Raw genomic sequence first — 107,251 nt, 5'->3', positions numbered from 1 at the left:
TACCCTGGTCCAGCAGCTTGCGGAACATTTCCACGCCGGTGCAGATGGTTTTGACGGTGTCGGTGATACCAACGATTTCGATCTCTTCGCCGACCTTGATGATGCCGCGCTCGATACGACCGGTAACCACGGTACCGCGACCCGAGATCGAGAACACGTCTTCCACTGGCATCAGGAAGGCGCCGTCCACTGCGCGCTCTGGCGTAGGGATGTAGCTGTCCAGTGCGTCGGCCAGAGCCATGATGGCTACTTCGCCCAGAGGACCGGTGTCGCCGTCCAGCGCTTTACGTGCCGAACCTTTGATGATAGGCAGGTCGTCGCCTGGGAATTCGTACTTCGACAACAGCTCGCGAACTTCCATTTCAACCAGTTCCAGCAACTCTTCGTCATCGACCAGATCGCACTTGTTCAGGAACACGACGATGTATGGAACGCCAACTTGACGGGCCAGCAGGATGTGCTCACGGGTCTGTGGCATTGGGCCGTCGGCTGCGGAGCAAACCAGGATCGCGCCGTCCATCTGCGCTGCACCGGTAATCATGTTTTTGATGTAGTCGGCGTGGCCTGGGCAATCAACGTGAGCGTAGTGACGGGTAGCGGTTTCGTACTCGACGTGCGCGGTGTTGATGGTAATGCCGCGTGCTTTTTCTTCTGGAGCAGCATCGATCTGGTCGTATGCTTTAGCTTCGCCGCCGAATTTCTTCGACAGAACAGTTGCGATCGCAGCGGTCAGGGTGGTCTTGCCGTGGTCGACGTGGCCGATGGTGCCGACGTTAACGTGCGGCTTGGTCCGCTCGAATTTCTCTTTTGCCATTTTAGACTCCTAACGATTTGGTGTGATTGCCTGGGCGTACGCCCGACTGTCTTGATAGTGCTGCGTATATTTTTAAATATGCTGCCGGTACTGCGGGATACTGCGAATTCTGGTGCCCTTTACGTGGATTGAACACGTGGCCTCTCCCTTACCAAGGGAGTGCTCTACCACTGAGCTAAAAGGGCTTATGGGGTACTACTGCATTGCAACAATACTGGAGCGGGTGAAGGGAATCGAACCCTCGTCGTAAGCTTGGAAGGCTTCTGCTCTACCATTGAGCTACACCCGCGAGGATTGTTCAATTCTTCTTCATCTACTTGCGTTACCCAGTCTTTTTGCAAAAACTTGGTGGAGGGGGCTGGATTCGAACCAGCGTACTCGAAAGAACAGATTTACAGTCTGTCGCCTTTAACCACTCGGCCACCCCTCCGCGAGGAACCGCAGAGTATGAAGCAACTTCCTTGACCTGTCAACCCTGCATCGCGCTTTTTACTTACTCATTCGCGCCATGAAGATGAACCGTCTGCTTCGGGGCGAGATTTTAACTGCACCAACTGCAAATGTGCAAGTGTTGTTTTTACGTTGAACGAATTCCTATACAATCGGCCCACGATACTGAGACCTGGAGCCCCGCAGTTGAACAACCGTAGCGGTAGTTTGCGCAGCCTGGTGCTGGCCAATGTGGGCCTGATGGCCTGTTACTTCATCGCCGGACGTCTCGGCCTGCTGCTGGCGCTGCCGCCCGGCTACGCCTCGCCGATCTTCCTGCCGGCCGGCCTGGCGCTGGCCTGCTGCGTGCTCGGCGGCGCCCGCCTGCTGCCGGCCGTGGCGCTGGGCTCGCTGACGGTCAACCTGATCTACCCCTTCCTCAGTCCCGGCGGCATCAGCGCCACCGCGCTGGCCGGCGCCTGCTTCCCGGCGCTGGGCGCCTCGCTGCAAGCGTGGGCCGGCAGCACCCTGTTCCGCCGCTACATCGACCCCGCCATCGGCTCCGGCCGCGACGTGGTGCGCTTCATCCTGCTGGCGGCCGGCGTCACCGTCATCAGCAGCACCGTCTCGCTGACCGGCATGGGCCTGCTCGGCATCCTGCGCTGGGACACCCTCATCCTCGACTGGCTGGCCTGGTGGATGGGCGACACCATCGGCATCCTGCTGGCGGCGCCGCTGACCTGGATCGTCATCGGCCGCCCGCGCGCGCTGTGGTCGCGCCGCCGCCTGCTGGTCGGCCTGCCGCTGCTGCTGTCGGCGGCGGCCTTCATCGCCATCTACCTGCAGGCCGACCGCTGGGAGAACAACCAGCAGCTGCAGGCCTTCCGCCTCAAGGCGCAGCAGACCGGCGACCTGCTGCAGGCGCAGTTCAGCGAGCACGAGCGCTTCATCTACGCCATGGCCAAGGCGCTCAACGACCCGCGCCGCACGCTCAGCGCCGAGGACTTCGGCAACCTGGCGCACGGCTACCTGGACCAGCGCCCCGAGCTGCTGTCGATGGCCTGGCTGACGCCGGTGGCCGGCGACGAACGCGCCGCCTTCGAAACCTGGGGCCGCGCCCAGATCGCGCCCGGCTTCGAAATCCGCCAGCGCAACGCCGACGGCGCCCTCACCTCCGCCGCCGCGCGCCAGCGCTACTTCGTCGCCACCTACATCGAGCCGGCGGAAAACCGCGTCTACCAGGGCCTGGACTTCCTGTCCGATCCGCAGCGCCGCACCGCGCTGGAGCGCGCCATCCAGTCCGGCCAGCCGACCGCCACTGCGCCGCTGCAACTGATACGCGCGCAGGCCAGCTCCGGCTTGCTATTGCTGCAAACTGTCTACCCCAACAACAATCGCCACCAGGCCATCGGCTCGCTGCTGATCTCGATGCAGTTCGACGCCTACCTGGACCAGGCGCTCAAGCGTTCCGAGTTCGGCCACTTCCTGATGCGCTTCGAGGACATGGACGACGACGGCCCGCGCCACCTGGTGCGCGACAGCCTGCAACGCGCACCGGAGCCGGGCGACTTCCAGCGCCAGCTGCACTTCGGCGGCCGCATCTACGAGCTGACGCTGGCGCCGACCCCGGCCTACCTGCAGCAGCAGCGCGGCTGGCAAAGCTGGACCGTGCTGACCTGCGGCCTGCTGCTGACTGGCCTCTTGGGCACCTTGATGATGCTGATCAGCGGCGAACGCGCGCGCATCCAGGCCCAGGTCAAGGACAGCACGGCGCGCCTGCGCGAACGCGAAGCGCGCCTGCAGGCCATCCTCAACAAGGCGGCCGACGCCATCCTCACCATCGACGGCGACGGCCTGCTGATGTCGGCCAACGCCGCCGCCGGCCGCCTGTTCGGCTACGCGCCGGAGAATATGACCAAGCTGCCGCTGGACCGCCTGATCCCGGTCGGCGTCGGCGACGCCGCCGGCCTCGACGCGGCCGGCCTGCTGCGCATGATCGCCTGCGGCGTCACCCACGAATACGAGCTGACCGGCTGGCGCAGCGACGGCAACGAATTCCCGCTGGCGATGTCGGTCAGCGAAGTGGAGCTGCCCGACGAGCACCTGTTCGTCGCCATCCTGCACGACCTGACGGCGCAGCAACTGGCGCAGGAACGCATCCACCGCCTGGCCCACCACGACACCCTGACCGGCCTCGACAACCGCCTGTCGCTGAACCTGCGTCTGGACCAACTGCTGGCGCAGACCCGCCGCGGCGGCGGCGCGGCGGCCGTGCTGTTCATCGACCTCGATCACTTCAAGAAGATCAACGACACCCACGGCCACCAGACCGGCGACCTGCTGCTGATCGCCGTGGCCCAGCGCCTGCAGGAACTGCTGCGCGAAGTCGACACCATCGCCCGCCTGGGCGGCGACGAATTCATCGTCGTCACCTCCGGCAGCGTGACGCCGGACGAAGCGTCCAACATCGCGGTGCGCATCGTCGAATCGCTGGGCGCGCCCTACCACCTGCAGGGCAAGACGGTGCACAGCGGCGCCAGCGTCGGCGTCGCCATGTTCCCGTCCGACGGCGAGGACGGCAGCACCCTGCTGCGCCACGCCGACACCGCCATGTACGCGGCCAAGAGCCAGGGCCGCGGCAACTTCCAGTTCTTCTCGGCCGAGATGAACAGCGCCACCCATGAGCGCCTGATGCTGGAGAACCGTTTGTGGCAGGCGCTGGAGCAGAACGAATTCGAGCTGTACCTGCAACCGCAGGTCGAGCTGGCGTCCGGCCGCATCATCGGCGCCGAGGCGCTGCTGCGCTGGCACCATCCGGAGCTGGGCATGGTGGGGCCGGACCGCTTCATCCCGATCGCCGAGGAGTCGGGCCTGATCCTGCCGCTGGGCGACTGGGTGCTGCAACGCGCCAGCAGCCTGCTGGCCTCCTGGCGCGCGCCGGGGCTGGCGCACCTGCGGCTGGCGGTCAACCTGTCGGCGCGCCAGTGCCACGGCGCCGGCCTGCTGCCGCACCTGGACCGGCTGATCGACGCCCACGGCATCGACCCGGCCTTGCTGGAGCTGGAGATCACCGAATCGGCGGCGATGCAGGACCCGGAACGCAGCCGCGCGCTGCTGATCGAATTGCGCTCGCGCGGCTTCAAGGTGGCGATCGACGATTTCGGCACCGGCTATTCCTCGCTGAGCTACCTGAAGCTGTTCGAGATCGACCGCATCAAGATCGACCGCGGCTTCGTCAAGGATATCGAGAGCGATCCGAACGACGCCGTGATCGTCGCCGCCACCATCGCACTGGCCCACTCGCTGGGACTGGGCGTGGTGGCTGAGGGCGTCGAGACGCAGGCCCAGCGCGACTTCCTCAGCGCCAAGCAGTGCGACGAGGCGCAGGGCTATCTGTTCGCGCGGCCGATGCCGGTGGCGCAGTTCGAGGCCATGGTGCGCAGCGACAGCATGGCGGCGGCCTAGCTAGGCCGGCGTCAGCGCCACCAGCACCTGCCCCTTGAGGGCGCGGATCAGCGAGGTCTCGTCGGGCGGCACGCCCTCCGGCGCCGGCAGCGCGCGGTCCGCGTAGAACAAGCCGAGCTGGATTGAATTGACCACCAGCGGCAGCACGATGAAGCTGCGCGCATCGGGCAACAGGCGGCGGTGCCATTCCGGCAGCAGCGCGCGGATCTTCGGTGCGCTGGCGTCGGCGATCATCAGGTCGGCGTTGTTCTGCATCGCCAGGTGGAACAGGTCGTCGCCGCTGGCGCTGGGAAAGACGAAGCCGGCCTGGCGCTCCGCATACAGCTCGCCGAACGCCACCCGCGCCCGGTACTGGCCGGTGCGCACATCCTTCAGGCACACGGTGGCGAAGCGGAAGCCCATGCCGCGGTACAGCGTCTCCAGCACCGCCTGGATGATGTCGTTGACCTTGCCGTGGCCGCCGGCGCGCATCTGCGTCACCTCCTGCACCCCGGCCAGCAACAGCTCGCGGGCGTTGTACGGCTTGCCGCTGACATGGTTGCCCTGCGGCGCCTCGTCCGCGCCCATCGTCGCCTGCGCCAGCACGCTGGGCAGGCCGGGCGCGCCGTCGTCGGGATCGGCGTGCCCGCCCATGTGCAGGCTCTCCAGCAGCCCGTCCATGTCGCGCGCCACGGTGGTGAACAGCTGCGTCAAGCGCTCGCGGTCCAGATTGAGCGCGGCGCCGTAGCGCTGCTCCAGCGCCTTGCCCTCGGCGCTGTCGGCGCCCAGGCGGCGCGCCAGCAGCCGCGCCGTCTCCATGCTGAACGCCACCACCTGCCGCATCCACTCCTGGCGGCTGGCGGCCGGCTTGCAGGCGCCCGGCGGCAGCGGCGCCAGCGAGCGCACGATCACGTCCGGGATCTTCCATTCGTTGAGGATGGCGGCCGACAGGCTGTCATAGCTGCAGCCCAGCACCTGCAGCGCGGCCTGCGCCTGGGTCAGTTTGCCGGCCGCCGTCAGCAGGCCGATCTCGCGGAACAGCCCGTGCTCGTGCGAAGCCACCACCAGCGCGCCGATGTTCTTGAACAGCGCGCCGATGGCCGCCTCCTCGGCGCCCTGGTAGATGCTCAGGCGCGCCATCTCGCGGCCCACCAGGCTGGCGCACAGCGCCGCCTCCAGCTCGATGCGCACGCTGTTCGCGTGCTTGCTGTTGGCCAGCGTGTCGACCAGCAGCATGGCCATCGCCGTGGTCTTGACGTTGTCGAAGCCGAGCAGGGAAATCGCGCGCGAGATGGTGGTGACGGCGGTGCCGCCGGCGGCGCGGTAGGTCGGCGTGTTGGCCAGCCGCAGCACCTTCTGCGTCAGCGCCACGTCCGACAGCACGTAGTAGGCCAGGTTTTGCGTGCCCTGGTCGTCGGAGTCGGCCATCTGCACCACCCGCGCCACCGACGCGCCCAGCGCGAACATGCCCTCGTCGCCGCTGAGTTTTTTCAGCAGCGCGCCGCGCACGGGGCGCAGTTCGCTGTCTGACGGGAGCGGGGTCGATGGCATGGCATGTCCTGGCGTGCTGCTACGCCGCCCGCGGCGGGGCAGCCTAGTCCGGCGTGTGGCCGATGGTCGGATCGCGCTCGATCAGGTCCAGCAGCGCGGCCACGACCTCCGGATCGAACTGCTTGCCGGAGCGGTCCGTGATATAGGTCATCACCTCGGTGTGCGGCCACGGGTCCTTGTACGGACGCTCGTGCAGCAGCGAGTCGAACACGTCCACCACGGCGACGATGCGTGCCGAAATCGGGATATCCTTGCCGGCCAGCTGGTTCGGATAACCGTTGCCGTCGTAGTGTTCGTGGTGGCCGCCGGCGATCTCGGCGCCGTAGGTCAGGTAGCTGACGCCGTCGACCATGTTGGCGGCGCGTTCCAGGATGGTGCGGCCGACCGCCGCGTGGGTCTGCATCTCGGCCCGCTCTTCCGGCGTGTGGATGCCCGGCTTGAGCAGGATGTGGTCCGGCGTGGCGACCTTGCCGACATCGTGCAGGATGCTGGCCAGGCCTATCATGTCGAGCAGCTGCGGCGTCAGCTCGTCGGCGTAGACGCCGCGCGCGGCCAGCCGCTGGGCCAGCGACGACGACAGCATCTGCACCCGCCGCACATGGCCGCCGGTGCCGCTGTCGCGGAACTCGGCCAGGTCGGCCAGCGCCACCACGGTGGCCTCCTGCGCCTTGCGCAGCTGGCCGAACATATACAGGTTGTCGAACGCGGCGGCGATGCGCTGGCAGAACACTTCCAGCAGGTCGCGCTGGATCTGCGCCAGCGGCCACGGCGGCGTGACCGAGATCGCCACTTCGCGGTTTTCCTGCGTGTGGATGAACAACACATTGGCCGGATGGTCGAACTGGCTTTTCTTTTCGGCGAAGGCCTTGGCGATGGTCGGCCACAGCGGATGGGCGGTCGGCATCAGCTCCGATTCGCTCAGCTGGGCATAGCTGCCGGTGGCCGCCACCACGCTGGTGACGCCGGTGTCGCCCTGCATCAGGCACAGCACGCCGTCGGCGCCGACGTCGAGGATGGCGCTCACCTGGTTCAGCACGCCGGAGGCGAATTCGCGCAGCGAGTGGATCTGGTAGAGATTGGTGGCGCCGGCCAGGATCTTGCCCAGGCCGATGCGGCTGCGCTCGAGCATGTTCAGGCTTTCATACGCGCGCAGCGCCGAGATCACGGTGGTGAACAGCTTCTGCGTGGTCAGCTCGGTCTTGGCCTTGTAGTCGTTGATGTCGTATTCGATGATGACGCGCTGCTCGGGCGCCTGGCCCGGCTGGCCGGTGCGCAGCACCACGCGCACGATGGCGTTGTGCAGCTCCTCGCGGATGCGGCGCGCCAGCAGCAGGCCGGCGTCGTCGGTTTCCATCACCACGTCCAGCAGCACCAGCGCGATGTCCGGCGTGTCGCGCAGGAAGTCGTAGGCTTCGCGGCCGCTGTAGGCCGAGAACAGTTCCAGCTCGCGGCCCTTGAAGGACACGTTGCGCAGCGCCAGCCGCGTGACAGCGTGGACATCGACGTCGTCGTCGACGATCAGCACCCGCCACAGGCGCTGGTCCGGCGATCCCGCTCCTTCAACCGGCGCTGGTTCCTCGTCTTCCTGGATCAGCCAGTTGTCGTCTGCGGCGGTGGAATCTGTCATCACATCTCCTGGGGCTGGGCCCGTGGCTGTCTTGGTCCTAGCATAATCAGATTCCCCCCCTGTGACAACCCCCTTCGAAATTGATAGCAACAGGCGTGCGTTTTTCGCCCATGTACGGCTGGTCCGCGCTCGTCATTGCGGTCCGACTCTGATACGCTAGCGCCGTCATTGTAAGGATTGCGGCGCGCACACCGACCAAGGCGTAGCGCGGTCAGATCAATATTTCAAGGACCATAATCATGCAAGAAAACGCATCGGACATCGCCGGCAGGGAGTTCCTCGCCTTCACCCTGGGCGCCGAGGAATACGGCATCGACATCCTCAAGGTGCAGGAGATCCGCGGCTACGAAGTGGTCACCCGCATCGCCAACGCGCCGGAGTTCATCAAGGGCGTGATCAACCTGCGCGGCATCATCATCCCGGTGGTCGACATGCGCATCAAGTTCCAGCTGGGCGAGCCGGTGTACGACCAGTTCACCGTGGTCATCATCCTCAACATCGGCGGCCGCGTGGTCGGCATGGTGGTCGATTCGGTCTCGGACGTCACCACCCTCACGCCCGACCAGCTCAAGCCGGCGCCGGAGATGGGCACCGCCTTCAATTCCGACTACATCATCGGCCTGGGCACCATCGACGAGCGCATGCTGATCCTGGTCGATATCGACAAGCTGATGTCGAGCGCCGAGATGGGCCTGACCGACGTCGCCGCCGCCAACTGACCCTATCAATACGGAACCCCAATGAACCTGACCGACTATAAAATCAAGACCCGCCTGGGCGCCGGCTTCGGCCTGGTGCTGCTGCTGATGCTGATCATGATCGTCACCGCCATCGGCCGCTTCGGCGCGGTCGGCCAGAGCGCCAAGGGCATCGTCGAGCGCGACTGGCCGAGCGCCTCTGCCGCCGCCACCATCGACGCCGCCGCGCGCGAGGATGCGCGCCGCGTGCTGGCCCTGTTCGTCATCAGCGACAAGGTGCAGCGCGCCAAAAGCTACGAGCGGATTGACCAGGACAAAAAAACCATCGACGCCGCGCTGACCGCGCTGGACCAGCTGACCGAGACGCCCGACGAGAAGGCGCTGCTGGCCAAGATCCAGGCGGCGCGCGCCAGCTACAACACCTCGTTCCTGAAGGTGGCCGACCTGGTCGAGGCGGACGAGCGCGACAAGGCGGCCGAGCTGATGAACCGCGAAACCTTCCCCCTGCTCGACACTCTGGAAGAGCTGACCGGCGCCATGGTCAAGCAGCAGAAGAACGACATCGAGGACGGCGGCAAGGTCGCCACCGGCCACATCGACTTTTCGCGCACCATGATGATCGTGCTGGGCGTGGTGGCGCTGATCGTTTCGGGCGGGCTGGCGGCGTGGATCACGGCGTCGATCACCGGCCCGCTGGAGGAGGCGGTGGCGATCGCCAAATCGGTGGCGGCCGGCGACCTGAGCACCAACATCGACGTACGCGCCAGCGACGAAACCGGCGAGCTGCTGGCCGCGCTGCAGCACATGAACACCAGCCTGGCGCGCACCGTGCACGAGGTGCGGCGCAGCACCTCCACCATCAACCAGGCCTCGGGCGAAATCGCCACCGGCAATATGGACCTGTCGGGACGCACCGAATCGCAGGCCAGCTCGCTGGAGCAGACCGCCAGCACCATGGAGGAGCTGACCTCCACCGTCAAGCAGAACGCCGACAACGCCCGCCAGGCCAACCAGCTGGTGATCTCGGCGTCGTCGGTGGCCACGCGCGGTGGCCAGCTGGTGGCCCAGGTGGTCGACACCATGGGTTCGATCAAGGCCAGCTCCAGCAAGATCGTCGACATCATCGGCGTCATTGACGGCATCGCGTTCCAGACCAACATCCTGGCGCTGAACGCGGCGGTGGAAGCGGCGCGCGCCGGCGAACAGGGACGCGGCTTCGCAGTGGTGGCGTCGGAAGTACGCAGCCTGGCGCAGCGCTCGGCCACGGCCGCCAAGGAAATCAAGGTGCTGATCGACGACTCGGTGGAAAAGGTCGACGGCGGCAGCGCCGTGGTCGACGAAGCCGGCCAGACCATGGGCCTGATCGTCACCTCGGTGCAGCAGGTGGCCGACATCATGGCCGAGATCACCTCGGCCAGCCAGGAACAGAGCATGGGCATCGAGCAGGTCAACGAGGCGATTTCGCAGATGGACGAGATGACGCAGCAGAACGCCGCGCTGGTCGAACAGGCCGCCGCCGCCGCGCAAAGCATGCAGGACGAGGCGGCCACGCTGTCGGCCTCGGTCAGCGTGTTCAAGCTCGATGACAGCTATGCGGCGGCAACGCCGGCGGCTTCCCGTCCGGCCGTCGCCAGGGGGGCCGTCGCCAGGACACCCGCCCCGGTTGCCGCGCCGCGCCTGGCGCCCACCCAGGCCGCCGCCGCCAAGCCCGCAGCAAGTCCGGCCGCGAAGCCGGCAGCAAAGCCGGCCTCCAAGCCCAAGGCGGATATGAATTCGGAGTGGGAAGAGTTCTAGTGCGGATTAATTGCTGATCGGCGGCGCGGCCGGGGCCGTGCTGGCCGCCGCCGTGCGGCTGGCCGCCGCACAGCCGCTCTGGTTGGCGCCCACGTCCAGGTTCTGGTAGCGGATCTCGTACTTGCCGTTGGAGAGCTTGTCGACCACCAGCTTGTCGTGCGCCTGCACGTAGGCGTAGCGCACGTTCGAGCGGCGCTCGGTATCGTAGATCTTGATGAACACCGCCGAGGCGTTGCCCGCATTGTCGAGCATCAGCTGCATGTCGTCGCCGCGGTTACCGACCGGGAAGCCGGTCATGTAGCCGGACTGCGTCGGCCAGGGCTCGCCGTTGGGCGCCACCAGGGTCTGGGTCTCGCTGTCGCAATCGGCGGCCGTATTCGGCAGTACCACCTGCGACAACGCCTGCACCTTGATCGGCGCCGGCCGGCTGCTGTTCGCTTCCGGATAATAAGGCTGGGTGCTGGCCCATGCTTCGCGCATCTCGGCCTTGGGATCGCGCGCGACCACGCGGGCCTGCGCGCGCGCGCCGCCGTTGTCGGTCTTGCCGCCCCAGGCCGCCGCCAGCGCGGACGACAGCAACTGCGGTTCGGACACCATGGCCACGCCGCCCACCCAGCCCACCGCCAGGCTGGCCGCCAGCCCGCCCCACCACTTCCAGGCGGCGGGACGGCGAGGCCGCGGCGCGTCGTCGACCGACTCCGGGCTCCAAGCCCGGTCCGGGCCGTCGTGGCGATGCTTGTCGCCGCTCCGATGGCCGTGGCCGTCCTCGTGGCGGGTGCTCTCCAGCCATTCGATTTCCCACTCCTCGGCTGCGATCCATTCGTCGTGTTCCTTGCGGCGCTGGGCGTCGGACAAGGTGTCGTAGGCGCTGTTGAGGATGGCCATGATGCGCGCAGCCTTCTCATCACCCGGATTTTTGTCCGGGTGGTATTTTTGACTGAGCGCCTTGTAGGCGGCACGTATGACTTCCTGAGGCGCCATGCGCGACACTTTCAGGTTGTCATAGTGAGTGTGTATCTTTGCCATCGTTCCAATAATTGTCCGGCGAGCGCGCGTCATTCATCATAGCCGATCTGGCGCGCCGCGACTCAGCGGCTCAGCGATCAAGCAAGGTTTATCATTGCTGTTTTGATCACTGTGACATTTAATCTACAGGCGGTGGCTGCGGTCCTGGGCGGCAATGGCGTCCGGCAATACGACGTTCTTGCCGATCACCAGCACCTTGAACAATTCCCCCATCTCCGCCGGCGACAACAGCTTTTGCAAGGCCTTGGCCTGCGGCAGATAACGCACCGCGTCGGACGGATCGGTGCGCAGCAGCAAGTCGCCGGCGCCGGCGCCGATCAGGAAGCCGGCCTGGTTCAGGTAGGCCAGCACCTCGGCGCCCGCCTCCTGCGCCGCCAGCGCCATCGCCGTGAAATCGACGTGGGCGGTGATGTCCTGCAGGCCCGGATAGTAGAACGGGTCCGGGTGCGAATGGTGACGGTAGTGGCACATCAGCGTGCCGGTGGCGCGCTGGCCCAGGTAGTACTCGTGCGCCGGGAAGCCGTAGTCGAACAGGAAGGCGGCATTGGCGCGGCCGTTGCGCAGCATGCGCGCCAAGGTCGCCATGAAGCCGCAGGCCACGCCGTGCACCTCGGTCACGTAGCCGACCGGCAGGCTGTCGTGCTCCTGGATCTGCAGGTCGATCTGCGCCTGCAGTTCGGCGTTGGCCGGCGTTTCGAGATAATCGAAGCGGCCGTCGCGCACCGTCACCTGCAATTCCTGCCAGCCTTGCGGGTGCTTGGTGACCAGGTGGACCGGCATCGCGTCGAGCACCTCGTTGCCGACCACCACGCCGTCGAAGGCGTCGGGGAATTCATCGAGCCACTGCACGTTGGGGAAGTCGCGCAGCTTTTCCTGCTGGCGCGCGCGCAGTTCGCCGGACAGCTCGACGATGAAATAACGCTCGATCGCCACCCCGGCGACGGCCATCTCGGTCAGGATGTCGAAGGCCAGCTTGCCGGTGCCGGCGCCGAATTCGAGGATCTGCGGCGCGCTTTGGGCGATAATAGCGGCTGCGGCCTGCGCCACCGCCGCGCCGAACAGCGGCGTGAGTTCGGGCGCGGTTGTAAAATCGCCATCTTTGCCTAGTTTGGCGGAGCCGCCGCTGTAGTAGCCCAGATCGGGGGCGTACAGGGCCAGTTCCATATAGCGGGCGAAGGAGATGGCACCGTCGTTGCGCGCGATTTCGGCGGCGATCAGGTGCGACAGGGCGTGGGACGCGGCCAGCGCGTCACTGGAAGGTACAGGTAGGGACATAACCGGCATTGTAGCGAATCGGCGCGCCGGGCCGCCATTTTGACATTCAGACAGCACATGACGACAGCAGAACACAGATCAGCCGGCGCGCGCGCGCCCGTGGCGCTCGTAACCGGCGCCGGCCGCCGCATCGGCCGCGCCATCGCGCTCGGCCTGGCGCGCGCCGGCTGGGACGTGGCGGTGCACTACCGCGCGTCCGAAGCCGAGGCGCGCGAAGTGGTGGCCGCCATCGAGGCGCTGGGCCGGCGCGCCGTCGCCCTGCCCTGCGACCTGGCCGACGAAGCGGCCGTGCGCGCGCTGCTGCCGCAGGCGGTGGCCGCGCTGGGCGCGGTGCGCTGCGTGGTCAACAACGCTTCGCTGTTCGACTACGACAGCGCCGCCGACTTCACCGCCGGCCGCCTGGACGCCCACATGCGCGCCAACGTCGCCGCGCCGGTGATCCTGGCGCAGGCGCTGCACACGGCCCTGGCAGCCGATGGTGGCGATGCGCAAGGGGTCGTCATCAACCTGCTCGACCAAAAACTGTACAATCTCAATCCTGATTTTTTGTCGTACACCCTGTCCAAGGCGGCGCTGCATGCCGCCACCACGATGCTGGCGCAGCAGCTGGCGCCGGCGGTGCGGGTGGTCGGCATCGCGCCCGGCATCACCATGGTGTCCGGCGACCAGACCGAAGCCGGCTTCGCCCAAGCGCACCGGCAAACCCCGCTGGGCCGCTCCAGCACCCCGGAAGATATCGCCGACAGCGTGGTCTACGCTGCCACGGCGCGCGCGCTGACCGGCACCACGCTGCTGGTCGACGGCGGCCAGCACCTGATGCCGCTGCCGCGCGACGTGATGTTTTTGGCTAAATGAATACAATCGAAAAAAGGTAATCCTATGCTGTCCGCCCTGATCCACCCGCAACTGAACGACTGCCGCCGCCTGTTCCTGCGCAATTACGAAGTGCTGATCAACATCGGCGTCTATGAGTTCGAGAAAAAGGGCGAGCAGCGTTTGCTGATCAACGTCGACCTGTACATCCCGCTGGCCGTCTCGACCCCGGTCAAGGACCAGCTGGAAGAAGTGGTGGACTACGACTTCATGCGCGACTCCATCGCCAAGCTGATGGCGCGCGGCCACGTCCACCTGCAAGAGAGCCTGTGCGACGACATCGTCAGCGCCATGCTGGAACACCCGCGCGTGCGCGCGGCCCGCGTATCGACCATGAAGCCGGACGTCTATCCGGACTGCGAAGGCGTGGGCGTGGAAGTATTCAAGATCAAGAAGGAATCCGTATGAACGCAGTACTCGACAACGTAGCGGCATCTACCGGCAAATCCGCCGAGAAGATCGCGCTGGAAAACAACAAGCTGCACAAGCGCCTGTGCCGCCTGGTCGGCCAGGCCATCGGCGATTTCAACATGATCGAAGAAGGCGACAAGGTCATGGTCTGCCTGTCCGGCGGCAAGGACAGCTACGCGCTGCTGGACATCCTGATGACGCTGCGCGAACGCGCACCGATCGACTTCGAGATCATCGCCGTCAACCTGGACCAGAAGCAGCCCAACTTCCCCGACCACATCCTGCCGGCCTACCTGAAGGAACTTGGCATCCCGTTCCACATCGAGAACCAGGACACCTACAGCATCGTCAAGCGCCTGATCCCGGAAGGCAAGACCACCTGCTCGCTGTGCTCGCGCCTGCGCCGCGGCATCCTGTACCGCGTGGCCGATGAACTGGGCTGCAACAAGATCGCCCTGGGCCACCACCGCGACGACATCCTCGAGACCTTCTTCCTGAATATGTTCTTCGGCGGGAAAATCAAAGGCATGCCGGCCAAGCTGGTGTCGGACGATGGCAAGCACATGGTGATCCGCCCGATGGCGTACGTGAAGGAAGAAGACAGCGAGCGCTATGCCGCGGTCAAGGGCTTCCCCATCATCCCGTGCGACCTGTGCGGCTCGCAGGAAAACCTGCAGCGCAAGCAGATCAAGGGCCTGATGCGCGAATGGGAAAAGAAATTCCCCGGCCGCGTGGAGAGCATCTTCTCGTCGCTGTCGACGGTGGTGCCGTCGCACCTGATGGACCGCGACCTGTTCGGCTTCAAGGACATCAAGGCCGACGGCCAGGCCAATCCGCTGGGCGACATCGCCTTCGACGAAGAGCCGTGTTCGACGCCGACCACCGTGCCCGGCATCATCCCGCTGCAACAGGGCTGAACGGCCACCGGTCTTCTCCGCTCCCCCTGCTAGTGCAAATTACGCTATATTGCGCAAATAACCACTATCAGGGAAAACCACGATGAAAATCAACACCAAGGCGCTCGGCGACGCCAGCGCGGCGGCCTTCGCCGCGCACAAAAAACCCGCCGGCGGCGCCGACTTCAAGGCGGCGCTGGAAGCGGCGAAGCAGCCCACCGCCGCGCAGGAGCTGGACACCTACATGAAGAAATCGCCGGCCGGACGGATGATGGAAATGATCCTGAAAAGCCTGGGCGAGACGCCGCAGTCGCTGGCGGCCAAGTCGCCGCAGGAACAGGCGGCGATCATGGCCAAGGTGAACGCGATCCTGAAGCAGAAGATGGAAGAAGCCACCGCCAAGACCAACGGCGGTGGCACACCTGCGGTTTAGTACTTCAGCGCCGTGCGCATCACCGGATACAGGTTGTAGCGCTCATCCCACGATGCGTGGCGGCGCGCGAAGAACTCCAGCCGCTTGGCCTGGCTCTTGTTGAACTCCGCGTCGCTGTCGAGCTTTTTCTGGAACTCCGCGCGCAGCGCCGGATCGGCTTCCAGCTGGCCGCGCGCCACGTCCTCCGCCACATACTCCTCCATGTACTCCTTGCGCTCGAAGGCGTTGTTGAATTCACCCCAGGCCAGCAGCGAATCGGCGCCGCGCGGCTCCAGCATCGTCATCACCAGGCGCGCCTTCGGCTGCGCGATCGGCACGAACAGCGCGCCCTTCGCCACGGCGCGGCGCTCGCGCCCCCAGTCGCCTTCCACCGCCAGCGATTGATGGCCCTCGAACGACTGCGCGCCGAATTTGGTCTTGGTCGCGCGGAAGGTCTCCACTTCGGCCGACATCAGGTCCGACGCCACCACCTTGAAGGCGATGCCGTGCTGTTTCAGCTTGGCGCCGATGCGGGCCGCATCGGCCAGCGGCACCAGGTAGCCGCCCTTGGGCGCGGCGATCTTCAGGTCCGGCACCACTTCGTCGCGCAGCGGCAGGGTCCACATCTGCGGCTTGGTCTCGTCGTAATGCGTCATCAGGCCGCCCGACACTTCCGAATAGCTGCGCGTGTACTCGTAGCCGGGGAACTCGATGGTCTTGGCGTTGAAGGTGGTGCGGTAGCTGATCGGGAAATCGGCGCCGGCCATGGCGGTGGCGCGCACGTCGGCGTCCTGCGTCAGCTTCTGCCATTCCTTGCCGTGCGCGGCGACCTGCGACAGCAGCGAAACGATGGTGTTGCGGGTGATGCGCACGCGGGTCGGGTAGTCCTTCCACGAATGGGTTTCGACCAGCATGGCGAAGCGGTTACGCATCGGGAAGTAGCCGGTCGAGAAGCGCGCCGTCGACATGCTGTCGACGAAGCCGGAGCTCGGGTCGTCGTCGGCCGCGAACGAAATGTAGTACGGCTTCGGATCGGAGCCCTGCGCCTTCAGGTCGGCCATCACCGCCGTCTGCAGCGCCAGGCCGGCCCGCTTCAGCTCCTCGTCGCCGCCGTGCACCGGCTCGACCTGGATCGAGACGTCGGGCTGGAACTTGGCGCCGTCGGTGACGTGCAGGTCGATATAGGCCAGCGGATCCCAGGCGTTCACCAGCGCCAGCATGGCCTGCATTTCCGGCGCGTCGGCTTTGACGTAGTCGCGGTTCAGGTTGTAGTTCTGCGCCGTGGTGCGCCAGCCCATTTCCACCGGGCCGCGCTGGTTCGGACGGTTCCATTTGCCGAAGCGCTCATGGCCGTCGACGTTGAACACCGGGACGAACAACAGCACCTGCTTGTCCAGCGCGCCCGGCGCGGCCTGGTTCTCCAGCGCCTCGCGCAGCGCCAGGAAGCCGGCGTCCTTGCCGTCGATTTCGCCGGCGTGGATGCCGCCCTGCACCAGCAGCACCGGCACGCCGCGCTTCTTCGCCTGCTCGGCGGTCAGCGCGCCGGTGCGCGAGACGGCCAGCGCTAGCATCGGACGGCCTTCCGGCGTGCGGCCGAATTCAAAGCAGCGCAGCTGTTTCGGATAGGTCTTCTGGAAGCGCCCGCACAGGTCGACGACCTCGTCGTAGCGGCCGGTGTTCTGGAAGCCGGAGCGTTCCGAAATCGTCGTCAACGACGGGGAAGCGGTGGCGGCGCCGGCCAGCGGAGCGGCGGCGGCAAGGGCGAGCAGTAGTGCGGGACGTATCATCAGCGAGGCTCCAGAAAGCGCCGATGCGCTGGCAGGCATCGGTCGTGTCGAAAATTATAGTCGGCTTTGCTCAGCGGCGCACCACGCCTATCTGTCGGCCGGTACGATGGCGATTTCCTTCAGCGGCAAGCGTGTCATCACCTCCGGCCGCGCAGGCGCAGGCGCGCGCGCGGTGCTGCCGCCCTGCCGCAGCGCGGTGGCCGCCGCCGGCGTGGCGCAGGCCTGGCCGGCCTGCAGGCGCAACGCCTGCGCCAGCATGGCTTCGGCCGGATCGCCCAGCGCGTGCCCCAGATCGTCGGCGGCCTTGCAGGTCGGCACGAAGCCCTCCTCGAAGTCGGACTGCCCTTTCTGGTTGGCGCCCTGGTACTGCACGATGAAGTAGGTCGTGCCGCAGTTCGGCAGCGGAACGAAGGCGTATGGCTTGCCGCAGGTCTGGCCGCCGACCAGCGTGACGTCGATATCGATGCCGCGCAGGCCGTTGATCAGCGCCTCGCTGGCCGAACAGGTGCCGGGACTGGTCAGGATGGTGACGCGCTTGAGGTCCAGGTGCGGCAGCGGCGTGCCGAAGGGCAGCGGCTGGGCGACATACGAATCCTGCGACCTGGCGATGAACGGCGTGGGCCGCCCCGGATTCAGGCGCCCGTTGGTGGTGTACTTCATGAAGGTCAGGCCGTTGGTGGCGGCCGGCCCGGCGATCATGTAGGCCAGCTCGCTGGCGGTGGTCAACTGGCCGCCGCCGTTGTAGCGCATGTCCAGCACCAGGTCGCCCACGCCCGCCGTCTTGAGCGTGCTGACGGCGTCGTACAGCTGCTTCTCCGCCGGCGCGGTGTGGCTGTTGAAGGTCAGGTAGCCGACCTTGCCGGACGGCGTATCGATGACGCGCGTATTCTGCACCGCCGCCACCGACACCTCGCCCGCCGCCAGCGTGACGTCGAAGGAGCCGCCGTCGCGCCACAGCGTCAGCGTATGGCGCTCGCCCACCTTGGCGGGATACAGCGCCGCGTTGAACGCCGCCACCACCGACGTTTCATAGCGGTTGATGAAGTCGACGCCGTCGACCATGATCAGCACATCGCCACGACGCACGCCGGCCGCCGCGGCAGCCGATCCCGCATCGACGATGGCCACGCCCCAGGTACGCGGCACCTTGTTGGCGCCCGCGGCCCAGGTCACGCCATATCCCAGTTCCACGCCCTTGGAGAGCGCCTCCCAGGTTTCGTTGGGATAGCTGAAGTGGAAGCGGTCTTTCGGGCGGCCGGAAGCGGTCAGCAGCGGCGTCTTCAGGGCGTCGAAATACGCGACCGTGGTCGGGTATTCGGTGGCGTTCAGCGCCGGCACTTCCTTGTTCCACAAGTAGACTTCGTCGGTGACGGCGCGCACGAAGCCCTTCTCGTCGGCCTGCGTGCCCTGCTCGTTCTGCAGGTGGCCGGGGTGCATGACCTCGCAGCGGTTCCACAACACGGCCGAGGTGCCCGGCTTGGCGTCCGCATACACCGGCGGCGGCGTGGGCGTTGGTGTTGGTGTTGGGGTGGGGTCCGGCGGCGGCACCGGCGTTGGCATAGGGGCGCTGTCGCCGCCGCAAGCGGTCAACAGCGCCAGCACGGCGGAGCAGGAAGCGAGTGTCTTGGTCAGTTTCATCGCCGCAGATTATAGTCGGCAAAGCCGCTGCCGTTACCGGGGTTACAGATTGCTTACAAATTAATTCTGCAGGTCCGGATTGTCCTTGAACAGCTGCCCGATCCACTCGGCGAAGGCGCGCACGCGCGGCGACGCCATGCGGCCTTGCGGATAGACCAGCGACATCGGCATCGGCGCCGGCAGCGTGTCGGCCAGCACCTCGACCAGCGCGCCGCTGGCCAGGTGCGGACGCACCTGGTAGCGCGCGGCCTGGATCAGGCCCATGTCCTGCAAGGCGCAGGCGATGTAGGCGTCCGGATCGGTGACGGCGATCGCGGCGACCGGTTCGGCCACGAACACGCGGCCGCCGACCAGATAGTCCCATTCGAAGGGGCGGCCGGTGCGGCCGGAAAAATGCATCACACCGCGGTGCTGGCCCAGGTCCTGCGGCGTGCGCGGCACGCCGTGGCGCGCTAGGTAGGCCGGCGTCGCGCAGGTGAGGAACTGCATGTCGCCGAGACGCCGGCCGATCATCGCCGAATCCGGCAACACGCCCACGCGCAGCGCGCAATCGATGCCCTCCTGCGTCAGGTCGGCCATGCGTTCGGCCAGGCTGACCACCAGCTCGATGTCCGGATAGTCGCGGCAAAAGCCGCCGATATGCGGTATCACCAGGCGGCGGCCGACGGCGCCCGGCAGCTCGATGCGCAGCTTACCCTTGGGCCGGATGGCGTGCTGGCCACGAAAGCCACTTTCCGCATCCTCCACCGCCTGCAGGATCTCCAGGCACTTCTGGAAGTAGTCGGCGCCGTCGGGCGTGAGCGACAGGCGGCGCGTGGTCCGCTGCAGCAGCTGCACGCCGAGGAAGGCTTCCAGGTTTTTCAGCGTCGCCGTCAGCGCGGCGCGCGGCAGGTCCAGCGTTTCGGCGGCCTTGGTGAAGCTGTTGGCCTCGACGATCCGCACAAAGGTCTGCATGGCCTTCAGTCTGTCCATGATTGTTCACATAATATGAAAAGTATAGGTGCATTATGCCCTGATTATCTTTGCCCGGCTTTTGTCTAGACTCTGCCCATCCCCACTTACCCATGGAGTCAGCATGAGCAATCCAACACAAGACGACATCAGCCCCGGCATGGTGCTGCTGCTGGCCGCCGCGACCGGCCTGATCGTCGCCAACCTGTACTACGCGCAAACCCTGGTCGGCCCGATCAGCGCCGCCACCGGGCTGTCGCCGCAGGCGGCCGGCCTGATCGTCACGCTGACGCAGATCGGCTACACCCTCGGCCTGCTGTTCGTGGTGCCGCTGGGCGACCTGCTGGAGAACCGCCGCCTGATCGTCACCGGCCTGCTGTTCACCGCCGCCATGCTGGTGCTGGCCGCGCTCAGCACCAGCGCCTGGATGTTCCTGACGGCCGCGCTGGGCATCGGCCTGGGCTCGGTGGCGGCGCAGATCATCGTGCCGTTCGCCGCGCACCTGTCGAAAGAGGAGACGCGCGGCCACACGGTCGGCAAGGTGGTCAGCGGCCTGCTGCTGGGGATCATGCTGGCCCGTCCCGCCGCCAGCCTGATCGCCGACGCCAGCAACTGGCACGTGGTGTTCGGCGGCGCCGCCTTGGTGGTGCTGGCGGTGGCGCTGGTGCTGCGCGCCAAACTGCCACTGCGCGCGCCGGCCGCGAAGATCGCCTATCCGGCGCTGATGGCGTCCCTGTGGCACCTGTTCCTGCGCACGCCGCTGCTACGCCGCCGCGCCGCCTATCACGCAGGCCTGTTCGGCTCCTTCAGCCTGTTCTGGACCGTCACCCCGCTGATGCTGGCCGGCCCGCAGTTTCACCTGTCGCAGACCGGCATCGCGGTGTTCGCGCTGGTCGGCATGGCGGGCGCCGTGGCCTCGCCGATCGCCGGCCGCCTGGCCGACGCCGGCCACACGCTGATGGCGACCGCCGCCGCACTGGCGCTGGGCGTGGCCGGTTTTGCACTGCCGATGCTGGCGCCGCAGGTTCCCGAACTGCGCAACGTGGCGCTGGCGCTCCTGGTGATTGCGTCGATCGTGCTGGACATGGGCGTGGCGGCCAACCTGGTGCTGGGTCAGCGCGCCATCTTCACACTGGGCGCGGAAGTGCGCAGCCGCCTGAATGGCGTGTACTTCGCGCTGTTCTTCGCCGGCGGCGCGCTCGGTTCGGCGCTGGGCGGCTGGATGTACGCCACCCACGGCTGGCACGCGGCGCTGTTGACCGGCATGGCCTTCCCCGGCCTGGCGCTGCTGTACTGGCTGACCGAGTATGCCGGCCACGCCTCGGCGCTCAAGGCCGAGGTTAAGGCTTAAGGCAGTGCCAATGCCGCCGCGTGGGCGGCGGCGAATCCGCCGGGCGCCACTCCCATCGCGCGGCGGAACATGGCGATGAAGGCGCTCAGGCTGTCGTAGCCCAGTTCCAGCGCGACGCCGGTGACGGCCTGGCCGGCGGCCAGCAGTTCCACCGCCCGCATCAGGCGCGCGCGCTGGCGCCAATCGGTGAAGGACAGGCCGGTCTCCGATACGAAGCGCCGGGTCAGCGTGCGCGGCGCAATCGCGGCCCACTCAGCCCAATCGTTCAGCGAGCGCGCATCGGCGGGATCGGCGGCCAGCGCCTGCGCGATCTTCAGCAAGCGGCGGTCGGTGGGCATGGTCAGCACCAAACGCTCGCGCGGCGCGGCGGACAATTCATCGAGAATCACGGCCAAGATGCGCTGCTGCGCCGCTGTCGGTTCGGCAGCTGGCTGCGTCCATGCGCCGGCGCGCAGCACCGCTTCCCTCAGCAGGCCGGAGACCTGGAACACCTGCGGCTGCGCGGACAGCGCCGCGCAGCCGTCCGGCGCAAGGTAGACACTCCACGCGCTCACCGGTCCATGCGCATCGAGGCCGTGCCGATGGTGCGGCGGTATCCAGATCGCATACCCGGGCGGCACCACCAGCCGCTCGCGCTCCGTGGCTATCGTCAGCAGGCCGCTCAAGGCGCCGATGGCCTGGCCGCGCGCGTGGCTGTGCGGCGCCGTCGACCGCATGCCGGCGGACGACAGTGCGGCGAACAGCAGCGGGCCGTCGTCACCATCAGCGCGGGCGGGATCGATCAAGGGGGAGGATTTGGCTTGCATGCGACACATTATGGCATCGCCGCACAAGTCAGGCCACAAGCGCGCTGGCAAGATGGAGTCCTCATCAACCACAGGAGATTGCATCATGCGAGCACAGGACATACTGCCGGACCACGTCAACACCGGAGAATTCAACGGCGTCACCGTCAGGAAGGGCACCGTCGGCGCCTTCCTGGCCAATGCCCGCACCTTGCAGGCGGAGGGCAGCACGGAACAGGCCCGCGACGAAGCGCGGGCCGACATCGTCGACGCGGTGCCGGCGATGGCGGCACTGGGCATCTTCGAGGTATTCGAGATCAGCGATCCGGCGCTGCGCGAGCTGGTCGCGCAACACCGGCCGGCTTAGGAACCGAAGTGGTAATTCAGCTCGACCCAGCCCTGGCGGCCGGTCGGGCTGTAGTTACCCACCGGGTAGTACGGCCAGCCACCGCTGTTGTCGGGCTTGACCTTGTTGAACAGGTTGTTGACCGCCACCGACACCGTGGTGCGCTGGTTCAGGCGATACACGACGCTGGCGTTGGCCAAGGTGGTCGGCGACAGGAAGGCCGTGCCGCCCGCGTTGGGCACCTTGCCGTAGCGCTGCAGGAACAGTGTGTTCGACCAATCGCCCTGGTTCCACGTCAGGCTGGCATTGAGCTTGTCGCGCCAGTCGGAGTTGCCCAGGTCTTCGCGGTCGTCCCTCAGGTCGTCGCCGGAGAACTGGCGCGATTTGGCGCTCAGCGTCTTCGAATAATTGACCTTCGAAATCCACACGCCATAAGCCTGGGTGCGCAACACATGCTTGGCGCTGACGTCGATCCCGCTGACGCTGGTCGATGCGGCGTTGATCGGGTTGACATGGATTTCCTTGATCTCGCCCGGCTTGTTCAACGCCGTCAGCGGATTGCGGACGATACGGTCGATGGCGTCGGCGCAGGTCGGCGAGGTCAGGTCGCCGGTGATGCGGCAATTCGATTCGTCACGCAGCAGCTTGTCGGCGCTCAGGTTGGTGACCAGGTCGTCGATCTTGATGTTCCAGTAATCCAGCGACACATCGAAGTTGGTGCTCGGCGACCACACCGCGCCCAGGCCCGAGGAACGGCCTTTTTCCGAGCGCAGGTCCTTGCTGCCGGCCTGCACGTAGTTCGCGCCCGGCGAGACGTTGGCGAACTCGCAGGTGTCGATCGGCTGGCCGGCCTTGGCGCAGCGGTAGTAGTCGGTGGTCGACGAGTAGTAGCCGGTGCCGCGCGCCTTGTAGATGTAGTTCATGTCCGGCGCGCGGAAGCTGGTGGCATGGTTCGCGCGCAGCAGCAGTTGCGCGGCCGGGCGCCATTCCAGGCCGGCGTTGTAGGCCAGCTTGCCGTCGCTGCGGCCGGCGAAGCTGTAGCGGTCATAGCGGGTGGCCACGGTGGCATCGAGCTTCTCCAGCAGCGGCACATTCGCCTCCACGCCCAGTGCATAGCGCTTGCGGGTGCCGGCCGTCACGTCGGACGGCGTCACCGTATTGAAGTAGCCCTGGTTGATGCGCGGGTCCGGCGTATTCGAGAAGCCCTGCTTGCCCAGCTCCGCCACCGTCGCCAGCTTGACCGGACCGGCCGGCAAGTTGAACGCTTCGCCGTTGGCGCTGACGCTGACGGTGTTGGTCCACGATTTGTCGTTGCTTACCGCAGTGCCGGTGATGCTGTCGAATTCCGCCGGCGTCAGGCGCGTGGTCAGGCGCGCCGGATCGGGCGCGTAGATCGGCACGCCGTCCCCGTCCACGCCCAGTTTGGGGCCGAGGAAGAAGCTGTCGATGTTGGCCAGCGCGCGCGGCGTGTGGCTCTCGCTCTTGTACAGCGAGGCCGTGTAGCCGGCCTCGTACTGCCAGCTGGTGCCCGGGATCGTGCCCTTGGCGCCGAACGACAGCGACGCGGCCTGGTCGTCCCAGCTGCGGTTGTAGCGCTGCACGCCGCCGATTTCCTCCGGCGAGATGTAGCGGTTCCAGGCCTCGTTGGCCTTGGTGTTCTGGTTCCAGAAATAGGTGTCGGCGGTCGCCACCGAAGTCCACGACGGGCCGCGCGTGTTGTTGGCGCTGCGGTTCTGGCCATACAGCGCCTCGGCGAACAAGGTGGTGGATGGCGAGAGCTCGTAGTTGGCGCTGCCGAACAGGTTCTGGCTGCTGTTTTTGGTCTGCGTGGTCCAGTAGGTCGGCGCCACTTTCGGGCTGGCGCAGTAGCTGCCCGCCTTGCCCGTGTACTTGACGGTGCTGCCGCCGAACAGATCGCCGAACTTGGCGCAGGTGTCGCCAGGATCGATGTACTTGCCGGTGTCGACGTTCTTGCGCCACAGCAGAGGAGTCGGCGCCACGCCCACCTTGGCGCTCATGAATTCGCGCTCGCGGCTCCACAGCGGATCGCGCTCCAGGAACTCCGCGCTGAACAGCGCATTGAGCTTGCCGTAGCTATCGCCGCCGGTCAGCTGCAGGCGCTGGTCGCCGCCGCCGCCGCGCGTGGTGCCGCCGGCCTTGAGATTGACGTCCAGGCCCGTGGCCTTTTTCTTCAGGATGATGTTGACCACGCCCGCGATCGCGTCCGAGCCGTAGACGGCCGAAGCGCCGCCGCTGAGGATCTCGATGTGGTCCACCACGCTCGATGGAATATTGGCCAGGTTGGTGAAGTTGACCGTGCCTTCGTAGGCGATCGGGAAATCGGCCAGGCGGCGGCCGTTGAGCAGCACCAGCGTGTGATTGGGTCCGAGGCCGCGCAGGCTGATGGTGTTGGCCGACGGCGTGAAGGTGTTGCCGAAGTCGGCGCCTTGGGTGAAACCGCTGTTCTGCGTCAGGTTGCTGAGCGCGTCGAAGACGTTCTTGTAGCCTTGCTTGGTGATGTCCTCGCCGGTGATGACGGTGACGGCGGACGGCCCTTCCAGGCTGGCGCGCGGAATGCGCGAGCCGGTGACGACGACGGCAGGCGGCGCAGCGGTGACCGCGCCCGCCTCCTGCGCCAGCGCAGGGTCGGCAGCGCCGCACAGCAGCGCGATAGCGCCCGCCGCCAGCGGCTTCAATTCAAATTTTGTTTTCATTGAGGTGATCCGGGGTGAGAAAGGGATGCCACCTTATCAAGCCGGGGATCAAACCAGAACGAATGAATTCGCGATTGCATATGCATTATTTTGTGGTCTAATCAGCAGACGCGCCGGGCGGGCAAGGCGTTTTTATCTACCGGGGAGAGTCTCATGACCACATCCACCAGCGCCGGACCCAAATGGGGCATGGCTATCGACCTGGAACGCTGCATCGGCTGCCATGCCTGTTCGGTGGCCTGCAAGGTCGAGAATTCCGTCTCGCTCGGCCACTTCCGCACCAAGGTGTACTACTACGATTTCGCCGCGATCAACCCGTACAACCAGCAGCCGACGACCAGGCGCGCCTTCCTGCCGACGCTGTGCATGCAATGCGAGGACGCGCCCTGCCTGGACGCCTGTCCGAACGACGCGATCGTGCGCGGCAGCGATGGCATCATCCATATCGACGATGCCGCCTGCGACCGCAGCCGCGACTGCATCAAGGCCTGCCCCTACGGCGCCATCCACATCGACCCGGTGGCGGAAGTGGCCGACAAATGCGACTTCTGTTCGCACCGGCTGGCGGCCGACATGGCGCCGGCCTGCGTGGAGGTATGTCCGGCCGACGTGTTCGCGTTCGGTGACCTGAACGATCCGGCCAGCCCGGTCAGCCGCTTCCATGAAAAGCACCGCCAGCAGGTGGCGCCGCTCAAGCCGGAGGAAAAAACCAAGCCGCTGGTGCAGTACCGTGGCCTGGGCGGCGTGGTGCCGCGCGCGATGGCGCACAAGGTACCCAAGGGCCGCAGCCATGATCCGTTCTCCTACGAGATCGACACCTGGGACCAGCTGAAATCGGAGTTCTCGAAACCGAAGGGAGCATGACCATGGACCGTCGGGGATTCATCAAGAGCGGCATCGGCTCGATGGCCGGACTGGGTCTGGGCGAGACCATCCTGCTGACGCCCAACGCCGCGCAGGCGCTGAACTACCGGCCGCTGGCCGATGGCGGGCAGCGCAAGGTCAAGAACGATTACCGCAACGCCAAACGCATCACCAGCGTGTGCCTGAACTGCTCGACCGTGTGCGGCATCGAAGCCTTCGTCCAGGACGGCAAGGTGATCAAGATACGCGGCAATCCGCTCGATCCCAACATGGGCAGCTACATGACCTGCGCCAAGGGCCAGTCCGGGCCGACCATCAACGATTACCCGGAGCGGCTGCTGTATCCGCTCAAACGGGTCGGCGCGCGCGGCGCGGGCCTGTGGCAGCGCATCAGCTGGGACGAGGCTTACGCCGAAGTGGCGCAGCGCATCCAGGCCAGCATCGACAGCGGCCATCCGGAGCGGGTCGCGCTGCACCAGGGCCGCTCCCGCATCGACGCCGAGATCAACCGCTTCCTGAGCGCGATCGGCACGCCGGTGCAGTTGAACCACCGCGCGCTGTGCTCCTCCAACAAGCGCGCCGCCAATTACGTTTCGCTCGGCGAAACCGACTGGGAATCGATCGACGCCGAACGCTGCAAGTACTTCCTCAACTTCGGCGCCAATTTCTACGAGGCGCACCAGGGTGGCCTGCACCTGGTGAGCCGCGTGGTCAAGGCGCGCTTCGACAACGGCGCCAAGCTGGTGACGTTCGACGTGCGTCTGTCCAACACGGCCGGCCGCAGCGACGAATGGCACCAGCCGTTTCCCGGCACCGACGGCGCGGTCGCACTGGCGATGGCGCATGTGATTGTCCGCGAAAACGAGATCGATCGCGACTTCATCGACAAGTTCGTCCAGCCCGGCCTTGAGACGATACGCGGCTGGCTGGCCCCGTGCACGCCGGCGTGGGCCGCCAAGCTGTCCGGCATCGCCGCGCAGGACATCGAGCGACTGGCGCTGGAGTTCGCGCGCAAGCGGCCCACAGTCGCGGCCTTCACCAACCGCGGCGCCGGCGCCCACTACAACGGGTTCAATGCCGAGCGCGCGGTGATCATGCTCAACGCGCTGGTGGGCTCGATCGCGCGGCCGGGCGGCTACTGCTACGGACTGGAAGAGAAGCTGTCGATCAGCCGTTATCCGCAGCCGCAGCCCCAGCCGCCCACGCCCAAGATCCGCACCGACCTGGAAGACCCGCCGGACTGGCCGCTGGCCAACCGCTGGCAGAAGATGAAAGTCGGCCAGATCGTCTACGACTATCTGCGCCAGGGCCGCGCCAGGCTGGACGTCTACCTGAGCTACACAATCACCTCGCCGATGACGTGGCCGGAGGGCCGCAGCACGACGGTCGAGGTGCTGATGGACGAGAAACTGATTCCCTTCCACGCCTGCTCGGACATCGTCTACTCGGAGATGGCCCATTATGCGGACCTGATCCTGCCCGATGCGACCTACCTCGAACGCTGGGGCCTGGACATCCGCAACAACCTGGAACTGACGCACTTCGTCACACTGCGCCAGCCATTGACGCCGCCGCCGGGCGAAGCGCGCAGCTTCGCCGACGTGCTGTTCGACATCGGCCGCCGCCTCGGACCGGAGCAGGCGAAGTACTTCCAGTTCGGCAGCCACGAGGACTTCGTGCGCATCCAGTGCTCGAAGCTGCCGGCCACGGGGCCGGACGGCAAGCAGTTCAAGGACGGCTTCGAATACATGAAGCACTACGGGGTCTACGTCGACACCTCCCAGCCGAAACCGTACGAGGTGTTCCAGAAGCCGCTGAGCGGCAAGCAGCTGGACGGCAGCCGGGTGGATGCCGCCACCGGCGTGGTCTACCGGCCCAACGACAAGGGCAAGGACAGCGCGATCGGCCTGATGGCGGGCGGCGCGGCGGTACGCGGTTTCGCCACGCCGTCGCGCAAGTTCGAAATCCACGCGCCGGAGGTGACGCTGGTGGCCAAGACGCGCGGTTTCGACGACGACGGCATGCCCACCTTCGTGCAGATCCCGTCGCACCGCAAGCTGCCGGCGGACCGCTTCATCCTCAGCACCTTCAAGTGGAATGTCCACACGCAGGGCCGTACCGCGTCGCAAAAATATCTGGTGGAGATCGTGCACGACAACCCGATGTGGATCAACGTTGCGACGGCAAAAAAACTCGGCCTGAAAAGCGGCGACATGGTCGAGCTGACCACCTACCGGCCGCAATCCGGCCCGGCCGACCAGCCGGCGCTGCAGGCTTATCGCGGCAATGGAGAGAAAATAGGCTCGGCGCGAATGCGGGTGTTCGTCACGCGCGGCATCCATCCGCGCGTGGTGGCGGTGTCGAACTCGCTGGGATGGATCAGCGGCGGCCGGGCCGCCGAAGGCCGCAACGGACGCCGGGTCGAGGTGGCGGCGCAAGGGATAGGCCCGGAGGCGGCAAAGGCCTTCGGACCGGCGCCGGCGCTGGATGACCTGAACGCCGGAGTATGGTGGGACAAGAAGAACGGCGGGCGAGGCAACGGTGTCAACATCAATGCGCTGCTGCCGATTAATCCTCAGCCGCTGGTCGGCATGCAGGCGTGGTTCGATACGGTCTGCTCGCTGCGCAAGGTGTGAATCTGGCGGACAGGCGAAAAAAAACGGCCCCGCGAGGGGCCGTTTTTTATGCAGCGTTGGTATGGCTGTCAACCGGCTTGCCGAAGGAAGCCAGCAACGCCGCCTCCTTCTGCTTGGCCGCCTTGAAGTGACGCTCCTTCACGTGGCCGTAGCCGCGGATGTCTTCAGGGATGCTGGCGATGGCCACGGCCTGCGACAGGTTCTCGGCCGTCAGCTTCGGCAGCAGCGAGGTCACGGTGTCGCGGTACTCGCCGATCAGCGCGCGTTCCATCTTGCGCTCCGCCGTGTAGCCGAAGATGTCCAGCTTCGAACCACGCAGGCCTTTGAACTTGGCCAGCACGCCGAACGCCTTCATCATCCACGGACCGAATTCCTGCTTGATCAGGTGGCCTTCGGCATCGTGCTTGGCCAGCAGCGGCGGCGCCAGGTGGAACTTGAGCTTGATGTCGCCCTCGAACATGCCGGCGATCTTCTGCTGGAATGCACCGTCGGTGTACAGGCGCGCGACTTCATACTCGTCCTTGTACGCCATCAGCTTGTAGTAGTAGCGCGCCACGGCTTCGCTCAGGCGGGTGCTCTTGCCCAGCTTGGCCTCTTCCGCGCGGACCTGGTCGACAAACGATTTATACTGTTTAGCATAATCCGCGTCCTGGTAAGCCGTCAGCAGCTCGACGCGGCGGGCGACGATGTCGTCCAGCGTCTGGATGCGTTTGAACTCGATCACCTTGGCCGGCGTGGTCAGCTTGGTCACGGACGCCAGGTCGTGCGCGGCGGTGCGGCCCCAGTTGAAGGCCGATTTGTTGAAGCCCACCGACACGCCATTGAGCTCGATCGCCTTGATCAGCGATGCTTCGCTCAGCGGCACATGGCCCTTCTGGAACGCGTAACCCAGCATGAACATATTGGTGGCGATCGAATCGCCCATCAACGCGGTGGCGATCTGGCCGGCGTCGACGAAGTCCACCAGCTCATTGCCGCAGGCCTTGACGATTTCGCCGCGCGAGGAAGCATCCGGGAACTGCCAGTCCGGGTTCTTCACAAACGCCGCCGTCGACGAGCCGGTCGAGTTGATCATCGCGTGCGTGCGGCCTTCGCCCATGCGCGACAGGGCGTCGCGCGAGGCGGTGACGATCAGGTCACAACCCACCACCAGGTCGGCGCTGCCGGTGCCGACGCGGGTCGAGTGCAGGTCGGACTGCTTGTCCGCCAGGCGCACATGCGACATCACCGGGCCGCCCTTCTGGGCCAGTCCGCTCATGTCCAGCACGATGGCGCCCTTGCCTTCGACGTGCGCAGCAACGGCCAGGATCTGGCCGACCGTCACCACGCCGGTGCCGCCGATGCCGGTGATCAGGATGCCGTACGGCGTTTCCGTCGACGGCAGCACAGGCGTAGGCAACACGGCTTGCGGTCCCTCACCAACAGCAGCCTTCTTCGGCTTCTTCAGCGCGCCGCCTTCCACCGTCACAAAGCTTGGGCAGAAACCGGTGGTGCAGGAGAAGTCCTTGTTGCAGGACGACTGGTTGATCTGGCGCTTGCGGCCCAGGTCCGTCTCCAGCGGCTCCACCGACAGGCAGTTGGACTGCACGGAGCAGTCGCCGCAGCCTTCGCACACGGCTTCGTTGATGACGGCGCGCTTGGCCGGATCCGGGTACTCGTTACGCTTCCGGCGGCGACGCTTCTCGGAGGCGCAGGTCTGGTCGTAGATCATGGCCGAGACGCCCGGCTTGTCACGCAGTTCGCGCTGCACGTCCATCAATTCGCTGCGATGACGCACGGTGACGCCTTCCGCCCATTTGTAATCGGCCGGGTATTTTTCCGGTTCGTCGGTGACGACGATGATCGGCGTGACGCCTTCTGCGGCGATCTGGCGCGAGATCATGCCCGGATCGAGCGGACCGTCGAACTGCTGGCCGCCGGTCATGGCGACGGCGTCGTTGAACAGGATCTTGTAGGTGATGTTGACCTTGGCGGCCACCGCCGCGCGGATCGCCAGGATCCCGGAGTGGAAGTAGGTGCCGTCACCCAGGTTGGTAAAGACGTGCTTCTCGTTGGTGAACGGCGCCTGGCCTACCCAGGTCACGCCCTCCGCGCCCATGTGGGTGAAGGTCGAGGTTTCGCGGTCCATCCACAACACCATGTAGTGGCAGCCGATGCCGGCCAGCGCGCGCGAGCCTTCCGGCACCTTGGTCGACGAATTGTGCGGGCAACCGGAGCAGAAGAACGGCGTACGGTCGGTCTGCGGATTCGGTTTGACCGACAGCGTTTTCAGCGCCAGTTCCTTCGCTTCCAGGAAGGCCACGCGCTCCTGCACGCGCTGCGCGACCGGATGGCCGGCGCAGTAGTGGGCGATGCGCGAGGCGATGGCGCGCGCGATCTGCGCCGGGTTCAGCTCATAAGTGGCCGGCAGCAGCCAGTCGCCGTGGCCGGTCTTGCCCTTGTTGCTCCACTCGCCGGTGTCGTCGAACTTGCCGACCACGCGCGGACGCTCGCCGTCCGGCAGGTTGTACAGCTCTTCCTTCAGCGCGTATTCGAGGATCTGGCGCTTCTCTTCGACCACCAGGATCTCGTCCAGGCCCTTGGCGAATTCGTGCACGCCGTCCGCTTCCAGCGGCCAGGTCATGCCGATCTTGTACAGGCGGATGCCGATGTCGGCGGCGGCCTGCTCGTCGATGCCCAGGTCGGCCAGCGCCTGGCGCGTGTCCAGGTAGGATTTACCGGCGGTGATGATGCCGATCTTCGGCTTCGGCGAATCCCAGATGATCTGGTTCAGTTTATTGGCGCGGCAGTAGGCCAGTGCGGCGTACCACTTGTAGCTGTTCATCCGCACTTCCATATCGAGCACGGTGTCCGGCCAGCGGATATTCAGGCCGCCGGCTGGCAGCTCGAAGTCGGTCGGCAGTTCAATCTTGACGCGGTCCGGGTCGAAGTCCACCACGGCGCCGGATTCGATGATGTCGGTGACGCACTTCATCGATACCCACAGGCCGGTGTAGCGGCTCATGGCCCAGGCGTGCAGGCCGTAGTCGATGTATTCCTGCACCGACGACGGATACAGCACCGGGATGCCGCAGGCGTTGAGGATGTGGTCCGACTGGTGGGCGGTGGACGAGGACTTGGCCGCATGATCGTCGCCGGCCAGCACCAGCACGCCGCCGTTCTTGGCGGAGCCGGCGTTGTTGGCGTGCTTGAAGACGTCGCCGCAGCGGTCCACGCCGGGGCCTTTGCCGTACCACATGGAGAAGACGCCGTCGTACTTGGCGTCCTGGAAAAGATTGGTTTGCTGCGTGCCCCAGACCGCGGTGGCGGCCAGGTCTTCGTTCATCCCGGGATGGAACTTGACGTGGTGCGCGTCCAGGTACTTCTTGGCCTTCATCGCCGTCATGTCGACGCTGGTGACCGGGGAACCGCGATAGCCGGTGATGTAGCCGGCGGTGTTCAGCCCTGCCTTCAGGTCCCGTTCGCGCTGCATCATCGGTAGACGGATCAGGGCCTGGGTGCCGGTCATGAAGGCCCGGCCGCGTTCCAGCGTCCACTTGTCGTCGAGTGAAATTTCGTTGTCCGAGTGCGTGCCCGGCTCCAGTTGCGAGCCCTTGTGAGGTGCGTTCATTGTGTCTCCATTATTCTTTAAGCCATGCGCTACAGGGCCTGGTTGGCCCATTAGCGCGCGATCCGCCGGCCCTTGTGGAGACGGCGGAACGGAAAAATGTGGTTTCGTATAGGGTACCACAGGCCTGTGTCCCGTTCTGTGCGGGACTGCCGGCTTTCCACCCTTGTTTCTTATGCGGCGCTTGGATCTTTCAGCACGCCGCGCTTGATCTGATCCAGCTCGATCGACTCGAACAGCGCGCGGAAATTACCCTCGCCGAAGCCCTGGTCGCCCTTGCGCTGGATGATCTCGAAGAAGATCGGACCGATGACGTTCTGGCTGAAGATCTGCAGCAGCAGTTCGCGTTCGGTGTCGTTGCTATGGCCGTCGATCAGGATGCGCAGGCGGCGCAGGTCTTCCAGGCGCTCGCCGTGGTTCGGCAGGCGGCGGTTGACCAGTTCATAGTAGGTCTCGATCGTGTCCTGGAAGGCGATGCCGGTTTTCTTCATGCCTTCGACGGACGAGTAGATGTCGTCGGTGCCCAGCGCGATGTGCTGGATGCCTTCGCCGTGGTACTCGTCGAGGTATTCTGCGATCTGCGACTTGTCGTCCGACGATTCATTGATCGGGATGCGCACTTTGCCGCATGGCGACGTCATGGCTTTCGACTTCAGGCCGGTCAGCTTGCCTTCGATGTCGAAGTAGCGCACTTCGCGGAAGTTGAACATCTTCTCGTAGAAGTCCGCCCATTCCTTCATGCGGCCGCGGTGGACGTTGTTGGTCAGGTGGTCGATATAGGTCAGGCCATGGCCGACCGGATTGGCGACCGCGCCAGGGATGGCGACGAAGTCGACGTCGTAGATGCTGATGTCGCCGATCGAGCCTTGCTCGCCGCCGTTCTTGCCGCGCCAGCGGTCGACCAGGTAGATCAGCGAATCGCCCACGCCCTTGATGGCGGGGATGTTCAGCTCCATCGGGCCGTTCTTGTTGTCGAAGCCCCAGGCGCCCTGCTCCAGCGCGCGCTTGTAGGCGAACGCGGAATCCTGCACGCGGATCGCGATGGCGCACACGGACGGGCCGTGGTGGCGGGCGAAGCGCTGGGCGAAGGAGTCCTGCTCGGCGTTGATCAGGAAGTTGATGTCGCCCTGGCGATACAGGGTCACATCCTTATGGCGGTGACGGGCGATAGCGGTAAAACCCATGCTCTCGAACAGCGCGCCCAGGGCTTTTGGATCGGGTGCGGCGTATTCGACAAACTCAAAACCATCGGTCCCCATCGGGTTGTCCCAAGGCGTAAATTTCATGCGAGTCTCCTTCTTTGAATAGCGCACAGTATAGACCCGCTGCCCCAGCATTAAATTGCAAACAATTCCCACGGATCGCGGTTCTGCGCAATAATATTGCCTGAACCATGAATTTTTGAGGTATTTATGACCAAAATTGCGCTGGACAAAACCGACCGTAAAATTTTGTCAATTTTGCAGGCCGACGGCCGGTTGTCGAACCAGGACGTGGCGGAGCTGGTGGCCTTGTCGCCGTCGCCCTGCCTGCGCCGCATCAAGCGGCTGGAAGAGGCGGGCGTGATCCGTCAATACGTGGCGCTGCTGGACCCGGACAAGATCGGCCTGGGGCTGCTGGCCTACGTCAACGTGCGGCTGGAGAAGCACAGCGAGGCGGCGGCGCACAGCAACGCCCGCGCGCTGGGCGCGCCGAACGCGCCGGTGTCGCCGCGCGCGGATTTCGCGGTGTCGGTGGAGCAGTGGCCGGAAGTGGTGGCCTGCTACGCGATGACGGGCGAGATGGACTACCTGCTGCGGGTCCATGTGGAAGACATGGACCACTTCTCGCGCTTCATGATGGCGACGCTGCTGCGCCACCCGGCGGTGCTGGACGTGAAATCCTCGTTCGCCCTGCAACGCATCAAGGACACCACCGCGCTGCCGCTGGTATAACACCGAGCGGCTCAGGAAGTGAGGTGGCGGCTCAGGTGCTGGACGAAGGGTTCCGGCGCCAGGAAACCGATCACGCGGCTGTTCGGGATCTCCTTGCCGCCGTTGAAGAGGATGATGCCCGGTGGGCCGAACAGGCCGAAACGCTTCATCAAGGCCTTGTCGTCGGCGCTGTTGGCGGTGACGTCCACCTGGATCAGACGCACCTGCTTCAACTTGCCGCTGACGGCCGGCTTGGAGAAGGTGAAGCGCTCCATCTCCTTGCATGACACACACCAGTCGGCGTAGAAGTCCAGCATCACCGGCGTGGTGCTCGACGCCAGCACCTGATCCAGTTCGGCCACGGTCTTGATGCGGCTGAAGCGGATTTCTTCGCCGGCCGGCGCGGCGCCTTCCGCGCGGGCGAGGCTCAGGTGCCCCAGTGGTTGCAGCACGTCGCGGCCGGCGCTGGCGGCGCCCGCCAGTTCAAACAGGCCGCCGACCAGGAAGGCCAGTCCCAGCGTCTTGCCGACGTAGGCGCCCAGGCCGGACTTGGCGCCTGCGGGCAGCGGCTCCAGTACATGCAGGAACACTGCGCACAACAGCGCGAACAGCCCCCACAAAGCCATCATCACCGTCACCGGGAACACCGGCGTGATCATCCAGATCGCCACCGCGATCAGCAGCAGGCCGAAGATTTTCTTCACGCCGTTCATCCAGGCGCCGGCACGCGGCAGCAGGCTGCCGGCCGAGATCCCAGTCAGCAGCAACGGCACGCTCATGCCGACCGCCATCGAGAACAAGGCCCAGCCGCCGGTCCAGACGTTGCGCGTCTGGCTGATGTAGAGCAGCGCGCCGGCCAGCGGACCAGCCACGCACGGGCCGACGATCAGGGCCGACAAGGCGCCCATCACGAACACGCCGGCGAAACGGCCGCCGCCCATATTGCCGCTGGTCGCGCTCAAGCGGCTTTGCAAGGCGCTCGGCAGCTGCAACTGGTAGACGTCGAACATCGACAAGGCCAGGCCGACCAGCAGCGCGCCGAAGGTCAGCAGCACCCACGGCTTTTGCAGCGCGCCGGCCAGCCCTTCACCCGCCAGGCCGGCAGCCACGCCGAGCGAGGTGTAGACCAGCGCCATGCCCAGGCAGTACGCGAGCGCCAGCGAGAAGCCACGGCCGCGCGACACCGCGCCCTCGCCCACGATGATCGAAGACAGAATGGGCACCATCGGCAGCACGCACGGCGTGAACGACAGCAGCAGGCCGAAAGCGAGGAAGGCCAGTCCGATGCGCCATGCACTGCCGCTTTGCAGCGTGCGCTGGGCGAGGGAGCTGTCGTCTTCATGGGCCGGCGCGGCGGCCGGTGCAGCACTGGCAGCCGTGGCCGAAACACCGGCCGGCGGCGCATCGACCGCCACCAGCTTGCCCGGCGTCGAGGGATCGACGCGGTAACTCTGCGTCGCCGGGGAGTAGCACAGGCCCGCATCCGCGCAGCCCTGATAACCCACTTGCAGCGTGAACTGCGCCGTCGCAGCCACCGGCAGCTTGACCACCAGGCTGCCCTGGTAAGTCTCCATCTCCTTGTTGAAGTTGGTGTCGAACTTGCGCAGCCCTGCCGGCAGCGCCGGCGCTTCCAGCTGCGCACCGTCCGCTTTGAAACTCAAACGGTCGCGGTACAAGTGATAGCCCGGCGCGATAGCCCACGACAACCGCACCGTGTGCGCATCGACCAGCTCACCCTTCAGCTGGAACGCCTGGTCCGGCTCCAGAAAATCATCCGCTCGCGCACCGGTGGCCAGCGCGATCACCGCCACCAGCAGCGCCATCAAACGCGTCATCCAATTGTTCATCATTTCCATCCTATTCAAACATCCCTGAACAGCATCTGCCCCTGATCGTTCACGGCCAGATACCCCATGTCCGACGCATTCAAAAAATTCAAGCCATCCTGCTGCTTCAGCATCGCGATAGTCGAGCAGCTGCCGGCGGCGATCGCCATCGGCGCCAGCACGCTGACCGAGCGCCAGTACCGCACCGGCATGCCGTCGCGCGGATCGAGGATGTGGCAGTAGCGTTGCCCATCAAGCTCGAAGAAGCGCTCATAATCGCCGCTGGTGGCCAACGCTCCCGTGCTGACCGGTATGCTCGCGATCACGCTATCCGGATCGCGCGGATCCTGGATGCCGATACTCCACGGCCGCCCGTTCAGGCGCGGTCCGATGAAGCGCATGTCGCCGCCCAAATTCACGTAGCCATGCTTCACGCCGGCGTCGGCCAACAGCGCCGCAGCGCGGTCCGCCGCATACTCCTTGCCGAAGCCGCCGAAATCGATCTCCATGCCGGCCTGCCGCAGCGCCACATCCTCCGCGCCGCAATCCACCTTGTCCCAGCCGACCAGCGCCAGCAAGGGCTCCAGCACTTCCCTGCGCGGCACCTTGGGCTGGCGAAAATCCCAGGCCCGCCGCAGCACGCCGGAGGTGATGTCGAACAGCCCCTCGCTGGCGCCGTGCAGCGCCGCCGCGTAGCCCATCAGCGACATGGTTTCGCTGTCGCAGCACACCGCCTCCTTGCCCGCCGCCGCATTGATGCGCGAGACGATGCTGTCCGGCCGGTAGCGTGAATACTTGGTTTCGATACGCAGCACCTCGTCCATGGCCTGCTGCGCCAGCAGCGCCGCCGACTGCGCGTCCGGCGCGGCGAACCGCAACTCGCAGCGGCTGGCCATGGCCTGGAATGTGGTGCTGTGTATGGCGTCTACCATTTCGCGTCTACCATTGCCGGTTGATCGAGATCTGTATCGTCTGCGCCCGCAACGCATCCAGGCCAGGACTGCCCTCGTGGAACAGGCGCCAGCTGCCGCGCTGCTGGTACACCGACGCTTTCACGTCAACGGACCACAGCTTGTCCAGCTGCTTGCTGACCTTCAGGCCCAGCGTCACCGCGCCGAAGCCGGACAGGCGCTGGTCGGCCGACATGTAGCCGCTGCCGTTGTACCCAGGAGGGAACGGCGCGCCCAGCTTCGCGTCGTAGAGCGGATCGTAGTAGAAGCTCGCCGCGCTCTGCGAATACAGCCGCACTTCCGGCGTCACGGTCCAGCCCTGCGACAGCGGCTGCACATATTCTGCGCCTAGCGTATGCCCGCGCACGCCGAAGCTGTCGCGGTAGTAGCGGTAGGACAGCCGGCTGGTGCCGCCGGTCGACGCCAGGTGGTGATTCCAGCGCACCAGCAGCGTGGTCTCGTCGCGGCTGCGCGGACGGTTGTCCAGCGCCTTGTACGGATCGGAGAAATAGCCCTCGCCTTCGCTGTGCGTCAGCGTCAGCTGGGCGATGTCGTTAGCCGTCAGCACCTGCGTCACGCCCAGCAGCAGACTGCTGGTGCGCTTCTTCTCGTTAGTGACGATCTTGTTGACGGGATCGATGCGATCGTCCGAGTGGCCAAGGCCGACGGTCCACGTGGTGTTCTTGTTCTCGCTCTCCAGGCTACCTTGCAGCGACAGCGCACGCGACACGTAATCGTGCTCGGTCGAATACGCCGCGCCGACCGTCACGCTGCCTCGTTCGAAGTAGCGCGTGGCCGAAGCGTCGCCCGCCGTGCGGTGGTCCTGCATGTGCGAGGCGCCGGAGATCGCCGTGTGGTAGCGCGGCGAAGCGCCCGACACATCGTCCGACACCAGCGAGGCTCCGATGCTCCACACACCGGCCACCGGCGCCATGATCGACACCGACGGCGAGTGCACCGTGATGCGGTCCAGGCCAGACTGGCTGTCCTTGTAGTTCAAATAGCCCAGCGTGATATTGCCGTTGGCCGGCGGCGTTTCGGCATGCGCCTGCACGCCGGGCAGCATCAGCGCCGCCGTCATGATGGAGGCAGCCAGGCCGCGCCCGGATGCTTGGTCTTCTTTACTCGTCATGGTGGTCCTCAATTGCAGCCGCAACCACCGCCACCCACACCGGCGCCGCCGGACGAGGCCTCGCGGCTGGTGTAGATATGGTCGTCGAAGCGTGTGAACATATGGCCGTCGCCGAAGGTCATCTCGGTGCGCGCCAGCGTGCCCTTTTCCCAAGGCTGCACATTACCCAGCGAGGCGCAGCCGGACAGGCCTGCCGCCAGCGCGATCAACAATAGCGATTTCATTTGACGGCTCCCAATGCGTTCTGGATTTTGATTTCCAACTCGGCGCGGTCGGTGTCGCGGAAGCCGGAATGCTCCAGCAGCACCTTGCCGTCCGGCCCAATCAGCACGCTGCTCGGCATGCCCTTGATGCCATAGCTGCGCGGTGTGGCGCCTTGCGGATCAAAGCCGATGGCGAAACGCGCTGGCGTCGTCGTCAGGAACTCGCGCGCGTCGGCGCTGTTGGCGTCGACGTTGACGCCGATGATCTGCAGGCCCTTGGCGCCATACTTGGCCTGCATCTCGTTCATCCACGGGAAGGACTGGCGGCATGGGCCGCACCAGGAGGCCCAGAAGTCCACGTACACCACCTTGCCCTGCAGCTTGGCCAGCTTCACCGCGCCGTCCACCCCTTGCAGGTCGAACTGCGGCGCGGTCACGCCCTTCTCCAACGCCCAGGCCGGGGCTGCGCTCAGCGCCGCAGCCAGCAGCATGATCGATATCGGTTTCATGTCAGCCTCCGATGCGTTTCGATTGGCGACGGCGCCAGCCGATGGCGATGGCCGCCGCGATGATCAGGAATACCATCATCGGGTCGTTGACGTCGTCCGAGGCCGAGCAACCGCCGCCGCCTTTGTTGGCCGGCGCGGCGTTGCTCGCCGCCGCCGTACCCTGGCCGCTCAGCGCGATGGTCCAGCTGCTGCCGGCGACGCTGGCCTGTATCACCACGCTGCCGCTGTTGTTACCGGCGTTGACCGGCGTGTAGCCCACCACCAAGTCGCACGAAGCGCCTGGAGCCAACGTGACCGGGAAGGCCGCGCAGCCGGTGCTGTCCGCCACGGCGGCGAACGGGCCGGTGTAGGCGGCGCTGGCCAGCGTGACGGCGGCGCCGCCGCTATTGGTCAGCGTGAAGCGGCGCGTCGGCGCTGCGCTGCCGATGACGACCGCGCCGAAGTCGAAGCTCTGCGGTGCTATCGTCAGCGACGGCGTGGTAATGACGACGGCGACGCCGTTGCCCTTCAACGCCAGGTGGAACTGCGCGCCGCCATCCGTCACCAGCAGCAGGTCGGCGCTGCGGGCGCCGGCGGCGACAGGCTTGAACGCGGTGGTCAGCGGGCAGCTGGCGCCCGGAGCGACCGTGGCGCCGGCGGTGCAGCTGCCGCCGAGGACGAAGTCGCCCGGCTGGTTGCCGCCCAGCGTCAGCGTGGCGATGCTCAGCGAGGCGTTGCCGCTGTTGGACAGCGTAGTCGTATGAACCGCCGCGCTGCTGCCGACTTGTGTATCGGCGAAGGAGATCGGACCGGCTTCGGACAGCAGCGGCGTCGCCGTGGCCTGCTTGGTGCCGGTGCCGGTGATGCCAACTTGCAGCGCAGCCGCATTCGAGCTCACCGCCAGCGCCGCCGTGACTGCGCCTTCCGCCGTCGGCGCAAAGCGTACCGGTATTGCGCAGCTGGCGCCCACCGCCAGGCTGGCGCCGCAATCGCTGCCGCCCAGGCTGAAGCTGGCCGCGCCTACGCCAGTCAAGCCGATGTTATTCAAACCGATGACGACATTGCCGGTGTTGGCCAGCGTGACCGTCTGCGCCACTGCGGCAGCGCCGATGGTCTGCGTGCCGAAGGCGATGGCCGACGGCGTGGCGGTCAATGCCGGCGCCGGTGTTGCGGCGCTGCCGGACAGGCCAACCGTGGCGTTGCCGTTGGATGCGTTGGAGGCTAGCGTCAGGCTGGCGGAGAAGGCGCCGGCTGCAACCGGCAGCGCTTGCAGCGTCACCGTGCAGCTGCCGCCCGCAGGCACCGGCGTGACCACGGCGCAGCCGCCGCCCAGCGTGAAGATGCCGGCATTGGCGCCGCTCAGTGCAATGGAGCTGAAGGTCAGCGCGGCCTGGCCGCTGTTACTGACGGTGATAGTCGATACAGCGGAGGGAGATCCCGTCAACAGCGTGCCGAAATTGACGCTGGCCGCAGACAAGGCGATGGTGGCCTGCGGCGTGGCGTTGCCGGTGCCGCTGAGCGCGACGCTGCTGCTGCCACCGGTGGCATTGTGCGTGATGGTCAGCGAAGCCGCGCGCGCGCCCGCCGCCGTCGGCTTGAAGCTGGCCTGCACGGTGCAGCTGGCGCCCGCCGCGACGGCGCCGCCGTTGGCGCAGCTGCCGCCGGCGACACTGAAATCGCCCGCCGCCGCACCGGCGATGGAAATGGTGCCGATATTGAGCGTGGCGTTGCCGGTATTGCTCAAGGTCGCGGCCAGCGGACCTGCCGTCTGGCCGATATTGGTGCCGCTGAAGGTCAGGCTGGCCGGCGCCAGCGAGGCGGCCGGCGCGGCCACCACATTCGGATTGCCGATGAAGGCCGCCAGGTCGGCCAGCTCCGCCGCGCTGAATTTGCCGTTATACAGGCTACCCATGCCGCCCTTGTTGGTGGCGATGGCGTTCTGGATCACCGACGGCTGGTTGGCAGCCGCCAGGATGCCGTTGACGTTATTCGCCGGTGTGGAGCTATGGCAGGTGGCGCACGAAGCGCCACCGGACACCGGTCCGTTCAGATACAGGCTCTTGCCGTTCAAGGCATCTGCCGCATTGGCGCCCTGCCCCATCACACCGACCAGCAGGACCGCAGTCCACCGCAGCCGAAATACCTTTGCTAACAAGCCTGTCATGACACTCTCCTGAAGATTGAATTAAAAGCCGCAGACAGAGATCGCAAAGGCATTCATGCCGCTGTGCGCCAGGGCACACCAGGTCCAGCTTCGGCTGCGCTGGTAGAGCAGCGCCAGCGCCAGTCCCGGCGCCAGCACCGCCAGCGCGTGCTGCCAGCCGGCGCCTATATGCAGCAAGCCGAAAACCGCCGTCGACACCAGCACGGGCCCCGACCGCGCCAACGGTTGCTGGCGCGTCATCCACTCCTGCAGCCCGGCCCTGACCACACACTCCTCCAGCGCAGGCGAGAGCAGCAGCAAGCGTAGGCAGACGGCGAGGTCCGGCGCCTGCAACTGCGTGCTGCAAAAATGAGTAATCGACGACACGGAATATGGGTGGTTTTGCTGCCGGTTGCGTATCTTGTCCGACCCGTTCATACCCGGCCGATCAGCAAAGGTTCTAACGGGGGGAGATTTATTTTCGGCCGAGCAGGCGGTCGAACCATTTGGCGGCGATGCGCTTATTGGCTTTGAGGGTGTAGTCCAGCGTGGCGAATTGCTCGTCCAGCGCTTCTTGCAGCATGCTGGCGGGATTGGCCGGCAGCAGTTTCAGGTAGGCGTCCGCCTCGCCGTAGTCGCGATGGATCTCCATGCCGGCTTTTTTCGCGATGTGCATCATGGTCTTGTTGGACGACAGGCAGTGCATGTACAGCGTGTCGACATCGTTGTTGCGGCAGTGGATGGCGGCGCGCTCGAACAACTTGGTGCCCATGCCCATGCCGCGCGCCGAGCGGCTGACCGACACGCCGAATTCCGCCACCCGCTCCTTGTCGGTGACCGCGCTCTTCGATTCGTCGCGCGGCGCGAACGCCAGGTGCCCCACCGCCACCAGCTTGAACACCCGGTTGTACACGCCGAACACCATGTCGCGCGAGAAGTCGATGCGGTTGACGTAGTTCGCCACCTGCTCGTCCGGCAGCACGGTACCGAAGCGCAGCAGGCGGTCGCTGTCCTCAAGACCGAGGAAGTGCTTGACCATGCGCCGCCGATCGCGCTCGCGCAGCTCCTTGACCAGAACCGTCGGACGGCGTTTGCCGTCTTTGTGCTTGCCCCAGCGGCGCAGCGGATTCTGGAAAAGGTCGATCGAGCTCATATTTCCGCTGCATCCTCGTCATCGTCGCCGGCGTTCAGCGCCACCTTCACCGCCGTCACGCGCGCGCGGTGCACCAGTTCCGGGATGCGTTGTGGAGTGGCGGTACAGCCCTGCGCGATTTCGCCGGCGTTGACGCCGCGCGCGGCGGCCAGCGCCGTCTCCAGGTGCGCCAGCTGCGGGAAAGGCGCATCGCGGAAGCTGGCGCTTGGGCCTATGCGGCCGCGCGCATCGCATTCGGTCGCCAGCAGCATCTGCGAGAAGCGCGCCGGCTTGCGGAAGGCGTCGCAGCGCTCCAGCAGGGTGACAACGGTGTTGGGCCGCAATTGCAGGGCGCGGCCGACGTTGCCGTGTTCACGCGCCGTCATCACGGCCAGGTCGCGGCATTCGGTCGGCACCTTCAGGCGCTTGCACACCTGCTCCACCAGCTTGACGCCCAGGCCTTCGTGGCCGTGGTGCGCCGGCCAATTTTCCGGCGGCGTAGCGCCTTTTCCCAGGTCGTGCATCAGGCAGGCGAAGCGCGTGGCCAGCTCGTGGCCGGCGTCCGCCGCGCAATCGATCACTTGCAGCATGTGGATGCCGGTGTCGATCTCGGGATGCCACTTCTCCGGCTGCGGCACGCCCCACAGCACATCCAGCTCCGGCAGGATGCGCGCCAGCGCGCCGCAGTCGCGCAGCACTTCCAGCATGCGCGATGGCTTGTCTTCCATCAGGCCGCGCGACAGCTCCTGCCACACGCGTTCCGGCACCAGCGCATCGACTTCGCCCTGCTCCACCATCTGCCGCATCAGCGCATTGGTTTCCGGCGCCACGCGGAAGTCGCTGAAGCGCGCGGCGAAGCGGGCCACGCGCAGGATGCGCACCGGGTCTTCGGCAAACGCTTCGGATACGTGGCGGAAGATGCGCTGCTCCAGGTCGCGCCGGCCGCCATATGGGTCGGTCAGCGTGCCGTCGTCGGCGCGGGCGATGGCGTTGATGGTCAGGTCGCGGCGTACCAGGTCGTCTTCCAGCGTGACGTCCGGCGAGGTGTGGAACACGAAGCCCTTGTAGCCTGGCGCGGTCTTGCGTTCGGTGCGGGCCAGCGCATATTCTTCCTGCGTCTTCGGGTGCAGGAACACCGGGAAGTCCTTGCCGACCGGGCGGTAGCCCTTGGCCAGCATGTCGTCCGGCGTGGCGCCGACGACGACGTGATCGTGGTCCTTGACCGGCAGGCCTAGCAATTCATCGCGCACGGCGCCGCCGACTACATAAATCCGCATCATCGTCAGTCCGGCATTTCGGCGTCGTGCTTGGGCGCCATTTCGGATTCTGCCATCGCTTCCTCGACCCAGCGGGCCACGGCGGGATGGGCCAGCACGCGCTGGCAGTAGGCGTCCAGCGCCGGCGCCAGCGAGACGCCGTAGGTGCGGAAGCGCAGCACCACCGGCGCGTAGTAGGCGTCGGCGATCGAGAAATCGCCGAACAAGAACTGGTGGTGGCCGAAGCGCGACAGGCATTCCTCCCAGATTTCGCTGATGCGGCCGATGTCGGCCTGGGTGCCGTTGGTGCGGCCCTTGCCCGGATAACTGGCGCGGATGTTCATCGACATCGAGGTGCGCAGGTCGGCAAAGCCGGCGTGCATCTCGGCGCAGACCGAACGCGCCATTGCGCGCGCGGCCACGTCCTGCGGCCACAGGTGCAGTTCCTGGAACTGCTCGGCGAGGTATTCGCAGATCGCCAGGCTGTCCCAGATCGTCATCTCGCCGGCCAGCAGCACCGGCACGCGGCCGCTGGCCGAGTAGCCGCAGATGCGGTTGGCGGTGTCGTCCTGGTCCAGCAGCACGCGCACTTCCTGGAACGGAATGCCGAAGGCGGTCATCGCCACCCATGGCCGCATCGACCACGACGAGTAATTCTTGTTGCCGATGATGAGCGTCAGGCCCGGCTCGCGCGCGGCGGCCAGGGATTGCGACAGGCTGGGATCAAGTTGAGTGGTCTGCATGATGCGTCCAAAGGTTGTTGTAGATGTCAGCGCGAGCCGAAGCTCGACTCCTGCTGTTCCTGTTCGGTGTAGCCTCTCGGCGCGACGGTGCCCAGGCGCGCCTTCAACGATTGCGGGCGGCCTTCAAACAGCGCCGCGTAATAGGTGGTGTTCGACATCACGTTCTTGACGTAGGTGCGGGTTTCGACGAACGGGATCGACTCGATGAAGACCGCGCTGTCCATCGGCTTGGTCAGGGTCGAGCGCCACGAGCGCAGGCGGCCCGGCCCGGCGTTGTAGGCGGCGGTGGCCAGCACCTGCGAGCCGTCCATATTCCCCAGCACCATGTTGAGGTAGTTCGCGCCCAGCAGGATGTTGGTGCGCACGTCGCTCAGCATCTCCTGCGCGAAGTCGGTCAGGCCGATCTTCTTGGCCACCCAGCGGCCGGTGGATGGCATCACCTGCATCAGGCCCGAGGCGCCGACATGCGATTGCGCGTCCATGATGAAGCGCGACTCTTGGCGTATCAGGCCGTACACCCAGGCCTTGTCCAGGCCCAGCGTCTGCGTGGTCGGGTGCATGATGTCGATGTGCGGCGCCGGGAAGCGCTGCGTGTAGTCGACCTGGATGCGGGTGCGGTCCGAGGTGTTGACCATGCGGTCGAGGATATTGTTCTGGCGCGCGAATTCGGCGGCGGCCAGGTGTTCGCGCTCGCTCAGGCCGCGCAGGCCCCAGTTCCATTCGCGCGTGCCTTCGAAACGCAGGCGCATGCTGAAGAACTTGATGGCGCGCTGGAAGTTGGGATTGGCGGCGATCGGCGCGATTTCGGACTGGCCGATCGGCAGGCCAGGCAGCGGAATGGTAATCAGCTTGCCGGTTTCCTCCAGCGCCAGCTGGCCGTAGAAATTGGACTGGTCCGAGATGCTGCGGAACAGCTGCATCGCCTCGCCCGTGGCCTGGATTGCCCCCGATTGCGCCATCAGCGCGCGGCCCAGCCAGTAGACCCAGGCCGGATCGGCGCGCAGCGACGACGGCATGGCGCGGATGTTCTTCTCCACCTGCCTCCAGTCGCCGTTGCGCAGCGCGATGCGGGTCTTCCATTGAATCTGGTCGATCGACAGCGCGGCGCCGTTCGACTTCTGCCAGTACTCGGTGGTCTCCGGCGACAGCGAATACGACGATTGCAGCGCCACCGCGGCCCACGCTTCCTGCTGCTCCTGCGAGCTCAGTTTGGAGGCGGCCTTGTTCAGCGCCAGCACCGCCAGCTTGGTGCTGGTCTTGGCCATGCGGCCGATGGCGACGATATAGATCTCATGTTCGACGCGGCCGCTGCCCACGCCCTTGGCCAGCGCGATGGCCGGCAGGTCGACCGCCTGCACCGCCTTCTTCTCGTTCCCGTCCAGCAGCGCGACGATGCGGCGCGCCTGGCCGGTGGCGTTGTACTCGCCGGACAGGCGCAGCTGCGCATACAGGTCATCGATGTTGAACTGGCCGGCCCCGTACAGCGTAGCGATCAGGCCTGCGCAGGCTTCGCCGTAGCCGTTCGGCGCGGTGAGCAGCTCGCGCGCTTCGCCCGCCACCTTCTGGCCCTTGAGCGCGCGCGATTGCAGCGCGTAGCATTTGACCTGGGTGTCGTCGTTCAGCACGAACAGCGGCAGCTGCTCGTCGAAGGTGGCCCAGTCGCGCTTGCGGCCCAGGTCCAGCAGCCAGTCATTGCGCAGGCGGTCGACGATGGCCTGGCCTTCGTAGCGCTTCATGAAATCGCGGATTTCCGCTTGCGAAGCATCCTTCAGGCGCGGTTTCAGCCGATAATAATCGACGTAAGACGGAATGGAATAATCGCTCAGGCGGGCGGCGTAGAAATCGGCCTTGGATGCATCGTCCTGGCGCACGGCGTCGCGCAGCAGCAGGAAGGAATCGTCCGCCCTGCGGCCGTCATCGCCAAGGTCGTCGGCGTGGGCCAGGGAGCTCATGGCCACGGCAGCAAAGGCGGCAGCGCCGGCAATCCATTTTAAAGCGGAAATCAATGTGCAACTCTCTAAAGTCTTGAAAATCTGAACCTATGACCAGCGACCCTAGAATACCACGCGCCACGACCGCACCACCAGCCCCGCCAGCCCCGCAAAAGGCCGATTTACGCAAGCAATTGTTGACTGCGCGGCGCGCTTTGGACGCCACTACGCGCGCGGCGTGGAACGATGCCATCGGCGCGCAAGTGATCGCCTGGTGGAAGGCGGCGCAGCCGGCGGCGCTGGGCGTGTACTGGCCGCTGCGCGACGAGCCGGATCTGCAGGCGGCCTACGTGGAGCTGGCGCGCCTGGGCGCGCGGCTGCTACTGCCGGTGGTGGTGGAAAAACATGCGGCGCTGGAGTTTGCCGAATGGCGCATCGGCGAGGCGATGGTCAAGGATGCGATGGGGGTGGCGGTGCCGGCCGACCTGCGCTTGCAGCAGGCGTATCCGCCGGCGTTGCTGGTGCCGTGCCTGGGGTTTAATCCGCAGGGCTACCGGCTGGGATATGGCGGCGGCTTCTACGACCGCACGCTGGCGCGCTCACCGCGTCCGCAGACACTGGGGATAGCCTACCAGTGCCTGCAGATACAGTTCGACAGCGACGGTCACGACGTGGCGCTGGACCGCATCATCACGGAACTAGACGCTGCCACAACGCGGTAGTGGCCGCGGCCTGGTTCATGCTGTAGAAGTGCAGGCCGGGGGCGCCGCCCGCCAGCAGGCGTTCGCACAGCGCCGTCACCACGTCCAGGCCGAAGGCCTTGATCGAGGCGCTGTCGTCGCCGAAACTGGCCAGCTTCAATCGCACCCAGCGCGGGATCTCGGCGCCGCACATGTCGGAGAAGCGCATCAGCTGCGTGTAGTTCGTGATCGGCATGATGCCGGCCACGATAGGCACGTCGATGCCAAGCTTGCGGGTCTGCTCGACGAACTGGAAGTAGGCATCGGCGTTGTAGAAGTACTGGGTGATGGCGGCATTGGCGCCGGCCTTCACTTTGCGCTCGAACGCCAGCAGGTCGTCCTGCGGCGACTTGGCCTGCGGGTGCACTTCCGGGTAGGCCGCCACTTCGATGTGGAACCATTCGCCGGTTTCCTGGCGGATGAACTCCACCAGCTCGTTCGCGTAACGGAACTCGCCGGCCGCGCCGTAGCCGCTCGGCAGGTCGCCGCGCAGCGCGACGATGCGCTTGATGTTGTGCGACTTGAATTCCGTGAGGATCTCGCGGATCGATTCGCGCGTGCCGCCAACGCAGGACAGGTGCGGCGCGGCGTCTTCACCGGCGGCCAGGATTTCCACCACGGTGTCGAGCGTGCCGCGCTGCGTGCTGCCGCCGGCGCCGAAGGTCACGGAAAAATATTTGGGTTTGAGCTCGGACAGCTTGGCGCGCGTGATGCGCAGCTTTTCCGCACCCTCCGCCGTCTTGGGCGGAAAGAATTCGATACTGAAATTATGATTAGCCATCTGACTTCTTCAAAAGTAAGGTAGACAGGGCCCAGGAAATCACGCTGTACAACAGTGCGCCACCGATCGCCGACGCGAAGCTATCGACGTGGAAGCCGTCCACCCATTGGGCGACCAGCCAGAACATGAAACCGTTGATGATGAAGATGAACAGGCCCAGCGACACCACGGTCACGGGCAACGTCAGCAACAACAGCACGGGGCGTATCAGCGTATTGACCAGGCCCAGTACAAGAGCCGCGACGAGGGCTGCGCCTATGCTTGTGACATCGACGGAATGCATCAGGTAGGGAACTGCCAGCAAGGCAATTGCATTGATTAACCAGGTAAGGACCAAACGCATAAAGTGAACTCGCTGCAAAAAAGGACTGGATAAAAACAGGGCCGGCGATTCCGCCGGCCCCGCTTCATACCGGCAGATTAATAACGGTAGTGGTCTGGCTTGTACGGGCCGGCTTGCGACACGCCGATGTACGACGCTTGCTCTTCGGTCAGCACGGTCAGCTGCGCGTTCAGTTTCTTCAACTGCAGGCGCGCCACTTTTTCGTCCAGGTGCTTAGGCAGCACGTAGACGCCGACTGGATACTTGTCGGTGTTGGCGAACAGCTCGATCTGGGCGATGGTCTGGTTGGCGAACGACGACGACATCACGTACGACGGATGGCCGGTGCCGCAACCCAGGTTGACCAGGCGGCCTTCGGCCAGCAGGATGATGCGTTTGCCCGACGGGAAGATCACGTGGTCGACTTGCGGCTTGATGTTGTCCCAGGTGTACTTCTTCAGCGACGCGACGTCGATCTCGTTGTCGAAGTGGCCGATGTTGCAGACGATGGCCTGGTCCTTCATGGCCAGCATGTGCTTCTCGGTCAGGATGTGATAGTTGCCGGTGCAGGTGACGAAGATGTCGCCGTGTTCTGCTGCGTAGTCCATGGTGACGACGCGGTAGCCTTCCATCGCGGCCTGCAGTGCGCAGATCGGATCGATTTCGGTGACCCAGACTTGCGCCGACAGCGCGCGCATGGCTTGCGCCGAGCCCTTGCCGACGTCGCCGTAACCGGCGATCACGGCGACTTTACCGGCGATCATCACGTCGGTGGCGCGCTTGATGCCGTCGACCAGCGATTCGCGGCAACCGTACAGGTTGTCGAACTTGGACTTGGTGACGGAGTCGTTGACGTTGATCGCAGGGAAGGCCAGCTTGCCTTCCTTGTGCATCTGGTACAGGCGGTGCACGCCGGTGGTGGTTTCCTCGGTCACGCCCAGGATCTGCGGCAGACGCTTGGAGTACCACAGCGGGTCGATCGCCAGGTGGGTCTTGATGGCGTTGAACAGGCAGATCTCTTCTTCCGAACCCGGGTTGGCCAGCACCGACAGGTCTTTCTCAGCGCGTGCGCCCAGGTGCAGCAGCAGCGTGGCGTCGCCGCCGTCGTCGAGGATCATGTTCGAGTAGACCGCGTTGCCGGCGGCGTCCGCTGGCCATTCGAAGATGCGGTGGGTGTAGTCCCAGTATTCGTCCAGGGTTTCGCCCTTGATGGCGAACACCGGGGTGCCGGCGGCGGCGATGGCGGCAGCGGCGTGGTCCTGGGTCGAGTAGATGTTGCACGATGCCCAGCGGACCTTGGCGCCCAGCGCTTCCAGCGTCTGGATCAGCACGGCGGTCTGGATGGTCATGTGCAGCGAACCGGTGATGCGCGCGCCCTTGAGCGGTTGCGATGCGGCGAATTCCTCACGGATGGCCATCAGGCCAGGCATTTCGGTTTCGGCAATCTTGATTTCTTTGTCGCCCCAGGCGGCCAGGGAAATATCGGCTACCAGGAAGTCTTGTGCGGATTTGAGTACGGCGTTCATCACGCCCTCCTTTCATGTGTTGAAAAAAGTAACGTGAGCGCGGTTTGGGACTCCGAGCCTGGCGAATTCATGATTCGTCGCAACGCTCCTCGGAAGCCGCATTTTAGCACCGTTGCGTATGACAGGCGCAAGAAATTCTACTTTGAGCCTGCGCAAATAGACCATATACAGACAGCCTATAGTGAACTTTTGCCCGGAGCGCGCCATGGCACTCGACCCACGCGATGCAATCTGGAATGAAACCCATGCCTTGCTTTACAACACACGGTATGCCGAGGAAATCGAGAAGGCGCTGCTGGCGCGCTGGACATGGCTGGACAGCATCAGCAAAATCGCCGTGGCGATCTCGTCCGGTGGCGGCGCGCTGGCCGGCCTCGTATTCTGGAAGAACAGCGACTATACTTTTCTATGGCCGCTGTTTACGTCGGCTAGTACGCTGCTCGCCATCGTATCCAAGCAACTGTCTGTCGCGGACAAACTCAAGCGGCATGCGACGTCGGCGGTTGGGATGTCGGCGCTGGCCGTCAATATCTCCAGCCTGATTGTTCGCATGAAGATCAACACCGATTTCCCGACCGCTGAATTCGAGAAAAAATTACTGGGATCGCTGGACAAGTACGGCATTGAATACACCAAGCTGCCGTACGATTTGCTGTTGACGCACGCGCTGCGCGTTAAAACTCAGCAACGGCTTAACGCCATGCTGGACGCCACGCCACGCTGACAGGGAAAGGAAAGACCATGAATAACGATGACTTCCGCCGTAAGTATCTGCCACCGAATCCGCCGCCGCCGCCGCCGCTGCGGCCCAAATGACAAAACGCCCCGGCTGCAGGCGCAGGCCGGGGCGTTTTGACTCAGCGGACAGCGATTACTTCAGGCCGGCTGCGGCGCGCAGGATCGCGGCCTTGTCGGTGCGTTCCCACGTGAATTCCGGCTCTTCGCGGCCGAAGTGGCCGTAGGCGGCGGTCTTGGCGTAGATCGGACGCAGCAAGTCCAGCATCTGCACGATGCCTTTCGGACGCAGGTCGAAGTGCTCCATCACCAGAGCGGCGATCTTGTCGTCCGGGATCACGCCCGTGCCTTCGGTGTAGACCGTGATGTTGATCGGACGGGCCACGCCGATGGCGTAGCTGACCTGCACCTGGCACTGGCGCGCCAGGCCTGCGGCCACCACGTTCTTGGCCACGTAGCGGGCGGCGTAGGCGGCCGAACGGTCCACTTTCGTAGGATCCTTGCCGGAGAACGCGCCGCCGCCGTGCGGGCTGGCGCCGCCGTAGGTGTCGACGATGATCTTGCGGCCGGTCAGGCCGCAATCGCCCTGAGGACCGCCGATGACGAAGCGGCCGGTCGGGTTGACCAGGTATTTGGTGTCGACCAGCCATTCGCGCGGCAGCACCTGCTTGATGATCTCTTCGATCACCGCTTCTTCAATCTGCTTGTGCTGCATTTCCGGCGCGTGCTGGGTCGACAGCACGACGGTGTCCACCGACACCGGGCGGCCGTTGACGTAGCGCAGCGTGACTTGCGATTTGGCATCCGGACGCAGCCAAGGCAGGCGGCCGTCCTTGCGCAGCTGCGACTGGCGCTCGACCAGGCGGTGTGCGTAGTGGATCGCGGCTGGCATCAGTTCTGCGGTTTCGTCGCAGGCGTAGCCGAACATCAGGCCCTGGTCGCCCGCGCCTTGATCCAGGTCAATCCCCGCGCCTTCGTCCACGCCCTGGGCGATGTCCGGCGACTGCTTGTCGTAGGCCACCAGCACGGCGCAACCCTTGTAGTCGATGCCGTAGTCGGTATTGTCGTAGCCGATGCGTTTGATGGTTTCGCGCGCAACTTGAATATAATCAACGTTGGCGAACGTGGTGATCTCGCCGGCCAGCACGACCAGGCCGGTGTTGCACAGGGTTTCTGCGGCAACGCGGGCTTTCGGGTCCTGGGCCAGGATGGCGTCCAGAATCGCGTCGGAGATTTGGTCGGCAACCTTGTCCGGGTGGCCTTCAGAGACGGATTCGGAAGTGAAAAGATAATCGTTAGACATCGCAAGCTCCTGATACTGGTTGAGAATGTTTTGTCGCTCACCAATACGGCTTGCGACGCTTTAGCGATATTTATATTCCGCTTCGCAAGTTGTCTGTTAACTCAGCGGATACTCCATACGTGTTATTTTACGCTTCTTAAAAAATTTTGGCAGAGCAACAGAGGCCAAAATACCCTTCTATTAGACGAATTACTCATGCTTGTACCAATTTTTCGATTTTTCTCAATCTTCCCGTTGCCGTTTCTACACGCAATGGGCGCCGCGCTGGGTTGGCTGGTCTACCTGAGTTCGCCTTCCTATCGCCGCCGCATGCGCGACAACATGGCGCAGGCCGGCTATTCCCAGCATCTGTCGGCCGCCATCGCCGAGGCGGGCAAGAGCATCGTCGAGCTGCCCTTTATCTGGTGCGCCAAACCGGAACGCGTGTCGCGCCATGCCACCGATGAGAACTGGGCCATCGTCCAGGCCGAGCTGGACGCCGGTCGCGGCATCGTGTTCCTGACGCCACACCTGGGCTGCTTTGAAATCGTCGCGCAGGAAATCGCCCTGCGCACCGAGCTGATGGTGATGTACCGCCCGCCCAAGAAAGCCGCGCTGAAACCGCTGATCGAAGGCGCCCGCGCGCGCGACAACCTGCTGCTGGCGCCGGCCAATATGTCCGGCGTGCGCATGCTGGCCAAGTGCCTCAAGAAAGGCAAGCCGATCGGCCTGCTGCCGGACCAGGTGCCGCAGGAAGGCGAAGGCGTGTGGACCACGTTCTTCGGCCGCGCCGCCTACACCATGACCCTGCCGGCCAAGCTGGCGCAGCTGGGCGACGCCACCATCATCGTCACCTACGCCGAGCGCCTGCCGGGCGGCAAAGGCTATGTGATCCGCTTCGTGCCCTTCGACGGCACGCTGGACGGCAGCGCCGCCGAGCAGGCCCAGACCATCAACCACGCGATGGAGCGCCTGATCGCGCGCAGCCCGACCCAGTATTTCTGGAGCTACAACCGCTACAAGGTGCCGGCCGGCATCGACGCACCCGGCGCGGGAGAACAGGCATGAAGCTGCTGTTAGGAATCATGTGGCTGCTGCACTGGCTGCCGCTGCCGGTGCTGGGCCGTTTCGGCGACGCCATCGGCAGCCTGCTGTTCCTGGTGATGCGTACGCGCCGCCATATCACGCTGACCAACCTGCGCCTGTGCATGCCGGAGCTGAGCGAGGCCGAACGCATCGACATCGCCCGCCGCCACTTCCAGGCGTACTCGCGCAGCGTGTGGGAGCGCGGCATCCTGTGGTGGGCGTCGGAGGAAAGGCTGAAGCGCCTGATCAAGGTCGAGCCGGGCCCGGTGCCGGTGGAGGAGATGACGTCCAGGCCGACCATCCTGCTGTGCCCGCACTTCGTCTGCCTGGACGTGGCCGGCGCCTCGATCGCGATGGTGACCAGCGCCTCGTCCATGTATGTGCAGCAAAAGAACGCCGCCTTCGACCAGGTGCTGCGCGCCGGCCGCGCCCGCTTCCAGCCGGTCAAGCTGTTCACCCGCCAGGACGGCATCAAGCCCATCCTGCGCGCGCTGCGCGACAAGCTGCCCTACTTCATGCTGCCGGACATGGATTTCGGCGAAAAGGATGCCGAATTCGTGCCCTTCTTCGGCATCGAGGCGGCCACCCTGACCGCCACCGCCCGTATCGCCGCCACCACCGGCGCCCAGGTGATGCCGGTGATCGCCACCTTCCTGCCAGGTTACCAGGGCTGGCGTGTGAAATTCTATCCAGTGTGGGACAATTACCCTGGTCCCGACATGGTTGCCGCCACCCGCCGCATGAACGAGTTCATCGAGGAACGCGTGCGCGAAGCCCCGGCTGAATATTTCTGGACGCACAAACGGTTCAAGACGCGCCCGAACGGCGAAGCTTCGCTGTACCAGCGTTCCAAGTAAAAACACAGGCAGCAGATGAAACTCAAATTCACCAAAATGCATGGCGCCGGCAATGACTTCGTGGTCATCGACGGCATCAACCAGGACATCAACTTTTCGGCCGCGCAATGGCAGCTGCTGGGCGACCGCCGCTTCGGCGTGGGCGCCGACCAGATCCTGCTGGTGGAAAAACCGACCGAGCCGGGCTGCGATTTCCGCTACCGCATCTTCAACGCCGACGGCGGCGAGGTCGAGCAGTGCGGCAACGGCTCGCGCGCCTTCGTCAAGTTCGTCGCGGAAAAAGGCCTGACATCGCAGCGTAGCATCACGGTGCAGACCAAGGCCGGCGTGATCGCGCCGCGCCTGGAAGCGGACGGCAGCATCACCGTCGACATGGGCGCGCCGGTGCTGGAGCCGCAGCGCGTGCCGTTCGACGCCGACGGCCTGCACGGCGAGCGCCAGGGCGACGACACCTTGTGGCCGCTGGTGCTGGAACTGGGCGGCGCGCGCGAGAGCGTGCTGATTTCGGTGGTATCGATGGGCAATCCGCACGCGGTGCAGATCGTCGACGACGTCGACGCCGCCCCGGTCGAGCTGACCGGCCCGCTGATCGAGCACCATGCGCGCTTCCCCAACCGGGTCAACGCCGGCTTCATGCAGATCGTCGGCCGCCACCATATCAAGCTGCGCGTGTTCGAGCGCGGCGTCGGCGAAACGCTGGCTTGCGGCACCGGCTCCTGCGCGGCCGTGGTGGCAGGCATCCGCCGCGGCTTGCTGGACAGCCCGGTGCAGGTTGACGCACGCGGCGGCCAGCTGTCGATCAGTTGGGCAGGCGAGGGCCAGCCGGTCTGGCTGACCGGCCCGGCGGTGACGGTGTTCGAAGGCGAGATCGAGATTTAAGGCGCGAGATTTAAGGCGGCAACTCAGGCGGCCAGCCGGTCCTCGTCGGCCGGTTGCCAGGTCTTCAGCCGGTACAGGCGCTGGCGGTAATTGCCCTCCAGGCCGTCCGGGCCGTTGTCGAGATGCTCGAACAGGCGGCCGATGCGGTCCAGCGCCTGGCGTTCGCGCGCGGTGCGCAGCAGCACCAGGCGCCGCTTGCTGCGGCCGTAACTGGCGCGGATATCCACCACCAGGCAATGGCCCTGGTCGGCCGCCTTCACATCCAGCAACAACGCTTCCGCCCGGCTCAGGCCGAACAGCTCGGCCAACTCCAGCCGCGCCGCCAGCAGGGGCTGGCTTTCCAGCGCTTCGCGCGTCTTGCCACACAAAATCTCATCGGCCCAGTCCGACGCCTTGGGCGCCGCCGCGATGCGCGCCAGCGCCGTTTCCGCTTCCTCGCAGCCCTGGGCCGCCGCCTTCTGCAACCAGTAGGCGGCGCGCACGTCGCTGTGTTCGTCGGTGCGGCGGTTGCGCCACGCGTACATGCCGCACTCCAGCTGTGCGGCGCAATGGCCCATGTCGGCCGCCCGCTCCAGGTAGGCCTGGGCTTCCGCCACGCAGCGCTGGGAAAATTCCGGTTTCAGATAAATCCGCGACAGGGCATACCAGGCCTCGGCCAGGCCTTGGTCGCCGGCCTGGGTCAGCCAGCGGATCGCCCGCTTGAAGTTGACGGCGGCAATGCCGTTGAGCTGCCGCTTGCCGTCGCCGTCCATGCGGGCAAACCACAAGCCCAGCGCCAGCTGGGCGTGGCGGTCGCCGCCGTGGGCGGCCAGTTCGCGGCAGTGGTGCAGCGCGTCCCGGTGTTCGGTGTTGCTGTCGAACAGCTCGGCGCAGCGCGCCAGCAAGGTCAGTTGGGCCGGTTCCAGCGGCCAGTCGGCGGCACGGGCCGCTTCGGCGTCGGCCGGGGCGTCGGCGAGCAGCTTGTGCGCCAAGGGCAAGGCGCGTTGCAGGAATGCCGCGCGGTCGCCGTGCCAGGCCTGCTCCAGCACGGCGTACTGGGCGGCGGCCAGGCCGCTGTCGGCCGCCCGCGCCAGCCACTGCTGGCGGACGCTGGCGCGATGCGGCCCCGGTCCACGCCGCGACGGCAGCGGCGCCAGCGGCGCCGACGACGGCGGCTGCGCGCCGGACTGGTGCGCCAGCAACCATTGCGCTTCGGCCGAGCCGCTGCGCGCGGCCGTCTCCAGCGCCTGCAAGGCCTTGTCGCGTAAATGCGACGTTTCTTGCCCCGCAGCCTGGTTCAATACCAGCTGCGCCAGCACCAGGCCGGCTTGTTCGACGCCGGCGTCGTAGGCGCGGTCATACCAGGACAGCACCGCCGGCAGGCAGTGCTGGGCATGCTCGAAGGGAACGTAGCTGCCGATCAACATCCAGGCTTCATCCTGCTCCTGCAGCGCGGCGCGGTTGAGCCAGTGCAAGGCGGTAGGCAGGCTGAGCGGCAAGCTGGCGCCGCCGAACAGGTAGAGCTTGCCCAACGCCAACTGACAGACCGCATCTCCTGCGCGCGCGCCCCGGATGATCCCTAACTCTTCTCGATTAGCCATCGTCTCACTATTAGTCCGATTCATCGAAGTGGCGATCCAGCCATGCGGCCTGCATGACCGTTGCTGCTTATGAGTGTAGCGTGCGATCCGCGCCACACACTAAACATTATGCAAAGCGCTTTGATTTCGCACAAACGCCCTACCCCGCTTCGCCCTGTACGCTAGAGCTGTTTTGATGCCTGAATGAAAGGAAATAATAGCTAAACAGGCCCTGATGGCCTGCCAATCAAGCGTTTCAAAAATACAACAAGAAGCCCGGTTTCTTTGGCTTTCGACCAAAACTAGCCGTCATAATCAACCATTCCAGCGTTTTTGACCCGGCGGGATATTAAGGTTCCTACCATTCGAAGGTCGAAGTACGCGACCCGCTAGCTTTGGATGTATGCACGTTCACTCATAAAGGAATAACTCAAATGAAAAAATCTTTAGTGGCTCTGGCTCTCATGGGCGTATTTGCTGGCGCATACGCGCAGTCGTCCGTGACCATCTATGGCACTGTAGATGCAGGGATTTCCAAGCGCACCGGCACCACCACCATGGTCGGCAAACGCGACAACAACAAACTCGGTTTCAAAGGCATCGAAGATCTGGGCAGCGGCCTGAAAGCCATCTTCCAGCTGGAAATCCGCTACGAGCCGGACACCGGCACGATTGAGAACACCTCCGGCGCCAACAGCCGTCCGCTGTTCCAGGGCCAGAGCCGCGTCGGCCTGCAGGGCGACTTCGGTACCGTGCGCCTGGGCCGTGGCCTGACCGCCTTCCAGGAAACCAGCACCGCCTTCGAACCATGGAGCGGCATGCCTGCCGTGGCCGGTTACCAGACCGACCTGCAAGTGGCCGGCTACACCAGCGATCCGCTGAGCCCGGTCGGCAACTCGAACAACCGCTTCTCGAACGCGGTGTTCTATAGCACCCCGATGATCGCCGACATGTTCCAGCTGAACGTCACCGTCGCCGCCAAGGAAGCCAACAACAGCCCAGCCATCATCGGCAAGGGTACCGCCGCCGCGCCGCAGTTCGCGGCCAACGCAGCCCCGCTGACCACGCCTTACTCGCTGAGCGCCACCGCCGGCAACGGCCCGTTCGCCGCCTACGCCGCCTACGAGAAGAACGCCATCGAAACCAAACTGTGGTCGATAGGCGCATCGTTCAAGCCGATCAACGACCTGAAGCTGATGGGTTCCTACCAGAAGCAGGATCAGAGCAGCAGCACGCTGATCAATCCAAACACCAAGGCATGGCTGCTGGGCGCCAACTACACCGTCGGCGCCGGCCTGGTGCGCGTTGGCTATGGCCAGAAGACTCCGGACAACGCCCTGGGCAATCCAGCCCTGGCCAAGACCAAGCAAGCGTCGATCGGCTACGACTACAACCTGTCGGCCCGTACCTATCTGTATGTTGATGCCTCGAACAAGAAGGCAGCTACCACGCTGAATTTCTACAGCCTCGGTATCCACCACAACTTCTAAGCCGCGCAGTCGGCAAGAACTGCCGGCGCTTGGGTTGGGGAATGACGGGCATGGGCAACCATGTCCGTTTTTTTTCGTTTAGAATGACTGTGCCTTTCCAACCTCGCCAATAAAGTACCTCAATGACTGTCCCACTGGATCACACCCTCGTCGCGCAATACCTGACCGAACACCCGAATTTCTTCGAAGAGCATGCTGAATTGCTGGGGGAAATCAAACTGGCCAGCCCGCTGACGGGACGCGCCGTGTCGCTGCAAGAGCGCCAGATGGAAGTAATGCGCGACAAGTACAAGGCGCTGGAATTGCGCATGAGCAATTTGATGCGCCTGGCGTCGGAAAACGAAGCGATCGCCAACAAATTCCACCGCTGGACCAAGGTGCTGCTGGAAGCCGAAGATGTGGGTTCCATGCCACACGCCGTGGTCAGCGGCCTGAAGTCCAGTTTTGATGTACCGCAGGTCACGCTGCGCATCTGGGACACCGCACCCGACTACCTCGGCGAATGGTTCGTCAACGGCGTGTCGGAAGATGCGCGCATCTTCGCCAACAGCCTGATGGCGCCGTACTGCGGCACCAACAAGGATTTCGAGGCGGTGCGCTGGCTGCAGGACGCCACCGGCATCACCTCCACCGTCATCATCCCGCTGCGCAAGCCGGGCAACAAGAACGCCTTCGGCCTGCTGATCATGGGCTCGGCCGACCCGGCGCGCTTCACCTCGCTGATGGCCACCGATTTCCTGGTCCACATCGGCGAAACCACCAGCACCGCGCTGGCCTGGCTGCTGGCCTGAGCGCCGCCATGAGCGCCGAACCAGACAGCAAGCTGGCCTGGATCGACGCTTACCTGGCCCATCTGCGCGACCAGCGCCGGCTGTCGCCGCACACCGTCAGCGCCTACGGGCGCGACCTGCAGGAATTGGCCGGGCTGTCCGCCGGCCAGGACTGGCAGCAACTCGACCATTTCACCATCCGCCGCCTGACCGCCAAGCTGCACGCGCGCGCGCTCGACCCGCGTTCGATCGCCCGCAAGCTGTCCAGCTGGCGCGGCTTTTTCGACTGGCTGGGCGGCCAGACCGCGCTGGCGGCCAACCCGGTGCAGGGCGTGCGCGCCCCCAAGCGCGCCCGCACGCTGCCGCGCGCGCTGTCGGTGGACGACGCGGTGCAACTGGTGGCGCCATCGCGGCCGCACGCCGGCACCGCCCCGGAAGCGGCCGAACTGTGCAACCGCGCCATGTTCGAACTGCTGTATTCCAGCGGCTTGCGGGTGTCCGAGCTGGCCGGGCTGGACCTGGCCGCCGGCAAGGATGCGCTGGGCTGGGTAGCGCTGGACAACCGCGAAGTCATCGTCACCGGCAAGGGCAACAAGCAGCGCGTGGTGCCGGTGGGCACGGCCGCGCTGGAAGCGCTGGCGGCCTGGATCGCCGTGCGGCCTGCGCCCTCGGACGGCGGCAACGCCCTGTTCCTCAGCACGCGCGGCACGCGGGTGTCGCCGCGGGTGATACAGCAGCGTTTGCAGGCCCATGGCGTGGCCCACGGCGCGCCGGTGCATGTGCACCCGCACATGCTGCGCCACTCGTTCGCCTCGCACGTGCTGCAATCGTCGGGCGACCTGCGGGCGGTGCAGGAAATGCTGGGCCACTCCAGCATCAGCTCGACCCAGGTCTACACCGCGCTGGACTTCCAGCACCTGGCCGAGGTGTACGACCAGGCCCATCCGCGCGCCAAGGTGAAATAGCCGGCATCCGTACTGACGTTGCTCAATCGGACGAATTGCTAGCCCAGGCTAAATTCCGGCATAATCGGCCGGTTGCATTTCCGCATTTGATCCCCATCTGGGGTTTCCCCCTAGACCAGACTGGTAAGCACCATGGCACTGATACCGACCACCATCCTCACCGGCTTCCTTGGCGCCGGCAAGACCACCCTGCTGAACCGCATCCTGCAGGAACAGCACGGCATGCGCATCGCCGTCATTGAAAACGAGTTTGGGCAGGAAAACATCGACAACGAAATCCTGGTGCAGGACAGCGGCGAACAGATCGTCGAAATGAACAATGGCTGCATCTGCTGCACCGTGCGCGGCGACCTGATCGTGGCCCTCAGCGGCCTGGCGCAGAAGCGCGAGGCCGGCGAGTTGCATTTCGACCGCGTCGTCATCGAGACCACCGGCCTGGCCAATCCCGGCCCGGTGGCGCAGACCTTCTTCGTTGACGAGGAAGTGGGCACTCACTATATGCTGGACGCCGTGGTCACTGTGGTGGATGCCCGGCACGCCATGGACCAGCTGGACCAGCACGAGGAAGCCCAGCGTCAGGTCGGTTTCGCCGACAAGCTGCTGCTGTCCAAGACCGACCTGGTCAGCGCCGAGGACGTGGCCACGCTGACCACCCGCCTCAAACGCATCAACCCGCGCGCGCCGATCAGCACGGCCGATTTCGGCCGCGCCCCGTTGTCCGAGGTGCTGGACCTGAAGGGCTTCAACCTGAACGACAAGCTGGAACTGGACCCGGATTTCCTGGAAACCGACCAGGCCCACGATGACGATCACGTGCATGACGAGCACTGCGGCCATAATCACGACCACGACCACGATCACGGCCACCACCACGAGGAACACGGCCACAACCACCACCATGCCCACCACAGCGACGATATCGCGGCGTTTGTGTTTAAAAGTACACGCCCGTTCGACACCGCCAAGCTCGACGAGTTCCTCGGCGGCCTGGTAAATGTCTACGGTCCTCGCATGCTGCGCTACAAAGGCGTATTGTTCATGAAAGACGCCGACCGCAAGGTGGTGTTCCAGGGCGTGCACCAGATCATGGGCAGCGACCTGGGCGCCAAATGGGGAGAAAACGACGTTCGAGGCAGCAAAATGGTATTTATCGGTAAAAATCTGCCGAAAGATATCTTTATTAGCGGTTTAGAACAATGTCTGGTATAAACTATCCGGGTTTTGTGGGGATGGCTGAATAGCCACAAACTCCGGGCTGATTAATTGAAAACTCTGTCGTATCGAAGGTAAGCGAAGTTATGACCACCAAAACTAATAAATCGACCCCCGCCGCCGCCGACCGCGTCCTGACCGAAGAAGAAATTCTGAAGATGGATGAAAAGGATTATATGAATCCGGCGCAAATGGCCTTCTTCAAAGCCAAGCTGCAAGCGCTTGAAAAAGAATTGCTGAAGAACGCCGGCGAAACCACCGAACACCTGCGCGAAACCGTGCTGGTGCCGGACCCGGCCGACCGCGCCACCATCGAAGAAGAACACGCGCTGGAACTGCGCACCCGCGACCGCGAGCGCAAGCTGCTGAAAAAGGTCCAGCAATCGATCGTCGCCATCGACGGCGGCGACTACGGCTGGTGCGAAGAAACCGGCGAACCGATCGGCATTCCACGCCTGATCGCCCGTCCGACCGCCACGCTGTCGCTGGAAGCCCAGCAGCGCCGCGAACTGAAGCAGAAACTGTACGGCGATTAATTCGCTGGGACTTTAAAAAAAGCACGCAGCCGCGTGCTTTTTTTTACGGCAAACACGAGGATCAGCGTGGGACTGTTCTCCATCTTCAAGAAGACCGACGCACCCGCCCCGCAGTCGAGCAACGACGATGACGAGGCGGCGCGGCTGGCCGCCAACAGCGAAACCGAACGCCTGCAGCAGCAGGCGCGCCAGCGCGAGATCGCCCGCGCCACCGCGATGAAGATCGACGCCATCGAATCGGCGATGACCTTCGACATCTTCAACGAGCCGGAGCCGGCCTGGGGCAGCCAGCGCGCCGCCCGGCCGGCCAAGCCCAAGGCCGCCACCCACGCCGACGGCGGCCCCGACACGCAAGCACTGGCCGACATCCCCACCACCCTGCTGCTGCGCGACGACGACCTGCCGCAACTGGCTGTGGCCGCCGAGACCGCGCCCGTGGTGGAGGAAATCGCCATCCTGTACGCCAACGGCCAGGGCGCCGTGGCCGAGCAGCTGCTCAGCGCCAGCCTGGCCGAAGCCGCCGGCGACCGCACCGTCTGGTGGATGTTGTTCGACCTGTACCAGGTCAGCGGCCAGCGCGACCGCTTCGACAACCTGTCGATCGACTACGCCAGCACTTTCGAGACCTCGCCGCCGCCGTGGAACGCGCCGGCCGCGCTGGCCGCGTCCTCGCCCGATTTTGCCGGCCTGACGCCGACCGAAGCCTTCGCCGGCGTGCTCGCCCCGCATATCGACGCCCAGCTGGAACGGCTGCGCCAGTCGGCCGCCGCCAGCCCGGTGCTGCGGCTGGAATTTTCCCGCGTGACGGCGGTCGAGGCGGCCGGCTGCGCGCTGCTGCTGGACACGCTGCGCAAGCTGCAAGCCCAGCAGCGCGAGCTGATCCTGGTGGGCGCCGACGGCCTGGCCGCGCTGATCCGCGAGGGCATCGCCATCGGCCGCCGCGACGACACCGAAGCGCCGTGGCTGCTGCTGCTGGAGCTGCTGCAATTGCTGAACCGCGAAAAGCAATTCGAGGAAATCAGCATGGATTACTGCGTCACCTTCGAAGTGTCGCCGCCGTCGTTCACGGCGCCGCACAAGGTGGCCACAGCTACAGCCGCGCCCCAGCACGTGTCCGCGTCGCCGGACCGCTTCATGCTGCCGCCGCTGCTGGAAGGCCAGCTCGGGCCTTTACTCGGCCAGATCCAGCACTATGCTGATCAATACCAGATTCTGGTGTTCGACTGCTCGCGCCTGACCCGCATCGACTACGCCTGCGCCAACCAGCTGCACGCCAGCCTGGCCCAGCTGGGCAAGAAGATCGAATTCCGCGACGTCAACCACCTGGTGACGGCGCTGCTGCGCCTGCTGGGCTACGCCGACATCGCCAGGATCTACCCGCACAAATACTGAAACTTGTAATTTCCAGGTCCAGCCCCATTTTTCAGTCTTGAAGCAGTTTGCGTCATTACTTTGAGGTAACTATGGAACAATTTCACGGCACCACCATCCTGTGCGTACGGCGCGGCAAGCAAGTCGCGCTGGGCGGCGACGGCCAGGTCACGCTGGGCAACATCGTCATGAAGGGCACGGCCCGCAAGGTGCGCAAGGTGTACCAGGGCAAGGTGCTGGTCGGCTTCGCCGGCGGCACCGCCGACGCCTTCACCCTGCTCGACCGTTTCGAGGGCAAGCTGGAAAAACACCAGGGCAATCTGCTGCGCGCCTCGGTCGAGCTGGCCAAGGACTGGCGCACCGACCGCGTGCTGCGCCGCCTGGAAGCGATGCTGCTGGTGGCCGACAGCGAATCGACCTTGGTGATCACCGGCAACGGCGACGTGCTCGAGCCTGAAGACGGCATCGGCGCCATCGGCTCCGGCGGCACCTACGCGCAATCGGCGGCCAAGGCGCTGGTGGAAAATACGGAACTGTCGCCGTCGGAAGTCGTCAAAAAGTCACTGACCATCGCCGGCCAATTGTGCATCTACACCAATATGAACCACATCATCGAGACACTGGATCCAGCATGAACATGACTCCAAAGGAAATCGTTGGCGAACTCGACAAACATGTGGTCGGCCAGGGCAACGCCAAGAAGGCCGTGGCGATCGCGCTGCGCAACCGCTGGCGCCGTCAGCAGGTGGAAGAACCGCTGCGCCACGAGATCACGCCGAAAAACATCCTGATGATAGGCCCCACCGGCGTCGGCAAGACCGAGATCGCGCGCCGCCTGGCCAAGCTGGCCGACGCGCCCTTCATCAAGATCGAAGCCACCAAGTTCACCGAAGTCGGCTATGTCGGCCGCGACGTCGACACCATCATCCGCGACCTGATCGACATCGGCGTCAAGCAGACCCGTTCGGCCGAGATGGCCAAGGTGCGCACCCGTGCCGAGGATGCGGCCGAAGACCGCGTGCTCGACATCCTGCTGCCGCCGGCGCGCGACTTCGGCTTCCACCAGGCCACGCCGTCGGATGCGCCGAAGGAAGTCGACACTACCCGCCAGACCTTCCGCAAGCGTCTGCGCCAGGGCGAGCTGGACGACAAGGAAATCGAGATCGAGCTGGCCGAGACCGGCCCGCAGATGGAGATCATGGCCCCGCCCGGCATGGAGGAAATGACCGAGCAGATCAAGTCCATGTTCTCCGGCATCGGCGGCAGCCGCAAGAAGGCGCGCAAGGTCAAGATCAAGGAAGCGATGAAGGTGCTGATCGACGAGGAGGCCGCCAAGCTGGTCAACGACGACGAGATGAAGCAGAAGGCCATCCAGAACGTCGAGCAGAACGGCATCGTGTTCCTCGACGAGATCGACAAGATCGCCTCGCGTTCGGAAGTGGGCGGCGCCGACGTTTCGCGCGCCGGCGTGCAGCGCGACCTGCTGCCGCTGGTCGAAGGCACGACCGTCAACACCAAGTACGGCATGATCAAGACCGACCACATCCTGTTCATCGCCTCGGGCGCCTTCCATCTGGCCAAGCCATCGGATCTGATCCCCGAGCTGCAGGGCCGCTTCCCGATCCGGGTCGAGCTGGAATCGCTGTCGATCGCCGATTTCGAACGCATCCTGACCAGCACCGACGCCTGCCTGACCAAGCAGTACGAGGCGCTGCTGGCCACCGAGAACGTCACCATCGAGTTCGCGCCGGAAGGCATCACGCGGCTGGCGGAAATCGCCTACTCGGTCAACGAACGCACCGAGAACATCGGCGCCCGCCGGCTGTACACGGTGATGGAAAAGCTGCTGGAAGAACTGTCCTTCACGGCCAGCGACGACAGCGGCAAGGTCATCACCATCGATGCGGCGTATGTGAACGCGCGGCTGGATGCGCTGGCGGTCAACGAAGACCTGTCGCGCTACGTACTGTAGGGAATCGGGATCATGGCCAACAAGGCGCTGTCGACGCGGCAGAAGATGACGATACGGGTCGAGCCGTCGCAGAAGCCGCCGCGCAATCCGGTGGCGCTGGCGGCCAAGGCGCGCGCCGGCGGCGCCGGTCCGCATGCCAAGCCGGTGGCGACCGACCGCCAGGCCGCCAAGCGCCTGCTGGCCAAGATTAGCCTGAAGCCCGACCCGGAGGAAAAGTAACCGTTAGCGGACGCCGGTAGTGGCGTCCGCTCTCGGGTTATCCGGTGCCATCCCTGCTGCGAGGGACAGCGTGCCGCAGTGTCCCCCACTTCCGCGCGATGTACCACCCGATTATTCCAAGCCCTGCTTTTCACGCCGGCGAGTACCGTGTTACGATACCTTTTGTTTTTTTACCAAGGCAGGGTATGAGCTCACCGGAATTGCTGCTGCAAGTCTTGCGGACCCAGATGCGGGCCGCCGGCGTCACCTACAAAATGCTGGCCGAACGGATCGCCATGAGCGAATCCAGCGTCAAGCGCATGTTCGGCCAGCAGGACATGTCGCTGTCGCGGCTGGCGCAAATCTGCAAGGCGGCGGGGGTGGCGATGGAGGACGTGCTGCGCGGCGCGGCCGACGCCACGCCGCAAGCCGACGCGCTGACCCTGACGCAGGAGAAATCGCTGTTGGCGCAACCCCACCTGCTGCTAATGGCGATCTGCTGCCTGGGCCACTGGACCCTGGAGCAGGTGCTGGAAACCTACAACCTGACCGAACCCGAATGCATCCTGCTGCTGGCCGAGCTGGACCGGCTGGGCGTGATTGAATTGAAGCCGCTCAACCGCTACCGCCTGCGCGTGTCGAACGCCTTCCGCTGGCTGCCGGACGGGCCGGTGCAGCAATTCTTCCGCGAGCACGCGGTGGCCGATTATTTCAGCGGCAGCTTCGACGGCGCCGGCGAAACGCTGCTGTGCCTGCCCGCGCGGCTGTCGCTGCCCAGCGCCGAGGAACTGGTGGGCCGCATCCAGCAGCTGGCCGGCGACCTGGCGCGGCTGCACCAGGGCGACCGCAAGCTGGCGCCGCAGGAGCGCGACGGCTTCACCCTGCTGGTCGGCTTCCGCTCGTGGGAATTCGCCGCCTTCACCGCGCTGCGGCGCGCGCCGCCGCCGGCTACCAGATAGGACCGAGGAACAGGTAGGCGCTGCTGTTGCCGCCCTTGGTGGTGCCGGCGCCCAGGTACAGCGGGCCGAAGCGCGTATCGACCGCGAAGAAGCCACTGGCCGCCTGGTGCAGCGAACCCCAGCGCAGCGGATTGGTGGAACTGTAGGCGCCGCCCGCCTCCAGCGAAAAGCCCAGCCGCACATCGCCGCCCAGCGCGGCCGGCATCGCGCCTATGCTGCGCGCCATCACCACCCGCCCCAGCAAGATGCGGTCGCCGATGATGGACTGCGGCGTCGAACCGGACAGGCGCAGGAAGCCGCCCAGGTTGTTCGCCGATCCGCCGCCCTGGCTGCGCGACCATTCCGCATACACATGGCCGGCCCAGCGATCCAGGTGGAAAGCCTGCAGCCCCTGCACACTCTGGCGCGTCGGCACGGCGCCGGCCACGCCGCTGTGCATCAGGCGCTGCCAGTCGAGCGAGAACAGCGTGCCGCGCGTGGGGAAGGCCACCGTATCGAGACTGTCGACATTGACAGACAATTGCTGCACGGTCTGCATCTCGCTGAGCTCGGTTCGGTCTTCGGGTATGCTCTGGTGCGCGACCTGCTTCTGGCGCAACACGCTGTAGCGCACGTCGCCCCAATGGCCCAGCTGGCGCCCCAGCGCGACGCTGGCGCCCTGGCTGTTGTAGGCGTAGCGCGCCTGGCGGAAACCACTCGGATTGAACACGTCGACGGCCGCCGAACTGTATCCCAACTCCGGTGCCACGTACCACTGCGAGCCCGCCCCCAGCGGCTGCCAGAACTGCACGCCCAGCGCGCGCTCGGTGCCGACGCGGCCGGTCGTGCGCAGCTCGGCGCCCCAGTCGTTCAGCGACGACAGCACATGCATCACCTTCAGCTCGAACGCATTGTTCTCGGAGAAATCGCTGGTCAGCTCCAGGCCCACGCGCAGGCGGCTGTGCGCCCAGTCGGCCTCGGTCGGCTTGATCAGCACGCTGCGGCCATCCTTGTCGTCGTGGATTTCGGTTTCCACCCGCGCCAGGTCGCCGCGCCCGAACAGCTGGTTGCCGGCCGCCTGCGCCTGTTCGCTGGTGACCATCTGCCCCACCTTCAAGCCGGACTGCACTTCCAGCTCCTTCGGGTTGATGCGGCCGCTCGGCGCCACCTCCAGCTTGGCCAGCAGCACCGGCTGGTCGATGCCCACCGGCGCCGACAGGCGCTTGACCTCATACGACGCGTACTGCGCCTCGGGCAAGGACAGCTTGACCAGCTGCGCGCTCATGGCCCGCACCGCCGCCTCGCCGGCCTTCATGGCGCGGTCGTGGCGGGCGAAGTCGAGGAAGCCGATGCCGCCCAGGTCCGGCGCCAGCAGGATGTCGTTGGGGCGCAGCTCCTTGAGCGAACGCTGGACATTCTGCTCGGTCAGGATCTGCAGCATCTGCTGCGCCACGCTGACGGCGCTGATCAATTCCTTTTCCTGCGCCAGCGGCGTGCCGACGTTGACGGCGATGATGATGTCGGCGCCCATGTCGCGCGCCACGTCGACCGGCAGGTTGCGCACCAGGCCACCGTCGACCAGCAGCCGCTGGTTGACCCGCACCGGCGCGAACACGCCCGGCACCGCCAGCGAAGCGCGCATCGCCAGGAACAGCGGCGTGTCGTTCAGCTCCACCAGCTCGCCCGTCACCAGGTCGGAAGCGACCGAGCGGAATGGCAGTTGCAGCAGGTTGACCGGCTTGTCGCGCGCGCCGTGCGGCAGCACGCGGGTCAGCGCCAGTTCCAGCGCCTCGTTGCCGGCGGCGGCCGGCGGCAGCGACACCCCATCCAGCTTGGCGCCGAACTCGATGCGCGAAGGCAGCAGCAGGTCTTCCTCGCGGCGGCGGTACACCAGCTCGTCGCGCGGCGGACGGTCGGCCACCACGGCGTTCCAGTCGGTGCGGCGCACCAGCTGCTCCAGCTGCTCGACCGAGCTGCCGGCCGCGTAGGCGCCACCGACCACGCTTCCCATGCTGGTGCCGACCACGAAGTCCACCGGCACCCGCAGTTCCTGCAAGGCGCGCAGCACGCCGATGTGGGCGAAGCCGCGCGCGCCGCCGCCGGACAACACCAGCGCGACTTTCGGCCGCGGCTTGACGGCGGCGTCGGCAGCGACCGAGGTGGCGCCGGTCGCGGTTTGCGCGGCGGCAGGCGCACCGATGGCGGCCGCCAAGAAAAAGCCGCAGCAAAAAGCTGCGGCCAGGGTACGGGAGATCACCATGGGAATGGCCTATTGTGTGCGGTCGAAACCGGGAACGGGGGCGATAGTGGTGCCGGAGGCGCTGGAGCGCGGCGGTGGCTGCGGCGTCGGTGGTTGCTGTTGCGGCGGCGGCGCTTGCGGTGTCGGCGGCGCGATCGGCGGCAACGGTGGCTGGCCCGCGCCCGGCAGCAGCGACGGCGGCGGACCGCCGGCCGCAGCGGCGCCGGCGCCGGCATCGCTGGCCAGCTCCACGCGTTTGAGGGCGCCGCCCTCGGACAGCATCACGTATTTCGGATGTACTTCCTTCACCGTCACGCCGGGCACCACTTCGCGGCCCACGCCCAGCGCCATCGGCGGCTGGCCGTCGACCACGATGATGGCGGCGCTGTCGCTGCCGCCGTTGCGTGCGGCGATCACGCCCTTGAGCTGGTAGTTGCTGACCGCGGCGACCGTGATCTGGCCGCCGAACAGGCCCTTGGCCGCCTCGATATTCAGGGGCGCGGCGAACTGCTGCGGCGGCGCGGCGATCGCGCGCTGCTGCGGCTTGAACAATTGCAGGCCCCAGTAAGCCAGCGACGCCGACAACAGCACCACGGCAAGGACGGTAACGAATAATGGCAAACGCTTCATGGTTCTCTTTGCTTCCTCAGCGTACCAGCTGATTAATTTCGATGATAGGCATCAGGACCGCCAGCACGATCAGCAGCACCACCACGCCCATCGCCAGGATCAGCGCCGGTTCCAGCAGGCCGGCGATGGTCAGCGTGCGGCGTTCCAGGTCCGCTTCCTGGGCGGCGGCGGCGCGGTCCAGCATGGCCGGCAGCTCGCCGGTGATTTCGCCGGCGCGTATCATGTGGATCAGCATCGGCGGAAAATGCTTTTGCGCCGACAGCGAACGCGCCAGGCTCACGCCCTCACGCACGGCGTCGCTGGCCTCTTCCACCAGCTCCTGCATGGCGACGTTGGACAGCGTGTCGCGGCTGGTCTCCAGCGCGCGCAGAATGGGGACGCCGGAACCGGTGGTGATCGCCAGCGTGCTGGCGAAACGCGCGGTGTTCAGGCTGCGCTCGAATTTGCCGTACAGCGGCGCGGTCAGCAGCCAGGTATGCCAGCGCCGCTTCAGCACGGGGTTCTGCAAGGCCCGGCGCCACATGAACCAGGCGCCCACCAGCAGGATCGCCACCACGATGCCGTAGTTGCGCACGAAGTCCGACACGGCCAGCATGATGATGGTGAGGATGGGCAGCTTCTGCTTGGTGTTGGCGAACACCGAGACGATCTGCGGCACCACGTAGGTCAGCAGGAAGATCACGATGGAAAACGCCACCACCGTCACGATGGCCGGATAGGTGAAGGCCAGCCGCACCTTCTGGATCAGCGCATTGCGGCGCTCGATGTAGTCGGCAAGGCGCGACAGCACGCGCGACAACTGGCCGATCTGCTCACCGGAGGCGACCAGCGCGCGGTAGATCTCGGCGAAGTCGCGCGGATGCCGTCCCAGCACGTCGGACAGCGCGGCGCCGCCGATCACTTCGGAGCGGATCGAGGCGATCAGGTCGCGCATATACGGACGTTCGGCCTGCTCCAGCAAGGCGGTGAAGGCCTGCTCCAGCGGCAACCCCGCTTCCAGCAGGCTGGCCAGCTGGCGCGTGAACAGCGCCAGCTCGGTGGCGGACAAACGCTCGCCGAAGCCACGGCTCTTGGTCACGCCGGCGGCGTCGACCTGCGCGGCGATGGCGTCCACCTTCAGCGGCACCAGGCCTTGCGTGCGCAGCTCGGAACGGGCCGAACGCGCGCTGTCGGCATTGAGCACGCCCTTCTTGGTGGCGCCGCCGGCATCGACGGCTTCATAACGGAATGCGGGCATCTTCGGTCGCCTAGTCTTTGGTCACGCGCAGCAATTCAGCCTGCGTGGTCACGCCGGCGGCCAGCCAACGCTCGCCGTCCTCGCGCATGGTCTGCATGCCGCCCGCCACCGCCGCCGCCTTGACCTCGGCCTCGGAAGCGCGGTTGTGGATCTGCGCGCGGATCTGCTCCGTCGTCTGCAGGAATTCGTACACGCCGACCCGGCCCTGGTAGCCGGTATGGCCACAATGCTCGCAGCCGACCGCGTGCCACTGCTTGCCGTCGTAGGTTTTGCAGCTGCCGCACAGTTTGCGCACCAGGCGCTGCGCCAGCACGCCCAGCAGCGACGACGACAGCAGGAACGGTTCGATGCCCATGTCCAGCAAGCGTGTGACCGCCGCCGCCGCGTCGTTGGTGTGCAAGGTCGCCAGCACCAGGTGGCCGGTCAGCGATGCCTGCACCGCGATCTGCGCGGTTTCCAGGTCGCGGATCTCACCGATCATGATCACGTCCGGATCCTGGCGCAGGATGGCGCGCAGCGCCTTGGCGAAGGTCATGTCGATGCGCGGGTTGACCTGGGTCTGGCCGACGCCGTTCAAGTCGTACTCGATCGGGTCTTCCACCGTCATGATGTTGGTGGTGGCCGCGTTCAGCAGCGACAGCGCGGCGTACAAGGTGGTGGTCTTGCCCGAGCCGGTAGGCCCGGTCACCAGCACGATGCCGTGCGGCTGGTTGATCAGCGCGTCGAACTCCGGCAGCATGGTCTCGCTCATGCCCAGGTGGTTCAGGTCCAGCCGGCCCGCTTCCTTGTCCAGCAAACGCAGCACCGCGCGTTCGCCGTGGCCGGTCGGCAGCGTCGAGACCCGCACGTCGACCGGCTTGCCGCCGATGCGCAGCGTGATGCGGCCGTCCTGCGGCAGGCGTTTTTCGGCGATATCCAGCTGCGCCATGATCTTGATACGCGAGATCAGCGAGCCGTGGATGGCCTTGCGCGGACGGACCACGTCGCGCAGCGAACCGTCGACGCGGAAGCGCACCACCGAGGTCTGCTCGAATGGCTCGATGTGGATGTCCGATGCGCTGTCGCGCAGCGCCTGCGTCAGCAGCGCGTTGATCATGCGGATCACCGGCGCGTCGTCGGACGATTCCAGCAAGTCTTCGATGGCCGGCACGTCCTGCAGCAGCTTGGTCAGATCGAGGTCGGCGTCGAATTCCTCGGCCACCATCGAGGCGTTGCCGCCCGAGCTGGCGTAGGCCGCGGCGATGGCGATTTCCAGGTCGGCGCGCGGCATGCTTTTCAGCTGGATGCGGCCGAAACGGCGCGACACTTCGGCGATGGCGGCCGGCGCGGTGGCGCCGCAGACCAGCACGTCCACCGTATGTTCGGCTTCGTCGCTCTGCTGCGCCAGCACCACGAAATCGCGGGCGAAAGCGTAGGGTAGGAGATTGCTCATATTACTGCTGCTTGGTTGGTTCGCCGGCGCCCGGCTCGCGCACCGGTGTCCGCGCTGAAGGCAGCGGACGCACCATCGTGCCATCCACCGGGGCGCCGTCTTTCAAGGCCGGCAACTTGGGCTGGCCCAGGTCCTTGACCAGGATGCTCTCCACCGGCTGGATCGCGTCCTGCTGGCTGCGCATGTAGTCGTAGCGGTCGGTGGCCAGCGAGGTGCTCTGCTCCTTGTTGCGGATCACCACGGGGCGCAGGAACACCATCAGGTTGGTCTTCTTGCGGGTGCGGGTCTGGTACTTGAACAGATTGCCCAGGATAGGAATGTCGCCCAGGCCGCGCACCTTGTCGACGCCGTCGCCTTCGGTGTCCTCGATCAGGCCGCCCAGCACGATGATCTGGCCGTCGTCGGCGATGACGTTGTTCTCGATCACGCGCTTGTTGATGGTGATGCCGGCGGCGGCCGTCAGCGTGGTCTTGTCGACGCTGGAGGTCTCGTGATAGATCGCCAGCTTGACCGTGCCGCCTTCGGAAATCTGCGGGCGCACCTTCAGCGTCAGGCCCACTTCCTTGCGGTCGATGGTCTGGAACGGGTTGTTGTTGGTGCCCGAGGTGGTGGTGAACTGGCCGGTCAGGACCGGCACGTTCTGGCCGACCGAGATGGTGGCCAGCTCGTTGTCCAGCGTGATCATGTTAGGCGTCGACAGCACGTTGGCGTTGCCGTCCGATTCCAGCGAGCGCGCCAGCGCGCCCAGGCCAAGGCCGCCGGCGACCTGCTTGAACACGCCGATGGTCAGGCCGGCGCCCGGCAGCGTCGGCGCCGTGGTGGTGGTGCCGGTGGTCTTGCCGAGCAGCTGGGTGGCCAGCGTGCCGATGTTGTTGCCGCCGGTCGAATACGACTGCAGGCCGCCGACGCGGTAGGTGCTGTTCTCGTTGCCGGTCGCGCCGACCCACTGCACGCCGAATTCGGAGGCCTTGTCGGACGAGACTTCGACGATCAGCGATTCGATGTAGACCTGCGCGCGGCGCACGTCCAGCTGGTCGATCACTGCGCGCAGGTTGCGGTACACCGATTCCGGCGCGGTGATGATCAGGGTGTTGGTGGTGGAATCGGCCTGGATGTAGCCGGCCGTGCCGCCGCCGCCCTGCTGCTGCTGGCCGGAGCCGGTCAGCAGTGGATTGGACGGGCCGCTGCTGGTGCCGCTGCTGCCGCTGCCGCCGATGCCGCCGCCGGTGTTGCTGCTTTGTCCGCCCAGGCCCTGGCCCTGGCCTTGGCCGGTCTGGCCGGTGCCGCCGACACCGGTGGCGTTGGCCGCCGAGGTGTCGCCCGACACCACCGAGCGCAAGGTCTGCGCCAGCTTGGCCGCTTCGGCGTTCTTCAGGTAGACCACGTGGACGTTGCCCAGTTCCTGGGTCGGCTGATCGAGCTTGGCGATCAGCGACTTGGCCAGGTTGGAACGCGCCGCCGACGGCGCGCGCAGGATCAGCGAATTGGTGCGCGGATCGGCCAGCACGCTGACCTTGCCCGCGTCGGCGGCGCCGGAGCCGCTGTCCATCAGTTTGTTGACCATGCCCGCCAGGTCGCTGGCGATGGCGTAGCGCACCGGGATCACATCGAGTTCGGCGACGGCCGGCGCGTCCAGCGCGGCGACGATCTTGGCCAGGCGCTTGACGTTGTCGGCGTAGTCGGTGACGACCACGGTGTTATTGCCCGGATTGGCGTTGATGGTGTTGTTCGGCGAGATCAGCGGACGCAGCACCGTCACCACGTTGGCCGCCGACTCGTAATTCAGGTGGAAGATCTGGCTGACCACCTGGTCGCCCTTGGCCGTGGCCTGGCCGGCGCCGACCTGGGTCGGACCCGCCTGCAGCTTGGCGTCCGCCTCCGGCACCACCTTGGCGTAGCCGTCGCCGCTGACCACCGCGTAGCCTTGCAGGCGCAGCGCGGAAGTGAGCAAGCCGAAGGCCTGCGATTTGGTGACCGGCTTTTCCGACACCACCGTCAGCGTGCCCTTGACGCGCGGGTCGATCACGAAGGTGATGTTGGTGTAGTGGCCGACCGCCTTGATCACCGACTCGATGTCGGCGCCGACAAAGTTCAGCGCGGCGTCGTCGGCCGCGGCATGCGCGGCCAACGGTAACAACGGCAGCAGCGCCAGCAACGGCGTCACGACCGGCACGACGCTGGTCGCACAGCACAGCATCGCGCCCGCGCTCAGGCGGCGCAGCGCGGGAAGATTGGATTTGCTCACGGACTGTTTTTTCATTGTCTGAACTTTTATCTGAACTTAGTGGAACTCTAAAGCGATGATGTTGCGGTCACTATTCGGTTTGCGCTGGCCCAGCAAATTCAACAGATTGGCCAGCTGCTCTTCAAATCCTTTTGCTGCCTCGGCCTGCCCGGAAAACTGCAGGCGGCCGTTATTCAGGTTGCCGGAACCGCTCAACAACAGCGGCCCCTTGACGGAATTGAGCGTCAGCCCGGCCGACTGCCCATGCCAGTCCAGCGCCAGCGCATAGCTGCCCAGCGGCCGCACCGACGACAGCCGCGAGGCCATGTCCGTCATCTCCAGCGTGGTGCGGCCGTTGATGCTGACCTGGCGCTCGGCCAGCGCCAGCTCCAGCGCGGTCCACGACAGCCGCATGGTGCCGCTGGGCGCCACGGTGTTCAGCGGCGCGCCCAGGCCGGCCAGGCCTTCGGCCGGCAGCAGCAGTGCCGATGGACTGAGCTGCCAGTGCGACCAGCCGCCCTTGAAGGTCAGCGGCTGCGCCAGCGCCTCGCTGTTTTCCAGCTGCAGGTCGACCATGCCGACCAGCGCCAGCGGCGAAATCTTCCAGCTGAAACGGCCCGGCAGCAGCGGCGTGACCGGGCTGTTGCCGCCGGCCGCGCCGCCGATAAAGGCCGAACCGCGCCACAGCGTACCCTGCGCGTCTCCCAGCGTCAAACGGCCTGCCGTGCGCGACTCCACCAGGGAGCCCAGCCAGGCCGCCGGAAAGAACACCGCCAGCGTCGCCGCCACGCTCAGCGCGATGGTCAGCAACCATAGCACGGCGCGCTTCATGGACAGCCTTTTTGCATCATCGCCCGCCCGTATTCTGGCGCAGCGTCAGCGTGGCGTTGACCATGCCGGCGGTGTCCTGCGCGCTGATGTTCGCTTCCGAGACGGCGATGCGGCTTTCGGTGCGGATCGCGTCCAGCCAGGCCATCAAGGCGGGGAAGGACACGCCGCTCATCTGGACCTTGGCGTATTCGCCGGTGACGGACACCGATTGCGTGGCCAGGCCGCGCGCCGTGAGGCCGGCGTTGAGCATCTCGCGCGTCATCGGCGCCGGGGCGATGGTGTTCTGGCCGCGCAGCGCGGCCGCTTCCAGCGCCAGCGCCTGCAGCTCGGCGGCCTGCTGGCGCAGCTCGGGCAGCGACTTGCGCAGCTTGGCGCCGCCGTCCAGCGCCGGCGCGATCAACAGCGAATAAAACAACGCCAGTCCCAGCACGGCGCCGCCGACGCCGAGGAACTGGCGTTCCTGCTCGGTGCGTTCGCTCCAGAAGGCCGACGCGCGGCCACGGTACTCTTGTATCGTCAATGTCAGCTTGCTCATGATTTTCCTCCGCCCGTGCCGCTCAGCGGACGTATTTGCCAGGTGCCCGGACGGTCTTCCGACAGATCCAGCTTGCGCGCCGCCAGCGCGGAGCGCAGCTGCGCCAGCGTGCCGGTATCGACGGTGTTGGGTTTCACTTTCATTTGCAGGGCGTGCTCACGGTATTCCAGCGTGGCGATGATGTCCTTGCGCGGCAGCGCGCCCAACGCTTCGCCGAGGGCGGCGCTCAACGCGGTGAATTCATCGGCAGCCGGCTGGCCGCCATCGGCCTTGGCCAGCGCGATATTCTTGCGCATCTGCGCGGCCGGGTCGAGTATCACCAGCTCTTTCGGATAGGCGGCCTTGAAGGTTTGCAGCATAGCCAGGCTGACGGCGTCGGCCTCGCGCTTGAGGCGCAGCCATTCGACGTTCAGGCCCACCACGTTGACCAGCAGCGCCAGCGCGGCGACGCGCAGCGGCCAGCGCCAGCGCTGCCACTGGCGCGCGGAGCTGCCGCTGGCGCCGAGCGCCGGCGCCAGGTCCAGCCCCGCCGAACGGGAGGCGGCCACCCAGTGCGCCCAGTGGTCTTCCAGCAGGGTGATGCCATGGCCGGCTTCGACGTTGGCCACCAGCGGCGCGAACTGCGTCATCTGTTGCGGCGACAGGTACAGCGTGACCGGCTCGTCGCCCGCCATCGCGCGCAGCGTTTGCAGCGCGGCCTGCGGCTGCGCCGGCAGGGTCAGGCCCATGCCCATGGTTTGCGACTGGCGCAGTATCAGTTCGAAACCGGCGTCGCCGGTGCTCAGCGCGGCCGAGACGGAGCCCGGCTGGAACGGCAGGCACAGTTGCGCCGGCAGCACCGCGATGTGGTGCGCGCCCTGCGCCATCAGCGCCTTGACCAGCACCTCGATCCAGCTGCGCTGGACCACGGCCACCGTGCGAGCGCCCTCGGCGTCGGCGGCGCCGGCCGCCAGCACGCAGTCGGCAGGATCGCCCAGCACCTGCTCTTCCACCAGCGCCGGCAGCGCGGCCTTCAGGCGCGCGGCGGACAGGGGTGGCGCCACCACGCGCAACAGCGTGACGTCGGTGGCGGCCAGCAGCAGCACCACGCGGCGCGCCGATGCCACCAGATCCGACAGGTTGCCCAGTGGCGAAGCGCCCTGTTGCAGCAGATTGCCGCCGTCGCCCACCAGCGCGAACGGGCAGGTCTGGGCCGCGCCGCTGTCGACGCTGGCCTTGGCCGGATAGCGGATAAGTAGTGTAGTCAAAGGGTCTCGCTTTCGTTCACGCTGTCGTTCATAGCTGTTCTAGTTTTCCCGTATCCATAGCACTGTCGTGATGCCATTCCCCATCCGCTGCAACAGGGACTGCGTATCCAGCGCCGCCCGGTCCAGCCTCACCCGGCTGTAGGCCAGGAAATAGCTGCTCTTGACGTTGTAAGGCACGGTCGGCCGCTTCCCGCCGGCCAACTGCGGCAGGTCGTTGAAGTACTGCTTGTCGCGATAATAGACGCGCTGCCGCGTATTCACCATAGCCGCAGCTTCCGACAGCGACAGTTGCTCGAACATCGCCGACATCAGCTCGGCCGAAACGGTATTCACGTTCAATTCCGTTGCGCGATCCGGCAGGATGGTGACGAAGTCGCGCAGGCGCTCTATCGTCTGCGGCGTAAAGCCGCTCACCGCCAGCAAATCTTCCACCCGCAACAGATCGATCGGCTGCGGGCCTGTGGTCTGGGTCGACTGCGGGCCCGTTGTACCTGCACCTGCACCTGCGCCTGTGCCGGCACCCGTAGCTGTTCCTGTTCCTGTTCCTGTTCCTGTTCCTGTTCCTTGCGATCCCGGTTGCGCCGTCTGCGCGCTTACCACCTGGTTGGCCACCGCCTGCGCCAGCGATGGATCGAGCCGCAAGTTGGTCAGCAGCCGCTCGAACACCTTCACTTGGGGAGCCTGGATTGCATGGCTCGCCGCCAGATTGGCAAGATTGTAACGCGACTGCGCGTCTATCATCTTGCCGGAAAGGGTCGCGTTGAAATTTTCCGCCTCGGCGCGTTCACGCTCAATGTAATCGTCCAGCCGCGTCTCTTCCAGCGGTGTGGCCCAAATGCCGTTGAGCTGCGTGTACCCTGGCTGCGAATCGAGGAAGTCTTGGTACAGCACCAACCGGCTCAGATCCAGCGCACCACGCACGATCCAGCGCGTTTGCAGTTGCAGGCGCTGGTTCTCCATCGAGCGCACCTGCACCTGCTGCTGCCAGAACAGGCTGGCGACGATGGTCACCGCCAGCGTCGTCAACAACAACGCCGTGATGACGGCCACGCCGCGCTGGCGCCGCAGCTTCACAGTGCCCCCAACAGGAAGGATTTGGTCATCGGCACTTCCTGGCCGTCCAGCACCATCGACACTTCCATGCCGCTGGGCGCGCCGTTGGCCGGCGCCGGCATCGCGCCCGCCGCCTGTACCCAGCCCTGCGTGCTCCAGAAGCGCATCGCCATGCGCTGCACTCCCGATTTCAACGCCACGCTGGCGGCCGGATCGGCGTCGCTGTTGGCCGCCTGCCACAGCGCGTCCAGCTGCGCCAGGTCGCGCGTGCCGGCCGATTCGCGCCGCGTCAGCATGCCGTCGCGCACACGGTAGGAGACCACCTCCACCCGCGTGGCCTCGTTCTCGGCCAGCGCCAGCCGCACCAGCGTGATGCGGCCGTCTTCCGCGCTCAGGATGGTGCGCGTGCCGATCAGCGACTGCGGCGCCAGGTTGGCGCAATCGCTTTGCAGCTGGGCGAAGGCCAGTTGCAGGCCGCGCGTCTGCTCCATCGTCGCGGTCAGCGCGGCGCGCGAGCGGATGATGCCGTCCAGCCCGCGCCAGCCCAGCACCGCGACGATGGCGAGGATCGAAATCGCCACCAGCAGTTCGATCAGCGTAAAGCCGCGTGCGCGGCGCAATGGCGGCGTCATTGGTTCAACACCAGTTGGACCAGCTTGATGATGCGCCGGTCCGGCGCGGCCTGGTCGTAGACGCTGACCTCGACCCGGCGGAAGCGCGGATTCGGGCTGGCGATCACTTCCTCCTGGCACATCAGCTTCATGTCGCCCTGCGGGCACTCAAAGGTCTGCTTGCCGACCGCCGGGAACTGGCGCGTCAGGCGCAGCTGCACCAGCCGGTTCTCGGCCGACCAGGTGGCCATCATCGCGCCGCGCAGGCCGTCGCTGTTGGCCGTCAGGCTGCCGACCGCGCGCAGCGAAGCGCCCAGCGCGGTGCCGACGATCACCAGCGCCACCAGCACTTCCAGCAAGGTAAAACCGCGTTGTCGAGGAAGGCGCATCTAGTCCACCATGAAATGGCCGATGCCGTCGGCGCGGATGGCGATGCTGGCATCGCCGGCGCTGAGGGTCAGCACGAAGGGTTTGTCGACCGGTTCGCGGCCGAAGACGATGCGCAGGCTGGTGTCGGGGACGTTGGGCGGCGGGTCGAGCATCAGCGTAATCGGGGCATGCTTGAATTCGCGCTCGCGCAGCAGGTCGTCCTGCACCGCCACGTCCCATTGCTTGTCGTTGCGGATCAGGAAGCGGTAGCCGTCGGCCCCCGCCTCAAAGGCGATCTGGCGGTTGCGCACGATGGCCTCGTCGCGCGCCAGTTGCAGCAGCAGCGCCACGCGCTGCGCGTCTTCACGCAGCGACTGCTTCTGGCCCGGCAGCGCGTTGAGCGACACCAGTCCCAGCGTGACGCCCAGGATGACCATCACCACCAGCAGTTCGATCAGCGTGAAACCACGCTGGCGGGCGGCGCGCATAAGCCGTGCTCCCCCTGCGATCAGTTATCCCAGGAGCCGATGTCGGCGTCGTCGCCGGTGCCGCCCGGCGCACCGTCGGCGCCGTAGGAGAACACGTCGACCTCGCCCTTGATGCCCGGCGACAGGAACTGGTAAGGGTTGCCCCACGGGTCTTTCGGCATTTTTTCCAGGTAGCCGCCGGCTTTCCAGCCGTTGGCGGCCGGGCCGGCGGTCGGCTTGGTCAGCAGCGCCTGCAGGCCTTGCTCGGTGGTCGGGTAGCGCTGGTTATCCAGCTTATACAGCTTGAGGGCCTGCATGACGGTGGCGATATCGACCTTGGCGGCGGCCACTTTGGACTCGCCGGTGCGGCTGAGCAGCTTGGGCACGACCAGCGCCGCCAGCACGCCCATGATGACCACCACCACCATGATTTCGATCAGCGTAAAGCCGCGCGAGGCGGCACGACGGGGCAGGGAGAGTTTTTTCATATTCGATGACAAATTAAAATGATTGCAGAGTATAAGGCTGAATCGGCGCCAGCGGCACCCTAAAACGAGTTTTGCGCCGGCAGGCTTAAATGGAGCTTAATTCTGGCCTTGACCGGGCGCCCGCGCGCCCGGTTTTTACCGCGTTTTACCTAGTCATGCTTGTGAGCGGTGGCGTCGATGCGGCGGCGTGCGCCGTCGTTGCCGCCGCCGGTGGCATCGGCCACGGCGGCGCTCTTCGCAACCTGCGGCGCAGCCTTGACGAACGGCGCGACGCCCAGCGCGGTGTCGATCTCCTGCGGATAGATGACATAGCCGCGCGTGATCACCGCCGCCACCTTGCGGATGTCGGCGATATCCTTGGTCGGATCGCCGTCCACCAGCACCAGGTCGGCCAGCTTGCCGGCGGCGATGCTGCCACGGTCGTTGCTGGTGCGGGTGTAGCGGGCGCCGTTGCGGGTGGCCACCTGCAGGGCCTGGGCCGGCGTCAGGCCGGCCTTGACCAGCAGCGCCAGCTCCGAATGCAGCGTGAAGCCGGGAATGTCGTCGGTGCCGGCGACGATGGGCACGCCGGCCTTGTACATGATGCCGACGAATTCCACCATCTTGGCGTAGGACTGCTGGTAGCGCTTGAGGGCGGCGTCACCCTCGATCTTCATGGCGCCGACGGCGAAGCCGCGCGCCACGTCCGGCGGCATGTTGGCGGCGAAGGCGCGGTACGGCTCGTTGACGTCGCCATCCTTCTGCTGGATGAAGGCGAACGCCGACAGGGTCGGGTCGATCGAAATCTGCTTCTTCACCAGGCCGGCGACGAAGTCCTTGAACGGCTTGGTGTTGAAGTCCATGCCGGCGACTTTTTCGGCCGGCAGCAGGAAGCGGTTCAGATTGCGGGTTTCCGTGTCCGGCTTGACGAGGAAGTTCAGCAGCACCTGGTTGATGTGCTGGATCTCGTCGTAGCCGGCGTCCAGCGCCTCCTGCGCGCGCAGGCCGGCCGGGATGTGGCCGGAGACGCGCATGCCGCGGCTGTGGGCGTAGGCCACGGTGTCCTTCAGGATGGCTTTCGGGAAGGAGTTGTAGATCTTCAGCTGCGGGTAGCCGTGCTCCGCGTACCAGTCGATCGCGTCCTTCGCGCCCGGCAGGTCCTTGATGGTGAAGCCGTTCATGGCGCTGAACGGGCTCTCGCCTTCCAGGAAGCCGGCCGGCACCACCTGCGGCGCCAGCAGCTTGCCGGCCGCCGTTTCGTCGAGCATCGCCTGCAGCTGCTTGTTGTCGTTGCCCATGTCGCGCACGCTGGTCACGCCGGTGGACATGTTCAGCGCGCCGGACCAGCGGTCGACGTGGCCGTGCATGTCGAACAGGCCGGGCAGCACGATGCGGCCGCCGGCGTCGATGGTGTTGTCGGCGCCGCGCACCGGCGAGCCGGCCGGCAGCACGGCGGTGATGCGGCCGCGCAGCACGTAGATGTCGGACGGCGCGCCGACGGTGGCTTTGTCGCTGTCGAACACGCGGGCGTTGCGCACCAGGGTCAGGCCGGTCAGCGGGTGTTGCAGCTTGGCGGCCAGGTCTTCCAGCATCTTGCTCTCGGCCTGCTTCTGGCGCGCGGCCAGCGCCGGCGCGGCGCCCTGCCAGCCTTCTTCCAGCATGTTGGCGAAGCCGGGGATGATCACGCCGAACAGGCGAGGCTTGGCGCCGCTGGTGGCCCAGTAAAACGACGGCGACAGGCCGACGCCGGTCTGCGCCAGCAGCTGCACGGTTTGTTTCTGGCCGCCGTCGCTGCTCACTTCCAGCGTATCGAGCACGGTCTGCGACAGCGTGCCCGATGGCAGCAGCGCCATTTTATGTCCGGGTGCGGCGTCCAGCGCGGTGATGTAGGCCGAGACGGTTTCGAAGGAGCCGTTCAGCGGCAGGTACCCGGCCGGGCCGCTGACGGCCTTCTTGCCCTGTTCCGACGTGGACTTCCACTCGGCCTGGTCGCCCTTGCGCTCGAAGCGCTCGTCGACCACCGCGCCGAAGGTGGAGTTGCCCTTGACGCTGTACTCGGTCATCACGCCGTCGGCGCCCATGCGGAATTGCTCCGTCAGTTCCGGGCCGCGGCCGTTGTTCTTGAAGATGAAACGTACCTTGGTCAGGCCATCGTCCTGGTGCTCGACGGCTTGTTCGCCGATCTGCTTGCCGCCTTCCGCGATGATCAGGTACTTGGTGCTGGTGGCTGCCTGTGCGGCGAACGCCGCGGCCAACGCCAGCGGCAATACAGCGAGTCGTTTCATCAACAAGGTAAGTCTCCTTCGGTTAGTGTTATTTTTTTGCGCAGACCGGACAATCGCCGTTGCGCCCCACACCTATGCTGGTCCACTCCATGTGCAGACCGTCCAACATCAACAGGCGCCCTGCCAGCGAGGCGCCCACGCCCATCAGCAGCTTGAGCGCTTCCGCCGCCTGCATGGCGCCGACTACACCCACCAGCGGCGCGAACACGCCCATGGTGGAACAGGCTACATCTTCAAATTGCTGGTCCTGCGGGAACAGGCAGGAATAGCAGGGTTGCGCGCCGCCGCGCGGATCGAACACGCTGATTTGTCCATCGAAGCGTATCACCGCGCCCGACACCAGCGGCTTGCCCAGCGCGACGCAGGCGCGGTTGACGGCGTGGCGGGTGGCGAAGTTGTCGGTGCAGTCGAGCACCACGTCGGCCTGCGCCACCAGCTCGGCCAGGCGGGCGTCGTCGACGCGTTCGTTGAGCGCGGTGATGGTAATTTCTGGATTGATCTGCGCCAGCGTGATGCGCGCCGATTCGGCCTTGGACTGGCCGACCCGCTCCGTGGTGTGGGCGATCTGGCGCTGCAGGTTGGTGAGGTCGACGGTGTCGTTGTCGACCAGCATGATGTGGCCGACGCCGGCCGAGGCCAGGTACATGGCGGCCGGCGAACCGAGGCCGCCGGCGCCGATCACCAGCGCATGCGCGGCCAGCAGCTTTTGCTGGCCTTCGATGCCGATTTCGTCGAGCAGGATATGGCGCGAATAGCGCAGCAGTTGCGAGTCGTTCATGGTCTCGGACCGGCGGCGCGCCCGTCGTTTATGGAGTTACGGGTTGTTTCAAGGCGGGCTTTTTGTCGCCGGCCTTGGGCTTGGTTTCGGACTTGACGGCCGGCTTGGCGGCTGGCTTGGCCTCGGCCTTGCTGTCCGACTTGATCTCGCCGACTTCGCCGCCGGCGGCGGGCGCCGCCTCCACTTTCGACAGCTTGACCGGCAAGCCCTTGAAGTGGTTGATCGCCTGCGCCAGCTGGAAGTCGTCCCTGGAACCGAATTCCACCGGCTTGGCTTTCTTCGCCTGCGCGACCGCGCCCTGGCTGTCTTCCAGCTCTTCGCGCTGCGCGCTCAGGGCCTTCCGGGCGACGTCGTCGCCTTCCGGATCCTTGTCGTTGTTCAGGTGTTTTTGCAGGTCGGCTTCGCGCACGCGCAGGCTGTTCAAGCCGTCGCCGTCGGCGGTTTCGTCGACCATCAGGTCCGGCACGATGCCGCGCGCCTGGATCGAGCGGTTGTGCGGCGTGTAGTAGCGCGCCGTGGTCAGCTTGACGGCGGTGTCGGCGGTCAGCTGGCGCAGCGTCTGCACCGAGCCCTTGCCGAAAGTCTGCGTGCCCATGATGGTGGCACGCTTGTAGTCCTGCAGCGCGCCGGCGACGATCTCGGAGGCCGAGGCCGAACCGGCGTTGACCAGCACCACCATCGGCACGTCCTTGAGCGCGGCCGGCAGCTTGGCCAGCGGATCGTTCTTGGGGCGCGCCGAATAGAATTCGCTGCGGCCGTAGAAGGTCTGCTTGGAGTCGAGCAGCTGGCCGTTGGTCGAGACGATCACCGCATCCTTGGGCAGGAAGGCGGCGGAGACGCCGATCGCGCCCGGCACCACGCCGCCCGGATCGTTGCGCAGGTCCAGCACCAGGCCCTTGATGTGCGGGTCTTGTGCGTACAGGGCGGTGAGCTTCCTGGCCATGTCCTCGACGGTCGGCTCCTGGAACTGCGAGATGCGCAGCCAGGCGTAACCCGGCTCGATCATCTTGGCCTTGACGCTCTGCACGCGGATCTCCTCGCGCGAGATGGTCAGGATGATCGGCTTGTCCTCGTCCTTGCGGCTGATGGTGACGGTGACCTTGGAATGCGGCTCGCCGCGCATCTTCTTGACGCTTTCGTCCAGCGACAGGCCCTTGATCGGCGTGCCGTCGATGCGGGTAATCAGGTCGCCGGTCTTGACGCCGGCCTTGAAGGCGGGCGAATCCTCGATCGGCGAGACGACTTTGATGTAGCCGTCTTCCATGCCGACTTCGACGCCGATGCCGACGAATTTGCCGGCCACGGTCTCGCGCATTTCGCGGAAGGCTTTTTTATCGAGGTAGACCGAGTGCGGATCGAGCGAGGACACCATGCCGGAGATAGCTTCGGTGAGCAGCTTCTTGTCGTCGACGTTTTCGACGTAGTCGGTCTTGATCAGGCCGAACACGTCGGACAGCTGGCGCAGCTCTTCGAGCGGCAGCGGCGAACCGGTGACCTTTTGCGCGATGGCGGAAAACTGCAAGGAGACGGCGACACCAGCCACCATACCCAGGCCGATCAGGCCGATGCTCTTGACTTTGTTGCCCATTTTTTCCGCAAACCTTAAAACTTGACCCAGCCAGCCGGATCGAATGCCGTGCCCTGATGGCGAAGCTCAAAGTATAGCCCCGATTCCTCGTTGCCGCCGCTGTTACCTGCGCTGGCGATCGAGTCGCCAGGCTTGACGACGTCGCCGACCCGTTTCAGCAGCGACTCGCAATTGCCGTAGATGCTCCAGTACTGGCCGCCGTGGTCGACGATGATCATGTTGCCGAAGCCGCGCAGCCAGTCCGAGAAGATGACCTTGCCGCTGGCGACGGAGCGGATCTCGGCGCCCTCGCCGGTGCGGATGAACACGCCCTTCCAGCTTGGGCCGTCGCCGCGCTTGGTGCCGAACTTGGCGGCGATCTTGCCGCTGACGGGCGCGCGCAGCTGGCCTTTGAGGCTGACAAACGGCGCGCCGGACGGCACCGCCGGGGCCAGCGCGATATCGGCAGGCTTGGCGGCCGCCTTGGCCGGTTCTTCCTCGCGCGGCGCCGGTTTGAGCGGCTCCGGTGGTTTCGGCGGCGGCTGTTGCGCCACTTTCGGCTGGTCGGCGTCGATGGTGTCGGGCTTGGACGGCGCCGGCTTGATGGCGCCGGATTTGCCGGCGTTGGCCTTGGCCAGGCGCTGGCGCTCGGCTTCGACGGCGGCCTTGGCCTTGGCCAGCGCGCGCGCTTCGGCGTCCGCCTTGGCTTTGGCCTCGGCTTCCGCCTTGGCGCGGGCGACGGCCAGTTGTTCCTGGCGTTTTTTCTCGGCGGCGGCGGCGATCGCCTGCTCCTGGATCAGCTTGCCCAGCTTGTCGACCAGGCCGGTCAGGCGCTGTTCGTCACGCTCGACGTTACCGGCTTCCTTGCGCTGGGCCACCAGCTTTTTCGACAGCGAGGCCAGCAAATTGGCGCGGCGGGTCTTCTCCTGCTCCAGCCTGGCCTTCTGCTCCATTTCCTCGGCGGCGATTTCCTGCAATTCGTCCTTGGCGTTCTGCGCCTCGGCCTGGTTGACCTCGACCGCCTTCAGGTTGGCGCGCAGCGCGTCCAGCAGGCGCGCCTGGGCCTGCGACACGTAGGACATCATTTGCAGGTCGCGGTTGATGCGATTGGGGTTGTCGCCGGACAGCAGCAACTTGATGCGGTCTTCATTGCCGGCGACGTACTGGTCGCGCAACAGCTTGGCCAGCTGCTGCTTTTGCTGGGCGACCGTGGCCGCCAGCTTGTCGTGCTCGACGGCCAGCTGTTGCAATTTGGTGTTGGTGTCGCCCTGCTCCTGCGCCAGGTCGCGCAGCGAGCGGTTGGCGTCCGAGATCGCCTGTTCGGACTCGGCCAGCGTGTCGGCCGCGTCGTCCTTGGCGCTTTCGGTCTTGCCGATGTCTTTTTTGAGCGCGCTGAGCTTTTGCTGCAAACCGGCGCGCTCGACCTCGGCCGCCGCTTTCTGCTTGCTGCGCTCGGTGGTCTTGCTGAACGGCGCGGCATGCGCCCCGTTCAACAAGAGCAGCAGCGCCGCACTGGTGGCGGCGCCGCGCCAGCCTCGGAAGGAAGAATGCGACAAATTACTTGGCCTTGCCCTGGTTGGCGACGGCTGCCTGGGCCGCGGCGATGGCGTCGGCGTCACCCAGGTAGTAGTGGCGGATCGGCTTCAGGTTCTCGTCCAGTTCGTAGACCAGCGGCTGGCCGTTCGGGATGTTGAGGCCGACGATGTCGTTGTCGCTGATGCCGTCGAGCATCTTAATCAGGGCGCGCAGGCTGTTGCCGTGGGCCGAGATGATGATCTTCTTGCCGGCGCGGATGGCCGGGGCGATTTCCTCGTCCCACACCGGCATCACGCGCGCCACGGTGTCCTTCAGGCATTCGGTCAGCGGGATCTGCGACTTGTCCAGGCTGGCGTAGCGCGGGTCGTTAAAGGAGGCGCGGTCGTCGTTCTCGGCCAGCGGCGGCGGTGGCGTGTCGTAGCTGCGGCGCCATACCAGCACCTGGTCGTCGCCGTACTTGGCGGCGGTTTCGCCCTTGTCCAGGCCTTGCAGGGCGCCGTAGTGGCGCTCGTTCAGGCGCCAGTCGTTCTTGACCGGCAGGTACATCATATCCATCTCGTCCATGCTCAGCCACAGCGTGCGGATCGCGCGCTTGAGCACCGAGGTGTAGGCCAGGTCGAAGGTGTAGCCGGACTCTTTCAGTACCTTGCCGGCCGCCTTGGCTTCCGCGATGCCCTTCTCGGTCAGGTCCACATCGGTCCAGCCGGTGAAGCGGTTCGAGAGGTTCCAGGTGGACTCGCCGTGGCGCATGAATACGATTTTATACATTTGAACTATCTTCAAAAAGGATTGAACGGGACGGAAAACCGGTACTGCGAGAACTCTTCCAGCTTCTATTTTATAATGCGCGGATTGACTTAAACCATTGGAACCCTGTGAAATTCTTCATTGACAATATTTTCATCATCGCCATCGTGCTCCTTTCGGGCGGCGCCCTGCTGTGGCCGGTACTGACGCAGCGCGGCAAACGCGCCTCCGCGCAAGAGGTGACGCTGTTGATCAACCGTAGCAAAGCCACCATTGTAGACGTACGCGACGCAACGGAATTTGCTGCCGGTCACTTGCCAGAAGCCAAGAATATTCCGCTGGGCGAGCTGTCCAGCCGCCTCGGCGAGCTGGAGAAGTTCAAGGCCAAGAGCGTGATCGTGGTGTGCAAGACGGGCGCGCGCGCCTCGTCGGCGGCCGCCAAACTGGCCAAGGCCGGCTTTGCCGACGTGGTCAACCTGGACGGCGGCATTGCTGCGTGGCAAAAAGCCGGCCTGCCGCTGGCCAAATAAGGAGGTCGAGATGACTGCCCGTGTAATCATGTACACCACCGCCGTGTGCCCCTACTGCGTGCGCGCCGAGCGCCTGCTGGAATCCAAGGGCGTGACCGGCCTGGAAAAGATCCGCGTCGACCTCGACCCGGAGCAGCGCATGCTGATGATGCAAAAGACCGGCCGCCGCACCGTGCCGCAAATCTACATCGGCGACACCCATGTCGGCGGTTTCGACGATTTGTATGCGCTGGATCAAGCTGGCGGCCTGTCCCCCTTGTTAAATGGCTAATCACCCCCAAATACAACGTGAGGGCCGCAGAAATAGTTTGAAACCATAATGGTTTTGATACAATTGCCCTCGCGTTTGATTTGAGCTCCATACCAAGCAAACTTATTCTGAGCGGCCCGTGCCGCTCGTTTTCACTATAACGAAAGCGTTCCATGTCTGACGAAAACCTGCAACCAGTATTCCAAATCCAACGCGTCTACCTGAAAGACATGTCGCTGGAGCAACCGAACTCCCCAGCTATCTTCCTGGAACAGGAAGCACCGACCATCGAAGTCGCCCTGGACGTTGGCGCCGAGCCACTGGCCGATGGCGTGTTCGAGTCGACCGTCACCATCACCGTGACCGCCAAAGTCAAAGACAAAGTCGCTTTCCTGGTTGAAGGCAAGCAAGCCGGTATCTTCGAAGCGCGCAACATTCCTGCTGAGCAGCTGGATCCGCTGCTGGGCATCGGTTGCCCGAACATCGTCTACCCATACCTGCGCGCCAACATCGCCGACGTGATCACCCGTGCCGGTTTCCCACCAGTGCATCTGGCTGAGATCAACTTCGAAGTGTTCTACCAGCAGCGTATGCAAGCGATCGCCGACGCGGCCGCCGCAGCACCAGCAGCAACCGACGGCGCTGCCACCACGCACTAAGTCGTACTGAAGTACTTCGCTGCCGGGCGCCACGTCCGGCAGCGGTATCACCCCGACATGCCGCGCCTTTGCGCGCTGTCCATCTGCAAGGTAAGCCATGACATTTCCCCGTTTAATCGCCAGTCTGACCATGTTGTTGGCCATGAGTGCCAGTCACGCGTTCGACTTCAAAACGGTGGGCGCCGCACCCGTCATCCTCTACGACGCGCCATCGACCAAGGGCGGCAAGCTGTTTGTCGTGCCGCGCGGCGCGCCGCTGGAAGTGGTGCTGGCCTATGGCGAATGGCTGAAGGTGCGCGACGTCAACGGCGAACTGGCCTGGACCGAGGCCAAGGGCCTGAGCGGCAAGCGCAACGTCATCATTCGCACCCCCAACCTGAAAATCCGCGCCACGCCGGACGATACCGCCGCGCCGGTCTTCACCGCCGACAAGGGCGTGCTGCTGGAAGTGACCGAAACGGCCGCCGGCGGCTGGCTCAAGGTGCGTCATCGCGACGGCCTGGTCGGTTACGTCAAGAATTCCGAAGTCTGGGGCATATAATTGCCGTAGCGGCGACATCCGGTCGCCGAATGAGGTCCCATGCAAGATAATCCAAACAAACCAGCGGCCGCGGTCCGCAAGGTGGCTGTGCTCGGCGCAGGCGCCTGGGGCACCGCCGTCGCCATGGCGCTGGCCCAGCGTCACGACGTGATGCTGTGGGGCCGCAACAGCGACGCCCTGCAAGACATGGCGCGCAGCCGCGAAAACACCGGCTACCTGCCTGGTTACCCCTTCCCTGACGGCCTGCAGGTCGCCGCCGATTTCGACGCCGCGCTGGCCCATGTGGCCGGCCCGGACAGCCTGCTGATCGCCGCCTGCCCGGTGGCGGGCTTGCGGCCGCTGCTGGAGCAGCTGAAATCGCGGGCGATACCGAATGTGGTGTGGCTGTGCAAGGGTTTCGAATACGGCACCGGCCTGCTGCCGCACCAGATCGTGCGCGAAGTGCTGGGGGCGGGCGTGGCCGGCGGCGCCTTGTCCGGACCGTCGTTTGCGCAGGAAGTGGCGAAAGGCTTGCCGTGCGCGCTGACCATCGCCTCCGACTCGGCGGCGCTGCGCGACTGCGTGGTGGCAACCGTCCACGGCGGCAATGTCCGTGTGTATTCCAGCGAAGACCTGGTCGGTGTTGAAGTGGGCGGTGCGGTGAAAAACGTGCTGGCCATCGCCACCGGCGTGGCCGACGGCCTGGGCCTGGGCCTGAACGCGCGCGCCGCCCTGATCACCCGCGGCCTGGCGGAAATCACCCGGCTCGGCACCACGCTGGGCGGCCATACCGAGACCTTCATGGGCCTGACCGGCATGGGCGACTTGATTTTGACCTGCACCGGCGACCTGTCGCGCAACCGCCGCGTCGGCCTCGGACTGGCGCAGGGCAAGCCGCTGGACGTCATCGTGCAGGAGCTGGGCCATGTGGCCGAGGGCGTGCCGTGCTCGAAGGCGGTACGCGAACTGGCGGCCAGGATGGGCGTCGACATGCCGATCACCAATGCGGTGGCCGGCGTGCTGTTCGACGGCGACCAGCCGCAGGCGATGGTCTCGCGCCTGCTGGCGCGCGACCCGCGCGATGAAAAAGTGAAGCGTTAAGCTGCGTCTTCCTCTTCCTTCGCCGCGCGCATCCATTCGACCAGCGGGAATGCATCCTTCAGCCCGCTGGCGATCATCGGCACCAGCAATTCCGGCTTGTTCATCGGCAGGTCGAGCTCAGTCCAGACGAAGAAACTCTTCAGCTTGATGTACTCGATGTGTTCGTGCTCAGGGTCGAAACCCTTGGGCGGGCGCATCAGCTTGCCTTCGTTCTGGATGTCGCCGAAGGTGGCTTTCAACTTCTTGTTCTTCAATACCTTGCTGAAGCCGGCCGCGTCGTCGACCATGTGCTGGCGCAGCGCCTTCAGGCGCGACGGCGGCGGCATGTATTCGCCGGCGCCGAACAGCAGGCGGCCAGAGCCGTCGATCTGCATGTAGTAGGTCGGCCCGCCGGCCTTGCTCGGACGGCGCAAATCGTTCGGCGCCACGGCGGCCGAAAAGCGCGTCTTGTATGGGCTCTTGTCGTGCGCGAAACGCACGTCGCGGTTGATGCGGAACATCGCCTTCTTCGGGTTGCAGAACTTGACGGCCGCATCGAACTTGCCCAGCTCGATAATCATGTCCGTCACCGCTTGCAGGAATTCTTCGCGCAGGATGTCGTAGCGCGGTTTGTTCATGATGAACCAGGGACGGTTGTTATTGTCCGCCAGTTCCTTGAGGAATTGAGTCAGGTCGCGCAGATGCATTAGGGTTCCTTATTTGGCGCCGGCCGGACGCTTGCCGACCGTGATGTCCAGCGTGGTCTCGCGGCTCTTGCGCAAGACCGTCATTTTAGCTTTTCCGCCAGGAACGAGTTGGGCGATCACATTCAGCATCGCGTTGGTGTCGGCCACCGGCTTGTCGTCCACCGACAGCAGGATGTCGCCCGGCTTCATGCCGCCCTTGTCGGCCGGGCCGTTGCGCACCACGCCGGCGATGATGGCGCCGCTCTGGCGCTTCAGGCCGAAGCTCGACGCCAGTTCCGGCGTGATCTCCTGGGTTTCCACGCCTATCCAGCCGCGCACCACGTGGCCGGACTTGATGATGGCCTCCATCACCGACTTGGCGGTCGACACCGGAATCGCGAAGCCGATGCCGACCGAGCCGCCCGATTGCGAATAAATCGCCGAGTTGATGCCCAGCAGGTTGCCGTTGGCGTCCACCAGCGCGCCGCCGGAATTGCCGAAGTTGATCGCGGCGTCGGTCTGGATAAAGTTCTCGAAATGGTTGATGTGCAGGTTGTTGCGGCCCAGCGCGGAGATGATGCCCATCGTCACCGTCTGACCGACGCCGAAGGGATTGCCGATGGCCAGCACCACGTCGCCCACCTGCGCCTGCTCGGCCTGGCCCAGCACGATCACCGGCAGCTTGTCGAGCTCGATCTTGATGACGGCCAGGTCTGTCTCGGGATCGGTGCCGACCACCTTGGCGGCGGCCTTGCGGCCGTCGGCCAGCATGACCTCGATTTCGTCGGCCGCTTCCACCACGTGGTTGTTGGTCAGGATGTAGCCTTCGCCGGAGACGATGACGCCCGAGCCCAGGCTGGATTCCTCGTCGTCGTTCTCGCCGTCGCGGTCACGGTCGCCGAAGAATTTTTTAAAGAAGGGGTCGCGCAGCAGCGGATGCTTGCCGCGCTTGGGTTTCTTGCTGGTGATGATGTTGACCACGGCCGGCATGGCCCGCCCGGCCGCCGCCCGGTAGGAGCCGACCGCCACGCCGGGCGCCTTACCCGGGCCGGCTTCCAGCATCACGGCCGGATGGTCGGCGCTGCCCATCTGCTGGGCGCGCACCGGCGCGCGCCGCTCCGGCCCCACGGCCGTGTAGACGAAATACAGTGCCAGTACGACGGTCACCGTTTGCGCAAACAATAACCAGAGTCGTCGCATAGCATCCTGCCGTCCGTCGGACGGCGTCCTTGTTATTTCTTGAGAGAGTCGCGGATCTCGCGCAGCAGCACGATATCTTCCGGCGTCGGCGCCGGCGCCGCGGCCGCTTCAGCCGCCGCTTCCTTGGTGTTCAGGGTACGCGCCTTGTTCATCAGGCGCACCATCTGGAAGATCACGAAGGCCAGAATGACAAAGTTCAGCAGGATGGTGGCGAAATTGCCGTAGGCCCAAACCGCGCCCAGCTTTTTCGCTTCGACCAGGCTCAGGTGAGCGTCCTGGCCGTTGAGGCCGATGTAGTAATTGGCGAAATCCAGGCCGCCAAACAGTTTGCCGATCGGCGGCATGATGATGTCGGCCACCAGCGAGTCGACGATCTTGCCGAACGCGCCGCCGATGATCACACCGACAGCCAGGTCGACCACATTGCCCTTCATCGCGAATTCTTTAAATTCCTGCATCATTGCCATTTTCTTATCCTCGCTGTGGTCATTTGTGAACAAAACTGCGTCTGGATCATACTATTTTTCCAATTAGATTCCAAACGCGCGCCCCCCGTGCGCATTTGGGTACCGAATTACGCTATAAATTTGTCTTGTATCAATATCTATGGCTTGCGCCCCGCCAGTAGGGGATAGCCCGGCGGAATTCAAGTCCAAAACGGTGCGCAAATCGCTCCAATTGGGGTTACGGCAACGTTTTTTCTTTAATTCGTATCACGCTTACCTTATAATTTAAGGTTGCTAGAAGCTATATTCGTGCTTCGACAAGTTTCAGGTTTTGTTCTCGGTTCTCGGATTTTGTTCGCACTTTGACTGATTGGGGTTTGTATGAGTATCGAAAAGCAGGTCGATTCCGGCCGTCGCGGATTGCTCGTCGCAACAGGCGCGGCGGGTGGTGTAGTGGGTCTGGCAACCGCCGGAGCACTGGTTAGCACGTTCCAACCGTCCGAGCGCGCAAAAGCCGCCGGCGCACCGGTGGAAGTGGATATTTCCAGCCTCAATCCCGGCGAAATGAAAACCGTCGAATGGCGCGGCAAACCGGTCTGGATCATCAAGCGCACCCCTGAAATGGTGGCCTCGCTGAAAAAGACCGACGGCAAAGTGGCCGACGCCGACTCCAAGCGCAACCCGGACGAATTCACCCCGGAATACGCCCGCAACGAATGGCGCTCGCGCAAGCCCGAGCTGCTGATCGCGGTCGGCATCTGTACCCACCTGGGCTGCTCGCCCTCGTCCAAATTCACCCCGGGCCCGCAGCCATCGCTGCCGGACGACTGGGAGGGCGGCTTCCTCTGCCCATGCCACGGCTCGACCTTCGATATGGCCGGCCGCGTGTTCAAGAACAAGCCGGCGCCGGACAATCTGCAAGTCCCACGTCATATGTTCCTGAGCGACACCAAGCTGATCATTGGTAAAGACGAGAAAGGCGAGGCGTAAATCATGGCGGCTTTCAAAGAGACAAAATTCCCGGCCGATGCTCCGGCCGCACAAAAAGCGCTGGGCTGGGTCGACGACCGCTTCCCGCTCACCAAGCTGTGGAATGATCAATGGGGCAAATACTACGCTCCGAAAAACTTCAATTTCTGGTACATCTTCGGCTCGCTGGCCATGCTGGTGCTGGTGCTGCAGATCGTCACCGGCATCTTTTTGACCATGCACTACAAGCCGGACGCCAACCTGGCCTTCGGTTCGGTCGAATACATCATGCGCGAAGTACCGTGGGGCTGGTTGGTGCGTTATATGCACTCGACCGGCGCCTCGGCCTTCTTCATCATCGTCTACCTGCACATGACGCGCGGCCTGCTGTACGGCTCGTACCGCAAGCCACGTGAACTGATCTGGCTGTTCGGTTTCGCCATCTTCCTGTGCCTGATGGCCGAAGCGTTCTTCGGCTACCTGCTGCCATGGGGCCAGATGTCGTACTGGGGCGCACAGGTGATCGTCAACCTGTTCGGCGCGATTCCGCTGATCGGCCCTGACCTGTCGCTGTGGATCCGCGGCGACTACGTGGTGTCCGACGCCACCCTGAACCGCTTCTTCGCCTTCCACGTGATCGCCATCCCGCTGGTTCTGCTGGGTCTGGTGGCTGCCCACCTGATCGCGCTGCACGAAGTCGGTTCGAGCAACCCGGACGGCATCGAAGTGAAAGAAAACCTGGGCGCCGACGGCCACCCGGTCGATTCGATTCCTTCGCACCCTTACTACACCGTGCACGACCTGTTCGGCGTGTCGGTATTCCTGCTGATCTTCAGCACCGTGGTGTTCTTCGCCCCGGAAATGGGCGGCTACTTCCTGGAATATAACAACTTCCTGCCGGGCGATTCGCTGAAGACCCCGCTGCACATCGCGCCGACCTGGTACTTCACCGCGTTCTACTCGGTGCTGCGCGCCACCACCGCCGACTTCATGTGGGTGCTGATGTTCTTCGTCGCCGCCTACGTGGTGTTCGTGTGGCTGAAATCGCGCCTGTCGAGCATCGTGAAAACCGCCATCGCCGTGATCGCGCTGGTGGCCATCATCGGCATGCTGCCGCAGGTGCTGGACGCCAAGTTCTGGGGCGTGGTGTTCTTCGGTGGTTCGGTGGTGATCCTGGCCTTCCTGCCTTGGCTGGACAAGTCGCCGGTCAAGTCGATCCGCTACCGTCCAAGCTGGCACAAATACGTGTACGGCGTGTTCTTCTTCTGCTTCCTGGCGCTGGGCTACCTGGGTACCCTGCCGCCGACCGAAGGCCGCACGCTGTTCTCGCAAGTATGCACCCTGCTTTACTTTAGCTTCTTCCTGTTCATGCCTTGGTGGAGCGCCATGGGCACGTTCAAGAAGGTCCCGGACCGCGTAGTGTTCCACGCGCACTGATCGACCACCTCGGCTAAAGTACACAAAGGACATTACATGAATTTTCCTAAAAAACTGCTCGCCATCCTGGCATTGCTGCCGGGTCTGGCACTGGCTAACGAAGGCGGCATCGCGCTGGACAAGGCGCCGGACCGCTCGAATAACATGGCAGCACTGCAACATGGCGCCAAGCTGTTCGTCAATTACTGCCTGAACTGCCATAATGCGTCCTCGATGCGCTACAACCGTCTGCGCGACCTCGGCCTGACGGAAGAGCAAATCAAGGCCAACTTGCTGTTCACCGGCGATAAAGTCGGCGAAATGATGACCACCACCATGAACCCGAAAGATGCGAAAGCATGGTTCGGCGTGGTGCCGCCGGACCTGTCCGTCATTTCGCGCGCGAAATCGTCGGGCGCCGGCAGCGGCGGCGACTATCTGTACACCTATCTGCGCACCTTCTACAAGGACGACACCCGCCCGACCGGCTGGAACAACCTGGTGGTCAACAATGTGGCGATGCCGCATGTGCTGTGGGAACTGCAAGGCGTGCAGAAGGTCAAGATGGAAGAAGTGGCCGATCCGCACGAAGAGGGTAAGATGACGCATCAATTTGCCGGTTTCGAGCAAGTCACGCCGGGCAAACTGAGCAAACTGGAATATGACACTGCGGTGGCCGACCTGGTCGGTTACATGGAGTGGATGGCGGAGCCTGCAGCGCAGACCCGCAAAAAACTGGGCGTGGCGGTGGTGCTGTTCATGGCCCTGTTCGCCTTCCTGGCATGGCGCCTGAACGCGTCATTCTGGAAAGAAGTTAAATAATCGAGAGCGCCGGCTGGCCGGCGCTTGTTTTGCGATGCCCGCGTTGGCGGGCGATCGATCCGGGGTGATCCGTTCGCGGCTTCACCCCCTTTGTTTCTAAGGAACTATAAAAATGATGGTTCTCTACTCGGGTACAACCTGCCCATTTTCGCAACGCTGCCGTCTGGTCCTGTTTGAAAAAGGCATGGACTTCGAAGTGCGCGACGTCGACTTGTTCAACAAGCCGGAAGACATCTCGACCATGAATCCTTATGGTCAGGTGCCGATCCTGGTCGAACGTGAATTGATCCTGTACGAATCGAACATCATCAATGAGTACATCGACGAACGCTTCCCGCATCCGCAACTGATGCCGGCCGATCCGCTGATGCGCGCGCGTGCGCGCCTGATGCTGTTCAATTTCGAGAAGGAATTGTTCGTTCACGTGCACGTGCTGGAAAGCGAACGCGCCAAGAGCAACGACAAGAGCCACGACAAGGCCCGCGCAGAAATCCGCGACCGCCTGACCACGCTCGCGCCGCTGTTCCTAAAGAACAAGTACATGCTCGGCGATGAGTTCTCGATGCTGGACGTGGCGGTCGCGCCGCTGCTGTGGCGTCTGGATCACTACGGCATCGAATTGTCGAAGACCGCGGCCCCGCTGATGAAGTACGCCGAGCGCATCTTCTCGCGCCCTGCCTACATCGAAGCGCTGACGCCGTCGGAAAAGGTCATGCGCCGTTAATTCTGGCGTTGACCGTTTTACTTGAAGTTTATCGGCGCGTTTGCCGGCCTTAGTCGGCGGCGCGCCGGGTTCTACTGCAGTCTGGAATACCATGTCCGAAATCTCAACCAAGCCCTACATGCTGCGCGCCATTTATGAGTGGTGCACGGATAGCGGCTATACGCCCTACCTCGCCGTCAAGGTCGACGCCTCGACCACGGTGCCGATGGAATATGTGAAAAAAGGCGAAATCGTCCTCAACATCAGCTTCGGCGCCACCTCGGGGCTGAAGATGGACAACGACAGCATCCGCTTCCACGCGCGCTTCGGCGGCGTGTCGCGCGAGATCTACGTCCCGGTCAACAACGTCATGGCGATCTATGCCAACGAGAACGGCCAGGGGATGGCGTTCGAGCCGCAAGCGGGCTTTGCCGAGCCGGTGGCGGAAGAAGAAACCAGCGCGCCGGCGCCGGTGCTGGCGGCTGTTCCAGCGCCTTTGCAAGAGGCCAAGAGCGAGGCCCCAAGCGCTCCGGACGACGATAACGAGCCGCCAAAAAAGGGCGGCCGGCCTACTCTTACGCGAATTAAATAGCGTATAATTCGCCCCGTACAAGTTTCGCCGACTTAGCTCATTTGGTAGAGCAGTTGATTTGTAATCATCAGGTGGCCAGTTCGAAACCGGCAGTCGGCACCAGTTAGCGTTTTTGACAACGCGCGAAAAACCCGGAAATCGCCTTCTTCATAGGGGATCTCCGGGTTTTTTTACGTCTTTGGTTGCGGAAAAATAAGGCAAAAACCCTGCTTTTAGACCACCATTTGGCAAGAATTTACCAACGTTTTACCAACTCGGCAGTCTAACCTTCTTTGAGCATTGAAGAAGGAGGGGTGAAATGTCTATACCAATCAAGGTCGGTACCCGTTGGCGCCACCGGATCATGGTGAATGGCATGCGTGCCTCCGGCACGTTCGACACCAAAGCGGCCGCGCTGAAGTGGGAAGCGGAACAACGCTTGACCCTAAGCCAACCACAACAAGTTGCTGTTAACAAAACCTGCGCGGATGCATTTCGACGTTATGAAATCGAAGTATCGCGAACCAAGCGCGGGCATCGGTGGGAGGCGGGCCGCCTCGCAACCATGGCGGCCTCATCCCTCGGCCGCATCACCATGGCCCAGATCACGCCGTCCCATATCGCCGCATGGCGCGACGAGCGCCTCAGGAGCGTCCAAGGCGGCACCGTCACCCGGGAAATGAATTTGCTCTCGCACGTGTTTTCGGTAGCGCGCAAGGAATGGAAGTGGATCGCAAGGAGTCCGACCACCGACGTCGCGCGTCCAAGGGCGAAACCGCACCGTGACCGTCGCATTACGCCAGATGAAATTGATCGCATCTGCGTCGCGTTGCGCTGGCCCAACGACGGCAGCGTGACGGGACCCGAGACCAAGCAACAACGCGTCGCGCTGGCTTTCCTGTTCGCCCTGGAAACCGCCATGCGCGCCGGCGAGATCTGTGGATTGCGCAAGGGAGACGTCAACGGGTGCGTCGCCAGGCTCAAGATGACGAAGAACGGATTTCCGCGCAACGTCCCCTTGTCACCACGCGCCATGGAAATCTGGTCCATGGTCCCTGATGGCTTCGGTATCACGACAGCAACGCTGGACGCGATGTTCCGCGTCGCGCGCCAACGGGCGGGTGTTGAAGGCCTGACCTTCCATGACAGCCGGCATGAAGCGATCACGCGACTGGCAAGTAAGCTTAATGTGTTGGATCTGGCCCGCATGGTAGGCCATCATGACATCAAACAATTGCAGACCTACTACAATCCGACCGCAGAAGACATCGCTAAGAAGTTATGAGCTGACCGCTCAGATTCCTTAGCCCGCTTTGCCATGCACTCGGCCATGACTGGCACGAGGATGTCATCGGGAAGTATGCCGCTCCGCCCAAGCGATCACTTCACGCGCCTTGAACAGCGCTTGGGCGCGTGCAGCTCCCCTAACCGGCAGACGTATCGGGCGTGGGAACGACGGCAGAGTGATGATGTCATCTCGCACCGTATCGACAGACCGCTTCAGATAGGCAGCAATATGCCTGGTATCCCATAAATCAATCGCTATCGGGAACAGCACAGGGGTAGGTTTCGACAACTGGGCCAACAGTTTTTCTAAAAGTTCCTCGGTATTCATTTCCGCACTCCTTCACATTGCGCCAGTTCATGCGCATTGACGGCTTGGCATGGGGAACCGATCTCTTCAAACAGAAGACTCCCGCTTCAGTGCGATTAATCACCTGAGCCGTCATCGCGATCTTCACCCCGTCACAACATTGTGTCTCAACCAGGCAACCACAATTAGTTTTATGTCAATCTTTGCCATTCTCGCAAGTAGTCGTTCCTTAAGGGAATGCCCCCAAGGATCGGACTTACCTCACAATTCCCGTTTGCAGCATCGTTATCGCCCATCTAAGTGATGTGTCCCAGCTGGCGGTGACGGTTGGCTACAATCAGTGCAACAAAATTCAATTTACAACCAGCTTCACGGGCCGTGAATTTTTAAATTCCTTGAAATTTTTGAGATTTTTTCATAAGATGAATAAATTCACGGCGCGTGAAAATGGGGAGGGTTGAATGAATCAGTTCGAGTACGATGTGGGGCAGACGCTGTTGCATGAAGCGCTCGCGTCTCTACGGCACAAAACCGACATTCAAGGAACCGTGGTCAACACGCCCCCAAAGGTCGCGGTCGATCATGAAGCAGACGCCTCAGTGGACCTTGTATTAGACGGGCAAACCCACCACTACCTTGTAGAGTGCAAAACGATCATTGATCGAAAAGCACAAATTGACCAGATTGACCTCAGGTCCAGGCAAATGAATTCCCCACTCATGTTAGTAACCCACTACATGAGCAAGGAGCTTGCGATGCACTGCCGAGCCGTGGGTCTACAGTTCATTGATACGCACGGGAACGCCTACTTGCGGGCCCCTGGCCTACTCGTTTTTACGGTCGGCGAAAAAAACGAACGCAGACACCAATTTTCCAAGGCGCCCAAAGGCCTGACAAACGCGGCATCCCTACGTGTTATTTTCACTCTGCTGTCCAAGCCGGAACTCGTTAGCGCGACATTCAAGGAGGTCGCGGCACTCTCGGGGGTTGCATTGGGCTCCGCGTACAACGTGCTGGAGGATTTAGAAGGGCGAGGCTACCTGCTTGCCGGCACTAAGCAGACTCGAAAATTGCTCGAGCCGAATCGCCTCATGGAAGAATGGGTAACTAACTTCCCGACCACGCTTCGCCCAAAGCTCAACAGCCGTCGCTTCAGTTCTCCAGACCCCTATTGGTGGAAAAACGTAGACATCGCAGACTTCCACGCGGTGTGGGGATCTGAAGTGGCTGCGGTAAAGATGTTCAAACACCTGAGTCCCTCTACTCAAACCCTCTATGTGGATGCGATGGATATGCGCAACGCAATCAATGCGCTTGCGAAGAACATACGCTTAAAGCCTGACCCTTACGGGCCGATTGAAGTCTTGGAGAAGTTTTGGTCTTCAGATATTGAAACCATTCCAGGAATCGCCCCCCCATTGCTGGTGTATTCCGACCTCTTATCATTACTTGATCCGAGAGCAAAAGAAATGGCTAACATAATTAAGGAGAAGTTCATTGAGCCTACGATCAATCCGAGCTGACCGTCCTGTCGATCCGACCACAATAGCGATTCTGCGCGAAGTCGCGGCCAGTGCCGAAACAGAGGGAATAGCCCACATGCTTGTCGGGGCGACAGCGCGTGACGTGCTTCTCACCCATGTGTTCGGACTGGAGGTCAGGCGCGCGACACACGACGTAGACTTCGCAGTTGCCGTGAAGGACTGGGACCAGTTTGAAGCGTTGCGCACACGACTCATCACGAGCGGAACATTTAAGGACGACGGAAGGGCAAAGCAGCGCCTTTACTACAAGGGAGAAAGTGGTGAATACGACTACCCCATAGACCTGGTTCCTTTCGGCGAGATCTCGAAAGGCTCCGACGAAGTAGCTTGGCCGCCTGACCTGAAGACAATCATGAACGTCGCAGGCTACGAGGACGTACTCGCAGCAGCAGAGTCAGTGGAGTTCGCTCCGGGATTTGTCCAAAAAGTGGTTTCGATAGCAGGACTTGCGATCTTGAAGATAGTCGCCTGGTCAGATCGTGGGAGAGAAAATCCGAAAGACGCACAAGATCTTATCGTCATCATGGACAGCTATGCTTATGCGGGAAACTTCGACCGAATATACGATGTCGACGGGGTTATCGAAGCCGGTGACAATGACCCCGATGCAGCTGGTGTGTACTTGTTAGGATTGGATATTCGGCAAGTGGCAAGCGCAAATACGCTCAATGTATTAACACAGATCATCGAACGAGACTTCGACAGGCTCTCGACCGAAATGGTAAAACCACTACGCTATCTCGAGAACGTTGAAGAAAGGGTGACATCCCGTTTACGCTTACTGCAACGGGCGCTCACTTAAACTGCACGAGCCCAAAGTTGAGCTTAGCGAGACATGCCTGGACTGTGCTCTCGCTGCTGTTCCACTTCGGGCCGCCCTTCCACTTGCTTCCATTGTTGCCAATACCTTTTCAGTTCGTTCGCCTGGCGTTCGCCGGCAGCGCCAAAGGCATGCTCAGCAGTCCGATGCGCGTAATTATCCCAGTCCCTACCCTCATCTTTCTGCCGTATCAGCGGCGCACAATAGCGCAAAACTGCCGCGACCTCCTGCTTTGAATGGCCGGTCGCTCGCATGCGTACAGCGATCATGGCATCCACCCGCGACAGATCGGTGAAGCGCCCGCCTTGGCGCTGCAACACATCCCGGTAATGGCTAACATACGCTTGGGCGCCACGCTCGTAGTCCGTGGGTAGCCTAGCGTCATCTCCTGGCAGAGACATCGCAGGTTCCTCCCTGGCCTCTCTGCGGGTAGGAGAGCGAGGAACCACAGCCTGTCCACGCGCCATGGCCCGCGCCTCCAGCTGCCGCTGTCGCTCCTGCGCGATCTGTTCCTGTAATTCAGGATTGTCCAGCTTGAACCCGTGCTCCACCGCGAGCTCCACAACCATCGCCTTGAATTGCGCACGCCCCGTCACCTCGAAACTGCTCCACTTCTGCTCGGCCAACTGGAGCGCCGCCAGCACGCTGGCGCGTTCGCGCCACGCATGCACATCGATCTCGCCGCCCTTATCGACAAACGCCGCATCGGCGCTGGCCCGCGCCACGTCGCGCCGTGCATAGCGCACCTCCTCGCCTCGGATCTCTGGCGCATAGTCGCGAATGTCGCGCGGCCTGGCAGCTTCGGTCGTGTCGCCCCGAATATGCTGCACTTCGGTGGCGCGGTAACGCCATTGTTCGGCCAGCTCAGGATGTTCCTGTTGCCGCAGCCACTGTTCCAGATCTGGATACGGCCGATACCGCTCACGCAGCAATGTCCGCTCCCGTCGCTGCCGGTCGCGCATGTCGGCCTGTTCCCCCGCCCTCCGCGCAGCCAGTATGCTCTCCAGCGCATTGCGTAGCTCCCCACGCCCTTTCCAGCGGCCCTGCAGTACCTCCGCGCGTTCGCGCCGATGTCGCTCCATCAGCGCTTCGCGTTCGGCCTCCTGGCGCTGTTTTAACGCCTTCAAGACCGCGTCCTTTTCAGCGCCATATTCGCGCCGGCCTGCGATGTACTGTTCCCATCCACGCGCCGCGTGCTGCACGGGTTCAGGCGGCCGCGCCACGACCTTCTGCTGCATCGAGGGCTCGAAAACACCAAGACGTTTTTCCAGCTTACCCAGACTGGCCTCGCGGTCCGCACGACTGGCTTTCACACCAACGTCGTTCACGAACAGCACCGCACCGCTGCCGGTTCGATCGTAACGCATGCCTTCCTTGGCCAGCGCCTGGTGCAGCTCCTGCCAGCTGCCGGCGCCCTTGATGATCGGCGCCCCCGCCTCGATGGCGATCCGCTCGGCGGACTTCTCGCCGGTGCGCTGCTCCATATCGCGCTTAGACTGCTCCGGTTGACGCGCTCCGCTTCGGCCGCGCGGATCGCGCTCGATCTCGCCATTGTCCTTGACACGGTAACGCCCATGCTGCTCCCGTTGCCAACCTTGCTTTTCCTCGATGCGCGCCACTGCCTTATGTGCGGCCTCGATATCGAAGCCTCGATTCGGCTTGATCACCTTCAGCGTGTCGGGATCGACACGGTTGATGGCGATATGCAGATGCACATTATCAGTGTCCACGTGCAGACCATACATCGTCTGGTGTCCTTCTAATCCTAGCTCCTTGAGAAAAATATCGACGGCCTCCTCGACCTGGCGCGGACTCGGTTGCTCGCCCTCTTGCCAACTCAGGACATAGTGGTTGATGGTGTCGGCGCTGCGCACTGCTTCCTGCGACAGCGCCAGCATCTCGGCTTTCTGCGCCTCGTGGTCGTCGGACAGAAACCCACGTGCGCCGGCATACAGACACTTCTCTCTGACGTTCTCTTTTTCAGGTGCGCAGATGTAGTCCATCAGTCGGCCGACGCGGGCGCCCTTGGATGCGGACTTCTTCGGGTTCTTAATTTTTTTGACGATCATGACTGAGCCTCTCGATGTAGGCCTTCAGCGCCGCCAGGACGCTTGCGGTGTCGCGATGCAAAGCGCCACCACCTTGATTGTGCAGGTGCTTCAGCAGGCCGCCCAGGCGCCGCAATTCGCGGAGCATTGCGTGATCCACGCTCGCTAGGATAGGCCGGCCAAAGTAGCGGCGGCGTACCAGTTCAGACATGCTGAGCGCCGCCAGGTCGGCATCCTCCAGCAGCCGCGCCTTTTCCGTCTTGGTCAGGCGCACATTGATCACGGCATCCAGCGGCTCTTCGCCGCGTTTTTCGAAAGGCATGCTGCCTCCTGCGATGACGGTTGTCGCTGGCGCGGCGCCGCGCAGCGTGTCTGGGGTCAAGGGGCGTGCCCCTTGCAGGATGAGCCTTGCCGTGAGAAGCGTAGCGCCGAATGGCATGGCGTCCCTTGGCACCACATGCGATAGCGTGTGTGTGACAAGGGCCATCCTGTATCTCTTTCACTCACCGCTTCAGTCTACGATTTCGCGACGATCGCGAACTGATCTGGCACAAGGTCAGCCGCTGCCGGAGTGCTACCGTAATGACAGGGAGCACGGAGCTGATATGAAATACACCAGCGAACAACTCGATGCCATCGCCGCCAAGCTGCGCGATATGCCTGCGGCTGCAAAGCCTCGGCAGGAATACACGAAGCAGGCCGCAGTTGAAGTGCTGATCAAGGAAATCAGGGGACTGCAAAAACGTGGCTATGCACTCGCACAGATCGCCGAGGCCTTGCGCGGCGAAGGATTGGACATCGCGACACCCACGCTGAAGAACTACCTGCTGCGTACAAAGCCGGCTCGCAAAAAGGTGCCCGCAACGTCCACCGATCCAAAACCTGTACAAGCCAAGCCAAAGCCCTCTAGCAAATCTGCGTCATTCCCCGTCGCCTCAGATACCGACGAAATCTAGGAGAATCGCCATGGCGAAAAATATCTATCTCATTGGCGGCGGCAAGGGCGGCGTCGGCAAATCCCTAGTGTCTATGGCGACAGTCGACTTCCTTCTGCAGCGCGATGAAGACCTGGTACTGGTCGATGCCGATACCAGCAATCCCGATGTCTGGAAGACATACAAGGACACCGCGCGTACCGAGCTGCTGGACCTGGATAACGCCGATGGTTGGATAGAACTGATCAACGTCGCAGACAGCAATCAGGAAAGCGTCATCGTGATCAATACGGCTGCGCGCAACAACAAATCCGTCAACGCGTATGGTCAGATCCTGAGCAACACACTTCCTGAGCTACGCCGCAAACTAGTCACGCTATGGGTCATCAACCGCCAGCGCGACAGTCTGGAGCTGCTCAAGGAATATATGGATGCAATTCCCGATACGGTCGTTCACGTCGTAAGAAACGGCTACTTCGGCGAGGAGCGCAAGTTCGAGCTTTACAACAGTTCCAAACGGCGCGCATTGATCGAAGAGCGTGGTGGCCTATCACTGACCTTCCCCGACTTGGCCGATCGCGTCAGCGACGACATCTACAGCAAGCGTATGAACATCGCCCTGGCAGCAAAGGAACTTCCTTTAGGTAATCGCGCGGAACTGTGCCGCTGGCGCGCCGAAGTCAAATCCATGCTGGAACAGATCGGCCATGAGTGATCTTGAAGAAAGCTTCCAGAAACTTCTGAGCAGACAACCGAATGATAGCGAGCGACAACGTCTATATCAGATCCGCGACGCCCTGGGACTAAAAAACAATGACGCCCTTTGGCTGGTGTTGATCGCCTTGCAGTACCACCAGAACATGTATGAACAACATCCTCAGGCGATCAAGCAAGCAGCTCTCGAAATTCTTGTCCACGTTAAGGATACTGCCGAAAGCACGATTGCGGCATCAATGGCGGCAGCCAAAGCAGATCTCGCCAAAGCTATTGCGACCACTGCTAGCGACGTTGCTCGCATAACGACCGCAAAGCAGGCTGCCAAGTGGATTGCCTCGTGCTTGACACTATCCTGCCTTGCTATCACCGGCCTTGCCTGGTACGTCCATGACCTCGCTTACATGGCTGGCTACGATCGCGGCTACGGCAATGCCTACACCATCGCCAAGGACGAGAAAGCGGCAGCAGCATGGGCCAACACCCCCCAAGGAAAATCAGCCTACCGTCTTGCGCAAGCAGGCAGTATCGACAAGCTCACCAAGTGTAATCAGCCGGGTTGGAAAATTGAAAATCGCGTCTGTTACGTCGGGCCGGGAAAAGATGGTGAAATCTATGGATGGTTAATTCCCTAACGTTCGAGTCGAAGCACGGCACGCCAACGTCTATGTCCCACACCAACTCAAAATACTGTGTAGATTTCACAACGACGGAAGAACGTTCCCTGTACCAGACGCCGTGCTATCCAAACCACTGCGCCATACTCTTGAACACCGGAGACAATGAGCAGAAGGAGCACGACATGATGTCAGCACAGCCCTTGATCAACTACGCTTCGATAACCAGACGTTGACAGTCTATAGTCTATTAGATAGACTTTGTCAATTATGAGCGACATCCGCGTCAAGCAGACATTTTTCACACATGAGACGGTCGTGCTTACAGGGTTTTCCAAATACATGCTCGATTATCTAGCGCGTGAGGATGTTTTTCGCCCTAGCGGCAGAAATGTGGGCGTCCCAGGCAACAAGCGCGAATACTCGTTTGAAGACGTCGTTTTGTTGAGGGCGCTTAAGACGATCTGCGCGGGAAAAGGTAAGATTCGGCACTTCACACGGTCACTAAAAAACTACCGTAAAACTTTCGGTCCCTTGCAACCTGGGCAACGAGTTGAGAAGTTTCTTGTTGTGCAGGGAAATCGGCTGTGTGCTTACGACAGCGGAGAAGGGGCGATTGACCTAATCACCGGACAACGCACACTTTCCTTTGTCTTAGATTTAGGCATGGTAGTCCAAGACCTAGAGCGCCACGTCGTCATTGACCCGAAAACAAATGCGATCCGACTTACCACGGCTGCACAGCGAAAGGCGGACGCAGAGCGTGAGCGAAATTGGGCGCCGGTACGCGCACGCCGCGAGAAAGCCAAGAAGCAAGCAACCTAACGCGCTGAATCTAGTAGAATTCTAGTTCAGCAAAGGCATTTTATGAACAATGGAGGTCGGTATGAGCATCACATCCAGTTTCCGCGTAGATGACAGCTCAGCAATGGCGAAGCAGTTTGCGTCCATCACTGCAGGATATGTTGACAATCCTCCGAACACAATAGCCGACCCTGCTGCGCTGGTACCTTTGGAGAATGTGTTTCGTCTGTTAGAGATGTTCCGTTATGACGCTTTTGCCGACGAGAGCCGCGATAGCGTGCTGGCAATAAATGCCCCAGATCAAATTTATGGAATGCGTCTCGAAACAAAGCCTTGGCACGAGGGGATTGCTGATGCGCTGCAGAGTGCGCTCTTGCAAGCCTATGCTGGTCAGTCTAAAGAGGAGGCTATAGGCGAACTCCAAGATGGTATTCGTGAGCTTGTGCAGAGTCACCCCTTGGATGCAAATGTGGCGACCCGCGCCAAGACGTTTTTCAACGCATTTCACGCGCAACTTGCTTGACGCAAAATGACACCGCAAGCGTTCTTACAGCAGGAGTGCAAAAACGTTGCGGAGCTACTCAAACAGACTCTTCGCTACGAATATGGACTTGACGGAAGTCAGGACTTTTACGACGAGTGCGACACGCGCCTGAAATTCATAGAAGGCCAAATATCAATTTCCACAGACCCCACTGCGTTATCCCAGTGGGGTTTTGAGCTCAACGATCTCTCAAAATTAATTTGTCGAATTGAAAGATCCTCTCTCGGTGAGTACTCGTGGCCATTTGTCGAGGAAGTCAAGAAGATGGCGAACGCCATCTGCATCGAGAACACTGCGTCGGGCAAGCCATCAAAGATTTATGTCTTGGCTGATGGAGGTTTGGATGCGTATAGAATCTTCCCCGAGCCGAAGCGACCATCACACCGAAATAGACTGCTCCTCACCATTGTTTTCCCTAAGTCGCTCAAGCACTTTGTACTGCTGCACTCAATTCTTGGACATGAACTCGGGCACGCAATTTGGAGATGCTCCAAACATGAGCATACGATCAAGAAGGACGTGTGCGCAAAATTCCTCGGCGTGCCAGGGGTGTTTGCAGATAAAAACTCCACACTGAATCACATTTTTTCCCCAACGGCGCCCGCAGAGGTACAAGCACAGCTGCCGATCATGGCGGCCCACGGAATCAATCAGGCAAATTTCTTCCAATGGGCAAATTGGGACCTATGGGTTGAAGAAATACTTTGCGACTTCGTGGGACTGGTCTCTTTCGGCCCCAGCTTCGTAGCAGCTCAGTGCAATCTTCTTCCCAGTATAAATCCAAACATACACGCGTTCGGACCACAACATCCTCCCACTTCATGGCGAATCAACTTGATTCTCCGAGGAGCAACAATTCTTGGCTTTGATGCTCTCCCACCTCAAGGGCATCCCAGTCGAGCTATCGTGGAAGAGTTCTGGACGAAAATGCAAATGTCGAGAACAGCGAACCCTTGGTTCGACGTGCTTAGTGACGCCCAGCTAACGGATGCACTGAGCGGTATGTCAGCACTTTTGCAGCAGCACCCGCCTGCATGTTATATGCATCCCGACGTGAGCATAGTTTCGGAACTTATCAGCAGCCTGCAACGGGGAGTTCCTCCTGTAGGTTTTACACTCGATGCAAACGGCGATCCCCTATGCACGCATCGTGATTTCAGGGAAATCCTCTATGCCGGCTGGATTGCTGCGGTTCAACCCAACGCGCTACCTTTCGAACAGATGAATAGGCTATGCGAACATGCGATCATGCAACAGGGTGCGATTGACATTCAATTAAAGGGCTAGAGAAATGTGCGCAGCGCTTTCGAAAAGTTCAATTGCAAAGAGAATTTCAGATGGAAATCTGGTCATTTCCCCACTTCTCGATCACAGGCAACTTGGCCCAACAACTGTTGATCTGCGAATGGGAACTGTTGCGCTGATGTCCCGAGCTGGTGCGCAGTCACATGTTGATCCACATGATTATTTGCTGAATAACACCAGTCACGCTAACGCGGAAATACGCCAGCAAAAGCATGAGCGCTTTGATATTCCATTCACAAGGTCATTTCTACTGCACCCTGGCTCACTGATTCTCGTTCCTACCCTTGAGTGGGTAGTCATTCCATCAGATTTGCAAGGAGTTGTCACAGCTCGTTCTTCGTGGGCGCGGGAAGGCTTGAATATTGCCACAGCAACGATCGTGAACCCTGGTTATCGAGGCATCATCACCCTAGAACTTGCGAATTTCGGCGAGGTGCCAATTCGGCTCTACCCCGGGTTAAGAATTGCGCAAATTGCCTTTTACTCGCTCGATCAGCACGATAAACAAAAGGATGCTAGTGGACTACAGGGACAATTCGACATGAGCTTTGAACCAAAAGCTGGCGAGCTCGCCGACAAGGACGAACCGTTTATTAAGGTTGCAAAGCAATCGGCTTCAGGGCCGTGAGCTCACGTCAGAAGCTTAGGCTAATAAGGTACGTTCCCGCTTGTAGGGAAAATTCTGAATCTGATAGTCCGTTGTGATGTGCAGCAACGCTGCCGGAAATATGCGGCACATTCCGGTGAATAGAAGCGCCTGACAACTCTAATTTTGGCAAGTTTTTGGCAATCAGAGCTGTAAGTCTCTAATTATTAATTAGATACGATTCCGGCAGTCGGCACCAAACAGTAGTTTCGCTCTTGCAGAAAAAACCCGGAATGTCCCTTCTTCATAGGGGAACTCCGGGTTTTTTTACGTCTGGCTTGCGGAAAAGTAAGGTAAAAAAACCGATTTCGGGTCACTATTTTCCCAACCTTTACCAAAATTTTTGGCAGCGCGCCGAGTCCAACCTTCTTTGACTCAGAGGAGGTGCCCAAATGGCTAGTCCGTACAAAGATGGCAAACGATGGCGTCATCGCCTCATGGTCCAGGGCGTGCGTGTCTCCGGCACGTTCGATACCAAGGCCGCCGCGCTGAAGTGGGAAACGGAACAGCGCGTAGCCCTTAGCTCAGGGCTACGTGTTTCAGTCACCAAGACCTGCGCAGACGCGTTCAGGCGCTATGAACTGTTCGTTTGCTCGCAGAAATGACCCACTCTGTTTGACCCGCCTTCCACTGCCTGGCAAACGCTGCTACGCGGTCGTATGACCCTTCATAACCGAGCTCTCTCAGGTCTTCATGGATCTGTTTCAA

General features: G+C 63.9%; 99 protein-coding genes, 4 tRNA genes and 1 riboswitch. Of the genes, 48 read left to right on the top strand and 55 right to left on the bottom strand.

What is annotated here, in order from left to right; translation table 11 throughout:
• The 4 genes from D0T21_RS30675 to D0T21_RS30660 all read right to left on the bottom strand — a co-directional run.
• The coding region (locus tag D0T21_RS30675) for an elongation factor Tu (protein ID WP_116993774.1) at nucleotides 1-814 on the bottom strand (814 nt) is incomplete at its 3' end.
• A gap of 110 nt (nucleotides 815-924) precedes the next feature.
• Nucleotides 925-999: transfer RNA gene (locus D0T21_RS30670), tRNA-Thr, on the bottom strand.
• A gap of 30 nt (nucleotides 1,000-1,029) precedes the next feature.
• Nucleotides 1,030-1,103 (bottom strand) — tRNA-Gly (locus D0T21_RS30665).
• Between the two features lie 57 nt (nucleotides 1,104-1,160).
• Nucleotides 1,161-1,244: transfer RNA gene (locus D0T21_RS30660), tRNA-Tyr, on the bottom strand.
• A 206-nt stretch (nucleotides 1,245-1,450) separates the two neighbouring features.
• On the opposite strand from D0T21_RS30660, the gene D0T21_RS30655 reads away from it, so the two are divergent.
• Nucleotides 1,451-4,708, top strand: a complete 3,258-nt coding sequence (locus D0T21_RS30655) for an EAL domain-containing protein (protein WP_116993773.1) — start codon at nucleotides 1,451-1,453, stop codon at nucleotides 4,706-4,708.
• On the opposite strand, the gene D0T21_RS30650 is transcribed toward D0T21_RS30655, so the two are convergent.
• Nucleotides 4,709-6,238, bottom strand: coding sequence for an HDOD domain-containing protein (locus D0T21_RS30650; protein WP_116993772.1), 1,530 nt, complete (start codon nucleotides 6,236-6,238; stop codon nucleotides 4,709-4,711). It abuts the gene before it with no gap.
• Nucleotides 6,239-6,281: 43 nt separating this feature from the next.
• Complete coding sequence (locus D0T21_RS30645) at nucleotides 6,282-7,865, bottom strand: DUF3369 domain-containing protein (protein ID WP_116993771.1); 1,584 nt, start codon at nucleotides 7,863-7,865, stop codon at nucleotides 6,282-6,284.
• A gap of 239 nt (nucleotides 7,866-8,104) precedes the next feature.
• Between D0T21_RS30645 and D0T21_RS30640 the strand changes: the two genes are divergently transcribed.
• Both D0T21_RS30640 and D0T21_RS30635 read left to right on the top strand, forming a co-directional pair.
• Nucleotides 8,105-8,584 (top strand): chemotaxis protein CheW, encoded by a 480-nt coding sequence (locus D0T21_RS30640; RefSeq protein ID WP_116993770.1) that lies wholly within the window; start codon nucleotides 8,105-8,107, stop codon nucleotides 8,582-8,584.
• Between the two features lie 21 nt (nucleotides 8,585-8,605).
• The gene (locus tag D0T21_RS30635) at nucleotides 8,606-10,357 is read left to right on the top strand and encodes a methyl-accepting chemotaxis protein (protein WP_116993769.1); all 1,752 of its coding nucleotides are present in this window, start codon (nucleotides 8,606-8,608) and stop codon (nucleotides 10,355-10,357) included.
• Nucleotides 10,358-10,363: 6 nt separating this feature from the next.
• On the opposite strand, the gene D0T21_RS30630 is transcribed toward D0T21_RS30635, so the two are convergent.
• Together D0T21_RS30630 and D0T21_RS30625 are read right to left on the bottom strand one after the other, a co-directional pair.
• Complete coding sequence (locus tag D0T21_RS30630) at nucleotides 10,364-11,383, bottom strand: J domain-containing protein (protein ID WP_116993768.1); 1,020 nt, start codon at nucleotides 11,381-11,383, stop codon at nucleotides 10,364-10,366.
• A gap of 123 nt (nucleotides 11,384-11,506) precedes the next feature.
• Complete coding sequence (locus D0T21_RS30625; RefSeq protein WP_116993767.1) at nucleotides 11,507-12,658, bottom strand: class I SAM-dependent methyltransferase; 1,152 nt, start codon at nucleotides 12,656-12,658, stop codon at nucleotides 11,507-11,509.
• 57 nt (nucleotides 12,659-12,715) lie between these two features.
• Here D0T21_RS30625 and D0T21_RS30620 point away from each other — a divergent pair, with 57 nt between their 5' ends.
• The 4 genes from D0T21_RS30620 (at nucleotide 12,716) to D0T21_RS30605 (ending at nucleotide 15,271) form a co-directional block, all read left to right on the top strand.
• Nucleotides 12,716-13,513 (top strand): SDR family oxidoreductase, encoded by a 798-nt coding sequence (locus D0T21_RS30620; RefSeq protein ID WP_116993766.1) that lies wholly within the window; start codon nucleotides 12,716-12,718, stop codon nucleotides 13,511-13,513.
• 24 nt (nucleotides 13,514-13,537) lie between these two features.
• Entirely contained in the window at nucleotides 13,538-13,939 is a 402-nt protein-coding gene (locus tag D0T21_RS30615) for a dihydroneopterin aldolase (protein ID WP_116993765.1), read from the top strand.
• The gene (ttcA, locus tag D0T21_RS30610) at nucleotides 13,936-14,859 is read left to right on the top strand and encodes a tRNA 2-thiocytidine(32) synthetase TtcA (RefSeq protein WP_116993764.1); all 924 of its coding nucleotides are present in this window, start codon (nucleotides 13,936-13,938) and stop codon (nucleotides 14,857-14,859) included. Before D0T21_RS30615 ends, ttcA begins: the two co-directional genes overlap by 4 nt.
• An 82-nt stretch (nucleotides 14,860-14,941) precedes the next feature.
• Nucleotides 14,942-15,271 carry a hypothetical protein gene (locus D0T21_RS30605; RefSeq protein WP_116993763.1) on the top strand — a complete coding sequence of 110 codons (330 nt, stop codon included), beginning with the start codon at nucleotides 14,942-14,944 and terminating at the stop codon, nucleotides 15,269-15,271.
• Here D0T21_RS30605 and D0T21_RS30600 read toward each other — a convergent pair.
• The 3 genes from D0T21_RS30600 to D0T21_RS30590 form a co-directional block, all read right to left on the bottom strand.
• Complete coding sequence (locus D0T21_RS30600; RefSeq protein WP_116993762.1) at nucleotides 15,268-17,037, bottom strand: M14 family metallopeptidase; 1,770 nt, start codon at nucleotides 17,035-17,037, stop codon at nucleotides 15,268-15,270. The genes D0T21_RS30605 and D0T21_RS30600 overlap by 4 nt on opposite strands.
• Nucleotides 17,038-17,124: 87 nt before the next feature.
• Entirely contained in the window at nucleotides 17,125-18,675 is a 1,551-nt protein-coding gene (locus tag D0T21_RS30595; RefSeq protein WP_147328216.1) for a S41 family peptidase, read from the bottom strand.
• 60 nt (nucleotides 18,676-18,735) lie between these two features.
• On the bottom strand, nucleotides 18,736-19,647 hold the full coding sequence (locus D0T21_RS30590) for a LysR family transcriptional regulator (RefSeq protein ID WP_116993760.1): 912 nt from the start codon (nucleotides 19,645-19,647) through the stop codon (nucleotides 18,736-18,738).
• A 103-nt stretch (nucleotides 19,648-19,750) separates the two neighbouring features.
• Between D0T21_RS30590 and D0T21_RS30585 the strand changes: the two genes are divergently transcribed.
• Nucleotides 19,751-20,977: an MFS transporter gene (locus D0T21_RS30585; protein WP_116993759.1), complete on the top strand. Its 1,227-nt coding sequence runs from the start codon at nucleotides 19,751-19,753 to the stop codon at nucleotides 20,975-20,977.
• Here D0T21_RS30585 and D0T21_RS30580 read toward each other — a convergent pair.
• Nucleotides 20,974-21,792: a helix-turn-helix domain-containing protein gene (locus D0T21_RS30580; RefSeq protein ID WP_116993758.1), complete on the bottom strand. Its 819-nt coding sequence runs from the start codon at nucleotides 21,790-21,792 to the stop codon at nucleotides 20,974-20,976. The two genes, D0T21_RS30585 and D0T21_RS30580, sit on opposite strands and share 4 nt — an antisense overlap.
• A 76-nt stretch (nucleotides 21,793-21,868) precedes the next feature.
• Between D0T21_RS30580 and D0T21_RS30575 the strand changes: the two genes are divergently transcribed.
• Nucleotides 21,869-22,129: a hypothetical protein gene (locus D0T21_RS30575; protein WP_116993757.1), complete on the top strand. Its 261-nt coding sequence runs from the start codon at nucleotides 21,869-21,871 to the stop codon at nucleotides 22,127-22,129.
• On the opposite strand, the gene D0T21_RS30570 is transcribed toward D0T21_RS30575, so the two are convergent.
• Nucleotides 22,126-24,822: a TonB-dependent siderophore receptor gene (locus D0T21_RS30570; protein ID WP_116993756.1), complete on the bottom strand. Its 2,697-nt coding sequence runs from the start codon at nucleotides 24,820-24,822 to the stop codon at nucleotides 22,126-22,128. The two genes, D0T21_RS30575 and D0T21_RS30570, sit on opposite strands and share 4 nt — an antisense overlap.
• A 153-nt stretch (nucleotides 24,823-24,975) precedes the next feature.
• Here D0T21_RS30570 and D0T21_RS30565 point away from each other — a divergent pair, with 153 nt between their 5' ends.
• Both D0T21_RS30565 and D0T21_RS30560 read left to right on the top strand, forming a co-directional pair.
• Complete coding sequence (locus tag D0T21_RS30565) at nucleotides 24,976-25,686, top strand: 4Fe-4S dicluster domain-containing protein (RefSeq protein WP_116993755.1); 711 nt, start codon at nucleotides 24,976-24,978, stop codon at nucleotides 25,684-25,686.
• Between the two features lie 2 nt (nucleotides 25,687-25,688).
• Nucleotides 25,689-28,322 carry a molybdopterin-dependent oxidoreductase gene (locus D0T21_RS30560; RefSeq protein WP_158568078.1) on the top strand — a complete coding sequence of 878 codons (2,634 nt, stop codon included), beginning with the start codon at nucleotides 25,689-25,691 and terminating at the stop codon, nucleotides 28,320-28,322.
• Nucleotides 28,323-28,368: 46 nt separating this feature from the next.
• On the opposite strand, the gene D0T21_RS30555 is transcribed toward D0T21_RS30560, so the two are convergent.
• Nucleotides 28,369-31,932, bottom strand: a complete 3,564-nt coding sequence (locus tag D0T21_RS30555; RefSeq protein ID WP_116993753.1) for an indolepyruvate ferredoxin oxidoreductase family protein — start codon at nucleotides 31,930-31,932, stop codon at nucleotides 28,369-28,371.
• A 170-nt stretch (nucleotides 31,933-32,102) separates the two neighbouring features.
• The gene (gene hppD, locus D0T21_RS30550; protein ID WP_116993752.1) at nucleotides 32,103-33,215 is read right to left on the bottom strand and encodes a 4-hydroxyphenylpyruvate dioxygenase; all 1,113 of its coding nucleotides are present in this window, start codon (nucleotides 33,213-33,215) and stop codon (nucleotides 32,103-32,105) included.
• A gap of 126 nt (nucleotides 33,216-33,341) precedes the next feature.
• Between hppD and D0T21_RS30545 the strand changes: the two genes are divergently transcribed.
• A complete protein-coding gene (locus tag D0T21_RS30545) occupies nucleotides 33,342-33,863 on the top strand; it encodes an Lrp/AsnC family transcriptional regulator (protein WP_008444048.1) in 522 nt (173 codons plus the stop codon).
• A gap of 11 nt (nucleotides 33,864-33,874) precedes the next feature.
• On the opposite strand, the gene dsbD is transcribed toward D0T21_RS30545, so the two are convergent.
• From dsbD to D0T21_RS30490, 11 genes are all read right to left on the bottom strand, one after another.
• Nucleotides 33,875-35,692: a protein-disulfide reductase DsbD gene (gene dsbD / locus D0T21_RS30540; protein ID WP_229211705.1), complete on the bottom strand. Its 1,818-nt coding sequence runs from the start codon at nucleotides 35,690-35,692 to the stop codon at nucleotides 33,875-33,877.
• An 11-nt stretch (nucleotides 35,693-35,703) separates the two neighbouring features.
• A complete protein-coding gene (locus tag D0T21_RS30535; protein ID WP_116993750.1) occupies nucleotides 35,704-36,600 on the bottom strand; it encodes an FAD:protein FMN transferase in 897 nt (298 codons plus the stop codon).
• A gap of 7 nt (nucleotides 36,601-36,607) precedes the next feature.
• A complete protein-coding gene (locus D0T21_RS30530; protein WP_116993749.1) occupies nucleotides 36,608-37,750 on the bottom strand; it encodes a DUF3570 domain-containing protein in 1,143 nt (380 codons plus the stop codon).
• A gap of 8 nt (nucleotides 37,751-37,758) precedes the next feature.
• On the bottom strand, nucleotides 37,759-37,974 hold the full coding sequence (locus D0T21_RS30525) for a DUF4266 domain-containing protein (protein ID WP_116993748.1): 216 nt from the start codon (nucleotides 37,972-37,974) through the stop codon (nucleotides 37,759-37,761).
• Entirely contained in the window at nucleotides 37,971-38,462 is a 492-nt protein-coding gene (locus D0T21_RS30520) for a TlpA disulfide reductase family protein (RefSeq protein ID WP_116993747.1), read from the bottom strand. Before D0T21_RS30520 ends, D0T21_RS30525 begins: the two co-directional genes overlap by 4 nt.
• Before the next feature lies 1 nt (nucleotide 38,463).
• Nucleotides 38,464-40,605, bottom strand: coding sequence for a choice-of-anchor D domain-containing protein (locus D0T21_RS30515; protein ID WP_229211704.1), 2,142 nt, complete (start codon nucleotides 40,603-40,605; stop codon nucleotides 38,464-38,466).
• A gap of 21 nt (nucleotides 40,606-40,626) precedes the next feature.
• Complete coding sequence (mrtJ, locus tag D0T21_RS30510) at nucleotides 40,627-40,971, bottom strand: JDVT-CTERM system glutamic-type intramembrane protease (RefSeq protein WP_229211703.1); 345 nt, start codon at nucleotides 40,969-40,971, stop codon at nucleotides 40,627-40,629.
• An 88-nt stretch (nucleotides 40,972-41,059) separates the two neighbouring features.
• Nucleotides 41,060-41,737: a GNAT family N-acetyltransferase gene (locus tag D0T21_RS30505; protein ID WP_116993745.1), complete on the bottom strand. Its 678-nt coding sequence runs from the start codon at nucleotides 41,735-41,737 to the stop codon at nucleotides 41,060-41,062.
• The gene (locus tag D0T21_RS30500) at nucleotides 41,734-42,993 is read right to left on the bottom strand and encodes a multifunctional CCA addition/repair protein (RefSeq protein ID WP_116993779.1); all 1,260 of its coding nucleotides are present in this window, start codon (nucleotides 42,991-42,993) and stop codon (nucleotides 41,734-41,736) included. Before D0T21_RS30500 ends, D0T21_RS30505 begins: the two co-directional genes overlap by 4 nt.
• Before the next feature lie 5 nt (nucleotides 42,994-42,998).
• Nucleotides 42,999-43,715 carry a glutathione S-transferase family protein gene (locus tag D0T21_RS30495; protein ID WP_116993744.1) on the bottom strand — a complete coding sequence of 239 codons (717 nt, stop codon included), beginning with the start codon at nucleotides 43,713-43,715 and terminating at the stop codon, nucleotides 42,999-43,001.
• Between the two features lie 26 nt (nucleotides 43,716-43,741).
• Complete coding sequence (locus D0T21_RS30490) at nucleotides 43,742-45,667, bottom strand: lytic transglycosylase domain-containing protein (protein WP_229211702.1); 1,926 nt, start codon at nucleotides 45,665-45,667, stop codon at nucleotides 43,742-43,744.
• A gap of 194 nt (nucleotides 45,668-45,861) precedes the next feature.
• Here D0T21_RS30490 and D0T21_RS30485 point away from each other — a divergent pair, with 194 nt between their 5' ends.
• Nucleotides 45,862-46,368: a 5-formyltetrahydrofolate cyclo-ligase gene (locus D0T21_RS30485; protein WP_229211701.1), complete on the top strand. Its 507-nt coding sequence runs from the start codon at nucleotides 45,862-45,864 to the stop codon at nucleotides 46,366-46,368.
• Here the strand turns inward: D0T21_RS30485 and metF are convergent.
• The 3 genes from metF to ahcY form a co-directional block, all read right to left on the bottom strand.
• Entirely contained in the window at nucleotides 46,337-47,167 is an 831-nt protein-coding gene (gene metF, locus D0T21_RS30480) for a methylenetetrahydrofolate reductase [NAD(P)H] (RefSeq protein ID WP_116993742.1), read from the bottom strand. The two genes, D0T21_RS30485 and metF, sit on opposite strands and share 32 nt — an antisense overlap.
• Nucleotides 47,160-47,510: a phage holin family protein gene (locus tag D0T21_RS30475; RefSeq protein WP_026334838.1), complete on the bottom strand. Its 351-nt coding sequence runs from the start codon at nucleotides 47,508-47,510 to the stop codon at nucleotides 47,160-47,162. Before D0T21_RS30475 ends, metF begins: the two co-directional genes overlap by 8 nt.
• Before the next feature lie 77 nt (nucleotides 47,511-47,587).
• The gene (gene ahcY, locus D0T21_RS30470) at nucleotides 47,588-49,015 is read right to left on the bottom strand and encodes an adenosylhomocysteinase (protein ID WP_116993741.1); all 1,428 of its coding nucleotides are present in this window, start codon (nucleotides 49,013-49,015) and stop codon (nucleotides 47,588-47,590) included.
• 28 nt (nucleotides 49,016-49,043) lie between these two features.
• A riboswitch (S-adenosyl-L-homocysteine riboswitch) is annotated at nucleotides 49,044-49,111 on the bottom strand.
• A gap of 109 nt (nucleotides 49,112-49,220) precedes the next feature.
• Here ahcY and D0T21_RS30465 point away from each other — a divergent pair.
• On the top strand, nucleotides 49,221-49,739 hold the full coding sequence (locus D0T21_RS30465; protein ID WP_147328215.1) for a hypothetical protein: 519 nt from the start codon (nucleotides 49,221-49,223) through the stop codon (nucleotides 49,737-49,739).
• A 147-nt stretch (nucleotides 49,740-49,886) separates the two neighbouring features.
• Here D0T21_RS30465 and metK read toward each other — a convergent pair whose 3' ends face one another.
• Nucleotides 49,887-51,053, bottom strand: coding sequence for a methionine adenosyltransferase (gene metK, locus D0T21_RS30460; RefSeq protein WP_116993739.1), 1,167 nt, complete (start codon nucleotides 51,051-51,053; stop codon nucleotides 49,887-49,889).
• A 195-nt stretch (nucleotides 51,054-51,248) separates the two neighbouring features.
• Between metK and D0T21_RS30455 the strand changes: the two genes are divergently transcribed.
• From D0T21_RS30455 to dapF, 3 genes are read left to right on the top strand one after another with little or no spacing between them, the layout of a single operon-like run.
• Nucleotides 51,249-52,100 (top strand): lysophospholipid acyltransferase family protein, encoded by an 852-nt coding sequence (locus tag D0T21_RS30455; RefSeq protein WP_116993738.1) that lies wholly within the window; start codon nucleotides 51,249-51,251, stop codon nucleotides 52,098-52,100.
• Entirely contained in the window at nucleotides 52,097-52,975 is an 879-nt protein-coding gene (locus D0T21_RS30450) for a lipid A biosynthesis acyltransferase (protein WP_116993737.1), read from the top strand. Before D0T21_RS30455 ends, D0T21_RS30450 begins: the two co-directional genes overlap by 4 nt.
• A gap of 15 nt (nucleotides 52,976-52,990) precedes the next feature.
• Nucleotides 52,991-53,854, top strand: a complete 864-nt coding sequence (gene dapF / locus D0T21_RS30445) for a diaminopimelate epimerase (RefSeq protein WP_116993736.1) — start codon at nucleotides 52,991-52,993, stop codon at nucleotides 53,852-53,854.
• Nucleotides 53,855-53,877: 23 nt separating this feature from the next.
• On the opposite strand, the gene D0T21_RS30440 is transcribed toward dapF, so the two are convergent.
• On the bottom strand, nucleotides 53,878-55,434 hold the full coding sequence (locus tag D0T21_RS30440; RefSeq protein WP_199538625.1) for an SEL1-like repeat protein: 1,557 nt from the start codon (nucleotides 55,432-55,434) through the stop codon (nucleotides 53,878-53,880).
• Between the two features lie 413 nt (nucleotides 55,435-55,847).
• On the opposite strand from D0T21_RS30440, the gene D0T21_RS30435 reads away from it, so the two are divergent.
• From D0T21_RS30435 to D0T21_RS30390, 10 genes are all read left to right on the top strand, one after another.
• Entirely contained in the window at nucleotides 55,848-56,903 is a 1,056-nt protein-coding gene (locus D0T21_RS30435; protein ID WP_116993734.1) for a porin, read from the top strand.
• Between the two features lie 122 nt (nucleotides 56,904-57,025).
• Entirely contained in the window at nucleotides 57,026-57,694 is a 669-nt protein-coding gene (locus D0T21_RS30430) for a DUF484 family protein (RefSeq protein ID WP_116993733.1), read from the top strand.
• A gap of 8 nt (nucleotides 57,695-57,702) precedes the next feature.
• Nucleotides 57,703-58,638, top strand: coding sequence for a tyrosine recombinase XerC (locus D0T21_RS30425; RefSeq protein ID WP_116993732.1), 936 nt, complete (start codon nucleotides 57,703-57,705; stop codon nucleotides 58,636-58,638).
• A 132-nt stretch (nucleotides 58,639-58,770) separates the two neighbouring features.
• A complete protein-coding gene (locus tag D0T21_RS30420; protein WP_116993731.1) occupies nucleotides 58,771-59,847 on the top strand; it encodes a GTP-binding protein in 1,077 nt (358 codons plus the stop codon).
• An 89-nt stretch (nucleotides 59,848-59,936) separates the two neighbouring features.
• Nucleotides 59,937-60,386 (top strand): RNA polymerase-binding protein DksA, encoded by a 450-nt coding sequence (dksA, locus tag D0T21_RS30415; protein ID WP_020704242.1) that lies wholly within the window; start codon nucleotides 59,937-59,939, stop codon nucleotides 60,384-60,386.
• 66 nt (nucleotides 60,387-60,452) lie between these two features.
• The gene (locus D0T21_RS30410; protein ID WP_116993730.1) at nucleotides 60,453-61,778 is read left to right on the top strand and encodes an STAS domain-containing protein; all 1,326 of its coding nucleotides are present in this window, start codon (nucleotides 60,453-60,455) and stop codon (nucleotides 61,776-61,778) included.
• A gap of 71 nt (nucleotides 61,779-61,849) precedes the next feature.
• Complete coding sequence (gene hslV / locus D0T21_RS30405; RefSeq protein ID WP_116993729.1) at nucleotides 61,850-62,392, top strand: ATP-dependent protease subunit HslV; 543 nt, start codon at nucleotides 61,850-61,852, stop codon at nucleotides 62,390-62,392.
• On the top strand, nucleotides 62,389-63,729 hold the full coding sequence (hslU, locus tag D0T21_RS30400) for an ATP-dependent protease ATPase subunit HslU (RefSeq protein ID WP_199538624.1): 1,341 nt from the start codon (nucleotides 62,389-62,391) through the stop codon (nucleotides 63,727-63,729). Before hslV ends, hslU begins: the two co-directional genes overlap by 4 nt.
• A gap of 12 nt (nucleotides 63,730-63,741) precedes the next feature.
• A complete protein-coding gene (locus tag D0T21_RS30395) occupies nucleotides 63,742-63,948 on the top strand; it encodes a hypothetical protein (protein WP_116993728.1) in 207 nt (68 codons plus the stop codon).
• A 185-nt stretch (nucleotides 63,949-64,133) separates the two neighbouring features.
• A complete protein-coding gene (locus tag D0T21_RS30390) occupies nucleotides 64,134-64,886 on the top strand; it encodes a helix-turn-helix transcriptional regulator (RefSeq protein WP_116993727.1) in 753 nt (250 codons plus the stop codon).
• On the opposite strand, the gene D0T21_RS30385 is transcribed toward D0T21_RS30390, so the two are convergent.
• The 18 genes from D0T21_RS30385 to gpmA form a co-directional block, all read right to left on the bottom strand.
• On the bottom strand, nucleotides 64,876-67,125 hold the full coding sequence (locus D0T21_RS30385) for a patatin-like phospholipase family protein (RefSeq protein ID WP_116993726.1): 2,250 nt from the start codon (nucleotides 67,123-67,125) through the stop codon (nucleotides 64,876-64,878). The two genes, D0T21_RS30390 and D0T21_RS30385, sit on opposite strands and share 11 nt — an antisense overlap.
• Before the next feature lie 9 nt (nucleotides 67,126-67,134).
• Nucleotides 67,135-67,734 carry a type II secretion system protein N gene (locus D0T21_RS30380; protein WP_116993725.1) on the bottom strand — a complete coding sequence of 200 codons (600 nt, stop codon included), beginning with the start codon at nucleotides 67,732-67,734 and terminating at the stop codon, nucleotides 67,135-67,137.
• Between the two features lie 16 nt (nucleotides 67,735-67,750).
• Nucleotides 67,751-68,971 carry a type II secretion system inner membrane protein GspF gene (gspF, locus tag D0T21_RS30375; protein ID WP_116993724.1) on the bottom strand — a complete coding sequence of 407 codons (1,221 nt, stop codon included), beginning with the start codon at nucleotides 68,969-68,971 and terminating at the stop codon, nucleotides 67,751-67,753.
• Between the two features lie 10 nt (nucleotides 68,972-68,981).
• Nucleotides 68,982-70,403, bottom strand: a complete 1,422-nt coding sequence (gene gspE, locus D0T21_RS30370) for a type II secretion system ATPase GspE (protein ID WP_116993723.1) — start codon at nucleotides 70,401-70,403, stop codon at nucleotides 68,982-68,984.
• Nucleotide 70,404: 1 nt separating this feature from the next.
• The gene (gene gspD / locus D0T21_RS30365; RefSeq protein WP_116993722.1) at nucleotides 70,405-72,663 is read right to left on the bottom strand and encodes a type II secretion system secretin GspD; all 2,259 of its coding nucleotides are present in this window, start codon (nucleotides 72,661-72,663) and stop codon (nucleotides 70,405-70,407) included.
• A 21-nt stretch (nucleotides 72,664-72,684) separates the two neighbouring features.
• Nucleotides 72,685-73,458, bottom strand: a complete 774-nt coding sequence (locus D0T21_RS30360; RefSeq protein ID WP_116993721.1) for a type II secretion system protein N — start codon at nucleotides 73,456-73,458, stop codon at nucleotides 72,685-72,687.
• 16 nt (nucleotides 73,459-73,474) lie between these two features.
• On the bottom strand, nucleotides 73,475-73,993 hold the full coding sequence (gene gspM / locus D0T21_RS30355) for a type II secretion system protein GspM (RefSeq protein ID WP_116993720.1): 519 nt from the start codon (nucleotides 73,991-73,993) through the stop codon (nucleotides 73,475-73,477).
• A complete protein-coding gene (gene gspL / locus D0T21_RS30350) occupies nucleotides 73,990-75,240 on the bottom strand; it encodes a type II secretion system protein GspL (protein ID WP_116993719.1) in 1,251 nt (416 codons plus the stop codon). Before gspL ends, gspM begins: the two co-directional genes overlap by 4 nt.
• Nucleotides 75,241-75,279: 39 nt before the next feature.
• Nucleotides 75,280-76,314, bottom strand: a complete 1,035-nt coding sequence (gene gspK, locus D0T21_RS30345) for a type II secretion system minor pseudopilin GspK (RefSeq protein WP_116993718.1) — start codon at nucleotides 76,312-76,314, stop codon at nucleotides 75,280-75,282.
• On the bottom strand, nucleotides 76,311-76,925 hold the full coding sequence (locus tag D0T21_RS30340; protein WP_116993717.1) for a type II secretion system protein J: 615 nt from the start codon (nucleotides 76,923-76,925) through the stop codon (nucleotides 76,311-76,313). The genes gspK and D0T21_RS30340 overlap by 4 nt, the downstream gene beginning before the upstream one ends.
• Nucleotides 76,922-77,293, bottom strand: coding sequence for a type II secretion system minor pseudopilin GspI (gene gspI, locus D0T21_RS30335; protein ID WP_026334832.1), 372 nt, complete (start codon nucleotides 77,291-77,293; stop codon nucleotides 76,922-76,924). Before gspI ends, D0T21_RS30340 begins: the two co-directional genes overlap by 4 nt.
• The gene (locus tag D0T21_RS30330) at nucleotides 77,294-77,761 is read right to left on the bottom strand and encodes a GspH/FimT family pseudopilin (RefSeq protein WP_116993716.1); all 468 of its coding nucleotides are present in this window, start codon (nucleotides 77,759-77,761) and stop codon (nucleotides 77,294-77,296) included.
• 20 nt (nucleotides 77,762-77,781) lie between these two features.
• The gene (gspG, locus tag D0T21_RS30325) at nucleotides 77,782-78,228 is read right to left on the bottom strand and encodes a type II secretion system major pseudopilin GspG (RefSeq protein ID WP_116993715.1); all 447 of its coding nucleotides are present in this window, start codon (nucleotides 78,226-78,228) and stop codon (nucleotides 77,782-77,784) included.
• Nucleotides 78,229-78,377: 149 nt separating this feature from the next.
• Nucleotides 78,378-80,492 carry an amidohydrolase family protein gene (locus D0T21_RS30320; protein WP_116993714.1) on the bottom strand — a complete coding sequence of 705 codons (2,115 nt, stop codon included), beginning with the start codon at nucleotides 80,490-80,492 and terminating at the stop codon, nucleotides 78,378-78,380.
• A gap of 28 nt (nucleotides 80,493-80,520) precedes the next feature.
• Nucleotides 80,521-81,270, bottom strand: a complete 750-nt coding sequence (locus tag D0T21_RS30315; RefSeq protein WP_116993713.1) for a HesA/MoeB/ThiF family protein — start codon at nucleotides 81,268-81,270, stop codon at nucleotides 80,521-80,523.
• A 28-nt stretch (nucleotides 81,271-81,298) separates the two neighbouring features.
• Nucleotides 81,299-82,858 (bottom strand): S41 family peptidase, encoded by a 1,560-nt coding sequence (locus D0T21_RS30310; RefSeq protein ID WP_116994602.1) that lies wholly within the window; start codon nucleotides 82,856-82,858, stop codon nucleotides 81,299-81,301.
• A gap of 14 nt (nucleotides 82,859-82,872) precedes the next feature.
• Entirely contained in the window at nucleotides 82,873-84,393 is a 1,521-nt protein-coding gene (locus tag D0T21_RS30305) for a murein hydrolase activator EnvC (RefSeq protein ID WP_373995384.1), read from the bottom strand.
• A gap of 1 nt (nucleotide 84,394) precedes the next feature.
• Nucleotides 84,395-85,141, bottom strand: coding sequence for a 2,3-diphosphoglycerate-dependent phosphoglycerate mutase (gpmA, locus tag D0T21_RS30300; protein WP_116993711.1), 747 nt, complete (start codon nucleotides 85,139-85,141; stop codon nucleotides 84,395-84,397).
• Between the two features lie 107 nt (nucleotides 85,142-85,248).
• Here gpmA and D0T21_RS30295 point away from each other — a divergent pair, with 107 nt between their 5' ends.
• From D0T21_RS30295 to D0T21_RS30275, 5 genes are all read left to right on the top strand, one after another.
• Nucleotides 85,249-85,650 carry a rhodanese-like domain-containing protein gene (locus D0T21_RS30295; protein WP_116993710.1) on the top strand — a complete coding sequence of 134 codons (402 nt, stop codon included), beginning with the start codon at nucleotides 85,249-85,251 and terminating at the stop codon, nucleotides 85,648-85,650.
• A gap of 10 nt (nucleotides 85,651-85,660) precedes the next feature.
• Nucleotides 85,661-85,921 carry a glutaredoxin 3 gene (gene grxC / locus D0T21_RS30290; RefSeq protein WP_116993709.1) on the top strand — a complete coding sequence of 87 codons (261 nt, stop codon included), beginning with the start codon at nucleotides 85,661-85,663 and terminating at the stop codon, nucleotides 85,919-85,921.
• Nucleotides 85,922-86,073: 152 nt separating this feature from the next.
• Nucleotides 86,074-86,559, top strand: coding sequence for a protein-export chaperone SecB (gene secB / locus D0T21_RS30285; protein ID WP_020704216.1), 486 nt, complete (start codon nucleotides 86,074-86,076; stop codon nucleotides 86,557-86,559).
• 97 nt (nucleotides 86,560-86,656) lie between these two features.
• A complete protein-coding gene (locus tag D0T21_RS30280) occupies nucleotides 86,657-87,100 on the top strand; it encodes an SH3 domain-containing protein (RefSeq protein ID WP_116993708.1) in 444 nt (147 codons plus the stop codon).
• Nucleotides 87,101-87,139: 39 nt separating this feature from the next.
• Nucleotides 87,140-88,180: an NAD(P)H-dependent glycerol-3-phosphate dehydrogenase gene (locus tag D0T21_RS30275; protein WP_116993707.1), complete on the top strand. Its 1,041-nt coding sequence runs from the start codon at nucleotides 87,140-87,142 to the stop codon at nucleotides 88,178-88,180.
• Here D0T21_RS30275 and D0T21_RS30270 read toward each other — a convergent pair.
• From D0T21_RS30270 to mscL, 3 genes are read right to left on the bottom strand one after another with little or no spacing between them, the layout of a single operon-like run.
• A complete protein-coding gene (locus D0T21_RS30270; protein ID WP_116993706.1) occupies nucleotides 88,177-88,866 on the bottom strand; it encodes a DUF2461 domain-containing protein in 690 nt (229 codons plus the stop codon). The genes D0T21_RS30275 and D0T21_RS30270 overlap by 4 nt on opposite strands.
• Nucleotides 88,867-88,875: 9 nt before the next feature.
• Nucleotides 88,876-90,045, bottom strand: coding sequence for a Do family serine endopeptidase (locus tag D0T21_RS30265; protein WP_116993705.1), 1,170 nt, complete (start codon nucleotides 90,043-90,045; stop codon nucleotides 88,876-88,878).
• Nucleotides 90,046-90,077: 32 nt separating this feature from the next.
• The gene (mscL, locus tag D0T21_RS30260; protein WP_116993775.1) at nucleotides 90,078-90,512 is read right to left on the bottom strand and encodes a large conductance mechanosensitive channel protein MscL; all 435 of its coding nucleotides are present in this window, start codon (nucleotides 90,510-90,512) and stop codon (nucleotides 90,078-90,080) included.
• Nucleotides 90,513-90,872: 360 nt separating this feature from the next.
• Between mscL and petA the strand changes: the two genes are divergently transcribed.
• The 7 genes from petA (at nucleotide 90,873) to D0T21_RS30225 (ending at nucleotide 96,257) form a co-directional block, all read left to right on the top strand.
• Nucleotides 90,873-91,481 carry a ubiquinol-cytochrome c reductase iron-sulfur subunit gene (petA, locus tag D0T21_RS30255; RefSeq protein ID WP_116993704.1) on the top strand — a complete coding sequence of 203 codons (609 nt, stop codon included), beginning with the start codon at nucleotides 90,873-90,875 and terminating at the stop codon, nucleotides 91,479-91,481.
• 3 nt (nucleotides 91,482-91,484) lie between these two features.
• The gene (locus D0T21_RS30250) at nucleotides 91,485-92,897 is read left to right on the top strand and encodes a cytochrome bc complex cytochrome b subunit (protein WP_116993703.1); all 1,413 of its coding nucleotides are present in this window, start codon (nucleotides 91,485-91,487) and stop codon (nucleotides 92,895-92,897) included.
• Between the two features lie 36 nt (nucleotides 92,898-92,933).
• A complete protein-coding gene (locus D0T21_RS30245) occupies nucleotides 92,934-93,698 on the top strand; it encodes a cytochrome c1 (RefSeq protein ID WP_116993702.1) in 765 nt (254 codons plus the stop codon).
• 112 nt (nucleotides 93,699-93,810) lie between these two features.
• Nucleotides 93,811-94,422, top strand: coding sequence for a glutathione S-transferase N-terminal domain-containing protein (locus D0T21_RS30240; protein ID WP_008443913.1), 612 nt, complete (start codon nucleotides 93,811-93,813; stop codon nucleotides 94,420-94,422).
• 91 nt (nucleotides 94,423-94,513) lie between these two features.
• A complete protein-coding gene (locus D0T21_RS30235; RefSeq protein ID WP_116993701.1) occupies nucleotides 94,514-94,993 on the top strand; it encodes a ClpXP protease specificity-enhancing factor in 480 nt (159 codons plus the stop codon).
• A 26-nt stretch (nucleotides 94,994-95,019) separates the two neighbouring features.
• A tRNA-Thr gene (locus D0T21_RS30230) sits at nucleotides 95,020-95,095 on the top strand.
• 196 nt (nucleotides 95,096-95,291) lie between these two features.
• Nucleotides 95,292-96,257: a site-specific integrase gene (locus D0T21_RS30225; protein WP_116993700.1), complete on the top strand. Its 966-nt coding sequence runs from the start codon at nucleotides 95,292-95,294 to the stop codon at nucleotides 96,255-96,257.
• Nucleotides 96,258-96,320: 63 nt separating this feature from the next.
• Here the strand turns inward: D0T21_RS30225 and D0T21_RS30220 are convergent, their stop codons facing one another.
• Nucleotides 96,321-96,587 carry a hypothetical protein gene (locus tag D0T21_RS30220; RefSeq protein WP_116993699.1) on the bottom strand — a complete coding sequence of 89 codons (267 nt, stop codon included), beginning with the start codon at nucleotides 96,585-96,587 and terminating at the stop codon, nucleotides 96,321-96,323.
• A 440-nt stretch (nucleotides 96,588-97,027) separates the two neighbouring features.
• Here D0T21_RS30220 and D0T21_RS30215 point away from each other — a divergent pair, with 440 nt between their 5' ends.
• Both D0T21_RS30215 and D0T21_RS30210 read left to right on the top strand, forming a co-directional pair.
• Entirely contained in the window at nucleotides 97,028-98,089 is a 1,062-nt protein-coding gene (locus D0T21_RS30215; protein WP_116993698.1) for a type IV toxin-antitoxin system AbiEi family antitoxin, read from the top strand.
• A complete protein-coding gene (locus tag D0T21_RS30210) occupies nucleotides 98,064-98,912 on the top strand; it encodes a nucleotidyl transferase AbiEii/AbiGii toxin family protein (RefSeq protein WP_147328214.1) in 849 nt (282 codons plus the stop codon). Before D0T21_RS30215 ends, D0T21_RS30210 begins: the two co-directional genes overlap by 26 nt.
• 23 nt (nucleotides 98,913-98,935) lie before the next feature.
• Here D0T21_RS30210 and traI read toward each other — a convergent pair whose 3' ends face one another.
• Nucleotides 98,936-100,999 carry a TraI/MobA(P) family conjugative relaxase gene (gene traI / locus D0T21_RS32140; protein ID WP_158568077.1) on the bottom strand — a complete coding sequence of 688 codons (2,064 nt, stop codon included), beginning with the start codon at nucleotides 100,997-100,999 and terminating at the stop codon, nucleotides 98,936-98,938.
• A complete protein-coding gene (locus tag D0T21_RS30200) occupies nucleotides 100,980-101,300 on the bottom strand; it encodes a MobB mobilization protein (protein ID WP_116993696.1) in 321 nt (106 codons plus the stop codon). Before D0T21_RS30200 ends, traI begins: the two co-directional genes overlap by 20 nt.
• A gap of 283 nt (nucleotides 101,301-101,583) precedes the next feature.
• Between D0T21_RS30200 and D0T21_RS30195 the strand changes: the two genes are divergently transcribed.
• The 7 genes from D0T21_RS30195 (at nucleotide 101,584) to dcd (ending at nucleotide 106,525) form a co-directional block, all read left to right on the top strand.
• A complete protein-coding gene (locus D0T21_RS30195) occupies nucleotides 101,584-101,934 on the top strand; it encodes a protein mobC (RefSeq protein ID WP_116993695.1) in 351 nt (116 codons plus the stop codon).
• A 10-nt stretch (nucleotides 101,935-101,944) separates the two neighbouring features.
• Nucleotides 101,945-102,628 (top strand): P-loop NTPase, encoded by a 684-nt coding sequence (locus D0T21_RS30190; RefSeq protein ID WP_116993694.1) that lies wholly within the window; start codon nucleotides 101,945-101,947, stop codon nucleotides 102,626-102,628.
• Entirely contained in the window at nucleotides 102,621-103,262 is a 642-nt protein-coding gene (locus D0T21_RS30185) for a DUF6753 family protein (protein WP_116993693.1), read from the top strand. The genes D0T21_RS30190 and D0T21_RS30185 overlap by 8 nt, the downstream gene beginning before the upstream one ends.
• Nucleotides 103,263-103,514: 252 nt before the next feature.
• The gene (locus tag D0T21_RS30180) at nucleotides 103,515-104,069 is read left to right on the top strand and encodes a hypothetical protein (RefSeq protein ID WP_116993692.1); all 555 of its coding nucleotides are present in this window, start codon (nucleotides 103,515-103,517) and stop codon (nucleotides 104,067-104,069) included.
• A gap of 61 nt (nucleotides 104,070-104,130) precedes the next feature.
• Entirely contained in the window at nucleotides 104,131-104,571 is a 441-nt protein-coding gene (locus D0T21_RS30175; RefSeq protein ID WP_147328213.1) for a hypothetical protein, read from the top strand.
• Between the two features lie 6 nt (nucleotides 104,572-104,577).
• Nucleotides 104,578-105,879 (top strand): hypothetical protein, encoded by a 1,302-nt coding sequence (locus D0T21_RS31930; RefSeq protein WP_147328212.1) that lies wholly within the window; start codon nucleotides 104,578-104,580, stop codon nucleotides 105,877-105,879.
• 4 nt (nucleotides 105,880-105,883) lie between these two features.
• Nucleotides 105,884-106,525: a dCTP deaminase gene (gene dcd, locus D0T21_RS30170; RefSeq protein WP_116993690.1), complete on the top strand. Its 642-nt coding sequence runs from the start codon at nucleotides 105,884-105,886 to the stop codon at nucleotides 106,523-106,525.
• Nucleotides 106,526-107,251: the final 726 nt, after the last annotated feature.

The sequence above is a fragment of the Duganella sp. BJB476 genome (assembly GCF_003416895.1).
Classification (GTDB): domain Bacteria; phylum Pseudomonadota; class Gammaproteobacteria; order Burkholderiales; family Burkholderiaceae_D; genus Rugamonas.
This window is presented reverse-complemented; position numbering and strand designations above follow the sequence as displayed.

Excerpts from the sequence above, each read along its gene's own strand:
- D0T21_RS30650 (WP_116993772.1), bottom strand. The coding sequence starts at position 6,238 with ATGCCATCGACCCCGCTCCCGTCAGACAGCGAACTGCGCCCCGTGCGC.
- D0T21_RS30645 (WP_116993771.1), bottom strand. The coding sequence starts at position 7,865 with ATGACAGATTCCACCGCCGCAGACGACAACTGGCTGATCCAGGAAGAC.
- D0T21_RS30640 (WP_116993770.1), top strand. The coding sequence starts at position 8,105 with ATGCAAGAAAACGCATCGGACATCGCCGGCAGGGAGTTCCTCGCCTTC.
- D0T21_RS30635 (WP_116993769.1), top strand. The coding sequence starts at position 8,606 with ATGAACCTGACCGACTATAAAATCAAGACCCGCCTGGGCGCCGGCTTC.
- D0T21_RS30630 (WP_116993768.1), bottom strand. The coding sequence starts at position 11,383 with ATGGCAAAGATACACACTCACTATGACAACCTGAAAGTGTCGCGCATG.
- D0T21_RS30625 (WP_116993767.1), bottom strand. The coding sequence starts at position 12,658 with ATGTCCCTACCTGTACCTTCCAGTGACGCGCTGGCCGCGTCCCACGCC.
- D0T21_RS30620 (WP_116993766.1), top strand. The coding sequence starts at position 12,716 with ATGACGACAGCAGAACACAGATCAGCCGGCGCGCGCGCGCCCGTGGCG.
- D0T21_RS30615 (WP_116993765.1), top strand. The coding sequence starts at position 13,538 with ATGCTGTCCGCCCTGATCCACCCGCAACTGAACGACTGCCGCCGCCTG.
- ttcA (WP_116993764.1), top strand. The coding sequence starts at position 13,936 with ATGAACGCAGTACTCGACAACGTAGCGGCATCTACCGGCAAATCCGCC.
- D0T21_RS30605 (WP_116993763.1), top strand. The coding sequence starts at position 14,942 with ATGAAAATCAACACCAAGGCGCTCGGCGACGCCAGCGCGGCGGCCTTC.
- D0T21_RS30600 (WP_116993762.1), bottom strand. The coding sequence starts at position 17,037 with ATGATACGTCCCGCACTACTGCTCGCCCTTGCCGCCGCCGCTCCGCTG.
- D0T21_RS30595 (WP_147328216.1), bottom strand. The coding sequence starts at position 18,675 with ATGAAACTGACCAAGACACTCGCTTCCTGCTCCGCCGTGCTGGCGCTG.
- D0T21_RS30590 (WP_116993760.1), bottom strand. The coding sequence starts at position 19,647 with ATGGACAGACTGAAGGCCATGCAGACCTTTGTGCGGATCGTCGAGGCC.
- D0T21_RS30585 (WP_116993759.1), top strand. The coding sequence starts at position 19,751 with ATGAGCAATCCAACACAAGACGACATCAGCCCCGGCATGGTGCTGCTG.
- D0T21_RS30580 (WP_116993758.1), bottom strand. The coding sequence starts at position 21,792 with ATGTGTCGCATGCAAGCCAAATCCTCCCCCTTGATCGATCCCGCCCGC.
- D0T21_RS30575 (WP_116993757.1), top strand. The coding sequence starts at position 21,869 with ATGCGAGCACAGGACATACTGCCGGACCACGTCAACACCGGAGAATTC.
- D0T21_RS30570 (WP_116993756.1), bottom strand. The coding sequence starts at position 24,822 with ATGAAAACAAAATTTGAATTGAAGCCGCTGGCGGCGGGCGCTATCGCG.
- D0T21_RS30565 (WP_116993755.1), top strand. The coding sequence starts at position 24,976 with ATGACCACATCCACCAGCGCCGGACCCAAATGGGGCATGGCTATCGAC.
- D0T21_RS30560 (WP_158568078.1), top strand. The coding sequence starts at position 25,689 with ATGGACCGTCGGGGATTCATCAAGAGCGGCATCGGCTCGATGGCCGGA.
- D0T21_RS30555 (WP_116993753.1), bottom strand. The coding sequence starts at position 31,932 with ATGAACGCACCTCACAAGGGCTCGCAACTGGAGCCGGGCACGCACTCG.
- hppD (WP_116993752.1), bottom strand. The coding sequence starts at position 33,215 with ATGAAATTTACGCCTTGGGACAACCCGATGGGGACCGATGGTTTTGAG.
- D0T21_RS30545 (WP_008444048.1), top strand. The coding sequence starts at position 33,342 with ATGACCAAAATTGCGCTGGACAAAACCGACCGTAAAATTTTGTCAATT.
- dsbD (WP_229211705.1), bottom strand. The coding sequence starts at position 35,692 with ATGATGAACAATTGGATGACGCGTTTGATGGCGCTGCTGGTGGCGGTG.
- D0T21_RS30535 (WP_116993750.1), bottom strand. The coding sequence starts at position 36,600 with ATGGTAGACGCCATACACAGCACCACATTCCAGGCCATGGCCAGCCGC.
- D0T21_RS30530 (WP_116993749.1), bottom strand. The coding sequence starts at position 37,750 with ATGACGAGTAAAGAAGACCAAGCATCCGGGCGCGGCCTGGCTGCCTCC.
- D0T21_RS30525 (WP_116993748.1), bottom strand. The coding sequence starts at position 37,974 with ATGAAATCGCTATTGTTGATCGCGCTGGCGGCAGGCCTGTCCGGCTGC.
- D0T21_RS30520 (WP_116993747.1), bottom strand. The coding sequence starts at position 38,462 with ATGAAACCGATATCGATCATGCTGCTGGCTGCGGCGCTGAGCGCAGCC.
- D0T21_RS30515 (WP_229211704.1), bottom strand. The coding sequence starts at position 40,605 with ATGACAGGCTTGTTAGCAAAGGTATTTCGGCTGCGGTGGACTGCGGTC.
- D0T21_RS30505 (WP_116993745.1), bottom strand. The coding sequence starts at position 41,737 with ATGAGCTCGATCGACCTTTTCCAGAATCCGCTGCGCCGCTGGGGCAAG.
- D0T21_RS30500 (WP_116993779.1), bottom strand. The coding sequence starts at position 42,993 with ATGCGGATTTATGTAGTCGGCGGCGCCGTGCGCGATGAATTGCTAGGC.
- D0T21_RS30495 (WP_116993744.1), bottom strand. The coding sequence starts at position 43,715 with ATGCAGACCACTCAACTTGATCCCAGCCTGTCGCAATCCCTGGCCGCC.
- D0T21_RS30490 (WP_229211702.1), bottom strand. The coding sequence starts at position 45,667 with ATGAGCTCCCTGGCCCACGCCGACGACCTTGGCGATGACGGCCGCAGG.
- metF (WP_116993742.1), bottom strand. The coding sequence starts at position 47,167 with ATGGCTAATCATAATTTCAGTATCGAATTCTTTCCGCCCAAGACGGCG.
- D0T21_RS30475 (WP_026334838.1), bottom strand. The coding sequence starts at position 47,510 with ATGCGTTTGGTCCTTACCTGGTTAATCAATGCAATTGCCTTGCTGGCA.
- ahcY (WP_116993741.1), bottom strand. The coding sequence starts at position 49,015 with ATGAACGCCGTACTCAAATCCGCACAAGACTTCCTGGTAGCCGATATT.
- D0T21_RS30465 (WP_147328215.1), top strand. The coding sequence starts at position 49,221 with ATGGCACTCGACCCACGCGATGCAATCTGGAATGAAACCCATGCCTTG.
- metK (WP_116993739.1), bottom strand. The coding sequence starts at position 51,053 with ATGTCTAACGATTATCTTTTCACTTCCGAATCCGTCTCTGAAGGCCAC.
- D0T21_RS30455 (WP_116993738.1), top strand. The coding sequence starts at position 51,249 with ATGCTTGTACCAATTTTTCGATTTTTCTCAATCTTCCCGTTGCCGTTT.
- D0T21_RS30450 (WP_116993737.1), top strand. The coding sequence starts at position 52,097 with ATGAAGCTGCTGTTAGGAATCATGTGGCTGCTGCACTGGCTGCCGCTG.
- dapF (WP_116993736.1), top strand. The coding sequence starts at position 52,991 with ATGAAACTCAAATTCACCAAAATGCATGGCGCCGGCAATGACTTCGTG.
- D0T21_RS30440 (WP_199538625.1), bottom strand. The coding sequence starts at position 55,434 with ATGGCTAATCGAGAAGAGTTAGGGATCATCCGGGGCGCGCGCGCAGGA.
- D0T21_RS30435 (WP_116993734.1), top strand. The coding sequence starts at position 55,848 with ATGAAAAAATCTTTAGTGGCTCTGGCTCTCATGGGCGTATTTGCTGGC.
- D0T21_RS30430 (WP_116993733.1), top strand. The coding sequence starts at position 57,026 with ATGACTGTCCCACTGGATCACACCCTCGTCGCGCAATACCTGACCGAA.
- D0T21_RS30425 (WP_116993732.1), top strand. The coding sequence starts at position 57,703 with ATGAGCGCCGAACCAGACAGCAAGCTGGCCTGGATCGACGCTTACCTG.
- D0T21_RS30420 (WP_116993731.1), top strand. The coding sequence starts at position 58,771 with ATGGCACTGATACCGACCACCATCCTCACCGGCTTCCTTGGCGCCGGC.
- dksA (WP_020704242.1), top strand. The coding sequence starts at position 59,937 with ATGACCACCAAAACTAATAAATCGACCCCCGCCGCCGCCGACCGCGTC.
- hslV (WP_116993729.1), top strand. The coding sequence starts at position 61,850 with ATGGAACAATTTCACGGCACCACCATCCTGTGCGTACGGCGCGGCAAG.
- hslU (WP_199538624.1), top strand. The coding sequence starts at position 62,389 with ATGAACATGACTCCAAAGGAAATCGTTGGCGAACTCGACAAACATGTG.
- D0T21_RS30395 (WP_116993728.1), top strand. The coding sequence starts at position 63,742 with ATGGCCAACAAGGCGCTGTCGACGCGGCAGAAGATGACGATACGGGTC.
- D0T21_RS30390 (WP_116993727.1), top strand. The coding sequence starts at position 64,134 with ATGAGCTCACCGGAATTGCTGCTGCAAGTCTTGCGGACCCAGATGCGG.
- D0T21_RS30385 (WP_116993726.1), bottom strand. The coding sequence starts at position 67,125 with ATGGTGATCTCCCGTACCCTGGCCGCAGCTTTTTGCTGCGGCTTTTTC.
- D0T21_RS30380 (WP_116993725.1), bottom strand. The coding sequence starts at position 67,734 with ATGAAGCGTTTGCCATTATTCGTTACCGTCCTTGCCGTGGTGCTGTTG.
- gspF (WP_116993724.1), bottom strand. The coding sequence starts at position 68,971 with ATGCCCGCATTCCGTTATGAAGCCGTCGATGCCGGCGGCGCCACCAAG.
- gspE (WP_116993723.1), bottom strand. The coding sequence starts at position 70,403 with ATGAGCAATCTCCTACCCTACGCTTTCGCCCGCGATTTCGTGGTGCTG.
- gspD (WP_116993722.1), bottom strand. The coding sequence starts at position 72,663 with ATGAAAAAACAGTCCGTGAGCAAATCCAATCTTCCCGCGCTGCGCCGC.
- D0T21_RS30360 (WP_116993721.1), bottom strand. The coding sequence starts at position 73,458 with ATGAAGCGCGCCGTGCTATGGTTGCTGACCATCGCGCTGAGCGTGGCG.
- gspM (WP_116993720.1), bottom strand. The coding sequence starts at position 73,993 with ATGAGCAAGCTGACATTGACGATACAAGAGTACCGTGGCCGCGCGTCG.
- D0T21_RS30340 (WP_116993717.1), bottom strand. The coding sequence starts at position 76,925 with ATGACGCCGCCATTGCGCCGCGCACGCGGCTTTACGCTGATCGAACTG.
- gspI (WP_026334832.1), bottom strand. The coding sequence starts at position 77,293 with ATGCGCCTTCCTCGACAACGCGGTTTTACCTTGCTGGAAGTGCTGGTG.
- D0T21_RS30330 (WP_116993716.1), bottom strand. The coding sequence starts at position 77,761 with ATGCGCGCCGCCCGCCAGCGTGGTTTCACGCTGATCGAACTGCTGGTG.
- gspG (WP_116993715.1), bottom strand. The coding sequence starts at position 78,228 with ATGAAAAAACTCTCCCTGCCCCGTCGTGCCGCCTCGCGCGGCTTTACG.
- D0T21_RS30320 (WP_116993714.1), bottom strand. The coding sequence starts at position 80,492 with ATGAAACGACTCGCTGTATTGCCGCTGGCGTTGGCCGCGGCGTTCGCC.
- D0T21_RS30315 (WP_116993713.1), bottom strand. The coding sequence starts at position 81,270 with ATGAACGACTCGCAACTGCTGCGCTATTCGCGCCATATCCTGCTCGAC.
- D0T21_RS30310 (WP_116994602.1), bottom strand. The coding sequence starts at position 82,858 with ATGGGCAACAAAGTCAAGAGCATCGGCCTGATCGGCCTGGGTATGGTG.
- gpmA (WP_116993711.1), bottom strand. The coding sequence starts at position 85,141 with ATGTATAAAATCGTATTCATGCGCCACGGCGAGTCCACCTGGAACCTC.
- grxC (WP_116993709.1), top strand. The coding sequence starts at position 85,661 with ATGACTGCCCGTGTAATCATGTACACCACCGCCGTGTGCCCCTACTGC.
- secB (WP_020704216.1), top strand. The coding sequence starts at position 86,074 with ATGTCTGACGAAAACCTGCAACCAGTATTCCAAATCCAACGCGTCTAC.
- D0T21_RS30280 (WP_116993708.1), top strand. The coding sequence starts at position 86,657 with ATGACATTTCCCCGTTTAATCGCCAGTCTGACCATGTTGTTGGCCATG.
- D0T21_RS30275 (WP_116993707.1), top strand. The coding sequence starts at position 87,140 with ATGCAAGATAATCCAAACAAACCAGCGGCCGCGGTCCGCAAGGTGGCT.
- D0T21_RS30270 (WP_116993706.1), bottom strand. The coding sequence starts at position 88,866 with ATGCATCTGCGCGACCTGACTCAATTCCTCAAGGAACTGGCGGACAAT.
- D0T21_RS30265 (WP_116993705.1), bottom strand. The coding sequence starts at position 90,045 with ATGCGACGACTCTGGTTATTGTTTGCGCAAACGGTGACCGTCGTACTG.
- mscL (WP_116993775.1), bottom strand. The coding sequence starts at position 90,512 with ATGGCAATGATGCAGGAATTTAAAGAATTCGCGATGAAGGGCAATGTG.
- petA (WP_116993704.1), top strand. The coding sequence starts at position 90,873 with ATGAGTATCGAAAAGCAGGTCGATTCCGGCCGTCGCGGATTGCTCGTC.
- D0T21_RS30250 (WP_116993703.1), top strand. The coding sequence starts at position 91,485 with ATGGCGGCTTTCAAAGAGACAAAATTCCCGGCCGATGCTCCGGCCGCA.
- D0T21_RS30245 (WP_116993702.1), top strand. The coding sequence starts at position 92,934 with ATGAATTTTCCTAAAAAACTGCTCGCCATCCTGGCATTGCTGCCGGGT.
- D0T21_RS30240 (WP_008443913.1), top strand. The coding sequence starts at position 93,811 with ATGATGGTTCTCTACTCGGGTACAACCTGCCCATTTTCGCAACGCTGC.
- D0T21_RS30235 (WP_116993701.1), top strand. The coding sequence starts at position 94,514 with ATGTCCGAAATCTCAACCAAGCCCTACATGCTGCGCGCCATTTATGAG.
- D0T21_RS30225 (WP_116993700.1), top strand. The coding sequence starts at position 95,292 with ATGTCTATACCAATCAAGGTCGGTACCCGTTGGCGCCACCGGATCATG.
- D0T21_RS30220 (WP_116993699.1), bottom strand. The coding sequence starts at position 96,587 with ATGAATACCGAGGAACTTTTAGAAAAACTGTTGGCCCAGTTGTCGAAA.
- D0T21_RS30215 (WP_116993698.1), top strand. The coding sequence starts at position 97,028 with ATGAATCAGTTCGAGTACGATGTGGGGCAGACGCTGTTGCATGAAGCG.
- traI (WP_158568077.1), bottom strand. The coding sequence starts at position 100,999 with ATGATCGTCAAAAAAATTAAGAACCCGAAGAAGTCCGCATCCAAGGGC.
- D0T21_RS30200 (WP_116993696.1), bottom strand. The coding sequence starts at position 101,300 with ATGCCTTTCGAAAAACGCGGCGAAGAGCCGCTGGATGCCGTGATCAAT.
- D0T21_RS30195 (WP_116993695.1), top strand. The coding sequence starts at position 101,584 with ATGAAATACACCAGCGAACAACTCGATGCCATCGCCGCCAAGCTGCGC.
- D0T21_RS30190 (WP_116993694.1), top strand. The coding sequence starts at position 101,945 with ATGGCGAAAAATATCTATCTCATTGGCGGCGGCAAGGGCGGCGTCGGC.
- D0T21_RS30185 (WP_116993693.1), top strand. The coding sequence starts at position 102,621 with ATGAGTGATCTTGAAGAAAGCTTCCAGAAACTTCTGAGCAGACAACCG.
- D0T21_RS30180 (WP_116993692.1), top strand. The coding sequence starts at position 103,515 with ATGAGCGACATCCGCGTCAAGCAGACATTTTTCACACATGAGACGGTC.
- D0T21_RS30175 (WP_147328213.1), top strand. The coding sequence starts at position 104,131 with ATGAGCATCACATCCAGTTTCCGCGTAGATGACAGCTCAGCAATGGCG.
- D0T21_RS31930 (WP_147328212.1), top strand. The coding sequence starts at position 104,578 with ATGACACCGCAAGCGTTCTTACAGCAGGAGTGCAAAAACGTTGCGGAG.
- dcd (WP_116993690.1), top strand. The coding sequence starts at position 105,884 with ATGTGCGCAGCGCTTTCGAAAAGTTCAATTGCAAAGAGAATTTCAGAT.